The following is a 113,852-nucleotide window of genomic DNA, read 5'->3' on the forward strand; positions in this document are numbered from 1 at the left end:
ACCTGGAAGAGCTGGAACTGACCCGCGAGCGCGTGGGGCTGGTGCTGGAGGCCGAGGACCGGCGCCTGAACGAGCGCATGAACCGCACCATGTACCGGTTCGGCATCATTACCGGGGTGTTCCTGCCCATGAGCTTTCTCACCGGGTTGCTGGGCATCAACGTCGGCGGTATTCCGTTGTCCACCAACCCCTATGGCTTCATCGTGGCCTGCGGGCTGATGGTGGTGGTGGCGCTGGGGCAGTGGTGGCTATTCCGTCGATTGCGCTGGGTTTAGCTGCCGTTCAGGACACATATGGTTGCATAACCCTCAGTGCCTTATGTGACCCGTCCCGGGAAGCTCTCGTCTTTGAAGGATAATTCGTGAGGTGCCGAATGCACGATCCGTTTGAAGAATCATTGCGTGACATGCTCAAGGCGTCCTCCTCCGTGGAGCGGGACGACGATGCATGCCTGGGTCGGGTGCTCAAGACCGCCAACCGGCAGGTGGGCGCGGGGGATCTGTTCAGCTTGATGGGCCGCTGGTTGCAGGCCTTCATGATCGCCGTGGACAACGGATCTGGCCATGTGGCACCGGTCTCGCGACGCAAACCTCGTACTGCTGATAAGGCTGATTGACTATGCAACTTGATCTCTGGACTCAGAGCCTGGTGACGGCCATGACCGCACTCTGGACTAAGGTCGCGAATTTCATTCCCAACCTGTTCGGTGCGTTGGTGGTGCTGCTGCTGGGCTTCGTGGTCGCCAAGCTGCTCGACACCCTGCTGTCCAAATTGCTGGCCAAGCTGGGCCTGGACCGCCTGATGGCGGGTACCGGCCTGACCAAGCTGATGAGCCGCGGCGGCATTCAGGTACCGATCTCGACCCTGGTGGGCAAGATCGTCTACTGGTTCGTGTTGCTGATTTTTCTGGTGTCCGCTGCCGAATCCCTTGGCTTGCAGCGAGTTTCAGCTACGCTCGACATGCTGGCGCTCTATTTGCCCAAGGTTTTTGGTGCCGCGCTGGTGCTGCTCGTGGGTGTGCTGCTGGCGCAGGTGGTCAACGGCCTGGTGCGGGGCGCCGCCGAAGGGGTGGGCCTGGACTATTCGGCCGGCCTCGGGCGAGTGGCGCAGTGGATGGTCATTATCATCAGTATCTCGGTGGCCATCAGCCAGCTCGAGGTCAAGACCGACCTGCTGAACCATGTGATTGTCATTGTTCTGATTACCGTTGGTCTGGCCGTGGCATTGGCCATGGGCCTGGGAAGTCGGGAAATCGCCGGGCAGATCCTGGCAGGAATTTACGTGCGGGAATTGTATCAAGTGGGGCAACAAGTGCGGGTTGGAGAGGTTGAAGGCCAGATCGAAGAGATCGGCACGGTCAAGACGACGCTGCTGACCGACGATGGGGAACTGGTTTCCCTGTCCAATCGGATCCTTCTGGAACAGCGGGTAAGTAGCCGCTGAGCCGGCGATTTCTGCTACTGTATGCCGCCGCAAAATGGCCCGGGTGTCGGGCCATGGTGGATATCGACCTGACTGCCGGCCCGACCTGTTTTGAATAAAGTTCATTCGTTGCCCCTGCGTTACGACCCCCGCACGCTCACAGACGAGGAGCTGGTGGCGCGTTCGCATGTGGAACTTTTCCACGTCACGCGCGCCTATGAGGAGCTGATGCGGCGCTATCAGCGCACCCTCTTCAACGTCTGTGCACGTTATTTAGGGAACGATCGTGACGCTGACGATGTCTGTCAGGAGGTGATGCTGAAGGTCCTCTACGGCCTGAAAAACTTCGAGGGAAAATCGAAGTTCAAGACCTGGCTCTACAGCATCACGTACAACGAATGTATCACGCAGTACCGAAAGGAACGGCGCAAGCGCCGCCTCATGGATGCCCTGAGCCTTGATCCGCTCGAGGAGGCTTCCGAAGAGAAGGCGCCGAAACCGGAGGAGCGTGGTGGATTGGATCGTTGGCTGATACATGTCAACCCGATCGACCGAGAAATACTTGTGCTTCGATTCGTCGCAGAGCTTGAATTTCAAGAGATTGCGGACATCATGCACATGGGCTTGAGCGCGACGAAAATGCGATACAAACGCGCGCTCGACAAGCTACGTGAGAAATTTGCAGGCATTGCCGAAACTTAGTTCGGTGCAAATATCTCTAAACGTGGGGCGAGTTCTGCTAGACTTGCCGCCGAGTTGTCCCCGTGTAACGGGGTACTGCTTAACAATCACCAGATGGGGATTTAACGGATGAAACTGAAAAACACCTTAGGCATTGCCATTGGTTCTCTTGTTGCCGCAACTTCTTTCGGCGCTTTGGCACAAGGCCAAGGCGCGGTCGAAGGTGAAGCCTTCTACCAGAAGAACTACAACGACAGCGTCAAGCACGTGGAAGACGGCCGCACCGCCGGCGGTTCCCTGGGCTACTTCCTGACCGACGACGTTGAAGTCATCCTGGGCTACGGCAAGACCAACTACACTCGTTCGAACGATGGTACTGGCAGCCAGAAAATCCACGGTGACACTGGCTCCCTGACCGCCATGTACCACTTCGGTACTGTCGGCGATGCCATTCGTCCATACGTTTCCGGTGGCTTCGCGCACCAGAGCCTGAGCAACGTGCAAGCTGACGGCCACAGCGGTCGCGACAGCTCCACCTTCGCTACCATCGGCGCTGGCGCCAAGTGGTACATCACCGACAACCTGTACGCTCGTGCCGGTATCGATGCTGACTACAAGCTGGACAACGGCAAGTGGGACTACGCGCCTACCGTTGGCCTGGGTGTGAACTTCGGTGGTAACGGTGGCAAGGCTCCGGCTCCTGCTCCAGAACCAGCTCCGGCTCCAGTGGCTGAAGAACCGGCTCCAGCTCCAGTAGCTGAAACCGTTCGCGTTCAGCTGGACGTGAAGTTCGACTTCAACAAGTCGGTCGTCAAGCCAAACAGCTATGCTGACATCAAGAACCTGGCTGACTTCATGAAGCAGTACCCACAGACCACTACTCGTGTTGAAGGCCACACCGACAACGTCGGTCCAGACGCCTACAACCAGAAGCTGTCTGAGCGTCGCGCTGCTGCTGTGAAAAACGTTCTGGTCAACCAGTACGGCATCCAGGGCAACCGTGTTGACTCCATCGGTTACGGCGAAAGCCGTCCAGTGGCTGACAACAAAACTGAAGCTGGCCGCGCCGTTAACCGTCGCGTAGAAGCTGAAGTAGAAGCTCAATCCAAGTAATTGGGTAGCGCTTGAAAAAAACCCGGCCTCGGCCGGGTTTTTTTTCGCCCGAACGTCGAGGGGGGCGTGCCTTGCCGTTCGGCGCCGGTAGCTTGCGGCTACCCAAAGGGCCTATAATCACGCCCCCCACGTTCTTCCAACGAGTCATGCCCGCCCATGTATAACCTGGCCCGCCAGCTGTTGTTCAAACTCTCTCCGGAAACCTCTCACGACCTGTCCCTGGACCTGATCGGCGCAGGTGGCCGCCTGGGGCTCAACGGTTTGCTGACCAAGGCGCCGGCGCGCTTGCCGGTGCAGGTGATGGGGCTGTCGTTCGACAACCCGGTGGGCCTGGCCGCGGGCCTGGACAAGAACGGCGCGGCCATCGATGGTTTTGCCCAGCTGGGTTTCGGTTTCGTCGAGATCGGCACCGTCACTCCGCGCCCGCAGCCCGGCAACCCCAAGCCGCGGATCTTCCGCCTGCCCGAAGCCACGGCCATCATCAACCGCATGGGCTTCAACAACCTGGGCGTCGACAACCTGCTCAACCGCGTGCGTGCCTCCCAGTACAAGGGCGTGCTGGGCATCAACATCGGCAAGAATTTCGACACCCCGGTCGAACGCGCCGTGGACGACTACCTGATCTGCCTGGACAAGGTCTACGCCCACGCCAGCTACATCACCGTCAATGTCAGTTCGCCCAACACCCCGGGCCTGCGCAGCCTGCAGTTCGGCGAGTCGCTCAAGCAGTTGCTCGACGCCTTGGCCGAGCGCCGCGAAGCCCTGGTGGGCCTGCATGGCAAGCGTGTGCCGGTGGCGATCAAGATCGCCCCGGACATGAGTGACGAGGAAACCGTGCAAGTGGCTCAGGCGCTGCTGGGCGCAGGCATGGACGCGGTGATCGCCACCAACACCACCCTGAGTCGTGAAGGCGTGGAAGGGTTGGCCCATGGTGACGAGGCGGGCGGCCTGTCGGGCGCGCCGGTACGGGAGAAGAGCACCCACATCGTCAAGGTACTGGCTGGGGAGCTGGCGGGGCGCATGCCGATCATCGCCGCAGGCGGCATCACCGAAGGCAAGCACGCGGCCGAGAAGATCGCCGCCGGTGCCAGCCTGGTGCAGTTGTACTCGGGCTTCATCTACAAGGGCCCGGCGCTGATCCGCGAGGCGGTGGATGCCATCGCGGCACTGCCGCGCACGTAAGGCATTAAAAAGGGGCCCTCTAGAAGGGCCCCTGGGCTCTCGCCCGCCGCCCGTTGGGGCGCGCATGGTTAATCAGCAATGTGAATGTAAGAGAAAAATCGTCCTCGTCAGCCGACCGCGTGAAGTTCGTTGAGTCTGTGGATACCCGCAGTGCCGGTCATACCGTCCCAGTTGTCGCCGCGTCCTTCGCGCCAGCCATTGATCCAGGCTTGGCGAACCGACGGTAGAGTAAAAGGGCAAAGCTCGCGGGATTTGCCATGGATGCCGTATTGGTATCCGCGTAAAAATGCTCGTTCCAACGGATCACGCTTAAGTCTTCTCATAGGGTGTTGCCCTCGTCTGTTGACTGTTATGTCCCGTCGGCCTCGTGTGAGGCCGGGCAGAGTCTTTCTGCCGGTTTTGGTGCTCGCTGCCGGCGTGGCGAGCAGTGGTGCCGTACCATTGCGGTGCGGCCTGTATAGATTTCTAAACAATGCGTTGGCCGGTGTGAACGACCGTTTTGTCATAAGCACGTAATGATTATGGTGTGCGAACCATAAGTAAGCGGATGCGTCCGGGCCAACGACGCGCGAAAGCCCGCTATGATCAGGGCTACAGCGCGAATGACAGGAAAAAGCCATCGAAAATGATGGCGAAATGCTTTTCAGTATTAGGCGACGAAGGGTCATTTTCACCCTCGTCTTTTTGCAGAATTTTATTCTGCCGGGATGATCAAAGGCTTTTTGATGCCAATATCGGTCCCGGCGGTCGACACCCTGGCGGTGTCACACGGGCGCTTCTTCAGAAAGGCGCCTGGTTAAACTCGGGAAGGGTGATGCGTTGCCCTTTCACTTATGGCTCAAGACCCTGGATACCCCATGTCGGATCGTTACGAACTCTTCCTCACCTGCCCCAAGGGCCTCGAAGGCCTGCTGATCGAGGAAGCCACCGCGCTTGGCCTTGAAGAGGCCCGTGAGCATACCTCTGCCGTGCGCGGCATGGCCGACATGGAAACGGCTTACCGCCTGTGCCTGTGGTCGCGCCTGGGCAACCGCGTGCTGCTGGTGCTCAAGCGCTTTGCCATGAAGGACGCCGAAGACCTCTACCACGGCGTGCACGACGTGGAGTGGCAAGACCACCTTCTGCCCGACGGCACCCTGGCGGTGGAGTTCAGCGGCCACGGCTCGGGTATCGACAACACCCATTTCGGTGCCTTGAAAGTCAAGGACGCCATCGTCGACAAGCTGCGCACCCCCGAGGGTGAGCGCCCCAGCGTCGACAAGCTCAACCCCGACCTGCGCGTGCACCTGCGCCTGGACCGTGGCGAGGCGATCCTGTCCCTGGACCTGTCCGGCCACAGCCTGCACCAGCGCGGCTACCGCCTGCAGCAGGGTGCCGCGCCACTGAAGGAAAACCTTGCCGCCGCCGTACTGATCCGTGCCGGCTGGCCGCGCATCGCCGCTCAGGGCGGCGCGCTGGCCGACCCGATGTGCGGTGTGGGGACCTTCCTGGTGGAGGCGGCGATGATCGCTGCCGACATCGCCCCCAACCTCAAGCGTACCCGTTGGGGCTTCAGCGCCTGGCTGGGCCATGTGCCGGCCTTGTGGCGCAAGCTGCATGACGAAGCCCTGGCCCGTGCGGAAGCCGGCCTGGCCAAGCCGCCGCTGTGGATCCGAGGCTATGAAGCCGACCCACGCCTGATTCAGCCGGGCCGCAACAACGTCGAACGCGCTGGGCTCAGCGACTGGATCAAGATCTACCAGGGCGAGGTCGCCACCTTCGAGCCGCGCCCGGACCAGAACCAGAAAGGCCTGGTGATCTGCAACCCTCCCTACGGAGAGCGTCTGGGGGACGAAGCCAGCCTGCTCTACCTCTACCAGAACCTGGGCGAGCGTCTGCGCCAGGCCTGCCTGAACTGGGAAGCCGCGGTGTTCACCGGTGCCCCGGACCTGGGCAAGCGCATGGGTATTCGCAGCCACAAACAGTACGCCTTCTGGAACGGTGCGTTGCCGTGCAAACTGCTGCTGATCAAGGTGCTGCCTGACCAGTTTGTCACCGGCGAGCGTCGCACCCCCGAGCAGCGCCAGGTGGAGCGCGAGCAGGCCCAGGAGCAGGCCTCCGCGCCTGCCGCCGATCCGTACGCACGGGTCAACAAGAACGGCAACCCGATCAAGCCGGCGCCCGTGGTGGTCGAGCAGGCGCGCCTGAGCGAAGGCGGGCAGATGTTCGCCAACCGCTTGCAGAAGAACCTCAAGCAACTGGGCAGGTGGGCCCGTCGCGAGAAAGTCGATTGCTACCGCGTCTATGATGCCGACATGCCCGAATACGCCCTGGCCATCGACCTGTACCATGACTGGGTGCACGTGCAGGAATACGCGGCGCCCAAGTCCATTGACCCGGAAAAGGCCCAGGCCCGCCTGTTCGATGCCCTGGCCGCCATTCCCCAGGCGCTGAACATTGACAAGAGCCGCGTCATCATCAAACGTCGCGAGCGCCAGAGCGGTACCAAACAGTACGAGCGCCAGGCTGCCCAGGGGCAGTTCACCGAGGTGCAGGAAGGTGGCGTCAAGCTGCTGGTCAACCTGACCGACTACCTGGACACCGGTCTGTTTCTGGACCACCGCCCCATGCGCCTGCGCATTCAGCGGGAGGCTGCGGGCAAGCGTTTTCTCAACCTGTTCTGCTATACGGCCACGGCCAGTGTGCACGCGGCCAAGGGCGGTGCGCGCAGTACCACCAGTGTCGACCTGTCGAAAACCTACCTGGACTGGGCGCGCCGCAACCTGTCGCTCAACGGTTTCTCCGACAAGAACCGCCTGGAGCAGGGTGACGTGATGGCCTGGCTGCAAGCCAGCCGCGACGAGTACGACCTGATCTTCATCGACCCGCCGACCTTTTCCAACTCCAAGCGCATGGAAGGGGTATTCGATGTGCAGCGCGACCATGTCGAGTTGCTGGACCTTGCCGTCGCACGCCTGGCCAAGGACGGGGTGCTGTATTTCTCCAACAACTTCCGCAAGTTCCAGCTCGACGAGCACCTGGGCGAGCGTTACCAGGTAGAGGAAATCAGTGCCCAGACCCTGGACCCTGACTTTGCCCGCAACAGCAAGATCCACCGTGCCTGGAAAATTCAGGCCCGATGAGCGGTAGCCCACGGCAGGCGCGCCTGTCGTACAGTTTTGGCTAGATTGTAAAAAGGGCTCCCAGGAGCCCTTTTTGCTGCACGACCGATCAACATTTTCGCTTGATGGCTCACTAGGCAAACTACTGGCAAATAGCTATAACTGAGCCAAAGCCAATGTGACAACCGAAGCACGCCGGCGTTGTGAGTTCCGCTTATGTCGTTGCATGCCGTTCGCCCCAAAATACTTGGCTTTATCAGTGAAGATGCGTCGGCCTGGCTGATAGCCTCCTTGGCCCTTGCCGCCGGTGCGCTGGTCACTAGCCTGCTGGCGGTGGGCACCGCCGAGCTGTACCAGCGCCAGTTGCGCCAGCGCTTTGAATTGCTTGCCAACGAACGCTTCAGCCGCATCGAGGAGCGGTTCGAGGACCAGACACAGCGGCTGGACGGCCTTCGCCGGTTTTTCAGTTATTCGGACAACGTCAGCCGGCGTGAATACGAAGGCTACGCCGGGCCGTTGTTGATGCGTACCCAGGCCTATTCGTGGCTGCCACGGGTCACGGCCGCCGAACGCCCTGCGTTCGAACAGCGCGCCCGTGAACAGGGAATCGAGGATTTCTCCATTCGCGACCAGGCCGCTGATGGCAGCCTGGTGCCGGCGGGGCAGCGGGACGAGTATTACCCGGTGTTCTATACCCAGTCGCAGACGCGCCAGCGATTGCCCCTGGGCTTTGACGTCAACTCCCAGGCCTCGCGCCATGACACCCTGATGCGGGCCCTGCACACCGGTACATTGGCGGTGACCCCGCCGGTCAACCTGGTGGGGGTCAGCCCGCGGTACAGCCGTGGGGTGCTGATGGTTGCGCCGGTGCCTGGCAAACCCGGCGAACCGCCGCTGGGCTTTGTTTCGGCAGTGGTGAGCCTGGGGCAGTTGATGGGCGAAGGGCTGCCCGCGCAAAGCGATGACAACCTGCATGTGCGCATCCTCGACCTGTCGCTGGCCGGCAACCACGAGGTGCTGTACGAGTCCAGCAACACCGTGGTACCCCAGCCCCTGACGGCGACGCACCTGCTGCACCTGGCCGACCGCGATTACCAGTTGGATATCAGCCCCAGCACCCTGTTTGTCGAAGCCAACCATGCCTCGCCGGTGACCGTGGTCGTGACCTTGGGCGCCTTGCTCAGCCTGCTGCTCAGTGCCTTGCTGTACAGCCTGGTCAGCCAGCGCCAGCGCGCCCTGAAACTGGTGGAGCAGCGCACATCGCAGCTGCGCAGCAGCGAACAGGCCCTGCGCGTTACCCATAACCAGTTGCGCAGCGTGCTCAATGCCGCCACCCAGGTGGCGATCATCGCCACCGACCTGCATGGCCTGATCACCACGTTCAACGCCGGTGCCGAGCGCATGCTGGGATACGGTGCCGGCGACGCGGTGGGCCACCTGACCTTGCAGAACCTGCACCTGAGCGAAGAGCTGGTGGCCCGCGCCTGCACCCTCAGCGCCTATTACGAGCGGGACATTCCCCTGGCCCAGGCCATGTTGGTGGAAACCCCCGGCGAAGGCAGCCAGCAGGCGCGCGAATGGACCCTGGTACGGCGTGATGGCAGCACGGTGGCGGTGAACATGCTCGCCACCACCTTGCTGGACGAGCAAGGCCTGTGGGTGGGGCACCTGGCTATCTGCATCGATATCACTGAGCGCAAGCGGGTGCACGAGGCATTGGCCGCGCGCGACCAGCTGTTGCAGAAACTCAGTGCCGAAGTACCAGGCGGCATCTACCAGTTCCGCCTGGACCCGGATGGCCATTCCAGTTTCAGCTGGGCCAGCGAGGGCATCCGTGACATCTACGAAATGGAGCCCAGCACCTTGCGTGATGACGGGCGGCGAGTCATGGAGCGCATTCACCCGGACGATGGCCAGCGGGTGCTCGATTCCATCCGTTTTTCGGCCCAGCACCTTACGCCATGGCGCGAAGAGTACCGGGTGCAGTTGCCACGTCAGGGTCTGCGCTGGGTGCGCGGGGAAGCCACGCCTGAGCCGTTGGCCGGCGGCGGCACGCTATGGCACGGCTACCTGACCGACATCACTGACCTCAAGCGCGTGGAGGAAGAATTGCGGGCGCTGTCGGTCACCGACGTGCTCACCGGCATTCACAACCGCCGCTACTTTCAGGAACGCCTGAAAGCCGAGCTGGACCGTGCCGAACGCGACCACTTGCAACTGGCAGTGATCATGCTCGACATTGACCATTTCAAGCGGATCAACGACCAGTTCGGCCATGCTGTCGGCGACCGCGTGCTGCAAGGGATCTGCGAAAAGATCGGCCACCGCCTGCGGCGCACCGACGTCTTCTGCCGGCTGGGGGGTGAGGAATTCATGGTGTTGTGCCCGGGCAGCAGCAGCGACCAGGCTCACGCCCTGGCGCTGGAACTATGGCAAGGGCTGCGGCACACGCCTATCGACGGTGTCGGCATCGTCACCGCCAGCTTCGGCGTAGCCAGCTGGCGCCGGGGGGAAGGCGCCGATGCGCTGCTGTTGCGCGCCGATTCCGGCGTGTATGCGGCCAAGCAGGCGGGCAGGGACCGCGTGGAACCGGAACTGCCCTGAGTCGCGCCATGGGTCTGCCTGATACACCCCAGCGCCTGCTTCCCGAGCTGGCGCCCGGTCCCACAGAGGTTGGCCGCAGTGGTGGGGATTACCCTGTGGGACCGGGCGAAGCTCGGGAAGGGCGCCCCGCGGTCTGCCTGATACACCCCAGCGCCTGCTTCCCGAGCTGGCGCCCGGTCCCACAGAGGTTGGCCGCAGTGGTGGGGATTACCCTGTGGGACCGGGCGAAGCTCGGGAACGGCGCCCCGCGGTCTGCCTGACACACCGCAGCGCCTGCTTCCCGAGCTGGCGCCCGGTCCCACAGAGGTTGGCCGCAGTGGTGGGGATTACCCTGTGGGACCGGGCGAAGCTCGGGAACGGCGCCCCGCGGTCTGCCTGGTACACCGCAGCGCCTGCTTCCCGAGCTGGCGCCTGGTCCCACAGAGGATGGCCACGGTGATGGGGATTACCCTGTGGGACCGGGCGAAGCTCGGGAACGGCGCCCCGCGGTCTGCCTGACACACCGCAGCGCCTGCTCCCCGAGCTGGCGCCCGATCCCACAGAGGTTGGCCGCAGTGGTGGGGATTACCCTGTGGGACCGGGAGAAGCTCGGGAAGGGCGCCCCGCGGTCTGCCTGATACACCGCAGCGCCTGCTTCGGTCCCGCAGAGGATGGTCGCGGCGTGCCATCAAGGGTTCAACGAAACCCCTTGCTCCCCTGCCTTCGGCTGCCGGTACAGGTCCAGCAGCGCCTGGTCCAGCACCGACGACGCGCCCCATGGCTTGGAGTCATTCAAAATGGCGACCACCGCCCAGGTGTTGCCGTTGTCATCGCGGCTGAAACCGGCAATGGCGCGTACGTTGTTCAGGGTGCCGGTCTTGACGTGGCCTTCACCGGCCAGCGCCGTGGTCTTCAGGCGTTTGCGCATGGTGCCGTCGGTGCCGATGATCGGCAGCGAACTCATGAATTCAGCGGCGTATGGGCTTTTCCAAGCCACTTGCAGCATGGTCGCCAGCTCCCGGGCGCTGACACGCTCGTCACGGGACAACCCCGAACCATTTTCCAGTACCAGATGGCTAGCCGGGATGCCCTTGCGTGCCATCCAGGCACGGATCACCCGCTGGGCGGCCTTGGCGTCGTCAGTGTCGGCGTCGGTGCGGTAACGGGCGCCGATGCTCAGGAACAGCTGCTGCGCCATGGTGTTGTTACTGTATTTGTTGATGTCGCGAATGATCTCCGCCAGGTCCGGGGAGAACGCCCGGGCCAGCAGCTTGGCGTCCTTGGGCACCACGGCCTCGCGGTCGCGGCCGGCGATGGTGCCGCCCAGTTCGTTCCAGATCGCCCGTACCGCCCCCGCGGCATAGGTGGGGTGGTCAAGCACGGACAGGTAGGTCTGGGAACTGCAACCATCCGCCAGGCCGCCACTGACCACCACGCTGATGCTGCCGTCCGGCGCGGTCACCGGGTTGTAGCGCACGTCACCGCTGCACTGCTTGCCAGCCAGCGCCTTGATCTGGTTGTCGACATGAATGGTGGCAATCGGCGGTTCCACCGAGACCATTACCTTGCCACCATCGTTGCGCGCCACGAAGCGCAGGGCCTTGAGGTTGACCATCAGGGCGTCCGGGCGTACCAGGAACGGCGCGTTCTCGTCGCCGCCGTCGTCGTTGAACTCAGGCAGGTTGGGCTGGATGAAATAGCTGCGGTCCAGCACCAGGTCACCGGTGACCTGCTGCACACCGTTGGCGCGCAGGTCGCGCATCAGCAGCCAGAGCTTTTCCATGTTCAGTTTGGGGTCGCCACCGCCCTTGAGGTACAGGTTGCCGTGCAGCACGCCATTGCTCAGGGTGCCGTCGGTGTAGAACTCGGTCTTCCACTGGTAGTTGGGGCCCAACAGCTCCAGGGCGGCGAAAGTGGTGATGGTCTTCATGGTCGAGGCCGGGTTCACCGACACATCGGCGTTGAACACCGTCGGGGTGCCTGGACCTGTGAGCGGCACCATCACCAGGGACAGGGCGTTGTCGGCGATCTTGTTGGTCTTGAGGGCTTGTTGCACCTTGGCCGGCAGCGCGGTGATGATGGGCGCGGCATGAACGGGCAGGGCCAGGGGCAGCATCAGGCCGGCGAGCAGTAGAGGGCGAAACGATTTGATCATGAGCAATGAAACCCTGCGGGCGAGGGGTGAAAAAAATGAGGGCGCGAAAAGGTGAAAGCCCCCGGACATAAAGAGTCGGCATTATGCCCCAAGGGATTGGCGCTTTGGCCTGGCTGACGCGCATTTCATGATTTTTTCGACACTTGGGCGGGTTTATCGGCATCAGTCAGGCAGCCGCGTGCCGAAACTGGTAAAGTGCCGCGCGTTAATACTCAAGAGGATTGTTTCATGGCCACTAACCGTTCCCGCCGTCTGCGCAAAAAACTCTGCGTGGATGAATTCCAGGAGCTGGGTTTCGAACTGAACCTGGACTTCAAGGAAAACCTGGACGACCAGGCAATCGACGCATTCCTCGACGCGTTCCTGGCTGAAGCCATGGACGCCAATGGCCTGGACTTCGTCGGCACCGATGACGTCGGCCTGGTGTGCACCGTCGAGCGTGGCTCGGTCAACGAAGAGCAGCGCGCAGCCGTCGAAGCCTGGCTGAAGGGCCGCGACGAACTGACCAAGATCGAAGTCAGCCCGCTGCTGGACGCCTGGTACCCGGAAAAGCCGATCAACCCGGTCGCCTGATCCGAGTCATACGAAGAAGCCGCTGACCCCAGCGGCTTTTTTGTGCCTGGTATAACCGCCGCAGCGGACCTGGCCGCGTCCCAGGCGCCGCGCAGCACCAGGCACACGTTCATGCCGGCTGCGCAGCCACCCCTGCCTTGACCAGCACCTGCTCGATGTCCACCTCATCCAGCTGCTGCGCTGGCAAATACTGCTGGGCGTATTCCAGGTACACCCCACTGCGCAGAAACAGCTCGAACAGCTCGACATCAATGTGCGCATCGCGGCACATGAAGGCCATGATCCCCAGCGCTTCGCTGAGCGTCTTTCCTTTCTTGTACGGCCGGTCGGCGGCAGTCAGGGCTTCGAAGATGTCGGCGATGGCCATCATCCGTGCCGGCAGGCTCATCTGCTCGCGGTTGAGGCCGCGGGGGTAGCCGCTGCCGTCCATTTTTTCGTGGTGCCCGCCGGCCATTTCCGCGACGTTCTGCAGGTGGCTGGGGAAGGGCAGGCGGCTGAGCATCAGGATGGTCTGCACCATGTGGTGGTTGATGATGTAGCGCTCTTCGGTCGTCAGCGTGCCGCGGCCGATGCTCAAGTTGTATAGCTCGCCACGGTTGAATTTGTAGTCGGGCACTTTCATGTTGAAGCCCCAGGCGTTGTCCGCGGGCATGCGCTCGTAGTCAGGGCGTTCGAACAGGTGCTCGGGGCGGTCGGCCAACAGCGGTTCGCGCACCGGCAGGGCGGGGGCGGGGTTGCGCTCCTGGCGGCGGTTCTCTTCCCAGGACACCCCCAGGCGGTCGTCCAGCGTGCGCAGCCAGGTGCGCTCGGCGATGCGCGCCAGGCGCTGCTGGCTGTCGGGGTCCATGAATTCGCCGCCCAGGTTGCAGCGGGCGACAAAGGCGAAGTCGTCGTCCAGGGCCTGCAATTGGGCGTCGCGGGCGGCGGCCAGGGCCGCCGCGTCGCCGCCTTCGGCCAGGCGCTGCCAGTAGTCGATCCAAGCGTCGCGCTTGAGTACTTCAAACCGCGTGCGAATCTCGTGGATACGGTCGTAGAGGGTTTCCAGTTTGGTGGCCTTGTCCACCACGTATTCGGGGGTGGTGACCTTGCCGCAGTCATGCAGCCAGGCGGCGATGTGCAGGGCCTCCCACTCTTCCTCACTGGGCTGGTAGCTGGCGAACGGCGCGGCCTGGCTGTCGGCGGCCGCGCGCGCGAGCATCTTGGTCAGCACCGGCACGCGCTGGCAGTGCCCCCCGGTGTAGGGGCTCTTGGCGTCAATGGCGCCAGCGATGATCTGGATGAAGGCGTCCAGCAACGCTTGCTGGCGTACCTGAAGGCGCTGGCCTTCGATGCTGGCGGCGGCCACGCCGGACACGGCCAGGATGAAGGCGATGCGGTCGGGGCTGAACTTGACCAGGTCACTGCGGCTGCCGGTGTCACGGTGCAGCAATACCAGCACGCCGATGGTCTCGCCACGGCGGTTGTGCAGGCGCACGCCAATCAGGTCCAGGCGCGGGCTGTCGAGCTTGAGCATGATCTGCTTGAGTTCACGGGCCTGGTCGAAGCCGATAGAAGTCACCACGCTGTTCTGCTGCCCGTTCAGCGCGCTCAGCCAGGCGGGGGTGTCGCTTGCGTTCAGGGCGTGGCTGGTCAAGCCGTAGCGGGTCACATTGCGCAGTTTGTCGTTGATGATCAGGCCGCTGGGCTGCACCTGGCCGCTATCGCTGTCATACAGGTAGATGATGCCGGCCTGGGCATCACTCAGGCTCACGGTTTCCTGCAGCACGCGCTTGAGCAGCGGCTCGAAGCGGGTCTCGGCCGACAGGCTGGCGGTGATCTCGAAGAAGCTGGCCAGGGTCTGCTTCATGCGCTGCATGGACTCGGTCAGCTGGTCCACTTCCAGTACGGGCGAGCGCTGGCTGGCCGGGCGTTTGAAATTGAAGCTGCGAATGGCATCGGCTTCCTTGACCAGCGCGTACAGCGGCTTGACCAGCAGCCGCGAGGTCAGCCAGCCCACCGGCAGGCACAGCAGCAGGATGGTCAGTGTCACCAGCGCGCCTTGCCAGCGCAGCCGGTAGGCGTCGGCCAGCAGTTCGTCTTCGGGCACCAGCAGGGCCAGTTGCAGGCCGTCCGGGCCGCCCTGGTCGATGCTGCTGCGTGACACTACCCAATCGCGACCGTCGGCATGCAGGCGGTTGGCGTCGGTGTTGCCGCGGGCAAGCAGGGCGGCCAGCGCTGGCGCCAGGTCGGCGACCTTGGTTGGCTCCACGCTGCCATCGGGGTTGATCAGGCGCTGGCTATCGGGGTAGGCCACGGCGTTGTCGTTGTGGTCGAACAGGGCGATCTGGGTGTGCGGGGTGACTCGGTGCTTGGCCAGGGTGGCGCTGAGGTCTTCCAGGGTCAGGTCGGCGCCCAGTACCACATGGTCGCTGACCCGCAAGGCCAGGGTGGTGCCGACCGCATGGCTGGAAAAAAACACGTAGGGGTCGGTGGTCACCTGGGTGCGGTCGGTCAGGGCACGGCTGAACCAGGCGCGGGTGCGCGGGTCGTACTGGTCGTCGGGCAGATCCTGATGGCCGATGAGGTTCAGGGTGCGGTCAAACATCAGCGACTGGGCGTGGCGCGCGCCAGTGGCGTCGTGTTCGATGCTCCACACCTGATAGGCCGCGGCCGCGGGGGCCCCGAAGCGCTGCTTGAGCTCGTCGGTGCGCAAGGGCCGGACCATGAAGAAATCGCCGTTGCCGTAGCCGGTATACAGCGATGCCAGGTTCGGGTTGTCGGCCAGTGACTGGGCCATGGGCTCCAGCAAAGCCAGGCGCTGCTCCAGGGCGGCGCCCTGGGCGGCATCGTTGAGCGCCAGCAGGCTGAGCAGGTGGCGGATGGGCAGGTAAGTGTGGTCGATGTCCAGGCGCACGTCCTGGTCAATGCGCGAAAACAGGCTCTGGCTGCTGGACAGGATGATCTGCGAGGTCTGCCGGTAGTTGAACAGCCCCAGCACTGTGCCGGTCAGCAGCAACAGCAGGGTGAACATGGCGCTGATGTGCACATGCAGGGGAAAGCGGTGTTCTGTGAGCCTGGGCATCGCGAATCACTCCTTGAGGATGCGTTCACCGCTCGCCCGGCAAAGCCAGGGCGTGGCGGCGTGCAGAGCCTCTTCACCGCAGCCCTTGCGGGCTGATAATGGCTAACGCTTCAGCGCTTGACAAGCCTTTGCCTCACGGCGCGGGCAAGGTGTCCAGGTGCTGTCGCACCGCGTGTTCCAGTTGCGCCATGGCATGGACCACGGCGTTGGTCCACAGCTGTGGGTTGCCAGCCTCGCAGGCCTGTTCCAGAGCCTCGCAGGCCTGGATCAGCGCGGTGGCCGCGACAATTTTCGCTGCGCCCTTTATGCGGTGGGCCAGTTCGCTCAAGGCAGGGGGGCTGGTAGCCCCCAGCACGGCCTGGCGATCCTGCGCGCAGCTCTCCAGTACCTGTTGCAACAGGCGGCGCTCCAGGGCCGGCTGGCCACCGGTCAGGGTCGCCAACTGCCCCAGGTCCAGCAGCGCCGTCAACCGTGGCGGTACACGCGCCGCCAGGACCTGCGTGAGGTCGGCCAGGCTGATGGGTTTGAACAGGCAGTCATTCATGCCGGCAGCCAGGCAGCGCTCACGCTCCTGGGGCAGGGCGCTTGCGGTATAGCCGTACACCACGCACGGGGGGCGGCCAGCCAGCTGCTCCTGGTGGCGCAGCTGGCGGGTCATTTCGTAGCCGTCCATGCCGGGCATGTTGCAGTCCACGAACAGCACATCGAAGGCGCCGGCCTGCCAGGCCGCCAAGCCCGTGTGGCCGTTGTCGGCGGTAGCGGCCTGCAAACCGAGAAAGCCCAGTTGTTCGGTCATCAGCAGCCGGTTGGCCGGGTGGTCGTCGACCACCAGCACACGCAACCCGCCCAGGTCGATGGCAGCCCCAGGGGCCTGCACCGGTTGCGCCGGCAATGGTGGCAGTGCCTCCACCACCAGTGCGAGGTCGACCTGCGTGCCTTCACCTGGCTGGCTGTGCAGCGTCAGGTCGGCGCCCATCAAGCGGCTGAGGTTCTGGCTGATCACCAGCCCAAGGCCCGTGCCGCTGCGGGCGCGGCGGCTATCGGGGTCTACCTGGGCGAAGGGCTGGAACAGGCGCTGGCGGTCACTGGCGCTGATGCCGATACCGGTGTCGCTGACGCTCAGGCGCAGTTCATGTTTGCCGGCGGTATCACTGGCCGCCATTGCCAGCTCGAGTTGCACATGGCCGTGGTCGGTGAACTTGATGGCGTTGCTCACCAGGTTCGACAGCACCTGTTTGAAGCGCAGCGGGTCGAGCATGACATCCGGTTGCGGGGCCGCCGGTAGCCGGACCCGCAGCGCCAGGCCCTTGTCCCGCGCCAGGCCTTCGAAGATGCGCGCCACATCGTTGACCAGGCTGCCGGCCTGCACGCGCTCGGGCTTGAGGCTCAGGTGGCCGGCTTCGATGCGCGAGACGTCCAGGATATCGCCGATCAGGTTCAGCAGGTCGCGCGCCGAGGCATAGGCCACCTCGATGGCGTTACGGTCCAGTTGCTGGCGCTCGGCCCGGCGCAGGGCCAGTTCGAGCATGCCGATCAGGGCATTCATGGGGGTGCGTATTTCGTGGCTCATGGTCGCCAGAAAAGTGCTTTTCGCGCGGTTGGCCTGGTCTGCCTGTTCCTTGGCCTGGCGCAGGTCCTCAAGCAGTTGGCGACGTTCGCTGATGTCGATCCAGCCGCCGATCACGCCACATACCCGCCCCTCCGCGTCACGGTACGGCAGTATCCAGTGGTAGATGCTCAGGGCCCGGTCGCCGATGCGCAAGGGGCGGTCCATGATCATCGGCTCGCCCTGAGCCATCACTTGCAGGTAATCCAGGTGGTAGGCCTGGGCATGGTCGGCGTCTGGCAGCACGCCTTCTTTCACTGTCTTGCCCATCACGTCCTCGCGCCGGGCGTTGAACGTGGTCAGGTAGCTATCGTTGCAACTGAGCAGCAACCCCTGGCGGTCACGCACGTAAATGGGGTGCGGGGTGCCGTCTACCAGCGCGCGCATGAATTCCAGCTGGTCGCCCAGCGCCCGCTCGGCTTTCACGCGCTGGCGGATCTGGTGGCGCATGTAGCCGATCCACACCAGCAGTACCAGCAGCACCACGCTGGCCGTCGCCACGATCTGCAGGATCAGGCGGTGGTAGTTGCGCCAATAGCTGTGGGTATCCGGGGTGTAGCTACGCCAGCGGGCGGCGATGGCGGTCATCTCCTGGGGGCCGATGCTCAGCAGCGCCTTGTCGAGGATGGCGGCCAGTTCGGTGGCCTGGCTGCCCGTTGCCAGTGCGAACCGCGCAGGCTCGGTACCCACCGTGCTACGGATGACCAGGCGGTCCTGGAACAGTGGGGTCGCCAGCAGATGGCGGGCGACCACCAGGGCGCTGACCGCCCCCTCGGCCTGGCCCTGGGCCAGCCGGTCAAGGCTGGCGAAGGCATCGTCGGTTTCCTGCACATGGATATCGGGATAGTGCTGGCGCATCCACTTCACCAGGGGGTTGCCACGAGGGATGGCCAGCCTGCGCCCGGCGAACTGGCCAAGGTCTTGTAGCCCCTGATGGTCGCGGGCGGTGACCAGCACATAGGAATTGCTGAGGTAAGGGCGGCTGAATTGCAGGTCGTGGGCGCGCTCTTCACTGGGGATGATGGCGGCGATCACATCGGCTTGGCCTTGCTGCACCTGGGCCAGCATATCGGCGACGCTGCTGGCCCGGCCTATTTCGAACTGCAGGCCGGTGCGCAGGCGGATCAATTCCAGCAGGTCCGCGCTCAACCCGCGCAGGTTGCCGTAGCGGTCGAAAAAAGTCAGCGGCGCGAACGAGTCGTCCACCACCACCTTTACGCTGGGGTGGTCGGCCAGCCAACGTTCCTCTCGGCGAGTCAATTGCAGCTTGCGGTCGGTGAGCAGCAGGTCGCTGGCCCCGCTCCAGCGCTGGAAGATACTTTCGCGCTGCGCCGGGTTGATGGCCGCCAGGGCCTGGTTCACGTGTGCCAGCAGCGGGTCGCCACGGCGGGCGGCAAAGCCGAACCCCGAAGGTTCGTCGCGGCTGAAGTTGACCATGCGGACGTTGTTCAACAGCCCCTGGTCAATCTGGTAATGGGTGGAAATGGTGTCCCCCAGGAACACGTCAGCCTGCTCGAATGCCACGGCGTTCAGGGCATTCTGGTAAGAGGGGTAATACGTGACGGTGGCGTCAGGGTAGTGGGCCTTGATATAGGCCTCTGGCAGGTAGTGGTTGACCACGCTCAGGCGCCGCCCGGCCAGGCGGTCACCCAGCGGGGCGTCATCATCGGCGCGTGCCACGAGCACCGGCCGGTCCACGGCATAGGCGTTGCTCAGCGCCAGCTCCGGGAAGGCGGCTTCGTAGCCGTTGGCGCTGGGCAGCAGATCGATCTGGCCCTGGCGCAGCGCCTCGATGGCCGCATCGCGTGTGGGGTAGCGCTGCACCACCAGGGGCCGGCCCAGCGCCTGGCCGACCAGGGCCGCATAATCGGCGCTCAGGCCCTCGTATTCCTGGTCGTGGGTGATGTCCAGGGGCGGGTAATCGGGCGTCGAGATGCCCAGGCGCAGTGGCACCCCGTGGGTGTCAGGCGCGGGTGCCAGGCCCGAGGTGCCATCGTTGTGGCTGCGCACTGTCAGTGTATCGGCGCCCTGTGCCGCGGCCACGCCGGCTGTGCAACACAGCCCGGTAATCAGCAGCAGGCAACACAGGGCGCTGTTCATACCAGGGCATTACGTTTGGCAATGTCGATCAGGTCTACCAGTGAGACCACCTGCAGTTTCTGCATCAGGCGTTTTTTGTAAGTGCTGACGGTTTTGTTGCTGAGGAACATGCCTTTGGCTATTTCCTTGTTCGAGCGCCCTTGGGCAAACAGTTGCAACACCATCAGTTCCCGGTCATTGACGCCTTTGAATAATCTGATTTCGTTGCGCAGGGTGTCGTCCACGTCCAGCGGGTTGAGCGCCTCACTGGGAAAGTAGTTATAACCGGACATGACCGCGCGAATGGCGCTGCTCAGTTCCCCCAGGGCTTCCTGTTTGCAGACATAACCAGCCGCGCCCGACTGCATGCAGCGAAACGTGAACAAGGCGGGGGCCTGAGCAGTCAATACCAGAATCTTGGGGCCCAGGTTCATGGTCTGAAAACGCGCCAGCACCTCCAGCCCATCGAGGCGCGGAATGCTGATATCGAGGATGATCAGGTCCGGTGGGTTTTCCCGGATGATTTGCATCGCATCGACCCCGTTGTCACACTCGCCAATAACCGTATACCCCTCCTTTTCCAGCAGAAAGCGGACGGCCAGGCGAATGACCGGGTGATCGTCAATGATAAAGGCAGTACTCATGAAATAGTTTTCCCCTACAGGCGGCGAATAAAAGGCGCACATTAGCTCAGTTGCCGGGAGTGGCATATGAAGAACGGACGCCATCGGCGCTATATAGGAAATTTCCTACAAGTACTGCTGTTTAAGAATACACGGCCGTGCGGGTTTTTAAAGTGTCAAGGCGATATTTCGCTGGGGTTGTGACTAAATGAAAAACAACTTTTCGGTCTGCGGTTTTGTATAAATATGTTTGAAAGGCAACTAACGAATTTCCGGTCTTGTACATAAGTTTTCAACAGGTGGGAAGTGTAGTTTCCTACTTTGCCCACAATGTTCAGGTAACTTGCCCTACAGACAAGGGGGATTATTCCCTAGTCGCCCCTGGGGCGGCGAGGGGGACGGGTCTGAAAGTTTTGTAGGAAAATTCTGAGCGTCGGTGCGGGCGCCCAGATGGCGCCCGCCAGGCTATCAATGGGGGCTTGAGCGGCCGGTCATCTCACGGGCCATTTCGCTGGCGTAGCTGTCGGTCATGCCAGCGATGAAGTCGATCATGCGCAGGAACGAGGCGTGCAAGGAACCGTGCGGGTCCGGTGCGCTATTGCCGAGCAGGTCCAGAATGCGCCGGTTCTTGAACGACGGGCTCTTGCCGCCATGTTGCTCCAGGGCAGCGCCGCACAGGGCATTGAGCAGGATTTCCAGGGTGGTATAGGCACCGATCTCGTGCAGGGTCTTGCGCTTGTCCTGAAAGATTTTCTTGCGTGCCATGTCCTTGGCGTTCAGCACGCAGCGCTTGGCAGGGCCATGCATGTGTTCCACCAGATCACCCGTCAGCGTACCGGCCAGCAAGGCATCCTGTTGTTCGACGAAGGCGCGGGCAGCGGCGTTGGTCAGGTGTTCGATGGCCTTGCCGCGCAGGATCGCCAGTTTGCGTCGGCGCGAGTCCTGCGGGCCCAGCTGCCGATAGGTTTCCGGCAAGTCGTCACCCACCAGGCCCAGCAGCAGCGATTCCACCTCGGCGTATTCGAGCAGTTCCATTTCCAGGCCGTCTTCCAGGTCGATCAGCGCGTAGCAGATGTCATCGGCGGCCTCCATCAGGTACACCAGCGGGTGCCGGGCCCAACGTTGGTCTTCCAGTTGCGGCAGCCCCAGCTTGTGGGCGATCTGTTCGAGCAGTGGCAGTTCGCTCTGGTAGCAGCCGAACTTGTGTTTCTTGTAGCCCAGCGAGTCGGCGTGGCGGGCGGTCCAAGGGTATTTCAGGTAGGTCCCCAGGGTGGCGTAGGTCAGGCGCGTACCGCCGTCGAACTGGTGGTACTCCAGTTGGGTGAGCACGCGAAAGCCCTGGGCATTGCCTTCGAAATTGAGGAAGTCGTTGCGCTGCGCCTCGCTCATGCCGTCGAGCCACCCGCGCCCGGCCGCCTGTTGGAACCAGTGGCGGATGGCGTCTTCGCCGGAATGACCGAAGGGTGGGTTGCCGATGTCATGCGCCAGGCAAGCCGATTGCACCACCATGCCCAGGTCGCTGGGTTCGCACCAGGCGGGCAGGCGGTCGCGCAAGGTCTCCCCGACCCGCATGCCCAGGGAGCGGCCTACGCAGCTGACTTCCAGGGAGTGGGTCAGGCGGGTATGGATATGGTCATTGCTGGACACGGGGTGCACCTGCGTCTTGCGGCCCAGGCGGCGAAAGGCGCCCGAGAAGATGATACGGTCGTGGTCTTTGTGGAACGGGCTGCGGCCCAGTTCTTCGGGGCTGTGCAGGGTCTTGCCCAGGCGTTCGCGGTTGAGCAGGGTGGGCCAATCCAAGGCGGTGTCTCCTGAAGGCGGGGGGTGGTGTGAGCTTCGGTTGTTTGGGGGTGGGGGTGCAACTGGTTTGTGCGCAGAGCCGCCTTGCCTGGCCTTCGCTGGAATACACTTCATACAGACCCTAAAACCTCACCGCATCCACATCAATCAGCAACAACCGCTGGCCATTATCAAAAAACTGCCCCGCCGTCAGGCAGTACTGGTTGCTGGTCGCATCCCGGTAGGTATTGGACAATATCAACCGGCGCTCGTCCCAGCCTTCGGCGAGCAGGTGGTAGAAATACGGTCGCCATGACCAGTTATGCCCTACGTAGCTGGTATCGGCATGCCAGGCATGCTGGCGCCATTCCATGTTGGGGGTCAGCTGGGTGCCGTGGCGGTCGCACTGGTAGAAGCGCAGCAGCCAGGGGTAGGCGTCCAGTTGCGGCAGTTCGCTCAGCGGCGCGCCGGCCTGCGCCCAGGGGTGCAGGATGGCCATCAGCTTGATCAACTGCTGGCGCAATTGCATCAGACGCGCCCGCTCGCTCAGCTTTTCCTGCACATAACGCTCACGCAGGGCGGCGAAGCGCGGGACGAACGCATCGGTGGGAAAGAAATCCGGTTCGGCACGGGCGAACAGGTAGCCCTGCACGTACCGTGAGCCGCACTCCAGGGCGAAGTTGAGTTCGGCTTCGGTTTCCACGCCTTCGGCGATGATCCAGCAACCGGTCTTTTCCGCCATCTGCGCCAGCGCCTTGACCACCTCGCTGCTGGGGCCCCCGCGGGCGGCGGCCTGGAACAGGCGCATGTCGAGCTTGAGAATGTCAGGCTGCAAGGCCAGCACCCGGTCAAGCTGCGAGTAGCCGGCGCCGAAGTCATCGATGGCGATGCGCGCACCCGCTTCCCGGTAGCGCTGCACCACGTCGCTGAGCCTGCGGCTGTCACCGCCCAGCTCGGTGATTTCGAAGACGATGCGCTGTGGCGCCACGCCATGGCGCTGCAGTTGGGTGAGGCTGGGCAGCGGTTGGTTATCGCGCAGGCGACTGATCCAGCGCGGGGACATGTTCAGGCTCAGGAACCAGTCCGGCGGTGCTTCATGCAGGCGGCTCAGGGCATTGCCGCGGATCTGCCGGTCCAGGCGTCGCAAGGCGGCGGGCAGCGTGCGAGGGTCAGTGAACAGCGGCCCCACCGACTGCACCTGGCCGTCAGCCTGGCGCAGACGGCCCAGGGCCTCTACGCCGGCAATGCGGCCGGTGGCGGTGTCGATGAAGGGTTGAAACCAGGCGAGCGGTTGCCCGTCGAACACGGCGACTCCTCAGATTGCTGCAAGGCCAGACACAACCTGCCGCCGGCGTGGGCCGGGGCAGGGCAGGTGTCGTTGCAAGAATGCAGCCAAATAGTGGCAATTAGCCTTTGCGCTGTAGCGCAAACTTGATCACCGGCATCAGGCTGGAGCCCAGGCGTACCAGTCGGGTAAGGCCGCCAACCCCGTTGCTGCGGGCGCCTTTGCCCGTCAGGAAGCCCAGCAGCACTACGCCGGCAAGGCCCCACAACGGCGCGTGCTTGATGCCCAGGCCGTCTTGCACGGACTGGCCCATGCCACGCAGGCGGTTCAGCGGGTTGATCAATTGCCCGGATTCGTGGCGAATCTCCTGGCGGTGCATTTCCATGCGCAAGCGGATCAAGGCCTTGCGCATTTCGCGGCGTGACTGGTTGTGGGGCAGGTTGGGGGCAGTCATGGCAGCAGGCGCTCCCGGTCGTTGGCCAGCTCTTCGAGGGTGCCGTGGAAGGGCGACGACTCATCGAAAATAGCGGCCTTGAGGCGAAATGCACAGAACAATCCGGCCAGCAGGTAGAAGACGCACAGCCCGATCATGCCCTGCATGCGGTAGTTGTCCCACAGCAGAATGAGGATCAGCCCCGACAGCGCCACCAGTGCCAGCAAGGCAAACACCAGTGCCAGGCCTGCGAACAGCAGCAGGCTCAGCGTGCGGGATTTCTGTTCCTGCAGTTCGATGCCGAACAGTTCCACGTGACTGTGAAGCAGGCCCAGCAGGGCGGCGCCCAGGCGCCGCGACGACGGCCCGGCGGCCGTCGATTTCGAGTCCATGTCCAGGGCCATGGGCTTAGCGCCTTGTGGCCAGCAGGCCGATCAGGAAACCCACGCCGGCAGCGATACCGATCGACTGCCAGGGGTTTTCCTGCACATATTCTTCGGTCTTGGCCACGGCCGCCTCGCCCTTCAGGCGCAGCGATTGTTCGGTGGCCTTCAGGGTCTCGCGGGCGCGCAGCAAGCTGTCGTGGATCTGCTCGCGCAGCTCGTCAGCCTGGTCGCCGGCCAGGGTCTTGGTGTGGTCCAGCAGTTTCTCGGTGTCGCGCACCAACGTCTGAAAATCAGCCATCAGTACGTCTTGTGCAGTCTTTGCCGTGGTGCGGGCCATGGTGTTCTCCATTGTTGGCGTCTGGTGGTTCGAGTAGCGGGGCTTTCTGAAGGTTCCTTCATTGTTGCCTGGTACAGCTTTTGCTTTTCATTGGTGCATGACAGCAGGTATGTGCGCCGAAGCGGCGCGTCAGAGCCGGCGCACGTGTCAAACCTTAACCCAAACGAAATAACCCCGAGGAAAAATAACCGCGCAGTCGCATAATGAACCCGTTGCCTGATCCATATTGGTGCAATGACTCATCGGTCGACCTGCTTTGGTGCTGTTTTTCCTGATTTTTCAGGTCTGCCCCCTCGATGGATAATCTGCAAAGCGCCGTGCAAACGCTGATTCACGGCTCCAATACCCTGTTCCTGTTGATGGGCGCTGTCATGGTGCTCGCCATGCACGCCGGCTTCGCGTTCCTTGAAGTCGGTACCGTGCGGCAGAAAAATCAGGTCAATGCCCTGTCCAAGATCCTCAGCGATTTCGCTATCTCGACCCTGGCCTATTTCTTTATAGGCTACTGGATAGCCTATGGGGTGACCTTCCTGGCTCCGGCCAGCGAGCTGAGTGCCGACCACGGTTACGCACTGGTGAAGTTTTTCTTCCTGCTGACCTTTGCAGCGGCCATCCCGGCGATCATTTCCGGCGGCATCGCCGAGCGCGCCCGTTTCGTTCCGCAACTGTGCGCCACCACCCTGATCGTCGCGTTCATTTATCCATTCTTCGAAGGCATCGCCTGGAACGGCAACTTCGGTGTGCAGCCGTGGCTGCTGGCGCATTTTGGTGCCACCTTCCACGATTTCGCCGGCTCCGTGGTGGTGCATGCCATGGGTGGCTGGCTGGCGCTGGCCGCCGTCCTGCTGCTGGGGCCACGCCAGGGGCGCTACCGCGATGGGCGCCTGGTGGCGTTCGCGCCGTCGAACATTCCGTTCCTGGCGCTGGGCTCGTGGATTCTGATTGTCGGCTGGTTCGGCTTCAACGTCATGAGTGCCCAGAGCGTGGCAGGCCTGAGTGGCCTGGTGGCGATCAATTCGCTGATGGCCATGGTCGGCGGCACCATCGCCGCACTGGTGGTGGGCCGCAATGACCCAGGGTTCCTGCACAACGGCCCGCTGGCGGGCCTGGTGGCGGTGTGCGCCGGTTCTGACCTGATGCACCCCATCGGCGCCCTGGCGACGGGCGCCATTGCCGGCGCGCTCTTCGTTGGTTGCTTTATCGCCGCCCAGGGCAAGTGGAAGATCGACGATGTGCTGGGTGTATGGCCGCTGCATGGCATCTGCGGCGTATGGGGTGGGGTGGCCTGCGGGATCTTTGGCCAGCAGGCCCTGGGTGGCATGGGCGGGGTGAGCCTGACCGTGCAACTGATCGGTAGCCTGGCCGGTGTGCTGGTGGCGCTGGCCGGTGGTTTTACCGTTTACGGCCTGCTCAAGGCCGTGTGCGGCATTCGTCTGAGCCAAGAGCAGGAGTACTACGGTGCCGACCTGTCGCTGCACAAGATCGGCGCGGTCAACCACGATTGACCGACAGCCTGCTGGCGCCGCTAAACTGGCGCTGGCAGGCCCGCCCCAGACAGTGCGAAGGGTGTTCCCAGCGACGCGAATTCGTCATAGCATGGTGGCAACTCGCCGCAATTCAGCCTGCGCAGGACGCCGCCATCCGTTGGGGAAATATATGGAACGCCTGTATTCGCTTCAGGGCATGAGGGGCGCCGCCGTCGTCGGCGTCGTGCTGTTTCACATGGCATCGGTGGAGGCTAAATACGGCGGTGGCGACCTGTTGCTGCCGTCCCTGGTGGACTTCTTCCAGTTGGGCGTGGACTTGTTCTTCGTCATCAGCGGCTTCGTGATGGTGATCGTCACCCGTGGCCGCCACCAGGACTGGGTGCAAGGCCAGCGTTTCGTTTACCACCGCCTGGCGCGCATCTATCCCAACTACTGGCTCTATTTCGCCATTACCCTGGCGATCTACCTGGCCGCGCCGGGCATGGTCAATTCGGCCCACGGCGGCTCCAACCTCGGTATGTCATTTCTGTTATTGCCAAGCGACAAGGTGTTGCTGGTGATGGTGGCGTGGTCGCTGGTGTTCGAACTGTGGTTCTACCTGGTGTTCGCTGGCCTGCTGTTCGTGCGCGAGCGGTGGCTGCCCGTCTGTCTGGCGGCCTGGGCCCTGCTGCTGGTGGGGTTCAACCTGGCGGCGCAATGGCAGGATTACTCCCAGGTGGTGAAAATCATTCTGCACCCTTACGCCCTTGAATTCATCGCGGGTTGCGCCATCGCCCGTTACTTCTATTCCCCGCGCAGTGCCTCCCTGGCCAATCGTCACGTGTGGGCCCTGTTGCTTGCCTCGGTACTCGTCGGCATGCCGTTGATCGCCGCCCTGGGCCTTTACCGAACCGAAGGCCTGCCGCGCATGCTGCTGGTGGCCGCGGTATTCAGTGGCCTGACGCTTTCGCTGGCCTTGCTGGAGCGCCGTGGCTTGTTGTCGGTGCCGCGGTGGCTGGCGCATATCGGCGATATGTCGTACACCGTGTACCTTTCCCACCTGCTGGTGCTGGGCGTCATGGGGCAGGTGTGGCGCCTGGTGGGGGCTCACCCGGACAGCCTCTGGGATAACGCCGTGTTCGTGGTACTGATGCTGACGGCTACCCTGTGTTATGGCTGGGTGGCGTATCGGTTGATCGAAAAACCCCTGCTGGACCGTGCTACCGCCTGGGGCAACCGGCGGTTCCACACAGCTGTGTCACGCAAGGTATACGATGCTGCCTGAGGCCAGGATGCCGGCTTGTTCGGGTACCCACCCATCAGCGTTGGCGCTTCATTCTCTGGCCAACTGCTTTTAGAATGGTGGCACTTCACGTTTAGCCGGTGCTCTGCAATGACGCCTGAATGCCAACTGTTTGGAACCCTGAGCTGCCATTTATGCGAGTTGGCCGAGGCCGAAGTCATGCCCCTGGTAAATCACGGCCTGCAGGTGGAGTTGATCGATATCGCCGACAATGCCTCGCTCTACGACCGCTACAGCCTGATGATCCCGGTATTGCGCCGCGTTGACACCGGTGCCGAACTGGCCTGGCCGTTCGACACCGAACAGGTGGTCGCTTTCGTACGCTGACGCATCGGTAAAGATTCCTGCTGCCGCCCCGGCACGTCCTCCATCGACCATGGCGTCGCACTCCCGTACCGGGGAGGCCGGCTACTGGCCGATACGCCGTCAAGGAGCGACACGATGAACCTCAGCGAACACTTCACCCTGCAGGAACTGACCCAATCCCCCAGCGCCGCCAAGGCGGGCATCGACAACACCCCGGACGCGACCGTCGTCGCCAACCTCACCCGCCTGTGCCAAGCCCTCGAAGACGTGCGGACACTGGTGGGGGGGCCGGTGATGATCAGCAGTGGCTACCGTTGCCCGGCGCTCAACGAATTGATCGGCGGCTCGGCCACCAGCGCCCATGTCCGGGGGCTGGCGGCGGACTTCACCGTGCCGGGGCTGACACCGCGTCAGACAGTCGAACTGCTGGATGACAGTGGCCTGGTCTTCGACCAGTTGATCCTGGAGTTCGACCGCTGGGTGCACCTGGGGCTGAGCGAGGTTGCGTCACGCCGTCAGGTGCTGACACTGCGCAAGGGCAGCGGTTATCAGCCAGGTATCGTGTGAAGCGCGCGGCCGCCGCCGATCATTGCGCGATTGACGACGCGCGGGCCGCCGCTTAAGCTGTATAAAGATACAGTGTTGGCGCAAGCGCAATGTGCCGAAGTACCAGCGCATGTCTTGCGCACCGAAGTCAGAGGATTGCCCGCGTGGTCAACGTCGAACAACTGAAATACAGCGTCAACCGCATGAGCCCCGACGTGGTCAGCGAAGCGGTGCTGGAACTGCGCCTGGATGGCCTGGTCACCGAGGGCAAGACCCCGTTCAACAAGCTGCATTTCAATACCTGCTTCGCCGAAATCGAAGCCTTGTTCCAGCGCGCCGGCTACCACCGCCCGCTGGATGTGGTGGGTTACGAAGGCCTGCTTTACGCCCTGTACGACCCTACCCGCTGGGAGGCCGTTCAGGTGCTGCGCTGGCTCAAGGAATTCACCGACGCGGCGCCCCTGGCCCAGGCACAATGACAGCAGGCACAGGCTTGGCGGATAATGCCAGGCTGCATTGACCTCCGAGCCCACCATGTCCGACGCCCCGTTCAATCCCGCCCACCACCAGGCCAGCACCTTGAGCCTGCCAGCTGGCCACTGGGCGACGGTGCTGGATTGCCTGTGCGACCATTTCAAGGCCATCGACCGTGCGCAGTGGCTGGACCGCATCGCGCGCGGGCGGGTGCTGGACGCTCAGGGCCGGCCCATCGGTGTCGACCAGCCCTACAAGCAAGGCCTGCGCATTCATTATTTTCGCGAAGTGCCCAATGAGCGGCCCATCGCGGCACAGGAAAGCATCCTGCACGTCGATGAGCATCTGGTGGTCGCGGACAAACCGCACTTTCTACCGGTGACGCCCACCGGCGAATACGTGGAGCACACGTTGCTGCGACGCCTGATCAAGCGCCTGGGCAACCCGCACCTGGTGCCTTTGCACCGTATCGACCGGCACACCGCAGGCCTGGTGCTGTTCTCTGCCAACCCTGCCAGCCGCTCGGCTTACCAGTCGCTGTTTCCCACCCGCCAGATCGACAAGTGTTACGAGGCCATTGCCCCGGCGTTGCCTCATCTGGCCTTTCCCCTGGTGCATGCCAGCCGCATGGTGCATGGCGAGCCGTTCTTCCGCATGCAGGAAGTGCCAGGGGTGAGCAACAGCGAGACCCGTGTGGAAGTGGCTGAACGCAACGGGGATCTCTGGCGTTACCGGCTTTACCCCATCACGGGCAAGACCCACCAGTTGCGTGTGCACATGACGTCGCTGGGTGCCAGCCTGTGCAACGACCCGTTCTACCCCGAAGTCTGCGGCCAGGGCGAGGTGGACGACTATGGCAAGCCACTGAAACTCCTGGCCAAGCGCCTGGATTTCAACGACCCGTTGACCGGCGCATCCCGCAGTTTCGAAAGCCGTTTGTCTCTGGACTGGTAGTGCACCATAAAAGCTCACATTTTCCAGTGATATGGTTATGCAATAACGATATTTAAACTTCGGTTCTTATGCCTATAGAGTTTCGACATCAATGTCTCGTACTCAATAGCCAGAGCCGGAGCCCCGCATGTCCGCCTTATCGTTCGCCCCCCTGTCTTCCCAGACATTTGAAGTTCGCCCGCTGCAAGGCCTGGTGGGCGCCGAGATCGTCGGCCTGGACCTGAGCCGCCCGCTCAACGACGAAGACTTCGCCCGCGTGCACCGCGCACACCTGGACTACCACCTGGTGGTGTTTCGCGACCAGCACATTACCCCGCAGCAACAGATCGACTTCAGCCGCCGCTTCGGCGTGCTGCAGATTCATGTGCTCAAGCAGTTCCTGCTGGCCGGCCACCCGGAAATCCTGATCGTTTCCAACATCGTCGAGAACGGCCAGCCGGTCGGCCTGGGCGATGCCGGCAAGTACTGGCATTCGGACCTGTCCTACAAGGAACTGCCGAGCCTGGGGTCCATGCTCTATGCCCAGGAACTGCCCAGCGAAGGCGGTGACACCCTGTTCGCCGACATGCACCGCGCCTGGGACACCCTGCCGCAGCACCTGCAGGACGCCGTGGAAGGCAAATTCGCCGTGCATTCCTACACCGCTCGCTACAGCGAGGGCAAGAATGCCGCCAACTGGCGCCCCACCCTGACCGCGGAGCAGTTGGCCCAGGTGGTCACCGTCAGCCACCCGGTAGTGCGCACCCACCCGGAAAACGGCCGCAAGGCGCTGTTCGTCAGCGAAGGGTTCACCACCCATATCGTTGGCCTGCCGGAAGACGAGAGCCGCGACATCCTCAACCAATTGTACGAGCACAGCGTGCGCCCGGAGAACGTCTACCGGCACCAGTGGCAGCCCCATGACATGGTGTTCTGGGATAACCGTTCGCTGATCCACCTGGCCGCTGGCACTCCGGAGCACCTGCGTCGCAAGCTGCATCGCACCACCATCCAGGGCGATGCGCCGTTTTGAATCAGGAGTCACCATGAACGCTGTACTGCAAGGCCACACGGCCAGCGATGTGTTACCTGCGCAGGCAGGCCATCAGGCGACCCCTGAAGTCCTGCTGCAAGTGAGCAACGTCAGTCTCGAATACCGCACCCCCGAGCGTGTGGTGCGCGCTACCCACCAGGTCAGCTTCGAAGTGGACCGCAGTGACCGTTTCGTCCTGCTGGGCCCGTCGGGTTGCGGCAAGTCCACCCTGCTCAAAGCCGTGGCCGGTTTCATCAAGCCCAGTGAAGGCGAAATTCGCCTGGGCGGAGACATCGTCACCGAGCCGGGTCCCGACCGCATTGTGGTGTTCCAGGAGTTCGACCAGTTGCCGGCCTGGAAAACCGTGCTGGAAAACGTCATGTTCCCGCTGCTGGCCTCGCGCACTCTCAAGCGTCGCGAAGCCGAGGAGCGTGCGCGCCATTACCTGGAGAAGGTTGGCCTGAGCGCCTTCGCCAATGCCTACCCGCACACCCTGTCGGGCGGCATGAAAGCGCGGGTGGCCATTGCTCGCGCCCTGGCCATGCAGCCCAGGATATTGTTGATGGACGAGCCCTTCGCCGCCCTCGACGCCCTGACGCGGCGCAAGATGCAGGAAGAGTTGCTGGAACTGTGGCAGGAAGTGCGTTTCACCTTGCTGTTCGTCACCCACTCCATCGAGGAGGCGTTGGTGGTGGGCAACCGCATTCTGTTGCTGTCGCCGCACCCTGGCCGGGTACGCGCCGAAATCAACAGCCATGAATACGATTTGCAGAGCATCGGCGGCGTGGCCTTCCAGGCCAGTGCCCAGCGGATTCACCGGTTGCTGTTCGACGAGGCCCAGGGCCCGGTCGAGCAGGACCTGGGTTTCCACGACATCCGCATCGCCTACTGACCTCGGAGCCTTGCCATGAGCCTGCAAACGCCTGTGCGCGAAGAATATGAAATCGCGCTCGAACCCTTTACCCAGGCCGCCCTGGCCCGGGACATTTCCCTGGCCCAGCGCATCTGGCAACAGGGCTGGGTACGCAAGACCGTGATCCTGATCGCCCTGGCGGTGCTCTGGGAGATTGCCGCGCGTATCCAGAACAACGACCTGCTGCTGCCCAGCTTCCTGCAGACTGCCCACGCCTTTGTCGATGGCATCGTCACGGGCGAGCTGCTAGGCAAGGTGTGGATTTCCCTGACCGTGCTGGTCAAGGGCTACCTGATCGGTATTGTCCTGGCGTTCGGCCTGACCACGCTGGCGGTCTCCACCCAGTTGGGGCGTGATTTGCTCAGCACCCTGACCGCCATGTTCAACCCGCTGCCGGCCATCGCGCTGTTGCCGCTGTCGCTGCTGTGGTTCGGCCTGGGCGACAACAGCCTGATCTTTGTGCTGGTGCACTCGGTGTTGTGGGCGTTGGCGCTCAATACCTATTCAGGCTTCCTGGCCGTCTCGGAAACCCAGCGCATGGCCGGGCGCAACTATGGGCTGCGTGGCTTGCGGTTCGTCTGGCATATCCTCATCCCGGCGGCGCTGCCGTCGATTCTGGCGGGCTTGAAAATCGGCTGGGCGTTCGCCTGGCGCACGCTGATCGCCGCCGAGCTGGTGTTTGGGGCCTCGTCGGGCAAGGGCGGGCTGGGCTGGTACATCTTTCAGAACCGCAACGAACTGTATACCGACAAGGTATTCGCCGGGCTGGCGGCGGTGATCATCATCGGCCTGCTGGTGGAGAACCTGCTGTTCAACACCTTCGAGCGCCTGACCATCAAGAAATGGGGCATGCAGCGCTGAAGTTGCTGAGCCATGCGCTGCAAGCTGCACGTCAAAAGCGGTAAGTGGTGTCAGCGCGGTCTGTTTTTACTGGCGGCTTGCCGCTCAATTCAAGGAATTTTCATGCCAACGCTTTCCAGAATTACCCTTGCCCTGGGCCTCATGGGCGCGGTACTCGCCACCAGCGCCCACGCCGAAGGCAAGATCAGCATCGCCCAGCAGTTCGGCATCGGTTACCTGATTCTCGACGTGGTCCGGGACCAGAAACTGATCGAGAAGCACGGCAAGGAAGAGGGCATCGACATCACGGTGGACTGGAACAGCATTTCCGGTGCCACTGCGATGAATGAAGCGCTGCTGGCCGGCGCCCTGGACGTGGTCTCGGCGGGTGTACCGCCGATGTTGACCATCTGGGACCGCACCAAGGACCGCCAGAATGTCAAGGCCATCGCCTCGCTGGGCTCGATGCCCAACTACCTGCTGACCAACAACCCGAACATCAAGACCCTCAAGGACTTCACCGACAAGGACCGCATCGCCGTGCCGGCCGCGGGCGTGGGCTTCCAGTCGCGCACCTTGCAGATCGAGACCGCCAAGGTCTTCGGTGACGCCGACTTCAAGCGCTTTGACAACTACTCGGTGAGCATCCCGCACCCGGACGCCACCTCGGCGCTGATCGCCGGCAGCTCGGAGATCACCGCGCACTTCTCCAGTCCGCCGTTCCAGTACCAGGAACTGGAAAACCCGAAGGTGCACAAGGTGCTCAGTTCGTACGATGTGCTGGGCGGCCAGGCGACGTTCAACGTGCTGTACACCACGCAGAAATTCCACGACGAAAACCCCAAGACCTACAAGGCGTTCTACGACGCGCTGGCCGAAGCGTCGCAGTACATCAAGGCGAACAAGACCGAAGCGGCCAAGACCTACATCCGCGTCGAGCAGTCGAAGTTGCCGTTGGCGTTGGTTGAGAAGATCGTCAACGACCCGGAAATCGACTTCACCATCGTGCCCCAGCGCACCGGGGTGTATGCCGAGAAGCTGAATGAACTGGGCGTGCTGAAGAACAAGGCGGGTAGCTGGAAGGACTTCTTCTTCGAAGAAGCCCATGGTGGGGCAGGGAGCTGAGTTTCGCCCCTCCGGGTGACCCGCGGCGCTTTTGACGCGGCCAGGTCCGCTGCGGGCAGCGGCCCCAAGGCCGCGTCTACAACCTTGCCTCCAACCCGGCCCGCACCTGCGGCCATTCTTCTTCAATCACGCTGAAGCGCACCGAATTGCGCCTGCGCCCGTCCGGCATGATCCGCTCGTTGCGCACGATCCCTTCCTGCTGTGCTCCCAGGCGCAGAATGGCTGCCCGTGACCTGGCATTGATCTCGTCGGTAGTGAACTGCACCCGCACGCACCCCAGCTCGTCGAAGGCATGCCGCAGCATCAGGTACTTGGCCTCGGTGTTGACGAAACTGCGCTGCCAGCGCGCCGCAATCCAGGTACTGCCGATCTCCAGCTTGCGGTTCACACGGTCTACTTTCCAGAACCGCGTGGAGCCGATCACTTCGCCGGTTTCCCTGAGCACCGTGACGTACGGCAGTACCGCGCCGGCGTCACGGCCCTGGAGCGCTGTGTCGATATAACCCTGCACCGTGGCGGCCGAAGGCACCACGGTGAAGGGCAGGTTCCACAGCTCGCCGTCGCTGGCGGCCAGCACCAGCGCGGGGGCGTCATCGGGTTGCAGGGGGCGCAGCAGGATGCGCGGGCCTTCCAGGGGTTGCATGCTCGTATCTGCCAAAAGCTGAATGACCGGCGCAGTCTACCGGGTAATCAGGGCGTTTTGTCCTGGAGGATGGCAAAGCCCTGCTTGTTTTCGCTGACAATCCGCACCCGCGCGTCATGCCCGGCCGGGGCCTGGACCATGATCTCGCGGTACAGGCTGCCCTTGCCGCAGAGGGTATCGTCGGCCGTGTCGGTGGCAATGCCGACCACCCGCTCACCGGCGGGTACCTTGAAGGTCGCCACCTCGCCGATGCCGATGCGTGCCGCCACGGTGCGGTCGATCAGCACAGCCACGTAGCAGCCGCCACCCAGCATGCCGATATCGCGGTGTACCACCAGGGTACTGCCGTTATCCAACGCCGCCTGGTAACCCAGCAAGCGGTCCTGAGGCACGGGTTCGGGGTGGTCGGAACGGTAGGACGAACAGCCACTGACCAGCAAAACGCATAACGCAGTGCACATCAGGCGCATGGACGTTCCTCTATTTGGTGTCCCAGGGCATCGGCTGGCCAGCGCGTACCTTGGCGCTCAACGCCTTGAGGTACTCCAGCGGCTCACCCTCTGAATGGGCATGGGCCTGCTCGTCCACCCAGGTCATGACCTTTTGTCGGTCCAGGCTGGGGCGGGCATGCAACATCTCCTTGATTACCCGCTCGCAGTGCTGCGAATAGGCAATGACACTGGAAAACATCTGATGGGCCATGATCGCTCCTTGAAGAGATACGCGGGATGAAATCAAGGTAGCACTCAATGGTGACAGGTGATGGACAATTCTTCGTCGGGCACGCTGATGCTAGCAGCGGACCTCGGGGCGTGCGCGGTGCATGCGGTATGCCTGATGCAACGCAGTGCCTGTGACGCGGCCGGGTTCGCTGCTACAAGGCGAGGTTACTTCTTGTAGGTTTTCTGCAAGCGCGTGGCCATTTTCGCGTGGCGCTGCACGTCTTTCAGTTGCGCAGTGGCGAAGGCCTTCAGGTCCGGGTCGTCATTGCTGTTGGCCTCGGCAGAGTAAAGGTCACGCAGATGCTCGGTAACGTTGACCTGCCCAATGGCGAAACTGGCCTCCGGGCTCTTGCCGGCCACGGCCGGGGAGGGGATGACCCTGGTCGGTGGCACTGGCACGTCGATGTCGTGTTTTTTCGCCAGTTCCGTCAATTGCTCATTGAAGATCGTGTGGTCCTTGACCATCACGCCGACGTAGGTCTGCATGTCGGCTTGCTTGAACTTGTCGCCCGCTTGCTGGACCAGCAGAATCTCGGCAGCGCCGGCGTTCAGGGCATTGGTGACAAAGGTATTGGGTGCGGCGAAGGCGGTGCCGGTGCCGGCCAGCAGCAGGGCCAGGCCAATTTGCAGGGTTTTGCGATGGTTCATCAGTGCGTCTCGGGTATGCAGGGGGGGCAAATGGCCGTATGAGAGTCCGTTTGCGTGCGCAGGGCAAATGAAGCTTTGCTCACCTTGCCCAGCCTAGCCCAAAACCTCGCTGGCACGCCAGCGCCCCCACGGCCGGTGGCCGCGCCCACGCCGCCAGGGTGGACAAAGCCGCCAAGGCGGGGCAGGCTCTGGGGTGTTGATTGTCCAGCGTGGAGCAAAGCATTGAGTATTGAAGGCGTTATTTTCGACAGCGACGGCACCCTGGTCGACAGTGAACGCATGGCGGCTGGCCTGCTGCGTGAACTGCTGGCCGAGCGCGATGTCCATCTGCCCCATGACGAAGTGCTGCGGCGTTTTCGCGGCGTGCAGTTCGCCATTTTCGTGGGTGAATTGTGCGAAGAGCATGCCCACCTGGACGCTGAACCCTTCATGAGCGACTTCCGGGGCCGCAGCCTTGATCTGTTCGCCCAGGGCCTGGAAGCGATGCCCGGCGCGCTGGATTTTGTCCGCGAACTGAAGCTGCCCAAGTGCGTGGCCACCAATGGCCCGCGCGCCAAGGTCGAGACGTGCCTGAAGACGGCCGGGCTGTGGGAAGCCTTCGACGGCAATATCGTCAGTGCCTACGAGGTCAATGCCTGGAAACCTTCCCCGGAATTGATCCTGGCCGCCGCCCGGGTGCTCGACCTGGCGCCACAGCAATGCCTGCTGGTCGACGACAGTGTGCCTGGCGTGCAGGCAGGGCTGGCGGCCGGCACGTTGGTGGCTGGCTACGGCGATACCGACTTTTCTGCCTTCCAGGGCCACCCAGGCTTTCACCATGTGCCCGACTACGCGGCCCTCAAGGCTTTGCTGGCGACCCTCGGCTAATCCCGCCGGTGGCGGCGTTCGTAGTGGTCCAGCAATGGTTGGGTACTGATGCCATGCAACAGGATGCTCAGGGCCACCACTGACAGGGTCAGGCTGATCGCGGTGTGCTGAATGTCGGCGGGCAGCCCGTGGGCAATGGCGAAGCACAGGTAATACAGCGAGCCGATGCCACGAATGCCGAACCACCCCAGCAGGGCGCGCTGGTGCCCGTCCAGGTGTTTGCCGCGCACCAGCAGCCAGACGCTGGCCGGGCGGATCACGCAGAACAGCGCCAGCCCCAGGCCGATGGCGCGCCAGTCCCAGTACAGCGACAGCGCCGCGCCCAGCAAGGTGATCAGCAGCACTTCCATGGAGCGCTCCACCAGGTCACCGAAGGTGAGGATGTCATCCATCATCACCCCCGCGGCCAGTTGGCCACCCTCCAGTTCACTGGGCGAGGGCGGCGGGGCCTGTGGGGCACGTGGTTTGGCCAGGTGTTCGGCCGGCACCTCGGACTGGGAGGCGCGAGCCTCGGCCTGGCGCAGGCCGACCCCGGCGGCGAACACCGAGAGAAACCCGAACGCACCCACGCCATAGGCGACCACGTAGCTGATGGCGATCAACGCCAGGGCCAGAAAGTCGTTGGGCGACTCGATGCTGTCTTCGTTGCGTACCCGCTGGCTGATCATCACCTGCCCCAGCAGCCGCCCCAGCCCGTAGCCGATGGCCAGGCCCGCCGGCACGCCCCAGGCGAGGTTCTTCAGGGCCCACAGGCCAATATCGGGCAACCCCATGTCCACGTGGTCGATCATCATCAGGCTGAAGATCACGAACGGAAACGCCACCCCATCGTTGAGCCCTGCCTCGCCGGACAGCCCGTAGCGCACCCTGTCGAAGTCGTGGGCACTATTGACCTGAACCATGGCCGCCAGAACCGGGTCGGTGGGTGCCAGCATGGCCCCGAGCAAGGCTGAAAGGCCCCACGACAGGTGCAGGCCGAAGTGCGCCACCGCGGCCACCCCGGCGATCGACACCAGCATCACCGGACCGGCCAGCAGGTATGACGCGCGCCATGCCGTGCGCCGCAGGCCCAGGCGCAGTTTGATGCCGGTGCCGAACAGCGAGAACAGCACCGCCATCTCGGTGACCCGGCCCAGCCAGGTGGAGGCGCGCGCGAAGTCCATGTTCACCAGGCCAACGCCCAGTGGGCCCAGCCCCATGCCGAACGCCAGGCACACCGCCGAGGTCGTCACTGGAAGCCAGCGCAGGTATGAAGACGTCAAGGCCAGCAACAGCAGCAGGGCGCCCAGCACCGACATCCATAATATGAAACTCATTGAACTCCCGGGGCCTTGTGGCTGGTTAAGGTAACGTCATCATTAACTGTGACTTTGCCGCGACCGGTAAGTTGAATTGGCGCTACTATCGTGCGGACAATTCATTGCCCCGGAGAACGCCATGATCAAAGTCAGCGTGATGTACCCCTACCAGGAAGGCGCGCGGTTCGATTTCGATTACTACCGCGACAAGCACATGCCCCTGCTCAAGGAACTGCTTGGCGCCGCTTGCCTCAAGTATTCGGTGGAGAAGGGCCTCGCCGGTGGCACGCCAGGCACGCCGCCAACTTACCTGGGGCAGTGCCACGTCTATTGCGAGTCGGTGGAAACCTTCGGTGCCGCATTCGCAGAACATGCTGCCGTGCTCAACGGCGATATCCCCAACTACACCGACCTGGTGCCCGTGATCCAGATCAGCGAAGTGCTGGCCGAAGTCTGAGAAGTTGCCGCTGTGGGCCCGAGGTTCACCCGGGCCCGCAAGGCGGCTCAGGCGTTGTGATCATCCTTGAGGGTGGTCGTGGACTCCGTCACCTCGATGGTTTCGTTGGTGCCCATCGCCTTGTACTGTTTGCGGATGGTCTTCAGTTCCTTGGCATCCAGATCTTCCAGGTCCAGCGCCGCGTTCTGCGCTTCATGGGTGGCGCGCAGCAGTTCGTCGATCTTGATGTGCAGCATGTCGTTGTCGCGGTTCTGGGTGTTCTGGATCACGAAGACCATCAGGAACGTAATGATGGTGGTTGAGGTATTGATGATCAGTTGCCACGTATCGTTGTAATGGAAAAGCGGCCCCGTGGCCGCCCAGATCACGATCAGCACCACAGCGGCGACGAAGGTGCGCGAGCTGCCGGCAGCTTTGGACAAGGCATTGGAGAACAACGAGAATTTCATGGCAGTGGTTCCGTAAAGAGGGGTCACTGGGTAGACCCCGCTCGACGGTTGAAATTCTTTGTTACATGCACAGTTTCATCTAGTTGATCTGGATCATCACGGCAAACACGCCCAACCCCACCCAGAAGCCGGCGAACAACCACGGCGCTCGAATGGAGAACATCAGCGACTTGCGATAGCCCTTGTGCGTGGACTCCATTTCGCTGAACAGCGGCTCGTCGTCATAGGCCAGGCCCATGGCGGGCAAGTCGCGCAGCAGGCCGCTCTGCTTGAAATGCCAGTGGTCGATGATGTCGTAGGCCGCGCGAATGCCTGGCCAGGCATTCAGCGAGCACAGTACTCCCAACAGCGCCAGCACCGGTGGCACCACCAGGGTGAACACCTTGCCCCACTCGGGGTTCAGGTTGGCCATGGACGAGGCGTAGGCGATCACCAGGAACGACTGCGCCGACAGGTAGCTGTTGGTACGGTTGGAGAGAATGGCGGTTTCATACTGGATTTCACGCCGGTAGAAATCCAGGCGGTCCTTGGGGGTGCCGAACATCAGCGCGTTTTCGCTATCGCTGCTGTCCTCGGCACCCGGCACGCGTGAAGTGATGATCCTGCTCAAGCGCGCATCCTCGGTGTCAGTCATTCGGTTCAGCGGTGTTGATGTAGGCCGGCACTTTGGCCAAGGGCAACTGGCGAGCTTGCCCCGGTTGAATATCGGCGCGTGGCGCCAGGGGCTCCAGGCGTTGCGGTTGGCCGGTTTCCAGGGCTTTCTCGATGGCCGCCAGCACGCGCACGTCACGCCAGCCTTCATCGCCGTCCGGGCCGGGTTTCTCGCCCTTGAGAATGCAGTCGGAGAAGTACTGGGTTTCGCCGCCGAACTGGTCCACTACCGGAGCACTGTGTTGCTCGGTCTTGCCATCGACGATGAGCTGGTAACCGATCGCCACCCCTTCGCCGAAGCCGAAGCACGGTGAAGCGTCGATCTCGCCCTTGCTGCCGAACAGTTGGAAGCGCTGGCTGCCGGGCAGGCTGTAGCTGACCGTGAAATGCGCCAGGCGCTCGTCGCTGAAGCGCAGGGTCACACTGACCGTGTCGTAGGTGTTGATGTCGCGGCCCGGGGTGTTCACACCCATGGCCGAGACTTCCAGGGGCTCGCCCCCGAACAGGTTGCGCACCGCGTTGAGCGGGTAGGGGCCCATGTCCACGACGGGCCCGGCCCAATACCCATGCTGGGCGCGGTGGTTGGAGGTCTTGGTGAGCTGGCTGAACGAGGAGGTGAACAACCGAGGTTCACCGATGACGCCGGCGCGCAGCTTGCCAATCAACTCAACGGTGGCCGGCTCGCAATGCAAGCGGTAGGCGATCATCAGCAAGGCCTTGCCGCGCTCGGCAGCGGCGTTGATCGCCAGGCAGTCTTCCTCGCTGGTGGCCATGGGTTTTTCCAGCAGCACATGGATACCGGCTTCCAGCGCCGGTACCGCGAACTCCCGGTGGCGGAAATTGGGGGTGGCGATGTACACCGCGTCGATTTCGCCGCTGGCCAGCAAGGTAGCGTAGTCGTCGTAGTGGTAGCTCTTGAGGTGGTAGTGGGCGGCCAGGTCGCGACCCTTCACCGGGTCGCCGGTCACCAGCGCGGTCATCACCGAGTTGTCGGTCTGGCCGACACCGGGCATGAACGCGCCCTGGGAAATCCAGCCGCCAGCGACGACCGCGTAACGAACCTTGCCTTGAGCATCGGGCATGTCATGACTCCTGAAAGCGGGCGGGTGGAATACCGGCCCCTCAGGAATGGGCAAGCCTTGCGCGGACAAGTTCCCGCGGTGTGCCTCAGAAGCGGTTGAGCGGAATTTTCAGGTAGCGCACGCCATTGTCTTCGGCAGGCGGCAATTCACCCGCGCGAATGTTCACCTGCACCGCCGGCATCAATAGCACGGGCATGGCCAGGGTGGCGTCGCGCGCCGTGCGCATGGCCACGAACTGCGCCGCATCGATGCCGTCGCGCACGTGGATATTGCCTTGGCGCTGGGCGGCCACGGTGGTCTGTGATTGTTCGGCGCGGCCCTCGGGCGGGTAGTCGTGGCACAGGTGCAGGCGAGTGTCGCCGGGGAAGGCCAGCAGGGTGCGGATGGATCGGTACAGTTGTTCGGCATCGCCGCCGGGGAAGTCGCAGCGGGCCGTGCCTACGTCGGGCATGAACAGCGTGTCACCGACGAACAGGTCCCGGTCGCCCACCAGGAACGCCATGTCCGCCGGGGTGTGGCCTGGCACATGCAAGGCACGTACGGTGAGGTTGCCGATGCTGAAGGTCTCGTCAGGCCGCAACAGGTGATCGAACTGCGAGCCGTCCAGGCGGAAGTTCGGTTCCAGGTTGAATACCGTCTTGAATACCTTCTGTACCTGGCGGATACCATCACCGATGACGATCTTGCCGCCCAACCGACCGCGCAGGTAGGGCGCTGCGGAAAGGTGATCAGCATGGGCGTGGGTTTCCAGCAACCACTGCACGTTCAGCCCCTGGGCGCGCACGAAAGCGGCGATGGCGTCGGCGTGCTCACTGCCGGTACGGCCGGAGGTGGGGTCGAAGTCGAGCACCGAGTCGATGATCGCGCAGGCACTGCCGGGCGCCTCGTACACCACGTAGCTGAAGGTCGAGGAGCCGCTGTCGAAAAAGGGCTGGATCAGTGGGCTCATGAATTGCTCCACACTCTATTGTTCAATAATCTATATTTAAACATAATGTAATCACAGAAAGTGATCGAGAGCGACCCCTGCCCATGGAAACCTGCCTGACCACCGACGACGTCGTGCGCCTGCGCGCCAGCGCCTCCAAGGCTTGCGCGCTGCTCAAGGCACTGGCCAACGAAGACCGCCTGCTGATCCTCTGCCAGTTGACCCAGGGCGAGCGCAACGTCGGCGAGCTGGAGGCCGGCACCGGCGTGCGTCAGCCTACCCTCTCCCAGCAACTGGGGGTGTTGCGCGACGAGGGCCTGGTGGCCACCCGCCGCGAAGGCAAATACATCTTCTACGGGCTGGCCAGCCATGAGGTGATCCAGGTCATGAAGACCCTTTCGGGTCTGTACTGCGGCACCGTGCTCACCAGCCTCGGTGCGCAACCCCTTACCCAATGACAGTGTGGACGGCATGCAAGAGAACCTGCAGCAACAGGATGCGACCGCCAGCAACGCGGACATCCTGATCATCGGCGGCGGCGCCGCCGGCATCGGCCTGATCGCCAGTTTGCTCAAGCGCCAGCCTGGCCTTTCGATCACCCTGGTCGAACCTTCCGATACCCATTACTACCAACCCGCGTGGACCCTGGTAGGGGGCGGCGCCTATGCCGCCGGCAAAACCGCGCGGCCCACGGCCGATGTACTGCCCCGCGGGGTGAAATGGCTCAAGGCCGCGGTGCAGAGCATTGATGCCGATGGCCAGCGCGTGGTGCTGGAAGATGGCCGTCAGGTGGCTTACCGGCACCTGGTGGTGTGCCCCGGGTTGCGCCTGGCCTGGGAGCAGATCGAAGGCCTGGAAGAAACCCTGGGGCGCAACGGTGTGACCTCCAATTATCGCTTCGACCTGGCGCCCTACACCTGGGAACTGGTTCAGGGGCTGCGGGGCGGCAAGGCCATCTTCACCCAACCGGGCATGCCGATCAAATGTGCCGGCGCGCCGCAGAAGGCGTTGTACCTGTCGTGTGACCACTGGCGGCGCAGCGGGGTGCTGAACGCCATCGATGTGGAGTTCAACCTCGCCGGGCCGGCATTGTTCGGCGTGGCGGCGTATGTGCCAGCGTTGATGAAATACATCGACAAGTACCGCGCGCGGTTGGCGTTCGGCTCGAAACTGGTGAAGGTCGACGGCCCGGCGAAGACCGCGTGGTTCGACAGCCTGGATGCCGACGGCAACCTTGTGCGCCAGGCGAAGGCCTTCGACCTGCTGCATGTGGTGCCGCCGCAGGTGGCCCCCGCGTGCGTGCGCCACAGTGCCCTGGCCAATGAGGGCGGTTGGTGCGAAGTGGACCCCGCTACCTTGCAACATGTGCGTTACCCACAGGTCTTCGGCCTGGGCGACGTCTGCGCCACCAGCAACGCCAAGACCGCGGCGGCGGTGCGCAAGCAGATCGTGGTGGTAGCCGAGAACCTGCTGGCCCGGCGCGCCGGGCGTTCGATGCCGTTGCGCTACGACGGCTACGGTTCGTGCCCGCTGACGGTGGAGAAGGGCCGGGTGGTATTGGCCGAGTTCGGCTATGGCGGCAAGCTGTTGCCTACTTTTGCGCTGGACTCCACCGTGCCCCGGCGTTCGGCCTGGTGGTTGAAGGCGCATTTCCTGCCGTGGTTCTACTGGCATGGCATGCTCAAGGGCCGTGAATGGCTGACCCGCTGCACAACCACTGAATAGGGGCGGGTGATGCTGGCGCTTGTATTGGGCGGCCTGATCGGGATGGTGCTGGGGCTGACCGGGGCCGGTGGCGGTATCCTGGCTGTGCCGGCATTGGTGCTGGGCCTGGGCTGGCCCATGACCCAGGCCGCGCCGGTGGCGTTGCTGGCCGTGGGCGTGTCGGCGGCGGTAGGCGCCCTTGACGGCCTGCGCCAGCGCATCGTGCGTTGGCGCGCGGCGCTGTTGATGGCGCTGCTGGGCACCTTGTTCACGCCGCTGGGCCTGCTGGTGGCCCACCGCATGCCGGAACGCGGGCTGATGGGGTTGTTCTGCGCGGTGCTGCTGGTGGTGGCCTGGCGCATGTTCAGCCAATCCCGGGACCGGCCGTGCGCTGGCTCGGGTATCGACCACAGCTGGGAGCAGAAAAACTGCATGCTCGACCAGCACACCGGACGTCTGTCCTGGACCTTGCGCTGCAGCATCACCTTGTCGGTGGTGGGCTCGTGTTGCGGGTTTCTTACCGGTCTGCTGGGGGTGGGGGGTGGTTTCCTGCTGGTGCCGGCGTTCCGGCAACTGACCGACATTCGCGTGCATGGCATCATCGCCACGTCATTGATGGTCATTGCCCTCGTGTCGGGCATGGCGATCCTGGGTGCCTTGCACGCTGGCGTGCGCATCCCGCTGGAGGGTGGGTATTTCATCGTTGCCAGCGTTGCCGGCATGGTGATTGGCCGGGTGCTATCGCCCCGGCTGCCCGCGCGCGTATTGCAGGCAGGCTTCGCGGCGTTGTGCGTTGGTGTGGCGTTGTACCTGGGCGCGCGGGTTCTCTGACCGCGTCCCCTGTACCCCTGTGGTGGTTCCCTGTGGGACCGGGCGAAGCTCGGGAAGCAGCCACCGCGCTATGGCTCCCCACAGGGGCGCAGCGCGGTCTGTTTCGCAGGAGTGGGTCCTGACGCGGCGGGGATCCGGTATGCTGCGGACCGATTTGCAACAAAACGTTGCAGCAGTAATCGTCCAAGAACAAGGAGCACCCCGTGGACCCAACCGCCATCGCCTGGCTCGCCCATGATACCCGCCTCATTCTCTGTTGCCTGGTGGCCATCGCCACCATCATCGTGCTGATCAGCGTTACCCGTCTGCCGCCCTTTCTTTCCATTCTGGTCGGTACCTTCATCGCCGGCGTCGGCGCCGGGCTTGCTCCAGAGGAGGTGGCCAAGGCCTTCAGCAAAGGCGCCGGGGGTATCCTGGGCGAGGCGGGAATCATCATCGCGCTGGGCTCGATGCTCGGCGCGCTGATGGCCGAATCGGGCGCGGCCGATCGTATCGCCAGCACATTGCTGGGGCTGGGCAAGGGCCGCAGCCTGCCGTGGGTGATGGCGCTGGTGGCCCTGGTCATCGGCCTGCCGCTGTTCTTTGAAGTGGGGCTGGTGATGATGGTGCCGATCATCTTCGTCATGGCCCGCCAATCGGGCCAGCCCCTGCTGAAGATCGCCATCCCGGCACTGGCCGGCATGACCACCTTGCACGCGCTGATGCCCCCACACCCGGGGCCGCTGATCGCCGTCAGCGCGCTGCACGCCGACCTCGGCCTGACCATGCTGCTGGGCTTCACCATCGCGGTGCCGGCGGTCATTCTGGCCGGGCCGCTGTATGGCAATTGGTTGTCGCGGCGCATGGACGTTCAGGCGCCCGCCGAGCTGGGTGCGTTGTTCGACGCACGCCCCTGCGGGCAGCGGCAGCCGGGCTTCGGCATTTCCCTGCTGATCATTCTGCTGCCGGTGCTGCTGATGCTCGGCAGCACATTGGCGAAGGTGGTATTGGCGCCGGAAACCACCTTGGCCCTGACTCTGAAATTTCTGGGTGAACCCTTGATTGCCCTGGGTATCGCCGTGCTCGCTGCCGTGGTCTGCCTGGGCTGGGCCAACGGCCTGCCCCGCGAGCAGGTGGGCAATACCTTGCGCAAGGCCCTGGCCCCCATTGCCGTGTTGCTGCTGACCATCGGCGCGGGCGGTGGCCTGAAGCAGACGCTGCTGGACGCTGGCGTCAGCCAGACCATCAGCAAGGCAGCCGAAGGCGCGCACATGCCGTACCTGCTGCTGGCCTGGCTGATTGCCGTGGCATTGCGCCAGGCCACCGGATCGGCCACTGTCGCGACGACTACCACGGCGGGCATCCTGGCGCCGATGATGGCGGGGCTGGCGGCGACCCAGAGTTCACTGGTGGCCTTGGCCATCGGTGCCGGCTCGGTGTTTTTCTGCCATGTCAACGACGCGGGTTTCTGGATGGTGCGCGAATACTTCGGCCTGCAGCTCAAACAGACCATCTGGGTATGGTCGGTGTTGCAGACCATCGTCTCGGTGGTCGGGCTGGTGGGAACGATGCTGCTGTGGTGGTGGCTGACATAACGGCAGTCCGGCGGATCTGGCCGCGTTTTACCACGCGGCATATCTGGCGTTGCGCGGCGGGGGCGACGCGGCCAGGTCCGCTGCTACGACGTTGGTATTTGTTCGTCCCATATATGGGGATTTAAATTCACATATTGAATATTCGCCGCCAGCTGGTTTAAGGTCTCTGCAAGGGCACTCGTTGCCCCTCGATAACGACAATAATGAGAGAACCGTCATGACCCAGCCGACGCTGAACGACGGCTTGCACGCCAGTACCATGGCCAAGCTGAACCTCAAGCTGATCCCGTTCCTGATGCTGCTGTACATGGTGGCCTACATCGACAAGTCGAACATTTCGGTGGCGGCGCTGCAGATGAACGCCGACCTGGGGTTGTCGGCGGCCATGTATGGCTTGGGCGTTGGACTGTTCTTCCTCACTTATATCCTGCTGGAAGTACCCAGCAGCCTGATCATGACCAAGGTCGGGGCGCGCCGCTGGATTGCCCGCATCATGATCACCTGGGGTATCGTCGCCGCTGGCATGAGCCTGGTGCAGACGGCCAACCAGCTGTACGTGATGCGCTTGCTGCTGGGCGCCGCCGAGGCCGGTTTCACCCCGGGGATCATCTATTACCTGTCCCAGTGGTACCCGCGCAGCGACCGGGCCAAGGCCATGTCGTTCTTTTACATTGGTGCGGCGCTGGCGTCGGTGATCGGCTTGCCCTTGTCCGGCGCTTTCCTGCACCTGGATGGCCTGGGGGCGGTCAGCGGCTGGCGGTGGCTGTTCCTGCTCGAAGGCATTCCCGCCGCGGTGCTAGGCGTGGTTGTGTTGCGCTACCTGCCGGATTCACCCCAGAGCACCCACTGGCTCGACGAACCGCAGAAAGCCTGGCTATCGAGCACCATTGCCGCCGAGCAGGCGGGCACCTTGATTTCCCACAACGATGCGTGGCACGCGGCCTTTCGCAGCCCGCGGGTGTGGTTGCTCAGCCTGTTCTGGCTGTTGCAGGCCTTCGGTACCATTGGCATCACGTTGTTCCTGCCACTGATCGTGCAGTCGGTTTCCGGGCAGGGCTCGTTTGTGGTCAGCCTGATGTCGGCGCTGCCCTTCCTGCTGGCGTGCGTGTTCATGTACGTGAATGGTCGGCACTCGGACCAGCGTGGCGAACGTTCGCTGCACTTGGGTGGGCCTTTGCTGGTGTCGGGCATCGTGCTCGGCACCGCCGTACTGTGCGGCAACCAGGGCCTGGCCTATGCGTTGCTGGTGCTGGCCGTGGCGCTGAACTGGGCGGCGACGCCGGTGTTCTGGGCCACCACTACCGAAACGCTGTCCGGCCCGGCCGCAGCCGTGTCCATTGCCTTGATCAACTCCATCGCCAACCTCGCCGGGCTGGGCCTGCCGCCGGTGATGGGCTGGATCAAGGACGTCACCCATACCTACGATTACGCCTTGCTGCTGGTGGCCTGCGCCTTGCTGGTCGGCGGCATGCTGGGGGTGTACCTGGGCGCCGAGCGTGTCCGTGGCCCAATTCATGTGCAAGGAAAAGTTGATGAACGCAAACGTGCTTAAGATCGCTCGCCTGCCGGACATGCTCACCGAGCGCCTGTTCGCCGATTTCGCCGTGCTGGACAGTGACGAGCAAGGCAGCGGGCTGGGGGAGGGCGCGGCGCATATTCGCGCGCTGGTGGCCAACGGTGAGTCCAAGGTCACTCGCGAGCTGCTGGCGCGCCTGCCCGCACTGAAGATCATCGTGGTGTTCGGTGTGGGCTACGACGGCGTGGATGTGGCCGCCGCCCGCGAACGCGGGATTGCCGTGACCCACACCCCGGACGTGCTGACCGACGATGTCGCCGACTTCGCCATGGCGCTGCTGCTGGGCATTGCCCGCGGCACCGCCCCGGCGGACCGCTTCGTGCGCCAGGGCCGCTGGGCCGACGGCCCCATCGCGTTCACCCGCAAGGTCAGTGGCGCCCGCCTGGGTATCATCGGCCTGGGGCGCATAGGCCGCGCTATCGCCCGCCGCGCCGAGGGCTTTGGCATGAGCATCGCGTACAGCGGTCGCACTCGCCAGGCGGTGGAGTACGCGTGGTATGCAGACGTTCGGCAACTGGCAGCCCAAGTCGACTTCCTGGTGGTGGCAGTGGGCGGCGGGGCGCAGACCCTGCACCTGGTCGATGCCCAGGTGCTGGCTGCTTTGGGCCCCCAGGGTTACCTGATCAACGTCGGGCGCGGCAGTGTGGTGGACGAGGCCGCGCTGGCCCAGGCCCTGGTCACCCGGCAACTGGCGGGGGCGGCGCTGGACGTGTTCGAGGACGAGCCCCGGCCACACCCCGGTTTGCTGGGGCTGGACAATGTCCTGCTGACGCCGCACATGGCCAGCGCCACCTGGGCCACGCGGCGTGCCATGGCCGACCTGACCCTGGCCAACCTGTCGGCGTTTTTCGATGGCCAGCCACTGCCCACGCCGATTCCCGGCTGAGGCCTACAGTTGAAGTGTCTTGATGAACTTCAACAGGGCACCAAAGCGGGCGGTGTACATGCGCGAGTGAGGCCAGATGGCATAAATGGGGTAGCGTGTGGTGGCCGCGTTCAGATGCAGCGGTACCAGGCGCCCGTCTGCCAAGGGTTCGCGAATCACCAGGTCGGGCAGGCAGGCGAGGGCAAGGCCCTTGATGGCAAAATCGATGCGCGCCGCCATGTCATTGCAGATCAGCGTGACGGGCAGTTCCGCCCCGTGCGCCAGCGTCAGCGGCCAGGGCTCTATCTTGCCGCTCTTGGGTTGGCGGTAGTGCAGCAACTTGTGCCCGGACAACGCCGCCACGCTCGTTGGCGTGCCATGCTCCATCAGGTACTGGGGCGACGCGACGATCAGCCGAGTGAAGTCACCGAGCCAGTGGCTGCGCAGGTTGCTGTCGCTGATCTCACCGACGCGGATCGCCATGTCGAAATCCCCCTCGACCAGGTCGACCAGACGGTCGGTGTACTGAACCTCCAGTTCGATCTCCGGGTACTGGCGGCTGAAGCTGGCCATCATGTCGACCAGCCGATCGCTGATGGGCGCCACCGTTATCTTCAAGCGGCCACGCGGCTGTTGCGCCGACTGCGCGACTTCACTGGTCAGGTATTCCAATTCTTCGATGATGCGGCGGCTGCGTTCCAGCAGCCGCTCGCCATCAGCCGTCAGCGACAGGCTGCGGGTGGTGCGCTTGAACAGGGGGACGCCCAGGTTGTCCTCAAGGCGCGCGATGCGCTTGCCCACCGCTGAGGCCGAGACCCCCAGGGCACGCCCGGCGGCGACGAAGCTGTGTACCTCCGCGACTTGTACGAATACCGAGATGGCCGCGACAGATTCCAGTATGAACGCTCCTATTGCGGACATGGATGACCGTACAGACTGGAACCATAGCTGACTTTCTCCGTAATGACGAACCGACTAGGCTTGATACGAGCCGCATGTCAATTGACACAGGAGTTGTCGCCAATGAAAGCGTTTGTAACTGGTGTGACAGGGTACATCGGGGGTTCGCTGGCCGTTGCCCTGCTCAAGCAAGGGTATGAAGTACGCGGCCTGGTACGCTCCAATACTCACATCAGGGAATTGGGTAACCTGGGCGTGATTCCGGTGCTGGGAAGCCTTTATGACACCGACATCGTGGCGCGCCAGGCGCAGGACGCCGATGTGGTCGTCAACGCTGCGGATGCCGACAACGCCTATGTGGTGAGTACTTTATTGGGAGCCCTGAAGGGCACCCCGACCCGGTTATTGCATGTCAGCGGTGCCAGTGTGATCGGTGATCGGGCGGGCGGCGCCTTCAGCGATCAATGCTGGACCGAGGCCAACCAGCCACAGCCACGCCTGGAGAAAGTCGGCCGCGTGGCCATCGACCATGCGCTGCAGGATGCTGCCCGCGACAAGGTGCATACGCTGGTGGTGTGCCCGACGCTGGTTTACGGTGAGGGCCTGGGCGTGCGCAAGCAGTCCATCCAGATTCCCTTGCTGCAGGCCCTGGCGCGCAAGCACGGGGTGGCAGTGTATGCCGGCAGTGGCGAGAACCGTACCGGCCATGTGCATATTCAAGACCTGGTCAGCCTGTGCCTGCTGATGATCGACGAGGCCCCCGCCGGTACGTTCCTGTTTGCCGAAAACGGCGAGGTAGCCATGAAGGACCTGGCTCAGGTTTTGGGGAATCAACTGGGTTTCGCCGCACCCGCGCAGTCGAAATCCATGGCGTACCTGCTCAAGGAGTGCTGCTTCGATGACCCCCAGGAAGCCGAATACGGCCTGGGCTCCAACATCCGCGTCTGCGCCGACCGTGCCCGCGAGCTAGGCTGGCGCCCCAGCCACCATGACCTGCTGGGGTGGCTGGCCCGGTGACGGTGGCCAGCCGCCCGTCTTGGGAGTTCAACCCTTACGGTGCAACCGGGAGCCTCGTTGCCCCCCGGCTGCCCGGGACCTATCGAGAAAAAGTAGTGCGAGGAGTGCGTGTGCTGATCAGCGAATTGGCTCGCCAGAGCGGAATCAGCCCCCGGATGCTGCGCTACTACGAGGACCAGGGGTTGCTGCGGCCTGTTCGCAAGGCATCGGGCTATCGTGATTACCGCCGCGCCGACCAGCTGCGGCTCGCCCAGATCAGCGCATTGCAGGCCACCGGAATGACGCTTGAGGTCATTCGCCAGATCCTTCCGCCGCTGCTGGGCGAGGCGCCGCCGGCCCACCCCTGTTCCCCTTTGGTGAAGGCGCTGCATGAACAGCGCCGCCAGGTGCTCGATGCGATACAGGAGCAACGGCGGGCGCTGGGCATCATTGACCAGTATCTGAGTGACCTGGGCCAGGTTGATGTGGTGCCGGTGGCCAACCAGAACCTTGAGAGCGAGGCTCCCCTGGCGTGCCGAGGGTGATGCTCAGATGCAAGGCTCCTTTGGTGCGGCCGGTCACTATCAACCCCCGCAGGTCCTTGACCCAGAGAGGTTCCCCCAGCGCAGGTGGCGCGAGCGTGGTGGCCACTGCCACCACCTGACAATGGGCTGCGTGGGCGGCCTTGAGCCCGGCAGGGGCGTCTTCCACGGCCAGGCAATGCTGCGGTTCCACGCACAACTGCCGGGCCGCCGCCTCATAGCCGTCGGGGGCAGGCTTGCCTTCACTGACATCTTCGGCTGCGATCAGCAGGTGTGGGACGGGCAGCCCCGCGGCCCGCAGGCGGCGCTCGGCCAATGCTCGGCTGGCCGACGTCACCACGGCCCACCGTGCGCCCTTCAGCGCCTGCAGCAGGGCCAGGGCGCCGGGGACGGCGACGATACCCTCGGTGTCCAGTAGTTCTTCGGCGATGATGCGCGCGGTCTCGGCAGCCACGTCAACCCCCGCAGGGGCGAACTGGCGCACGGTTTCCTCGCTGCGGCGGCCGTGGGCGCTGTGCAATATCAGCGCGGGGTCCAGGTGGTGACGTCGGGCGAAGCGCAGCCAGGTGCGCTCGACCACGGCGGTGGAATCCACCAGTGTGCCGTCCATGTCCAGCAGCAGTGCCGCTACGGTCAGGGTCACAGGCATGTCAGTCGATCTCCGGGTAGTTGAACAGTGCGCGCAGTTGACGCAGGTCGGCCGGCAGGTCAGCGATGCCCTGGCGGTAGTCGTTTTCCAGGTAAAAACAGCAGTTGGCGGCTGGCCGGCGCAGGCTGGCAAGCAGTTGCCGCCGCTGCGCGGTGTCGGGCCACCCGCCCTTGATGTGTACCTGGGGGCACCAGTGGCCTGTCAGGGCCCTGAGCAGCGCGGGCAGGACATGGCCGGCCTGAGCGAGGTTGCCGGGGTCCAGCAGCAGGGTAAAGTTGCGTCTGCCTACCTGGCGAATCAGGTGCAGGGTAGTGGCGGCATCCAGGTCGCTTTCATAGGCCACCTCCAGCCCCCGGGCGTGGGCCAGGTCACAGGCAAAAGCCAATTGCCGGCTGCTGGCGCGCAGGTGCTCGGCCGTGTGGATACGGCTCAGGCGAAAACCAGGCACCAGAATCAGCGGTGCACCCAGGGCATGGGCCAGGTGCACGGCCTCCGCCAGGGTCTGCCTGACCCGCACGGCGTGGGCCAGGCCATGCAACCCCAGGTCGTTGAGGCGGTTGCAGGCGACGGCATCGATGCCGACCTGGTGGTCGCGGCAGGCCCGCAGCAGTGCAGGCAGCTCTGGCGCCAACAGCGGCGTGCGGCCTGGGCCGCCCACATCCACCTGCAGGCGGCCCACGCCCAAGCTCGCGGCCAAGGTCACGGCGCTGGCACCGCTGACCGGCAGGCGCCAGTCCACCAGCCCCAGAGGCACGGGCCCGCTCATGTCGACGGGCGGCTTTGTGAGCCGGGTAGCTGATGGCTGACGTCGTGAACCTGCCCCTTGGCATCCACCACCAACGCCCGGCCATGAGCGCCGCCCCCCAGGGTGCGGTACAACTGAACGGCTACGTTCTGGAAACAGGTGCTGCTCATGTAGCTGCTGTAGTCGAAGCAGGCATCGCGACGCCGGCGTATGCCGGGGGTGTCGACCATGCCGGCCGGCAGCAATTGCACCACGCGCAGCTGGGATTCGGGGTATTCCTGCGCTACTGAATGCAGCAGGCTGGAGGCGGCGGCCTTGGTCGCGGCATAGCCGGCGCGCAGTGGGCCGGCGTTGTAGACCACTTCCGAAGACAGCCCCACGAACAGTCCGGGGGCACGCGCCAGCAAAGCCGGCAGCGTCGCGGCCAGGGTCTGCCAGAGGCCGTTGAGGTTGGTGGCCAGTTGATCGCGCCATTGGCTTTCAGGTACGTCGAGCAAGGGTGCCCGTCCTGAACCATAGGCAACGGCGCTGTAGAACACGGCCGTCAGCCGTGGGCCGAAGCGGGTGACGGCATTTGCCAGCTCGCGCCGACTGTCATCGCTGCGCGTCAGGTCCAGCGGCCACCAGTGTGCGCCTTCCAGGCCCGGCTGGGCCAAAGGGTCGGAACGGCTGAAAATAACGACCTGGGCTCCTTCGGCGAGCAGGGCCTTGGCAATGGCGCGGCCGATGCCGGCCGAGCCTCCCACCACGAAGACACAGGGCGCATCGTTGTTCACGGGCTGCATGGCGAAGGCTCCAGAAGGGTAGCCCGCAGCACCGCCGGGCAGGGGTTGATGGTCATGGCGACTTTGATGAAACGGCGCCCATCCAGGTGTCGGCCGTGGCCGTTGGCGATCTGCTGCATCAGGCGGGCGGCGGCTTCCAGGGGTACATGGTGCGTGACCAGGGGCATGAAAAGCCCGGGTTGGCGCGCCAGCCAGGCGCAACTGTCCATCAGATGGCGGGTGGCTACCCCGCGGTGGCCAAACAGCACCCGCGTTCGGCGCCAGCGATCCCGCGTGTGCACGAAGGCGCCTTCCAGGGGCTGGCCGCCGCAGTTGAGCGCGCGCACGCCAGCCAGGTCCTCGACCTCAGGCAGCGCTGGCAGGTGGCTGGCGGCCGGCACGCCGCCCAGCAGGTCGATGACGGCGTCGCTGGCCAGGTAGTCCAGTGCGTGTTCCAGGCAGCGCAGTGTGGCGTTGCGGGGCGTGGCCAGCAACGCCGCGGTGGCGCCGCAGTCGCGCAAGCGCGCGTCCAGCCCCGGGTCGTCACGCAGCACGCAACAGGTTTCGGCCAGAGCATGCTGCTGGCTCCACCGCAGGCCGCTAAGGCTGTTGTGGATCAACAGCACAGGGCTGTCAGCGCCCAGCAGGGTCCGGGCGCAGCGCGCGACAAGGTGGCCGATGGTGCCATCGCCGTACACCAGCAGGGGGCCGGGGCGTTTATGCCGCGCCATCAGTTGCAAACCGTGGATCACGCTGGCCAGTGGTTCTATCAAGGCTGCCAGCGGCGCAGGCAGGTCAACCGGCAGCGGTACCACCAGGCCTGCCTCGACCATCGCCGCAGGTACCCGCAGGCGTTGCTGGAACAGGCCGTCCTGCAAGTGGCCGAGCAGCAGGCTGGGGTCGTGGGGGTGGGTAGGGTTGAGGATCACGTGCTGGCCCGGCTGCCAGTGGGCGGCCGCCCCCTGGCCACAGGCGATGATCCGGGCCACGCCTTCGTGGCCCAGTACCACGGCCGGGTCATGGCGCTCACCGCGCAGCACCTGCAGGTCGGTGCCACACAGGCCTGCCAGCAAGGGGGCCACCAGCAGGTCGCCGTCATGCAGCATCGGCAGGGGGCGTTCACGCAAGGACACGTGCGCGGCCTGGTGAACAATGGCCAGGGGGTGGGTGATCATGATGTCCACTCCCGCGCCGCTGTCTTCATCTGCAACCCGGCCCCGTACAGGCCATCGGCGGTGCCGGGCGGGGCGATGACAATACGGTTCATGATGTAGCCGGGGTCGAACTTGCTCGTCAGGTACAGGCCGGCTTCGTCAAAGTGCGTGGCCAGGGCATCCAGGTAGTGCTGGCCCAGGTGGGTGCTGACGCCACCGGTCAGAACGATCCGATCAAGCTCCGGGTCCAGCGCCAAGGCGCACCGCAGGGTGTCAGCCATGGCGCGGGTGCCCAGGCGCAGCAGCGTCAGGGCATAGGGGTCGTGGGCATCCAGGGCGTCGGCCAGGGCCGCTTCATGCTCAACCCCCGCGGCGCGCAGGCGGCCGAGCAATGACCCGGCCCACAGCGGGTGGCCGTGTTGGCGCAATGCCCGATGCAGGTTGCGCAAGCCACGGCCGGAACTGAAGGCCGCCAGATGGTTGCGCCCGCCACAGTCGCAGCACAGGTCCAGGGTACGGCGTGGCGCCCACTGTGCGGGCGCCACCGGCAGGTGGCCAATTTCGCCCTGCAGGCCGAAGCTGTCCACGGGTACCTCGCCGGTGCGCAAGTCCAGGGTGCGACAGGCAATGCCCGTACTGACCGTGATCAGCATCACCTTGCGCAGGGGCGGCGATTGCGGCGCCAGTTGGCTGGCGTAGTGCAGCAGGGCGCAGGTCACGTCATTGGCCACGTGCCAGCGCACGCCAGGGGTACGCCGTGCCAACTCGCCCGGCAGGTCAAGCCCGCCGCAATCGCTGCCCCATAACGGCCCGGAGCCGTATACCTGGCCGCTGCGGGCGTCCATGGCCGCCCCCAGGGACACACCGCAGCGGCGCGCACCTTGCGCCAGCGCAGTGCCGACCAGGTAGGCGAGCAACCCTTCCTTGAGTGAGGCCGCGCTGGCCTGGCGGTCACTGTGAAAACTCAGCGCCGGATGGTGTTGCACCTGGGCCAGTGGCAGGCCAGGGCTGAAGTGCGCGGAGCGGAACCAGGTGCCGCCGATATCGAACACCATCGCCGGCGAAAGGGGATCGGCGAGGGCGTCCGGCCAGAATCGAAACGCTTGCATGGCGACTCCTCAGGCGCGTTGGCGCTCGTTTGACGAACGTTGCAGGGCAACCCAGTCCAGTGCTCCGGTCAGCTCCTGCGGCCGCAGGTCATTGACGAACACGCAGTGGCCCAGTGGGCCGGGCAATGGCACACGCTGTTGGCCATCACGGTGCTGCACCGCCTGCGCCAGGGCCCGCTGAAGCAGGGTTGCGTTGAATACCGGGTTCTGGGTGGGCAGCCCGCAGCGTTCGATGAGCTGCAAGGCCCTGGCCCCTTCGGCTTGGCTCAGGTAGCCGCGGCGGGTCGCCAGGCCCAGGCTCAAGGCCATGTCCACGGCCACGGCCTCGCCATGCAGCAGCATCGGCTTGGCATGCAGTTCAAGAGCGGGGCTGAAGGTGTGGCCGAAATCCACGCTGCGGGCCAGTTCCTGTTCCCACAAGTTGGGGGTCAGTTGCGCGAGCATGCCGCTGATGGCGCGTTCCATGATTTGCGCCAGTGGCCCACCGGGGGTGGCCCAGGCGCGGGGGGGCAGATGGCCGACCGCACTCTCCAGGGCATGAAACAGCCCTGCATCGTCGATCAGCGCCATCTTGATGATCTCTGCCAGGCCATTATTGATGTGGCGCTGGCTGAGGCTGGCGAGAAAGCCGGGATCGATCAGCACTCCAGCCGGCGCAAAATAGCTGCCCAGGCGGTTCTTGTGGCCGCCCTGATTAACCCCCGTCTTGATGCCGATGCCGGCATCGATCTGGCCCATGAGGGTGGTGGGGACACGCAGGTACGGCACGCCGCGACGGTACAGGCTGCAGGCAAAGCCCACGAGGTCCGTGAGCACGCCGCCGCCAATGGCTACCACCATTTCATGACGGCGCAGCAGCCCCAGGCGGTCCATGGCGTGCACGATCAGCAACGCCTGTTCCAGGTTTTTGTGGCTTTCATCGATCTCCAGTACCTGCCAGGTGGCCTGAATGCGCCAATGGTCGAAGTAGCGGCGCAAGGCTTCGCCGTACAACGTATCGACGTTGCGATCCACCACCACCAGCCGGCGCTGCGGTGTGTGGCGGGTGCACCCGCACTGCTGGGCCAGCAGCGGGTTTTCGGGCTCCAGCAAGCCGTTGGCGATGCGTACACTGAACTGTACGGGTTGGCTGGCAGTGACCTGCCAGGCTGCCGTCGGGTGCGCGGGCAGAGCGGTATCGGCGCTCGACAGGGGGGCGGCAATCGGGTTCATGGTGCACTCCTGTTGAAAAAAGGATGTCAGGCGATAGGCGCATGGTCGACCTTGACCCAGCAGCGCTCCTTGGCAGAGGCCAGGATGGCCTCGGTGATTTCACAGCAGCGCAGGCCGTCGACGAAGTTGGGGGCGGGCGATTCGCCGTCGCGCAGGGCCCGGCTGAAGTCGCGAAAGCCCAGCGCGAACGCGTCGCCGTAGCCCATGCCCTGGGCGGTCACACCCACGTCCTGCTCACCGCCCAAGGCCGGGAACCAGAACAGTTCGGCGCCCGGATGAGCGCGGCCCAGGGGAATGGTGCGGTAGCCTGAAAGGTGCGGGGCGTCGGCACTGTCAAATACCTGTAGTTCGTTGCTGCGTTCCCAACTGAAGCGAATGGCGCCGTGCTCGCCCACGACCACGAAATACACATCGTTCTTGTACCCTGGCAGCGCCCAGCTGGCCTTCAGCGTGCCGCTGGCGCCGTTGTCGAAGCGCACCATGGCGCAGGCCAGGTCATCGACTTCCACGGCCCCCTGGCGCTGGCGATCGTGGGGCAGCGGCCGCTGGTCGATGAAGCGCTGGGTGGTGGCGACGACGCTGTCTACCTCGCCCACCAGGAAACGCGCCAGGTCAATGATGTGCGCGCCCACGTCACCCAGCGCGCCGGCACCGGCCGGCCCCTGGCGGAAGCGCCAGTGCAGGGGGATGGTGGGGTCGTTGTTGTGGTCCTGGAAGAAATGCCCTTCGAAATGGCGCACGGCGCCAATCGCGCCCTGGCTGATCAGTGCCTTGGCCTGGGCGATGGCAGGCCAGCTGCGGTAGGTGAAATTGACCCGATGCACCCGGCCACTGTCGTGGGCCGCCTGCGCCAGTTCGCGGGCGTGGCGAGCACTGGTGGCCAGGGGTTTTTCACACAGCACGTGTTTGCCCTGGCGGAAGGCATCCAGGCAGATTTCGTGATGCAGGTCGTTGGGGGTAGCGACGCTGACCACATCGATGTCGGCGGCACGGGTCACCTGCCGCCAGTCATTGCCGAAGGCTTTCCAACCCCAGCGCCCGGCTTCCCGTTCGGCGGCGGCCAGGTCGGTGTCGACAATGCGCACCAGTTCGAAACGGTCACGAGGGTCGTCGCTCAGGCCCGCCAGGTTGTTCATGGACAGGCTGTGCAACTTCGCCATGTAGCCAGCACCGATCATGCCGGTGCGCCAAGGGGTTTGTTCGTGCATGGGCTGCGCTCCTGTAAGTGAGGTTGCAGCCACATGGCACCCTTGACAGCGCTGTGAAGGTCAATCGCTTTGTGCAAATATTTTCGTCAGCGCGTCACAGGCCGCGTGCAGGCACGCCCAAGCGGGGTGGCGCAGTGATGGGGAGCAACGCGATGAAGGGGGACGGCATAGCGGCCGTGGGGCCGCGCCAGGCCTGACGCGGCAGGCCAGGAATGGTGCGGCGCTTTGTGGGTACGGGCAGGCCGAATCAGGCCGCCGCTTCTTGCTTGAGGGTTGCGATATCGATGACGAAGCGGTACTTCACATCGCCCTTGAGCATACGTTCATACGCCTCGTTGATATCCTGGATAGCGATCAGTTCGATGTCCGAGACAATCCCGTGCCGGGCACAGAAATCCAGCATCTCCTGGGTTTCCTGAATGCCACCGATCAACGACCCGGCCAGGCTGCGACGCTTGAAGATCAGGTTGAACACCGTGGGCGAGGGGTGCGGTGAATCCGGTGCGCCTACCAGGGTCATGGTGCCGTCACGCTTGAGCAGCGCCAGGAACGGGTCGAGGTTGTGGGGCGCCGCCACGGTGTTGAGGATGAAGTCGAGCTGATTGGCCTGGGTGGCCATCTGTTTTTCATCCTTCGACACGATGACTTCGTCGGCGCCCAGGCGCAGGCCATCTTCACGCTTGTTCGGCGAGGTGGTGAACAGCACCACGTGCGCGCCCATGGCATGGGCGATTTTCACCGCCATGTGGCCCAGGCCACCGAGGCCGACCACGCCTACTTTCTTGCCCGGCCCCACCTTCCAATGGGCCAGTGGCGAGTAGGTGGTAATGCCGGCGCACAGCAAGGGTGCCACCGCGGCCAGGTTGTCGGTAGGGGCGATGCGCAGCACGAACTGCTCTTTGACCACGATGCTGTCGGAGTACCCTCCAAAGGTGTTTTCACCGCCAAACACCGGGCCGTTGTAGGTGCCGGTAAAGCCATTCTCGCAGTACTGCTCTTCACCCTCGGCACAGGATGCGCACTGCTGGCAGCTGTCGACCATGCAACCCACGCCCGCCAGGTCGCCCACCTTGAAGTTTTTCACGTTGGCGCCCACTGCCGTGACCTTGCCAACGATCTCGTGGCCCGGCACCGAGGGGTACAAGGTGTTGTGCCATTCGTTGCGCACGGTGTGCAGGTCGGAGTGGCACACCCCGCAAAAGAGAATATCGATCTGCACATCATCGGCGCCCGGGGCGCGGCGCTCGAAGCGGTAGGGCTTGAGGGCGTCTTTGGCAGTTTGCGCGGCATAGCTGTACGTCTGGGTCATGACGATCACCTCGGTGGGGATGGCCGGAACAGGCCGTTGAAAAGGCTTGGAACAGCATAGTCGCCGTAAAGTGCCGTGAACCGTTTCACCGACCAACGATGTCATGGCCCATGCGCGTGTTCGCCACGCCTTGAAATGATGAAACCTTGGCCCAAGGTAATGATCAGATTGAGTTGCTGGAAAGCGACCTGTTAGGCTGGGAGATCAGCGTGTCGTCGGCACAGTCGGCCGCTGCATGAATCTTCCGCTCCAAGACCTTAGGAGAACTATTGCAATGGCAACCCCAACGAAGAAGCCCGCAGCTGTGAAGAAACCTGCAGCGGCCAAGAAGCCAGCCGCCAAACCCGCCGCCGCAGCCAAGCCGGCAGCCGCCAAGGCCCCCGCTGCCGCCAAGGCGGCACTGGACAAACCGGCCGCTTTGAAAACGCGTGCCCGTGCGCTGGCCACCCCTACGGACCTGGGCAGCGATGCCACCCGTGACCTCAGCGGTGCGCTGAACAAACTGCTCGCGGACGTGTTCGCGCTGTACCTCAAGACCAAGAACTTCCACTGGCACGTCAGCGGCCCGCACTTTCGCGACTACCACCTGCTGCTGGATGACCACGCTACCGAAATCTTCGCCATGGTCGATGCCATCGCCGAACGTACCCGCAAGATCGGCGGCAACTCGCTGCGCTCCATCGGCCACATCGCGCGCCTGAAGTCCATCCTGGACAACGACGCCGAGTTCGTTCAGCCGCTGGACATGCTCTCCGAGCTGCAAGGCGACAACAAAGGCCTGGGCGCTTACATGCGCGAAGTCCATGAACTGTGCGACAAGTACAATGACATCGCCACCGCCAGCCTGATCGAGAACTGGATCGATGAAACCGAACAGCGTACCTGGTTCCTGTTCGAAACCAGCCGCCAGGGCGACGTGACCACCGGTCACTGATCCCTTCGCCACCCGCCCCAGCTCTGTCGAAGGGGTTGGCTGCAGGACCGGGCGTCGCCCGGCCCTGCGGCAGCTCCTGCAAGAGTGCCGCGCACAGCGCTAGACTCAACCGGTAATCACTGCTCAAGAGGCTTGAGTCAAGCGATGCAATTTCTTTCCGAACACTTCGGCTGCGAGGGCTGGCGCGGCGAAATGTCCGCGCGCATCCGCGCCTTCGACTGGTCACTGACCGAGCTTGGCCCCTTGCAGCAATGGCCCGTCAGCCTGCGCATGGCGGTGCAGTTCCTGCTGGCGTCCCCGGTACCGCTGGTGATGCTCTGGGGTCGCCCTGGCTACATGATCTACAACGACGCCTACTCGGTGTTCGCGGGTGGCCGGCACCCCTACCTGCTGGGCTCCCCCGTGGAACTGGGCTGGCCTGAGGTCGCCGAATTCAACCGCCATGTGGTCGACACCTGCCTGGCCGGTGGCACGCTCTCCTACCGCAACAAAGAGCTGGTACTGCTGCGCGACGGCGTGCCCGAAGACGTCTGGATGGACCTCTACTACAGCCCCGTGCCGGGTGATGACGGCCGGGCTGCGGGGGTCATGGCCGTGGTCGTCGAAACCACGGCGCACATGCTCTCGGAGAAGGCCCGCGAGCAGGCGGAAGCGGCCTTCCGCGCGACCAACGAACGCTTGCAGATGGCCCTCAACACGGGTGCGGTGCTGGGCTCCTTCGTCTGGGATGTGCGGCAGGATGTGCTCTCGGGCGATGAGCGTTTCGCCCGCACCTTTGCCTATCCGGCTTCGCTGGGCCTGGATTGCCTGCCCTCTACCGTTGCCATGGAGCGGGTGCACAAGGAGGATCGACCGCGTATCCGCGCCCTGATCGACAAGGCCGTGCGTGATGGCGGGCCGTACACCGCCGAGTACCGTATCCGGCATGGCGAGGGGAGCGAGTACCGCTGGGTACTCGCCAGCGGCCGTTGCGATTATGACGACGAAGGGCGGCCCACGCGGTTTCCCGGGGTGTTGATCGATATCCACGAACGCAAGGTCGCCGAGACCGCGCTGGTACAGTTGACCCTGGACCTGGAGCGGCGCGTCGAGCAGGAAGTGCGCGCCCGTTCCGAAGCCGAAGACCGCCTGCGCCAGTCACAGAAGCTGGAGGCCATCGGTGGCCTCACGGGCGGTGTAGCCCATGACTTCAACAACGTCCTGCAAGTGATCGCCGGTAATCTGCATTTGCTGGCGCGCCAGCAGCGCGACAACCCCCAGGTGCAACAACGGGTAGCGGCGGCCATCACGGCGGTGGAGCGGGGCGCCAAGCTGTCCTCGCAACTGCTGGCGTTCGCCCGGCGACAGCAGCTGTCGCCGGCGGTGTACAACCTGCGGCGGCTGTCCGATGGCCTCGGTGAGCTGCTGGCCCGCGCGTTGGGCGAAACCGTGAGGGTGAGCATGCAGGTGCCCGATCAGCCCTGGTGCATCCATGTGGATCGCAACCAGCTGGAAAACGCTGTGCTCAACCTGGTCATCAATGCTCGCGATGCCATGAATGGTGAAGGGATGATAGCCATCACCGCCGAGAACCTGGTGCTGGGCCGTGAATTCTGCGCAGGCAAGGAGATCCAGCCGGGCGATTACGTGCGCCTTTGCGTGCGCGACCATGGTGCCGGCATGTCCGCCGCCACGGTCGCCAAAGCGTTCGAGCCGTTCTTCACCACCAAGCCCGATGGCCATGGTACCGGGCTGGGCCTGAGCATGGTGTTCGGCTTCGTCAAGCAAAGCGCCGGGCACGTGGAAATTCTCAGTACCGAGGGCCAGGGCACCACGGTGCAGATGTATTTTCCACGCAGTGAAGCCGCCGAAGTGGAGGAGGACAGCGCGCCGTCGCCACAACCGGTGCAGGGCAAGGAAACCATTCTGGTGGTGGAAGACGATGACCAGGTGCGCATCACCGCCGCCGAATTGCTGGAGCAGTCCGGCTACCGGGTGATCACGGCCGAGAACGGCGACGTGGCCATGCGGTTCCTGCTCGACGGTCTGCAAGTGGACCTGATATTCACTGACGTGGTCATGCCCGGGCAGGTCAAGAGCGCGGACTTGGCGGCCTGGGCCCAGGCCCGCACACCACCACTGCCGGTACTGTTTGCCTCGGGCCATACCCGCGACCTCATCTCGCGCAACAATCAGTTGGCGCCCCACCAGCATCTGTTGCGCAAACCCTACGGCCCCGACGCCCTCACCGCCATGGTACGCCAGGTACTGCAGGCCTGTGGCTGATCAGCGCTCGCGCTCCAGCAGCCGGCGTTTGCGCTCCACGCCCCAGCGGTAACCCGACAGGCCGCCGTCGCTGCGTACCACTCGGTGGCAAGGAATGGCCACGGCCAGGCGGTTGGCGCCACAGGCCTGGGCCACGGCGCGGGTCGCGGTAGGGGCGCCGATCAGCCGGGCGACCTCCGCGTAGCTGGCGGTGCTGCCCACTTCGATACCGCGCAGCGCCTGCCATACCCGTTCCTGAAACGCCGTGCCGCGCACATCCAGCGGCAGGTCCAGGCCGATAGCCGGCGCCTCGACGAAGCCCACCACCTGCGCCACCCATTGTTCGAACTCGGGGTCCGCGCCAATCAGTTCGGCGTTGGCGAAACTGTCTTGAAGGTCGCGCAACAACTGCTCGGGGTCGTCACCCAGCAGAATGGCGCAGACGCCGCGCTCACTGCGCGCCACCAGGATGTCACCCAACGAGCACTGGCCCAGGGCAAAGCGAATGGAGGCCTGCGCGCCACCGTTGCGAAACTGTAGCGGCTTCATGCCCAGGCGCTGGTTGCTCGACGCATAGAAACGGCTGTTGGCATTGAAGCCGGCCTCGTACAGCGCGTCGGTCACCGAACCACCGGGCTTGAGCTGGTCGCGTACCCGTTGCGCGCGTCGGGCATCGGCATACGCCTTGGGGGTGAGGCCGGTGATGCGTTTGAACAGCCGGTGAAAATGATACGGGCTCAGGCCTACCTCGGCTGCCAACTCGGCCAGCGACGGCGGGCTGGGAGCCGCGTCGATCACCTGGCAGGCATGAGTCACCAGTGCTGCCTGGCTGGCCTGGGCGCGCCCGGCCAGGGCATGGCGGCTGGGGCGGTAACCAGCGGCTTCTGCCAGTTCGGGGGTGTCGAAAAACTCGACATTCTCCCGCCGTGGCTGGCGTGCCGGGCTGCCCGGGGGGCAGTATAGGCCGGTCGTGCGCACGGCGTAGACGAACTGGCCATCGGCGCTGGCATCGCGGCTCAGCACCGCCTGCCAGCGGGGGTCGTTTTCGGGCACGGTGTTCATGGGGATCGCCTTGCAATTGAACAGAGCCCCAGCTTAGCCCGCTGCACGGTGGCAAACACTCCGAGTCTTGCGCGGCAATTCGCGCTTCAGAAGTTCGCCGGGGTGTTGGCGCTGATCACTTCCGCTTCGTCCTGGCCAATGTTGCGGAAACGGTGCGGCAGGGTGGTGGGAATGTAATAGCCGTCGCCGGCATTGAGGATGCTGGTCTGGCCGTCGATGGTCAGTTCGATGGTGCCGCGGGTGACCACGCCACATTCCTCGCCTTCATTGTGCACGATGAACTCGTCACCCGAGTGGGCGCCGGGCGCATACAGCTCGCGCAGCATGCGCATGTCGCGGCCGGGCAGCGTCGCGCCCACCAGCAGCAAGCGCAGGCCTTCACGGCCCAGGTCCGGCTGTTCGTCGGAGCGGAACACATAGCGTTCCTGCTTGGGCGGCTCATCGAAGGTGAAAAAGTCGGCCAGGCTCATGGGAATGCTTTGCAGCAGTTTCTTCAGCGAGCTCACCGACGGGCTGACGCGGTTCTGCTCGATGTTGGAAATGGTCGAGTTGGTCACGCCGCTGCGGCGCGCCAGTTCCCGTTGGGACAGTTGAAACCGTTCGCGCACCAACTTCAGTCGTGTTCCGGTATCCATAGGTGCCTTATTGTTCAGAGGGCTTCATGTCGAAAATGACCTGACCTTTATAACCATCGCGGCGGGCAGGTCAAGCCGTTTTGGCGATGGCGGGGTCAGTCGTCGCGCGTCAGCACTTCCAGCAGTTCGATCTCGAACAGCAGGTTGCTATGGGGTTTGATGTGCGCACCCATGCTGCGTTCACCGTAGGCCAGGTGCGCGGGCACGAACAACTTGCGCTTGCCCCCCACCTGCATGCCCATCAGGCCGATGTCCCAGCCCTTGATGACTCGCCCCGTGCCGATCACGCACTGGAACGGCTTGCCCCGCGACCAGGATGAGTCGAACTCGGTGCCGTCTTCCAGGGTGCCGCGGTACTGGGTGGTGATCAGCGCGCCCTTGACCACGGCCTTGCCGGTGCCGGGGTGCAGGTCTTCGATCAGAAGCTCGGTGGTCATGCAGGGGGCCTTGGGTTGTACGGGGTGTGCAGTTTACGCAATTGCGCCGCACGGCGCACATTCCGTGCGGCGCGGCGCAATGGGCCTCGCTACGGCAGAGGGGGCACCTTGACGGAAAATATCAAGGGCTCCCCGGGGTTATTGCCGGCCGCCAGGTAGTCGTACCGCGACGCTGCGATACCGGCCGGGGCGTATATGTGCGGGTCGCGTGGGTACAATGAAACGCGGTAGCCCTCGCTATCACGCAGCCAGAAGTGGAGCTTGCCGGACGAGTTACTGAAGAGCAGTACCTCGATCTTCCAGGGCTCGGTGACTTGCGCCTTGTGGTACAAACCCAGGAAGCCACCGACGCTCAACCCCAGCTTGGCACCCGCATAGTCACCCATTGTCGGGCCGCCGACGATGTCATACAGAATCCGATCTTGCGTTTTCTCCCGATAATTGAACACCAGGGATAATGAGGGCTGAGTGCCGCCGTGGACCAGCCAGCCACTGCGGCCGGGTATTTCTGCGCGGGTCAGCGCGATCGATCCCTCGAGCCCCACGTTGGCGATAGTGATTTCGCTGGTGAAGGACCTTTCTGTCAAAGTAATCATGAACAACTCCTTTTGCCGCATGGCAATAATGGGTAAATCCAGTGGCCGTCCCTGCTGGCCGGTGCCGCGACGCCATTGAACCCTCGTGCTGGGTTTGAGTGGGTGTGCAGGGGTATGGCCATAACCGGGTGTGGGGGTAGGGCAGCGCACACGGCCGGGCTGAGACGCCCATAACGCCCGTTCCTGATGCTTTCTTGAAAAGTCAATGCGGCAATTGTTCGCTTTTTTGTAACGATCATTTGCGCAAACGCGGATGTTTAATGGACTAACCAGTTGGTTAAAATTAGTTACTGCTCATAGGAATGGCAACTTCATGAAAAACCTTTCTTTTTTCTTCGGTGCTAGCGTATTGGCACTGACGTGCACTAGCGCCTTCGCCGCCACTCACTCGCAACTGGACAATGCCCAGGCCCTGCAGGTAATCAGCAGCGTCAAGGCCAGCCTGGCCGCGCAGAAGAGCTTCGGTTGCGTGGCGGTGGTCGACGTGTCTGGCACGTTGCTGGCGTTCGAACGCCTGGACGGTGCGCCGCTGGGCTGCGTTGATGCGTCCATTGGCAAGGCCCGCACCTCGGCGCTGTACCGTGCGCCGTCGGTCAAGTTCATGGACCGCCTGCAGAAAGGCGAGACCACGGTGCTGGAAATTCCCCACGCCGTGGCGTTGGGCGGTGGCTACCCGCTGACCCTGAACGGTGAAGTGGTCGGCGCCGTCGGCGTCAGCACGCCGGTGCAGGCCCTGGACAACCAGGCCAGCGAAACCGCGGCGCAAGCCCTGAAGTAACCGCTACCGCTTTCCTGTTTCAACCGGTACCACGACAGGCCCTGGCCAGTCGTGGCGCCCCCCTGTGCACAACACTAAAAGCCCTGGAGCCTTGACTACCGGGGATGAGATCACAACGGACGATCAACCATGATGAACCTCAGCCGACGCCAATTGGTCTTCGGTGCCTCCAGCCTCGTGGCTGCCGGGGCGCTGGGCAAGACCTTGCTGGTGTCCAATGCCTTCGCCAGCGCCCCGCTGACCGGTACCCTGACCTTGCCCGCCGACTTCCTCGCGCTGTCCATGCGCCTGACCGGCATCGACAAGCCCGACTTGCAACTGGGCCAGCGCCTGTATGACTGGCTGACCCACGCCGACCCGCAACTGCCAGCCCACCTGACGGCGCTGAACGTGCTGCTGGAGGCCAACCAGGCCGCCGAGCCGGCCGCCTTCCAGGCGCAATTGGCGGCCCAGCCGGGTGAAGTCGTGGCGCTGTACCAGGCCCTGCTGGGCGGTTGGTACCTGGGTGTGGTGGGCAACAAGATGAGCCCCACCTGCATCGGCTTCGAGACCATCGTCAGCTACCAACTGCTGAGCACCTCCTTCACCCCGCCGAGCTACTGCGCCGGCGAACCGAATTTCTGGATTCAACCTCCCCAGTCCGAGAGCGTGGCCCATGTCTGATTCCCTCAGTGCAGATGTAGTCGTCATTGGTGCCGGCATCGCCGGTTCCCTGTCGGCGCTGAAAATGGCCAAGGCCGGTGCTTCGGTACTGATGCTGGAGTCGGGCCCGGAAATCAAGCGTGATGAGGCCGTAGAGCTGTTTCGCAACAGCCCGCTGAAGGGCGATTTCACCGAACCCTACCCGCCAAAACCCTGGGCGCCACAGCCCAAGTTCCAACCGGTGGACAATGGTTACCTGATCCAGAAAGGCCCGGACCCGTACCTGGCGTCCTACCTGCGCGGCGTCGGTGGCACCACTTGGCACTGGGCGGGGCAGGCGTTCCGTATTCTGCCCAACGACATGAAACTGCAGTCGCTGTATGGCGTGGGCGTGGACTGGCCGCTGAGCTACGAGGAACTGGAACCTTTCTACTGCGACGCCGAATTCCAGATGGGCGTTTCCGGTGACAGCGACCTGGGTTCGCCGCGTTCCCAGCCGTACCCGTTGCCGGGCATCCCGCTGCCGTACGGGTTCGAGCGCATGAAGCAGCGCCTCAAGGGCCTGGGCTACGAAGTGGGCATCGGCCCGCAGGCGCGCAACAGCGTGCCGTTCGACGGCCGCCCGGCATGCTGCGGTAACAACAACTGCATGCCCGTGTGCCCGATCGACGCCCAGTACCACGGTGGCATCGCCGCGCGCAAAGCCCTGGACGCCGGCGTGCGCATCGTTGCCAACGCCGTGGTCTACCGCATCGAGGCCGACGACAAGGGCCGCATCGCGGCCGTGCACTACCTGGACGCCAACAAGACCAGCCACAAGGTTACCGGCAAGCAGTTCGTGCTCACCGCCAACGCCATCGAAAGCAGCAAGCTGCTGCTGATGTCCACCAGCGACCGCCTGCCCAACGGCGTCGCCAACAGTAATGACATGGTGGGCCGCCACCTGATGGACCACCCGGGTTCGTCCGTGGAGTTCCTGGCCGACGAGCCGATCTACTTCGGCCGTGGCCCAATGCGCCCCAGCAGCATCAACAACATCCGTGACGGTGCTTTCCGTGCCGACCGTTCGGGCCTGCGTATCGACCTGGCCAACACCAACCCGACGCGCATGCTGACCGAGCGCCTGATCAAACAGGGCTATTACGGCAAGGCGCTGAACGAAAAACTCAAGTACCAGGCCGACCACTACGTGCTGCTCAAGGGCATGATGGAAATCCTGCCCGACCGCGACAACCGCGTCATGCTCAGCAAGACCGAGAAAGACGCCTGGGGCCTGCCGCGCATCGAAGTGCACTACAAGTTCCCGGAGTACGTGCACAAAGGCTACGACCACTCCATCGACGTGTACAAAGAGATCGCCGCCGCGATGGGCGGTACCGAAGTGGTGTTCAGCAAGCGCGGCGTGTACGACAACAACCAGCATATTACCGGCACCCTGAGCATGGGCGCGGACCCGGCCACATCCGTGGTGGACCGTGACCTGCGCAGCCACGAACACGAAAACCTGTTCATGGCCGGCACCGGCGTGATGCCGACCGCCGCCATCGTCAACTCGACCCTGACCGGCACCGCGCTGGCACTGCGCATGGCCGACACCGTGCTCAAGGCATTGGCATGAACCGGGAGCTCTCCATGAAAAAATTTCTGATGGCGGTACTCCCGCTGGTGGCCAGCCTGGGTGCCCAGGCAGCCGAACAGCCAGCCGACTCGGCCCTGATCAGCCGCGGTGAATACCTGGCCCACGCGGCCGACTGCACGGCCTGCCATACCACTGCCAAGGGCAAGGCCTTCGGTGGCGGCTACCCCGTAGGCACGCCGTTCGGGGTGATCTACGGCACCAACATCTCCTCCGACAAGCAGCACGGCATCGGCGCCTGGACCGACGACCAGTTCGTCGCCGCGGTACGTGACGGCGTGGGCAAGGACGGCGAACAGCTGTACCCCGCCATGCCTTACGACTCGTTCACCAAGATGTCGCGTGACGACGTGCTGGCCATCAAGGCCTACCTGATGTCGTTGCCACCGGTGGCCGAGGCATCGCCGAAAACCGACCTGCCATTTCCGTTCAATCAGCGCTGGGGCATGACGTTCTGGAAGTTCTTCAACTTCAAGGCCGGCGAGCTCAAGCCCGACCCGAGCCAGACGGCCGAGTGGAACCAGGGCCGTTACCTGGTCGAAGCCCTGGCCCACTGCGGCACGTGCCACACGCCGCGTAACCTGACCATGGGCATGGACACCAGGAAGCCATTCGCCGGTGGCGACCTGGGCAGCTTCGTGGCCTACAACATCACCCCGGACAAGGTCGCCGGCATCGGCAACTGGACCCAGGCCGAGCTGGTCACCTACCTCAAGACCGGCCACGTCGACGGCCGTGCCAGTGCCTCCGGCCCCATGGCCGAGGCCATCGAGCACAGCCTGCAGTACCTGCCCGAGACTGACCTGACGGCTATCGCCACCTACCTGCAATCGGTTCCGGCCCTGGCCGACGACAAACAGCCGGGTTCGCGTTCCAGCTTCGGCAAGCCCAGCGACGGTTACGTCGGCCTGCGCGGCCAGAGCCCGCAAGTGCTGGCCCAGGACCCGGGCCGTGCCCTGTTCATGGGCAACTGCGCCACCTGCCATGGCGCCAAGGGCCAGGGTGCCGGTAGCGGTTTCGGTGCTTACCCTGCGTTGTTCAACCACACCACCACCGGTGCGGCAGATGCCAAGAACGTCGTCTCGGTGATCCTGGGGTCGGTGAACCGCAGGATGGAGAAGGGTGACATCCTGATGCCGTCCTTCGCCGAAGACCTGACGGACGAGCAGGTGGCGCAGGTCACCAACTATGTATTCACCCAGTTCGGCAACCCGGCGGCGGCCACGGTCGATGCCAAGCAGGTGGCCAAGTTGCGTGACGACCTGGGGCAGCGTCGGCCGCCTGTGGTGTTGGAAGGCGATAAGCTTTGAGGTGATTTGAAAGGTGAAAAAGGCTGACCCTGTGGGGTCGGCCTTTTTTATTCATGGGTGGGTGAGTCATGGCGCCCGGAAGCCTGGACAGCCTGGCGCTGCACGAACCACTCATACCCACTCACACACAAGATTCCTACCATCACCAACCCCGCACCCATCAAAAAGTTGGCCTCCAGTGGCTCGTCCAGCAGCCACACACCGAAGCCGATGCCATACAACGGTGTGAGAAACGCCAGCACTCCCAGCCGCGACGCCAGGTAGGTGCGCAGCAGCCAGAACCACGCCAGCAGGCTGGCAAACGACATCACCAGCACCTGATAGGTCAGGTTGGCCAGCACCGTGGGCGTGAGGTTCACGCTGGCCTGGTGCATGGCCAGGGCCGCGGCCACCAGCAACACGCAAGCGCCCAGCAACTGGTAGAGCAGGGTCTGGGTCGCGGGGGCCGAGGACAGGCGGCTGGTACGCACTACCACCGTGGTCGCGCCCCATGCGGCGCCGGCGGCCAGCCCCAGGGCGTCGCCCAGCAGGCTGCTGGCACCACCGCTGCCATGACCACTGAAGGCCACCACGATGCCCAGGAACGCCAGGGCGATGCCACCCCATTGCGGCGCCTTCAGGCGCTCGGCCGGCAGTTTCCAGTGCAGGCCGAGGGCGGCGAAGATGGGCGAGGTGTAGAGGAAAATCACCATGTGCGACGCCGTGGTATGGCGCAGGCCTTCGCCCACCAGCAGGTACTCCAGGCCAAACAGCCCGCCGATGGCCAGCCCCGGTAACCAGTGGCTGTCGCCGGCCCTGGGTTGTTCGCTGCGCCAGAACATCAGCGCGGCCACCAACAGGGCGGCCACGCCAGAGCGCACGCCAATCTGCAGAATAGGGGAAATGTCGGTGGCGATCGACTTGATGGCCACTTGTTGCAAGCCCCAGATGGCGCACAAGACCAGCATCATGCCGCTGGCCCGGCCGTCCAGCGCGCTGCGCGGTTGCATAAAACACTGCCTGTAGTCGGAATAAGTGCGGTGATTATGCCGGTGACGGGTTTTATAGATATAGTTTGAATCTGACAGTCGATCCCATTGTTCCGCCACTCATGAAAACAGACCTCACCCACCACCAGCCGCTGCCCTATTTTGGCTATGAACTGCCGGCGCCGATCTTCTTCCGTTCTGCCAGCGTGCCAGCGCGTGCAACCTACCCGCGGCACCGGCATGCCTGGGGGGAATTCGTCTATTCGTTCAGCGGGGTCATGGAAATCGAGATCGACAATCATCATTACCTGTCGCCCTCGCAGTACGGCATCTGGCTGCCGCCCCAGGCCGAGCACCTGAGTTTCAACCGCCAGGCGGCCTGCCACTGTTCGGTGTACCTGGCCCCGGAATTGTGCGCGCGCATGCCCTTGCGCCATTGCGCCCTGACCCTCAGCCCGTTGACCCGCGCCTTGTTGGAACAACTGCGGGTCGATCCACCCAGCCTGCCGCAGACCGAGGAGCAGCAGCGCCTGTTGCAGGTGCTGGTCGATTGCCTGGCCCGCGCGCCCGTTGCCGGCAGCTACTTGCCAGGCTCCAGCGACCCCTTGCTGGGCGCCGTGTTGCAAGCCCTGGAAGCTAACCCTGGCGACAGTCGCTCGTTGCCTGAATTGGCGAAGGCAGTGAACACAACGGAACGCACCTTGGTGCGTCGCTGCCAGCGGGACCTGGGGATGACCTTTGCAGAATGGCGCCAGCGCCTGAAAGTGGTGGAGGCCCTGGCGAAACTGGAGCAGGGTCACACCGTGGAGGCCATTGGCCTGGACCTGGGCTACAGCAGCGCCTCGGCCTTCATCAGCATGTTCCGGCGCATGACCGGCACTACCCCCGACGAATACCGCAAGGGCAACGGCCCGACGCTGTCAAGCAACGGCCTGCCGCGTTCCCAACCGTAGTGGCTGGCGCGGTGTACCTGATGCAACGCAGCACCTTGGGCACGTGTGCCGTTGTGGGACCGGGCGCAAGCTCGGGAAACGGAGAACGCGATCGATCCGGCAGTCCTCTTCCCGAGCTTCGCCCGGTCCACAGGATTGCCAGTGCCCTGTAGCAGCCTCAGGCACTCAGTCAGCAGTCGCCACCAGCGCCTTCAGCGAAGCATCGAAATGCTCCAGTGCCACCGGCTGCCGGGCATCGGCACTGCGCACTTCACCGATATAGGTCAGGTTGGCATCGAAGAACTGAGCCTGCAGGAAAGCACCGTGCTGGTTGGCGCTTTTGAGTACCACGATCACGTCAGGCCGGGCGGCCATGACCTTGTCCAGGCTGGAATAGAACTGCACGGCACTGAATTGCTGTTGCAGCGAGCCGCGCACCGCTTCCAGCGCGGCGCGGGTAGTGCCGTCGCGCTGCAGCAGGGCAGCCTGGGTATGCTCGTTGAGAATCACGCCCACGGTCTGGGAATGGCGCAACGTCACGGAAGATAGCTGGGTCGCGGGGCGAAACATGCCTTCATCGTCGCGGTGAAGCGGGGCGGCCATGACCGAGCCGGTGGCCAGGGCAAGGGCAAGCAGGGCGGCGATAGGACCTTTCATGGTGCGGACTCCAGAGCTTCGTGTTCGTGAAGCCATGGTGAACCTGTCCTGGCGGTCAGGGAACATGTGATTATCGATGGTCGCTATTGATATCGATGATGGCACCCGCCGCAGCGCTTTCCCGCTCCCGCGGGACCGAGCTACGCCCGGCGCCGCAGGGACAGTGCTCGCAGGCTGGCTAGCGCGGTGCGCTGCGCAGCGACGACGGCCCGCCACTCACTTCAATACGTTTCTTGCTGTCCACCAGCTTGCCGTTCTCGATGCTGTACAGCCCCAGTTGGTGCTCGACATTGAACTGCACGATCACATGCTTGCTGTCGGCGCTGAACACCACGCCCTGGGAAGAGTTGCCGTCGGCCACGTCGTTGACCTTCACGGCCTGGCCATTGCGAATGGCGAACAGCGTCACGCGGCCAGTGGCACGCACACCCGGGTTGTCGGGCAGCAGGTTGGAGCCGTCGATGGACTGCGCGACGATCCACTTGCCATCGGGTGAAATGGCCACGCCTTCAGGCACCGAAGGTACCGTGAGGTGCTGCACGGCGCGGAAGGGCGTCTTCGACACATCGATCAGCGTCACACTGTCGGCGTCCCCCAGCAGGCGGCCCTTGTAGTTGGCCAGGCCCGCCAGGCCAACGTTGCTGACCACGGCCCAGTGGCCGTCGCTGGACACGTCGATGGTGTAGGGTGCCACGCCAGTGCTCAGGCGGTCACCGCTGTCGGCCCATTTGCCGTCCACCAGGTTCAGCACCGCCACGCCCGACTCATCGCGCAGCGATACCAGCAGATGCTGGCCGTCGTGGGTGAAGGCGGCACCGGCCAGGCGTTTGCTACCGATGCTGATGCTGTCGAGCAGGGTGACCTTGTTGCCTTCCACCCGCAGCGGTCGCACGCCGCCGTCCACGCAGGTGACCACCGCCCATTGGCCGCTGCGGTCAAACGCCACGGCCTGGGGGTGGCTGCCCAACTCGATCTTGCTGACGGTGGCAGGCTTGGCGCTGAGGTCCACCACCTGCAGGAAAGTGTCCATCTGCAACTGCTTGGCGGCATGGTCGTAGCGGGTTGGCGCGGCCACCAGCGCCAGCTTGCCGTCGGCGCTGATGGCGGCCGCCTGGGGTGGACCCTGGATGCCGTTTTCCACTTCCACGGTCTGGTTGACCTTGGGCGGGAACACGCTGGCGTCCAGCACCGTGAGGGTGTCGGGCTTGGCGTTGTCAGGGTAGGTATCGCGGCCCTGTACCCGCTGGTACTTGGCGTCGTTGGAAGAGACGACCCAGTCGGCGGCGGTCACCGACTGAGCGGCGAGCAGCATCAGGGCCAGGGCTGAAACCGGTTTCAGTACAGCGCGTAAAGAAAACGTCGAAGGCACAGTGACATCCTTGAAAAGGGCAGGGTGGGAAGCTTGGCACTATAGCCCAGGTGCGGCAAAGCGGCACATGACAAAAGGCTCAGCCGAGCTTCCCCGCCCATCAATCGATACGCGGGTGCTGTTGCACCAGGTGCTCGCGCTTGGCCTGCAACTCGGCGATTTGCGCGTCGATGTCTTCAATCTTGTGCTCGATGTTGTCGTGGTGCTCCTGCAACAACTCGCGCGCCTCTTCCAGGTCCGATGCCGCCGGTGCCGCGCCGCGCAGGGGCTTGTTGGCGGTTTCCTTCATCGACAGGCCGGTGGCCAGGCCGATCACCGCCATCACCATCAGGTAATAGGCTGGCATGTACAGGTTATTGGTGGTTTCCACCAGCCAGGCCGCCAGGGTCGGGGTCAGGCCGGCGACCAGCACCGAAATGTTGAATGCACTGGCAAGGGCGCTGTAGCGAATGTGCGTGGGGAACATCGCTGGCAGGGTCGAAGCCATCACCCCGATGAAGAAGTTGAGCAACACCGCCAGAATCAGCAGGCCGGCGAAGATCAGCCCGGTCTTGCCGCTGATGATCAGCATGAACGAAGGAATGGCCAGGAAGAACAGGCCGATGCTGCCGCAGATGATGAAGGGGCGGCGGCCTACCTTGTCGCTGATGAAACCGAACAGTGGCTGCACGAACAACATGCCCACCATGATCGCGATGATGATCAGCACACCGCGGTTTTCGCTGTAGTGCAGGTTGTGCGACAGGTAGCTGGGCATATAGGTGAGTAGCATGTAGTACGTGACGTTGGTCGCCACGACGACGCCGACGCAGGTCACCAGGCTGCGCCAGTGCTTGGTCGCCACTTCCTTGAACGACACCTTGGGCCCGGCGGCCAGGCCTTCGCGGTCGCCTTGTTCGAGCTTCTCCACGTGCTGTTGGAAGGCTGGCGTTTCTTCCAGCGCATTGCGCAGGTACAGCCCCAGAATACCCAGGGGCAAGGCCAGGAAGAACGGCAGGCGCCAGCCCCACTCCTGGAACTTCTCTTCACCGATGACGCTGGAGATCAGCACCACCACGCCGGCGCCCAGGACGAAACCGGCGATGGAGCCGAAGTCCAGCCAACTGCCCAGAAACCCGCGCTTGCGGTCCGGGGCGTACTCGGCGACGAAGATCGAGGCGCCCGTGTATTCGCCGCCCACCGAGAAGCCCTGGGCCATCTTGGCCAGCAGCAGCAGGATCGGCGCCCAGATGCCGATGCTGGCATAAGAGGGGATCAAGCCGATGGCGAAGGTACTCAACGACATGATGACAATGGTGGCCGCCAGCACCTTCTGCCGGCCCAGGCGGTCGCCCAGTGCACCGAAAAACAGGCCGCCCAGGGGGCGAATCAGGAAAGGTACCGAGAACGTCGCCAACGCGGCAATCATCTGCACACTGGGGTCGGCGCCGGGGAAGAATACCTTGCCCAGTACATAGGCGACGAAGCCGTACACGCCGAAGTCGAACCACTCCATGGCGTTGCCAAGGGCGGCGGCGGTGATGGCCTTGCGCATCTTGGCGTCGTCGACGATTGTGATGTCATTCAGACCGATGGGTTTGACCCGTTTTTTACGTAGTTTCATTCACGTTACTCTGTGACCAAGCTGAGGGTGCCCGCCAGCAGGGCGGGGCTCTATGGCATCAGATACGCCGGTACGCTAAATAATTCAGTTCAAACGAAATTTTATGGCCCTTGGCCATGCCTTCGCCCTGCGACCGCCGCCCGGCGGGATCTGCGCCAACCCTGTGTTAGGTCGATGTAACAGCCCCGCGTCAAGCGCCCAGCGTCAACGCCGAGTCAAACTTCAGCGTGCCTCGCGTAGTTTTCTATTTCCCAAAATATCAACAGTGCCATAGGTTTGAGGGACAACAGTTGGTCCTGGGCAAGGTGTGCTGTTTTTTTGTCGGTCACTTGCGGCGGAACCTGAGGGGGGCGAGTTATTGGCGCCAGACTATCGATAATTAAGCGAGCCCGCACGATGACGATGATGACTACAAGCGACATCTACGACCAATTGAAACCTGTCTTTGCAGACGTCTTTGATGAAGATGACCTGGTCCTGACCCCGGCTACCACCGCTGACAACATCGACGGCTGGGACAGCCTCGCCCATATACGCCTGATGGTGTCGGTCCAGAAGGCGTTCGACATAAAACTGTCCGCGAACGAAATAGGCACGCTTAAAAATGTGGGCGACCTGGTAACGATCATTACACATAAAAAGTATCCGGACAGGGACGCGACCCATGCCTAATCAAATCAGCACACTGCCCTGGCTGGTTCAGCCCCCGGCGGACTTTTCGGCTAAATGTCGCGCCTTCACTGTTGATACTTCCGACCTCGGTCGTTCCCTGCAGGCAGTGGCCAACTGCGCCATGGATGGCAACCAGTTGCAGAAACTGGCCAATGCCATCAAGAAGTTGCAGGCATCGGGGGCGTCCCTGCAACCCTTGACCGCGCTGCGCCTGGGCCTGCTAGGCAATGGCACTCAGGATTTCGTCGCCCCGGCGCTGGTCGCCAGCGCCGCGCGCCATGGCCTGGCGCTGGAGGTAGTGAAAGGTGAATACGACCAGGTGCTGCAGGAAGCCATCGAAGCGCATTCGGCCGTTAACACCTTTCGCCCCCATGCCGTGCTGATCGCCGTGGATTATCGGGCGCTGCCCTGGCAACCGACCCCGGGGGATGCCGGCACTGCCGCGGCCAACGTGGAAATGGCGTTCAACTACGTGCAAAGCGTGCGCGACGCCGTGCACCGCAACAGCGGCGCCCTGTGCATCGTGCAAACCCTGGCCCCACCGCCCGAGAGCCTGTTCGGCAGTTACGACCGCCGCGTGCCGGGCACCCTGTTGTGGTTGGTGGAGGAACTGAACCGGCGGCTGGTCGCCGCCCTGGCCAGCAGTGAAGACCTGCTGTTCGATGTCGCCCACGTGGCGGCACTGGCAGGGCTGGACGCCTGGCATTCCCCGGCCGAATGGAACATGGCCAAACTGCCGTTCGCCAGCGAGTTCCTGCCGCTGTACGCCGAGCACATGGTGCGCATCCTCGCAGCGCTGCGTGGCCGCAGCCGGCGCTGCCTGATCCTGGACCTGGATAACACGGTGTGGGGCGGTGTCATCGGTGACGACGGCCTGGAAGGCATCCGTATCGCCCAAGGGGATGCGGTAGGCGAAGCGCACCTGGCGGTGCAGCGCATGGCGCTGGCATTGCGCGAGCGCGGCATCGTGCTGGCGGTGTCGTCGAAAAACACCGATGAGGTAGCCCGCAAGCCCTTCCAGGAACACCCCGAGATGCTCCTGCGCGAAGACCACTTCGCCGTGTTCCAGGCCAACTGGCAGGACAAGGCCACCAACATCAAGGCCATCGCCGAAGAGTTGGCCCTGGGCCTGGATGCCATGGTGTTTCTGGACGACAACCCGGTGGAGCGCGGCCTGATCCGCCAGATCCTGCCCCAGGTGGCTGTGCCCGAACTGGACGACGACCCGGCGTCCTATGCTCGCACCCTGGCTGCCGCCGGTTACTTCGAGACAGTGGTGTTCTCCGACGAAGACCGCCAGCGCGCGGCGCTGTACCAGGAAAACGCCCGGCGCATCACCTTGCAGCAGCAGGCCGGGGACGTCGGGGCCTACCTGGCGTCCCTGGACATGGAGATCGTGTTCAAGCCCTTCGACGCCACTGGCCGTTCGCGCATCGTGCAACTGATCAACAAGTCCAACCAGTACAACCTCACCACCCGCCGCTACACGGAGGCCGACGTGCTGGCGGTGGAAAGCGACCCCGCGCAGTTCAGCCTGCAGGTGCGCCTCATCGACCGCTTCGGCGACAACGGCATGATCAGCGTAGTCATCTGCAAGCCTTCGGCGCCCGATACCTGGACCCTCGACACCTGGCTCATGAGCTGCCGGGTGCTGGGCCGCCAGGTGGAAGACAGCGTGCTCTGCGAGATTCTGGCCCAGGCGCGCCAGCGCGGCATCACCCGCCTGGTGGGCGAATACATTCCTACCGAGCGCAACACCATGGTGCACAGGCATTACCAGAAACTGGGGTTCGAGCAGACCGGGGAGGGGCCCGATGGCACCACTTTCTGGGCCCTCGACACCCAGGTCGAGAAATCGGCGCCGCTGATGCGCGTCAGGCACGAATGACCCAACCCTTTCACACAGGCAGCGCACGCCGATGGACAACACGACTGACAACGGTGCCCACACCGTGCTTCCTAGACGCGATTTGCTGATCATCCCGTTGCTCATCGTGGTGACGCTCGCGTGCCTGCTGGGGGCGAGTGAAATGCTGGCGCGGTATTTCTACCCCGCCCAGCCACTGGACGCCTGCCAGGTGCCGGATGCGACCATGGGCACGCGCTTCAAGGCCGGGTGCACGTCCACCACCAAGGCCCCCGAGGGGCCTTGGGTAACGAACCACTACAACGAATGCGGGTTTCGCTCGGCCGCTTCCTGTGCGTTGAAACCACCAGGCAGCCTGCGGGTTGTGGCGTTCGGGTCATCGTTGACCCAAGGCTACCTGGTACCCGATGAGCAGTCGTACCCGGAACGCGTCGGCACGGCGCTGGGGGCTATCTGCCACCGCCCGGTGGATGTACAGAACGTCGCCAGCATCGGCTACAACTGGAGCCGCGCCCAGCTCAATTTCGACCAGGCGATCAAGTTGTCACCGGACCTGCTGATCACCAGCATCGTGCCGTTCGACCTGGAGCGCGACCCGGACAGTTTCACTCCCGCCGAAGCGCCCGTGGCAGCGGCACCGCCACCGCCCTTGCTGAACCAGCTGTACGTGGCCATCAAGGAACAGGCCCGCTCCGCCTACGTGGCGCAGTACTTCTACTTCAAGAATGCCCAGGCCTTTACCGACCTGTACCTGCATTATGGCGAGAAGGCCAACTTCCTGCGCACGCCGTTTTCGCCGTTCTGGCAGACGCGCCTGGACACCTACGAAAAGCTGCTGGCCGACATGGCCCGCCAGGCCCAGGCCGCCCATGTGCCGCTGGTGCTGGTGTACGTGCCGCAACGGGCCCAGGTGGCCCTCATCAGTGGCACGCCGGCGCCTGAGGGCGTCGACCCCTGGGCCTTCAGCAGGGCCATTGGCGATATCGCCCGGCGCCACGGCATCATTTACGTCAACACCAGCGATGATTTCAGCCGCCTGAAAAATGCCGCCGACCTGTATTACCCGGTCGACGGCCACCCTTCAGGCGCTGGCCATGCCGTGATCGCCGATGCCGTGGTGTCGCGCCTTTCCACCCTGACCGACACGCCGTTGGGTAGCTGCACCGCCCTGGTCGCCCATGCCGCCCTGTCCCAGAGAACCGCGCCATGAACGTACCGTCATTTGAGTTCCTGGCCTTCGCGGCCATCGCCGCGCTGGTGTTCAACCTGTTTCGCCACGCAGGTTGGCGCCAGGCGGTGCTGTTGGTCACCAACCTGATCTTTTTCGCCAGCCTGGTTCACGGCGTGGTGGCGTGCCTGCCGTTTCTGCTGTTCCTGGCCGTGGGCTATGGCCTGATGCGCCTGGCTCAACACACGGCCGAAGGTAACGGCCGGGTGTTGTTCGGAGCCTCGGTGGTGGTGCTGATCCTGTTGTTCGCCTGGTTGAAGAAATACGGGTTCTTTCCGGCCCAGGTGTTCCTGGATTTTCCCTATGCCACCATTGGCCTGTCGTACGTGTTCTTCCGGGTGCTGCACCTGGTCATCGACGCCCGTGGCGGTGGTCTGCCGGCCATCACGCCGCTGGCCTACATCAACTACACGCTGAACTTCACCGCGCTGATCTCCGGCCCCATCCAGCGTTACCCGGACTACAAGGAACAGGCCGACAGCCTGTCGCGGCCGCGCCTGGTGGGCGCGGGGCGGGCGCTGGAGCGCATCGCCGTGGGCTTTTTCAAGGTGTTCCTGTTGTCCCATGTGTTCCACGACCTGCAACTGCAAGCCCTGGGTGCCTTGCCCGAGGCGGTGGGTACGTGGGCGCTGGTGGCCCAGGGCGTGATCGTCGCGGCCAGCTACCCGCTGTTCCTTTACTGCAATTTCTCCGGTTACACCGACGTGGTGATCGGTGTTGGCTACTTCTTCGGTCTGCGCCTGCCAGAGAACTTCAACAACCCCTTCATCGCCGAGAACTTCATCAACTTCTGGGGCCGCTGGCACATGTCGTTGTCCAACTGGCTGAAGACATACGTGTACAACACCTTGCTGATGAAACTGATGGAGCGCTTTCCTGCCCGCGCCATCGAGCCGTTCCTGGGCGTGCTGGCGTTTTTCGTGACCTTCTTTCTGGTGGGTATCTGGCACGGGCAGACCTCGGAATTCGTCATGTTCGGCCTGTTGCAGGGCGGCGGCGTGGCGGTGAACAAGCTGTACCAGATCCAGATGGCCCAGCGCCTGGGCAAGAAACCCTACAAGGCCTTGTGCGCCAACCCGCTGTACCTGATCGCCTCGCGAGGGCTGACCTTTACCTGGTTCGCGTTCACCTTGTTCTGGTTCTGGTCCACCTGGGGGCAGATCGAGGCCTACTACAGTGCGCTGGGCGGGGTGGGGGCGGTGCTGGTGTGGGGTGTCATCTGGGTGGGTGCCGCCCTGGTCATCGAATGCGTTCGATTGGCGTGGGCATTGCTGCTGCGGATCAAGGCCGGCGATGCGCCGCTGGCCCTGTCGCGCTACACCCGTACCGTGGGCATCACCGTGATCGCCACCCTGACCACCGTGTTCATCCTGCTGGCCAATTCACCGGCACCGGACATCGTCTACAAAACCTTCTAGGGCCACCGTAAAAACCCCCAGCCAGCGCCAGGCCCGCTCAAGGGGCTCAGCGCAGCAGCGGGCCGATGACCTCGGCGGCGAGCCTGGCCTGGCGGGCCTGGCCTTCGGCCGTCAGGTGGACGCGGTCGGCGGCGAACAGCGGCGGCGGGTAGGTGCCGCTCTGCTGGTTGAAAGCCGGCACGCTGGCCCAGTCGATCACTGCGTCGCAGCCCGCCAGGGGCTGGCGCAGCGCGGCGTTGACCTGGGCGATGGCGTGGTTGGTGACCGCCGGTGCGTTGCGCAGCACATTGGCGACGCACACCGCCTTGGCACCGGCCATGTGCGCCAGCACGGCACCCCGCTGGTAGGTGGCGATGATCTCGTTGGCGCTCTGGCCGTACAACTGGTCGTTGTAGCCGCCCTGAAGAATCACGATCTTGTGCGCCGCGGCCGACGCCAGCAGGTTGGGTTGCGCGTATTGCTTCCATTGCTCGATGGCGGTCGCCAGGCGGCCACCGTAACGGGCGCCGTTGACCAGTTGCACGTCGTTGCGGCCCAGCAGCGTGATCATCTGGTGCGGCCACCCTTGCTGAAAGGGCGCGCCGCTGCCATCGGAATGGCTGTCACCCAACACCACGATGACCCCCTGGGTAGGCGGCGTCAGCCCGAAGCTGCCTTGCAGTGACGCACCCAGTGCCGCGCGGGTAGCGGCGTCCAGTGGCCAAGGCACGATGATCGCCGCAGTCAGGTTCACCAGCCCCGAACGCCCCTCGCCACTGAGCCCCAGGCTGCCGCCGCTCAAGGGGCTGTCATTACCGCCGACAGCGGTGCTGGTCGTGCCGAGCATGTCGATGACCTTGCCATGGGCGTCCGCCGTGCAGACGATCACGGCGGGCGTTTCCGTGGGCACCACCGCCGCGTAGGCATTGTCGCCGGCGCCGTCGCAGGCGGTGGGTTGCGCGCTGTAATGGCCGAACTCCAGGCCCGCGTTCTTGCCGGCGATACCCCCCACCGCGACAAAGGCGGCGGGCGCGAAGACCGAGGTCGCCGCGCCGATGACCGCCAGGGTGAAATGGTTGGCTTGCAGCGCCACGCCGGCCGGCAGGGTGAGGAAGGTGTTGGCCGGGTCCCAGTCGCCCGCACCACCGTGCGCGTCGAACAGCACCGCACGGCTGTTGCCGTGCAATCGGTCGGCAGTGAGGGTAGGGCGCTGTTGCGCATCGGGCTGCACGGCATCGTTACCGCCGCCGCCCTGGTCATGCCACAGGGCCACGCGGGGCGTCACACCCGCGTCGAAGGTGGCGTAGCCGCGCAATGTTTGCGCTGGCACGGTGAAACGGTCCAGGGCCGCCGTATCGAGCCCGCCGTCTGCCAGCAAGCCGATGGGCAACGCGGCGTCGGTATCCGAACGCTGCACTGTCAAGGCCGGCCCGGAATAACAGCGGGTCAGTTGCCGCGTGCCATAGCCTGTGGGGGCCAACCACGTCAGGGAAAACGTCGCGCCACTGCCCTCGGCCGATTGGGCGGCCACTGGCTCATTCGGCCCGCAGGCATGCATCAGCGGTTGCGTCACCACCACCTCATCCACCCTGGCATCGGCACCGACTTTCGCCACGGTCAGCGTTACGCCACCTGGGAGGGTGAGGATGTCGTCCACCCGGTAACCCGTGCCACCGGCCACCGGGCTGGCAGCCGTGACGTACAACCCGATGACATCCAGCGGCAGCGGCGTAGCCCCCAGCGTACCCAGGGCGCCCAGCAGCGTTATCACCTGTGGAGCCTTGAATGGACACGCCATGGCCACCTCCCGGTCGGCTGCTTCTGCTGATTTGCAGCATCTCGCAACACATGTGTTGCGAATGATAGGTCCGCGGCCGGGCCTCTATGGCCAGGGTGAACCCGGTAGCGCGCTGAACAGGGTGTCCGGACGCCTACTGACTATAGCCGGGGCCAGGTGAATGCCCAGGTCGGCGGCCCCCCTCTGTGGGACCGGGCAGAGCCCGGTCCCGCATCTGTTTCGGGCCAGTTATGCCCGGGAAATCGCCTGGTCCGCCTTGTTTTTTCACTACAGAACTTTGTAGGGACCACCCACTTCCCCGGCACTGCGTGAAGAACCCTCAAAAAGCCCCGTGGGTGAAGCGGCGCGCGGCTAGAGCTGTTGTTCGATGGCGGCGCGGTCGACCACGGACCACACCTCCACGATCCTGCCGTCGTCAAACCGGTAGAAGACATTTTCGCTGAAAGTGACGTGCTTGCCGTTTACCGCCAGCCCCAGGAACGAGCCTGCCGGCGTGCAGCGAAAGATCAGGCGGCTGGCGATCCAGGGCGGGTCGCAGGCCAGTTGTTCGATGTGAAACCGCAGGTCCGGTATGTCCCGGTAATTGCCCTCCAGCATGGCCTGGTAGCCCGCCAGGCCGAGAAGCTTGCCGTTGTGCCGGACCTGCGGGGCCACGAAGCGACCCAGGTTGGGCCAGTCCTGCTGGTTCAGGCAGGCGATGTAGTGCCGGTAGGCGCTGGCGAGGTCGGTGGGGTGCATGGCCGGGCTCCGATGAATCACAGCACCAGCGTAGCACCTGCCCGACCCCGCAGTGGACCGCTAGAAGTCCAGGCTGATGCCGGTATACAGCGCCCGGCCATCGCCCGGCGAATGCAGCGGTGCCAGGGCGCCGTCCGCGTCGTACCACACGTACTCGTAGTAACGGTTGGCGAGGTTCTTGAGCTGCAGGTCCAGGCTCACGTGCTCACTGACTTTCCAGGTGGCGCCCAGGTTGAACAGCACGTAGGCGCCATACTTGCCCTCCACGTTGTTTTTCTCCAGGTAATAGTCGCTCTGCCCATTCATCCACCCCGTGAGCTGTACCGTCGGTGTCAGCTGGTAGCTGGCCCCGGCGTTGTACACGTGGTGGGGGATGTGGTCGATCTCGTTGCCTTCGCTGTCGGGGTAGGTGGCGCCGGCCTTGAGGATTTTCGAGTACTGCCAGGAGTAGGCCAGCCAGGCCTCCGTGCGCTCGCCGGGGTGCAGGTTGACTTGCAGGTCGTAGCCCCAGCGCCGGGTCTGGCCGACGTTGTCGGAGGCGCCGGTGGGGTCGTTGAGCCGGCGGCTGACTTCACCCGAGGCCTTCTGTTGCCAGTAGGCCACGCGGCCGTCGATCCAGCTGGCCGGGGTGAACTTGACCCCGGTTTCCCAGCCGTCGTTGATCGACGGCGCCAGGTCATCGGTTTGCGGCGGGATCTTGTAGCTGGACGATCCCGTGCCTACTTGAAAGGTACGGCCCCAGTTGGCATACAGGCTGGCCACCGACCAGGGCGAGTAGACCACGCTCAATTTGGGCTGTTTGATCAGCCCGTAGTCGTTCATGTCGTAGTGCACGCCGGTCATCTGGTTGGTGAAGTCACCGCTGAGCTTGTCCACCCGGTAGGCCGGAATGACTTTGAGAGTGTCGGTGGGTTCGATCACCGCCTGCACATAGCCACCCACGGTGTTGAAGTCGAAGTGCTGATCACGGGTCTGGGCCGTGCGCACCCGCTCCACGGTGCTGTAGCGCTCGCTGATATTCTGCTGGCGCTGGGTGTCCAGGCCACCTTCCAGTGCCAGCGCATGCAGCCAGTCCACCTGGGGGCGCCAGGTCAGGGTGCTCATGGCGCCGTACTGGGTTTCATAGGCGTCGCGTTCCTGTTGGGTACTGGCGCTCCAGTAGCGGGTCCAGCGGCGGTCGTCGAAGGTGTTGAGGTAGGTCTTGGCGGCCAGCGACAGGCCGTCGGCAAGGTCGGTGTCGAAGTGTACGCTGGCGCTGTTCATGCGCCGGGTGCCCTGGTCGCTGTCGTTGTAGGGGTTGGTCATGGTCGGGTGGCGGTGGGCGTTGGCACCGGTCAGGTAGCCGGGCTCATCGGCCTGGCCCTCGTAATGGCGCAGGATCAGGCCAATGCGGTACGCCTCGTCATCGGGTGTGTAGAACCATTTGCCCGCCACCGACACGCGGTCCTGGTCGGCATGGTCGCGGTAGCCGTCGGACTTCTGGTAGGCGAGGAAATAGTTCTGGGTCCAGTTGGCGCTCTCGATACCCTTGGCCAGTTGGGTCTCGCGGGTGCCGTAGCTGCCGTAGCGCACCCGCGCCTTGGTGTAGTCGCCACCGATGCGGGTGTTGATATTGACGTTGCCGGCGATGTTGTTCAGCCCATAGCGTGGGTCGCTGGTGCCGCGCACCACTTCGATGTTGTCGATGTCCAGCGGGAACACCATGTCCATGAACGGCATGTTGCCGTCGTTGCTGTTGCTGGGGATACCATCGATCAGCAGCTTCACGGCATTCACTTCACCCTCGCCATTGAAGCCGCGAAAGGAAATCTTGCCGGAGGTGGTGCCCTGGTTGAACTCGGTGAGCTCCACGCCGGGCAGGCGGCTGAACAGCTCCCAGCTATAGGTAACGGGCATTTTCTCGACCACGTCGCCGCCCAGAATGTCCACTGAACTGAGCACGCTGGTGGTGGACAGGGGGCCCCCCGGCGCGCTGTTGACGGTCACGGTGCCCAACGTCAGCGTCGAGTCCTGGGCGGTGCCGGCGAAGGCATGGGCGGCCGGCAGGGCGGCGAGGGCGCCGCAGGCCAGCATCGACGCATGAAACGGACGGGCAGGGGAACGCCGCGCCTTTTTACGGTTGCGCTGTAAAGCCATGGTTCACGATTCCTGGTGAGCCAATTGATGAGTCGCACACGTGCGCGCAGGCCCGCACCGGGCTGGCGTCACATGGCTAATGAAGGTCGGTACCGCTCAGGACAGCGGGGAGGCGCGGGGGTTGAGGCTGGTCCAGCGAAAACGCGGCGCCAGGCTGGGCACCGTGGGGTGGGTGAGGGGGGCTTGGGCCAGGTAATGGGGCGGCGGCGCGCGCCAGTGGCTGGGCGGCGGCCCGGCCATGCCCGAGGCACCGCAGCAACAGCAATCGCCGTGTTGCATCTTGTGCGGGTGCGGGTCCAGCACATCGATGAGCCGGCGAACGTCATCGTGCATCGCCATGCCGTGCATGGCACAGTCATCGCCCATCGCTGCCGTGGGCATCCCCTCCATCAACTGCATCTGCCGGGCATGCAGGGGCATGGCCAGCAGGTTGACCAGCACGGCCATGCAGGCCAGCCAGTGGCTGAGGTGTCGACGTGAGAGCATGCGGGCGTCCGTCATCGGGGGGCGCATTTTAGCCGCAGGTGGGGTTGGGAAGGCAATGGCTTCAGTTGCAGTGAGGGCCCAGGGTGCAACCCGCGATATAATCGCACCTTGATATCGCCCCACCCGGGAAGCAGGCGCCGGCCACAAAAGCCGCATGGACTTCAATCGCCATTCGTTGACGGCGGCCTGGCCCACCTACTGGTGCCCAGCTTGAACGTCCACCCGCCCCCGCGCTTGAAAATCCGTACAGGGTCGGCAACCCCTTCCCCCTGAACGGATGTACCACCCAATGCCGGAATACAATTACCGCTTGATCCGCAAGCTGGCCACCACGTCGCTGCGCCTCAACACCGTGCTGCTCTGCGCGGTATTCCTGAACCTGCTGATGCTGGCGGCCTGCACCTGGGCGCTAAGCCGAGTGGTGTCTGAAGAGCGCAACAAGGTGTCCCTGCACTTCAACCGTCTGATGGGCGATATCCGCCAGCATGAGGCCTTCCTGACCCAGATTGCCCAGCATGGTGACCAGGCACCGCGGCGTCAGCCTGCCCGAGGGCTGCAGACCCAGCACAGGGTGCTGCTTGAAACGAACGATGCACGGCTGTACGAAGGCCGGCAGTTCACTTTTTCGATGCCTTTCACCTTGGGCCAACTGCATCCCCGGAATGAGGTAAACCCAGGCAATTTCACCCTCGGCATGCTGCTGGCGACGTTCTACAGCAGCTTCTGGAGCACCTCCGCCTACCCGGCCCCCCAGGTCTTCGTCATCGGCGTGCAGGGCAACACCAGCCTGGCCGTACCGGCCATCGACCATTTCGCCGGCCGGCCGCCCCTGAACCAGGGCAGTTACCTGCCTACTGTCGCCGCCATCCACGCGGCGCTGCAGGCGCAGCCCGCGGTGGGGGCCAACCCGGGGGTGCGCTGGAGCCGGTCGGATACGCCACGTGAATTACTGGGGGCAATCGATTTCAAACTGCCGGACGCGCTGTGGTGGGCGCCGGACCTCAAGCAGCAAGTGGTGGCCGTGACGCTGCTGGACCTGGAGCGACTTGATAACCCCGAGCAGGTGTGGGAGCGCCCGTTATACGACCAGTTGCAGCTGCAATCGCCCCGGGGTAACTCGCTTATCGACACGGTGGGGCGCGCCGTTGACTATGAGGAAGGCTTGAATTTCGCTACCCAGGGCATCGTGTTCAAGGTGGGCGGTGCCGCGGCGGGAGGCTGGGTAGCGTTGTACCAATTGGGTTATCAGCATTTCTTCGGCTACGCCAAATGGCAACTGCTAGGCGGCATCCTGTTGCTGTTGGGCAGCCTGCTCGGCAGTTGGGCGGCCACGCGCTGGTATTCGCGCAAGGTCATCTGGCCCGCGCGCCAGGCCAACCAGATGGTAGCCGAGGCCAAGCGCAGCGCCGACGCCGCCAGCGCGGCGAAATCGCGCTTTCTGGCAACCATGAGCCATGAAATCCGCACGCCACTTTACGGTGCGCTGGGGACTCTGGAACTGTTGGGGCGCAGCGGGCTCACGGAGCCGCAGAGGCATCACCTGGAGGTCATCGAGCGCTCCTGTTCAACCTTGCTGCACTTGGTCAGCGATGCACTGGACGTGTCCAAGATCGAAGCGGGTGAGATGACCCTGGCGTACGCGGCGTTCGATCCGCATGCGCTGGCAGAAGACGTGGTCGCCGCCTATGCAGGCATGGCCAACCGCCGGGGGCTGCAGCTGCAGGCCCGCATTGACGAAAATGTGCCGGGCCTGGTGGAAGGCGATGCGCTGCGCAGCCGCCAGATCCTCAACAACCTGATCAGCAACGGGTTGAAATTCACCGATGTGGGCAGCGTCATCGTCCACCTGAAAGCGGAGGTCAGCGCTGATAGCGCCATGCTGCATTGGCAGGTAACCGATACCGGCATCGGCATTGCGCCCGAGCAACAGCAACGTCTGTTCGAACCCTTTTATCAGGCCCACGCCAACGAACACACCATCAGCGGCACAGGCCTGGGGTTGTCCATCTGCGCCAGCCTGGCGCAGTTGATGGGCGGGCGCCTGAAGGTGGAAAGCCAGCCAGGTGTGGGCAGCACCTTCACGTTCAGTGTTACCCAGGCCGTGGTGCAGGCGCGGCGGCTGCTTGCCCGCCCCGAGGCCGTGCAGGCGGCAGGCAGCCCTTTGGGCGGGCTGGGCCTGCGGGTGTTGATCGCCGAGGACAACCCGGTGAACCAGGCGCTGCTCAAGGAACAGTTGCAAGCGCTGGGTTGCCAGGTGACCCTGGCCGAGGATGGGCGGCAGGCGCTGGACCACTGGGCACCTGGGGCGTTCGACGTGATACTGACAGACGTCAATATGCCGCTGATGACGGGCTATCAATTGGCCGCAGAGCTGCGGCGCCGTGGTGCGACGCTGCCGATGGTGGGCATCACGGCCAGTGCCGGGCTTGAAGGCGCGGCGCCGTTTGCCGCGGCGGGGCTGGATGCATGGTTGATCAAGCCGGTGCGTTTGCGCGAGTTGCAGCAGGTGTTGCTGCGGTTGTGCCCCGGCGCCGACCGTTCGCCGCCGTCCTCGACGCCGTATGTATCGGGCGCCGATCACCTGGACCTGTCACCAAGCATGCGCGCCCTGTTCGAGAAAACCCTGCGTGCCGACATCCAGGCACTGCGTGACGCCGAGCGGCGTCAGGACCGGGTAGCGCTGGGGCAACAGTTGCACCGCCTGTGCGGCGCGCTGGCGGTGGTCAAGGCGTACCCCCTGAGCCAGGCTTGCGAAGCGCTGGAAAGGCAACTGGCCGAACTGCCTGCCCAGCACCACCTGCCCACGGCTTTCGCGGCGCTGGTGGAGCGTATTGAACGGCTGCTGGTCCAAGCCCCCGGCGATGGCACGCCTGGGGCAAACGGTGAGCCCGCGCCTTCGATCACTGGTAACGGATTTGAATGTCATGAATAGAATGAGTGTCGTGGTAGCCGATGACCACCCGATCGTGGTGATGGGGGTGCAGGAGATCATCGAGCGAGAGGGTCGATTCAAGGTCGTCGGTACCGCCCACGGCCCCAGCGAACTGGTCAGGCTCTACCACGCGCATGCGCCCCAGGTGGTCATTACCGATTACACCATGCCCGGCGACGACACCTATGGCGACGGCCTCAAGCTGATCGACTACCTGCGTCGCCAGTTTCCGGACACGCGCATCCTCATCCTGACCATGCAATCCAACCCGCTGATACTGTCCCGCCTCTATGACCTGGGGGTGTCCGGGGTGATCTCGAAAAGTGGCGACCTCAATGAAATCGTCGTGGCCCTGCGCGCCTTGTCGCGCGGGCGCATTTACCGTGGACCGGGCCTGGCGCCGGCACTGCCGGGTGATGACGTGCAGGCGCGGGTCGCCCGGTTATCGGTCAAGGAATATGAAGTGCTGCGCCATTTCGTCTCGGGCATGAGTGGCCGGGAGATCGCCTTGTTGCTCAACCGAAGCACCAAGACCGTCAGCGCCCAGAAGATTTCGGCCATGCGCAAGCTGGCCGTGGAAAATGACCAGGCGCTGCTGACGTTCTGCGCCAATGCCAGCCTGTTCCCCTGAGACCCTGCCGTGGGCAGGGCTCGCTGCGGCCGACAGGGCCACCGCAGGTGGCGCACTTTCAGATTTATCCTAAAGACTCCCTTCACCCACACCCGCAGAATTGACCGGATAACGCAGCCAGCGTCATCGGCACAACAGAGCCGAAACAGTTCGCGCGGTTGCCATTCCAGATGAATCGACGTTGAACCGGTGGGATGGCACTCGCTTGCTCAGGACCCATGCCATGCCTCAATACCCGTTTAAACATGAGTACCGCCGCAGCGACACACCCCTCACGCTTCACCCCGGCATGTCCTTGCTCAAGTCCAGCGAAGGCCTCGGGTGGAAGACGGTCTATGCCGAAGTCACGGATGAAATGCCACACCAGGCCACCTACAGGCGAACCCGGGACATGTGGTTCGTGGTGCCGTTGCGGCCGCTGAAAATTGAACTGCACAACAACTTCCGACGCCAGCACGGGTTGCTGCGCCCTGACAGTATGGTAGTGACCGGGCCCAAGGAAATATTGCAGGTGGACCTGGCCAATGCCACCCGGGTGCTGCATGTCTTCATCCGTGCCGAAGTGTTCGAGGAGGTGGCCAACAGCCCGGTGTATGCGGCGGAGCGCGTGCGGCTGCCGCTGATCTCGATGTTCGGCCTGCAGGACCGCGGCCTGAGCCTGATGCTGCGAAGCATCAAGCAGGCCATGGACCACTCCGGCAGCGTGGCAGCGATGAAAACCGAGCACCTGGCCCGGGCGATCGCGTTCCATACCCTGGAGTTGCGCGATGCCTGGCGAGGCCAGGTGGGCAGTGCCCGGCGCATGCAAGCGTTCGACCCGGTGATCGCGCATTTGCGTGCCAACCTGAGCGCGCCGCTGCGGGTGGAGGAACTGGCAGCGATCGCCGGCCTGGGGCGCTCGGCGTTCATCCGTCAGTTCCGAGCCACCCTGGGGCAGACACCTCACCAGTACGTGATACTGGAGCGGGTCACCAAGGCCTGTGAATTACTAAGAAACGAGACATCAACGTTAAGCGACATTGCCCACGCGTGTGGCTTTTCGGACCACGCGCATATGTGCGCAAGTTTCAAAAGCCTGATGGGCATCACGCCCTCCAGTTATCGAGACGAGCGTGGCTGAAAAACACTATTGTCGAAGTTGAAAGAATAAAGCGCTGTTTCTACAAGTCGCGGCATTTTTTCAAAGACCGCCATTGACCGAATACCGATAATCGTTCCGCCGTCATGAATGCAGCCTGACGCCGATGGCATTAAGGGATGCACTTCGCGCGGAATAAAGATGGCGTGTGCCTGAAACTTTCTGGATGGATAATACGTGATGAAAAAGCAGTTTAAGATGTCGTTGGGAAGTGCGGTATTGAGCGTGGTAAGCCTCGCGTTGATGTCCCAGGCCGCATTGGCGGCGGACACCGGAACCATTACCTTCAATGGCAAGGTCACTGATGAAACCTGCGAAGTCACCACCGGTACCAATGGTGATTTCACCGTCGACCTGGCGACAGCGAAAGTCGCCGAACTGGCCCAGGCAGGTGACACCGCGGTACCGCTGAACTTCCGCATTGCCGTGGATAACTGCTCGCCATCGGTGAAGAACGTACGCGCGCAATTTCTCTACGACGCGAGCCTGGTGGACCTCAGTTCCGGCCTGTTGAAGAACCAGCTGAGCGGTGCCACCGCCGCCACGCAAGTGGGCCTGCAACTGTTCAACACGGATGACAGCAGTGTGATCAAGCCCGGTGATGCAGGCGCGTCGAAGAGCTTTGCGCTGATCAACAACGCCGCCGAGATGACCTATGGCGTGCAGTACTACGCCACCGGTGAATCGACAGCGGGCCTGGTCAAGAGCCAGGTCAAATATCAACTGAGCTATAACTGAGAACCTGCCCTCTGCGCGGTGGCCGCGCAGAGGGCACCCCACCATTATGCGGATATATTTTCTATTGCTTGGCTGTCTGGTCGCTTGCCTGTCCAGCGCCGCCGCCGACGCGAACGTCGTATTGGGTGGCACCCGGCTTATCTATCCCGAGGGGGACCGGGAGGTCACGCTGTCACTGGCGAACAAGGGTGCTACACCGGCCCTGGTGCAGTCGTGGATGGATGATGGCCACGGTGACTCGACACCTGAAAACAGCGCGGCGCCGTTTCTCATCATGCCGCCTGTCACCCGAATAGAGGCTCAGGCATCGCAGACACTGCGCATCCTGTTCAATGGTGCGTCGCTGCCCCAGGACCACGAATCGCTGTTCTGGCTGAACGTACTGGAGATTCCGCCGACGTCAGCAGACGCCAGGGGCAAGAACAACTTGTTGTTGGCCATTCAAAGCCGAATAAAAGTATTTTATCGGCCCCGGGCACTCGCCGGTTCATTGCATGAAGCGGCACAGCAGTTAAAGTGGAAGATGGTGAAGAACGGCGACCGGTGGCAATTGGTCTGCACTAACTCATCACCGTTTCACGTTTCGTTTGCAACCCTTGTGGTTGCCCACTCGGGCAGCGTCTTGAGCGACGACTCGGGGGCACACATGGTTGCACCGGGTGGCCGGGAAACATTCGAACTCAAGCGTGCAAGCGCGACTGCTTCGGCCCCCAAAGAGGGCGAGGTGCGGTTCGACTACATCAATGACTATGGTGCATTGAAGACACTGACCGCAACAGTCGAATAATACGCTTCGGCAACAGTGCCGTTATTCGTTGTAAAACCCCGCCACGTTGTTGTGATGAATATGAACTGTTTAGCTCGCTCTTTCTGCGTGGGCGGAAGGTTTCCGCGCGCCACAACTTCAGGCCCGGCCCTGCGTTTCTGGGCCGTGCTGTGTGTCATATGCCATTGGGCTGCCAAGCCTGCCGTGGCGGCTGAACCGACACTGCCACCGGCGGCTGCGCAAACGGTCCATCCGGATGCACAGTTCGACAGCTCATTCCTGGTGGGCAGCGCCAAGCACCTGGATATGTCCCGCTATCAGCAAGGCAACCCCGTATTACCGGGGCACTATGACCTGGATATCTACCTGAACGGCAAGCAATCCTCGCGGGCCCGCATCGAGTTCGTCGATGTGGGCCATGGCAACATCGCCGAGGCCTGTTTCACGGTGGCCGAGATGCGCCGTATCGGCATCGATACCCCGCCGCAGTCAGAGCATCAGGCTTGCCGTACCCTGGCCGCCGCCATCCCCAACGCGATCGCCTATGCCGACCTGTCGGAGCAGAAGCTGTACCTGCAGGTTCCCCAGGCGAACCTGCGCCGCATACCCCGTGGGTATGTCGAGCCCGAATATTGGAACCCAGGCGTGACAGCGGCGAAGCTGGACTACAACCTGAACTATTTCGGCACCCAGAATGACGATTTCGGCAGCACCGACTCGGCCTACCTGGGGTTGCGGGGCGGCTTCAACCTGGGCCTGTGGCAGTTCAGGCACAACGCCAATGTCACCTGGGCCAATGGCTCCAAGGCGCAGTGGAACAGGCTGTCCACCTACGTGCAGCGCCCGGTGGCGGGGCTCAAGAGCCTGGTCACCCTGGGCGAGATCAACACCAAGGGCGTGGGCTTCGACAGCGTGGCCGTGCGCGGTGCCAGCCTGGCGTCGGACGAGCGCATGTACCCGGACTCGCAGATCGGCTTCGCACCGACCATTCGCAGCTTCGCGCGCACCAACGCCAAGGTCGAGGTTTGGCAGAACGACATCAAGATTTACCAGACCACCGTGACCCCCGGCAACTTCGTCATCGACGACCTGTACCCCACCGGTTACGGCGGTGACCTCAATGTGGTGGTTACCGAGGCGGACGGTGGTGAGCGGCGCTTTGCGGTGCCCTATTCGTCAGTGACCAACCTGCTGCGCCCCGGGCGCAGCCAATATGACCTGGTGGCGGGCAAGCTGTACAACCAGGCCACGGCCTCGGATGCCCACCTGGTGCAAGGTACGTTGCACTACGGCTTCAATAACTACCTGACCGGCTATGGTGGTATCCAGGCCAGCGAGGGGTTTCGCGCGGGGTTGCTCGGCGCCGGCCTGAACACGCCGGTGGGCGCGTTTTCGCTGGACCTGACCCAGGAACAGACCGACCTTGGCAACGGCCACGGCTCGGCGTCCGGGCGCAGTGTGAAGCTGGCGTACAGCAAAATGCTGACTGATACCAAGACCAATGTCACCCTGGCGGCGTACCGCTATTCCTCATCCCGGTACATGACGCTGTCGCAGGCGGTCGACGCCCGCGAGCGGGTCAAGGACCCTGCGTTCCAGGAAGACTGGTTATGGAACGGCAACGAACGGGACCGCTTCGACGTCAGCATCGACCAGCCGGTGGGCAGTTATGGCTCGGTGTTCCTGACCGGCTCCAGCAGCAAGCGCTGGAGTGGCACGGACAAGTCCAGCCGGCAATTCCAGGTGGGCTTCAACGGCAACCTGGGCGATGTCAGCTACAGCCTGTCGGCCAGCCGCAACGATGATCAGTTCATGGGCGCTCAGACTCAGTACTTCCTCAGCCTCACCTTGCCGCTGGGCAGCAGTGCCAGGTCGCCGACCCTGAGCACCCAATACACCACGACACCGGGGCAGGGCAGCACGCTGCGCAACTACCTCAGCGGTACCGCCGACGACGAAGGGCGGCTTAGCTATGGCGTGACCCAGGCCAGCGATACCAACACATCAGGGTCGGGCAGCGCCAACGCCCAATACCGTGGGACCCGCAGCACCGTTCGGGGCTCGTACGAGCAGGGCGGTGACTACAAGTCCTATTCGCTAGGCAGCGACGGCAGCATGGTGCTGCACAGCGGCGGCGTGACCCTGTCGCCCAACACCGGCGAGACCATCGCCGTGGTGTCGGCGCCAGGCGCCGAGGGCGCGACCATCGGCGGTCTATCCGGCCTGCAGCTCGACAAGCACGGTTACGGAGTGATGCCGTACCTGTCGCCTTACCGCATGAACACCATCAATCTGGACCCCAAGGGCAGCTCCATGGACGTTACCTTTCAAAACACCTCCCAGCAGGTCGCCCCGTTCGCCGGCGCTATCGTGCGGGTGGACTTCAAGACGCGTGTCGGGCAATCGGCCGTGATCCATATCACCAACGGCGGGCATATCGCGTTGCCGTTCGGCGCCGATGTGCGCGACGCCGGTGGCAACGTGGTGGGCGTGGTGGGGCAGGGCAACAATGCCTTTGTCCAGGGCATCGCCGATACCGGCACGTTGTCGGTCAACCTGCAGGGTGGCTCCAGTTGCCAGATCACCTATAGCCTGGTCGAGCATGGGGCGGGCCACCCCCTGATGAGTACTCAGGCGCCGTGCATCCATGCTGCGGGCTCAGGCCTGAGCAGCCGATGAGCATGTTCGAACGATATGTGCGGCCGTGCCGGGTCGGCCGTCTCCTGGGGGCGATCGGCATGCTTGCCAGCCTGATGCTGTCTTCCTCCGCCTGGGCGGTGTGCGGCATGATGCCCAACTACCAGGAGGGCGCGGTGGTCGATATTGGCATGGGCAAGATTTCGGTGCCGTCCGGCACGGCGGTGGGTGAGGTGTTCTACAGCCAGGAGTTTCCGATTGCCGGCACGTTCTTCGCCATTGTGTCCTGCAAGCCGGGGGACACCACCGAATGGCGAGTGATGCAGGGCACATCCACGGCGATCAAGAATGTCTATACCACCAACATCGCCGGCGTGGGCATGCGAACCAGCTGGCTTCAGGCACGGTCGACGACGCCCTTTTACGCAGGCGACAAGACCACCTGGAACCTGGGCATGCCGGGCACCAGCGGTTCGGTGGCGCAAAACACCCTCGTGTTCAATGTGACGGGCTCCGTGGTGGTGGAATTGATCAAGCTCAGCGATACCGTGGGGTCGGGCGCGCTGGCCGCCGGCACTTACACCAACAACATCGCCTACGCGACGTACCCCTTCAACAGCGGCATCTTCCTGACCACGCGGATCACGGGGGGTGGCAGCGAAATCGTGCCTGAAACCGGCACCTGCGACATCGGCGATCTGTCGGTGAACCTGCCCGATGTGCCGGCCAGCCGGTTCAATGGCGTGGGCAGCACCCACGGCGACACTGACTTTCCAGTGACGTTTACCTGCAAGGGCAGCAACGGTGCCGTCACGCTGACGATCGATGCCGACCGATGGGTCGCCGATGGCAGCCTGGGCCTGCTGAAACCACAGAGCAGCAGTGAAGGGGCGTCGTGCGTAGCCTTGCAGATACTGGATGCCACCAGCAACCTGCCCGTGGTGCTGGGCGACACCGCGGTGGTGGGGTCGGTGCTCAACAGCACCGCGGCGTTCAACTTGCCTTACCGGGTGCGCTATTACCAGAGCGGGGCAGGCAGCCACTGCGTAACGGCAGGCCTGATCAAAGGCACGGCCACCGTGAAAGTCAGTTACCAGTAGGCGGCCGCGGGCCATGGACAGCGTCAGGGTCAGGGCGCCATGTTCTCCCGGGTGATGATCTGCAACGGCACGAACACCCGCTGCCGGCAGGCATCGAAGTCAGGGGCCTGTTGCAGGCCTACCAGCACGTCGATCAATGCCTGGGCGACGGGTTGCGGTTGGGAGTCGATCACCAGGCTCAGCACGCCGTCGGCCATGGCCTGGCGCGACAGCGGGGTCGACTCCGGCACGATGCTGCACAGCCGCGGGTGCACCGGGCGCTGGCGCAGCGCGCTGATCACGCCGTCACCGCCGCCGCCCACCACGCACAGGCCACACAGGTCAGGGTGGCGGGCCAGCAGGTCGAGGGTGGCTTCTTCGGTCAGTTGGTCATTGTCCAGGTTGATCAGCGGGTCCAGCAGGGTCAGCCGTGGCGCGTGTTCCGCCAAGTACTCGTACAAGGCGGCGACGCGCTCCTGGTGGCACAGGAAGCGATAGCCGCCCAACAGCACCCCTACGCTGCCATGGCGTTCGCCCCGCAGGCTGGCCAGCAGCCAGCCCATGGTACGGCCCACCTGGCGGTTGTCCAGGCCCACATACGGCGTGCGGCCCCGTTCATCCACGTCCGACAGCAAGGCCACCACCGGCACCCCGGCGGCGCGCATCTGTTCGATGCAGGCGTTGATTCCCGGGTCGCTGAAGCTCACCACCGCCAGGGCGTCGCACTGCACGGCCAGGCGCTCTATCTGGCCGATGATGGCGGCGGGGCTGCGGTCTGTCACATGGTCGAAGTGGCAACTAAGGTTGGCTGCGCCGTAGCGTCGGGCGGCTTCCTCGATGGCGTGCTGCAACTGCCCGTAGAACGCCTGGGCGGTGCCCAGCAACAGCACGCCGAAACGGTAGGCGGGTTTTCGTTCGTTGATACGCTGGCCAATCAGCCGTGCGGCGAAGTAGCCCACCGCTTCGGCAGCGTGGAACACCCGCTCTGCGGTTTCGGCGTTGACGGGCGCACGGGCGTTGAGGACCCGGTCGACGGTGGCCACGCTCAGGCCAGCCTGGGCAGCGACAGTGGCGATGGTGGGGCGTTTGTTTTTGTTCATGGGGGCCCTTGGTTCATGCCTTGATAGAAAACCATCAAGCGTTCATCCCTTGCGATGATAGCTTGAGAGTGAATGTCTTCAAGGCATTGAGGGGAACCGTGCGCAGACCTAAGGTTGGCCCAGGCGAGCCGGTTGCGGAAGGCCGGCACGCCCACCCCTTACGCCTGCGGAGAATAACAAGATGTCCGACTACAGTGCAGCGTTGGAACGCCGTGCCCGGCCCGCGCGCCGCGATTACCGCCTGACCGGCGACCAGGCCGCCCGCGCGGTGGAACTCGGGTTGGCCTCGGCCACCTGGTACCAGTCGCCGGTACCCCGCAAACAGATGAAAGAATTGATGCAGCGCCGTGACGGCCCGGCCCTGCGAGACACCGGCCTGTGGCTGCTTGCACTGCTGGCCACCGGCGGCGCGGGCTGCTGGTTGTGGGGCAGCTGGGCCTGCGTGCCGTTCTTTTTCGCCTACGGTGTGCTGTATGGCAGCGCCGCCAACGCCCGCTGGCATGAATGCGGCCACGGCACCGCGTTCAAGACCCGCTGGCTGAACGACGCGGTGTACCACCTGGCCAGCTTCATGATCATGTTCGAGCCCCATGTGTGGCGCTGGAGCCACGCCCGTCATCACACCGACACAATCATCGTCGGCCGTGACCCCGAGATCGTCGAACCGCGCCCGCCGAGCCTGGTAAAGATGTGCCTCAGCCTGTTCAGCCTGCCCCATGTGGTCAAGACCAGCGCCGCGCTGTTTCGTCATGCCGGTGGCCGCCTGGACGAGCAGGAGCAGACCTTCATCCCGCACTCCCAAAGCGCCCGGGTGTTCTGGACCGCACGGGCCTGGCTGCTGATCTACGCCGTTACCCTGGGTACCGCACTGGTGCTGCACAGCTGGCTGCCCCTGATGATCATCGGCCTGCCGACCCTGTACGGCGGCTGGCTGAACTACGTGTGGGGTGTGTCCCAGCACGTGGGCCTGGCCGAGGACGTGCTGGACCATCGCTACAACTGCCGCACCATCTACATGGGCTCGGTGCAGCGGTTCCTGTACATGAACATGAACTACCACCTGGAGCACCACATGTTTCCGATGGTGCCGTACCACGCCTTGCCCAAGCTGCATGAAGCCATTCGCCACGATTGCCCGCCGCCTTACGCCAGCCTGTGGGAGGCATACCGGGAAATCCTGCCAACGGTGTGGCGCCAGCGCAAAGACCCCACCTGCCACGTGCAGCGCCCTGTGCCCCAGCCCGGCGAATCGGCGGTGGCTTGAACCTGCCCCTAGTGTTTCCATGACAAGAGAGACCGCCATGAATGATCAATGGGTCGATGTGTGCGCCGTGGACGAGATCGACGAAGAAGACGTGATCCGTTTCGACCACCAGCAGCACACATACGCGGTGTACCGCGCCGCCGACGACGAATTCTTTGCCACCGACGGGCGCTGCACCCATGAAGCCATTCACCTGGCCGACGGCCTGGTGATGGGCGATGTCATCGAATGCCCCAAGCACAACGGCCGCTTCAATTACCGCACCGGCAAGGCACTGGGGGCGCCGGTGTGCGTCAACCTCAAGACCTACCCCGTGCGGGTCGAGGGCGGCCGGGTGCTGCTGGGGGTGAGCCCATGAGCACTGCCGACCCGCTGGTTATCGTCGGCGCCGGCCACGCCGGTGGCCGCGCCGCCCTTACGTTGCGCGAGCAAGGGTATGACGGCCGCCTGCTGCTGATCGGTGACGAGCCCCACGCCCCTTATGAGCGACCAGCGTTGTCCAAGGGCCTGTTGCAGGGCAGCGCTGAATTGGCCGGCTTCAGCCTGTGCGGTGCGCAACAGCTGCGGGCGCTGGGCATCGAACACCTCACGGGGCAGCCGGTGCAGGCACTGGATACCACCGCGCGGCGCCTGGCCCTGGCCGACGGCACGCACGTGGGCTATCGCGGCCTGTTGCTGGCCACCGGCGGTCGCGCCCGGCGCCTGCCCGGCGTGGCGCCCGGCTGGCGAAACGTGTTGTACCTGCGTACCCACGATGAAGCGCTGGCCCTGCGCGACAGCCTTCGCCCCGGGGCGCGCCTGGTGGTGGTGGGTGGTGGGTTCATCGGCCTGGAGGTGGCCGCCAGTGCCCGCGCCCTGGGCTGCGAGGTGACCTTGCTGGAAGCCGGCCCGCGCCTGGCCGGGCGCGTGCTGCCGGCGGACATCGGCGACGCGCTGTTGGACCTGCACCGCGAACACGGTGTGGACGTGCGCCTGAATGCACGTATCGAAGCATTCGAGGGCGGTAGCCAGGTCGAGGTTGTTTCCCTAGTGGACGGTAGCCGCATCCCGTGCGATGGCGTGCTGGTGGGCATCGGCATGCAACCCAATATCGACCTGGCCCAGGCGGCGGGCTTGGCGGTGGGGCAGGGCATCCGCGTCGACGCCTTCCTGCGCACCAGTGACCGGCAGGTGTATGCCGCCGGCGATGTCTGCGAGTTCAGGTTGCACCTGCAGGGAGCTTTCCAGCGTCAGGAAACCTGGCGTAACGCCGAGGCCCAGGGGCGCCACGCTGCGCTCAACCTGCTGGGCGCCGAACTGCCCTTTGAGCAGGTGCCAGGGTTCTGGTCCGATCAGTACGATACCAGCCTGCAGAGGGTGGGCGATGCAGGTGACGGCTCACCGAGCGTGCGGCGCGAGTTGGCCAGCGGGGGCTTGCTGCTGTTCTTCCTCGACGCCGGCCGGCGCCTGCAAGGTGCTTGCGCCTGGGGGCCCGGCAACAGCGTGGCCAAGGACATCAAGCTGTGCGAACGGTTGATCAGCGCCGCCCTGCCATTGCCTGTCGAGGCCCTGGCCGATGCCCGTGTGTCACTCAAAACCCTGTTGAGGAACTGACCGTGAGCCGTTTTCTGGTGTTTCAATCCCTGTGGGCCATGCTCGACCACCAGGGCCAGCCCACCCAGCCGCTAGAGGCGCAACTGCAGCAGATCGCCGCAGCGGGCTTCGACGGTATCACCGACCATTTCTGGCAACCCGCCCATGCCCGACGCTTGAGCAACGCTGCGCAGAGCCTGGGGCTGGCCATCGAGGGCCAGGTGTTTCCACGCACAGTGGACGACCTGGCCGCCGCGCTGGACGTCGCCAGCCAGCACGGCTGCCACCACCTGACGATTCAAGCGGACGTGCGGCCGTTTACCCTGGCAGGCGCAGTGCCCTTGCTCGAAGGCTGGCAACGGCTGGCCGAACAGGTGGACTTTCCGGTGCTGGTGGAAACCCATCGCTACCGAGTCACCAACGACTTGCCCTTCACCCTGCAGCTGCTGGCCGAACTGCCGGACCTCAAGCTGCTCGCCGACCTGTCCCATTACGTGGTGGGCCGGGAGTTGCCCGAAGCGCCCAGCAGCGAAGACGACGAGCCGATTCACCAGATACTGCGGCGCAGTTGGGGCTTTCACGGGCGGGTCGCCAGCAGCGAGCAGGTGCAGGTATCCCTGGCGTTTGCCCAGCACCAGGCCTGGGTGCAGCGTTTTCTGGGGTGGTGGCGCCACGGCATGGAAGATTGGCTGGCCCGTGACGGCAGTGCCACCGGTAGCCTGTCATTCACCTGCGAGTTGGGGCCGCCGCCATACGCTATCACGGGCGCCGATGGCCGCGAGCTGGGTGACCGCTGGGCCGAGGCGCTATGGCTCAAGGACAAGGCTCGCGAGCTATGGCAGGCGGTGGCGTCGCGCGAAAATTGAGATACCCTGAAACGGACAACCCACCGGTGAAACCGTTTTGAGAGATATCCCGCTGGCCTTGTGTGCCTTGAACCTCGCCTTGGCGGCCCACAGTCCCGAGGCCAACGCCGCCGACGTCGCGCCCCTGAGCCTGAAGACGTCGGGTGCCGTGGCGGGGATCACCGTGCGCATCGTCGACAAAGACAGCTACTCGGTGCGCCTGGACTACTTCTACCCGCCCAATGACCTGACGGCGCGCCAACGGCTGTGGGAGGGGGCTGGTGGCTTGCGCCCGGATGCCACGGGGCACACCCAGGAGCCGGGGGCACCGTTCAACGTTTTTCTGCGTATCTATGACATCGACGATGCGGTGGTTATCCAGGACCGGCGCATCAACCACCCCACGCTGTCATCCTGGGGCAGCGGCGTGCTGCATGCCGAACTGAGCGAAGTGCGCCTGGACCCGGGGCGTTACCAGATCATGGTGGAGCGCCGCGGCAGTGCTGCCGGGATCTCCGACTACCGTGCCGGGGTCAGCGTGGTCAGGGCCTATTGATCGACAGCGCGCCCTTCGCTACAACGGCTGCTGAAACCCTTGGCGAGGTACCGCTTGCTGGCAGGATGGCAGGCGTGCAGGCGGCCGAGTGCGCTAGAATCCCGGGCCTGCCAATCTGCCCGAGAAGCGCTTCCCCATGCATATCCCCGCACAACGGCCCTTGTGGCAAACCTATCTGGCGTTCCTGGCACCCATGGTGCTGTCCAATTTCCTGCAATCGATGTCCGGCACCCTCAACAGTATCTTCATCGGCCAGATGCTCGGCACCCAGGCCTTGGCGGCGGTGTCGGGGATGTTTCCCATCGTGTTCTTCTTCATCGCGCTGGTTATCGGCCTGGGGGCGGGCGCCGGGGTGTTGATCGGGCAGGCCTGGGGCGCGCGCGAGCCGCACATGGTCAAACAGATCGCGGCGTCCACCCTGCTGCTGGGTGCGCTGATCGGCCTGGTGGCGGCAGTGTTCGGCAGTGTCTTCGCGCGCCAGGCCCTGCAGGGCCTGGGCACCCCCGCCGATGTGCTGGATGATGCGGTGGCCTACGCTCGGGTGATGATGTGCATCATGCCCATCCTGTTGGTGTTCGTACTGTTCACCCAGCTGCTGCGCGGCGTCAGCGATACCCTCACGCCCCTGTTGGCGTTGGTGGTGTCCACCGCCGTGGGCCTGCTGCTGACCCCGGCGTTGATCCGTGGCTGGCTGGGCCTGCCGCAACTGGGCACGCAAAGCGCCGCGGTCGCCGCGCTGGCCGGTAACGTCGTGGCCATCGCGCTGCTGGCCTGGCGCTTGAACCGGGCCAGGCATGTGCTGGCCCCTGACCGTGAATTCTTCAGGGCCCTGCGCCTGGACCGCGACATCCTCGCCAAGGTCCTGCGCATCGGCTTGCCCACCGGTTTGCAGATGGTGGTCATCTCGCTGTCCGAACTGGTGATCCTGTCCCTGGTCAACGGCCACGGCTCCCAGGCCACCGCCGCTTACGGTGCGGTGACCCAGATCGTCAACTACGTGCAATTCCCCGCGCTGTCCATCGCCATCACTGCCTCCATCCTGGGCGCCCAGGCCATCGGTGCCGGGCGCCTGGAACGCATCGGCCCGATCCTGCGCACCGGCATGGCCATCAACCTCTGGCTCACCGGCGGCCTGATCGTGCTCGGCTACTTGCTGTCCCACTGGCTGCTGGCGCTATTCATCACCGACCCCGCCACCCGCGCCGAGGCCGAACACCTGTTGCACATCATGCTCTGGAGCATGCTGGTGTTCGGCTTCCAGGCCTTGGTGGGCGGCATCATGCGCGCCAGTGGCACGGTGCTGGTGCCGGTGCTGATCTCGATTTTCTGCATCGTCGGCGTGGAACTGCCGGCAGCCTGGTTGCTCAATGCCCGGTTCGGCCTGGAAGGGGTGTGGATGGCGTTTCCGGTGACCTACCTGAGCATGCTGGTGCTGCAGTCGGCCTACTACCGAGGCGTATGGCGCCACCGGCGGATCGAGCGGCTGGTCTGAGGGCGCGGATGCACTTGCCCTGCAGAAACTGTTGTGCTGGAGGGTGTTGAAGTTGTCCCCGGAAATCGTGGGTATCTCTGTGGATAACTTCGTCAAAGCCAATGGGGCCAGTACCTTGGCCGGAGTGGCGAAGAAATGATCAATTGCGTGCGCAGGGTGCCAGGAGGCATGTGGGGGGCATTTGGTCAACTGTTTGAAACATATTTTATGCGGGGGTTTCTGGCCTCCATCTTACAGGGACCGGGGCCGCTGAAGGCTCACGCGCCTGCTTTGCAGCAGCGGCCGTTAGGCCGCCGTGGCGGTGCAGGCGGGGTGCCTGGTGCGGAGCGGCGCTTGGGACGCGGCCGGGTCCGCTGCTACACGTCGCGGCCACCTGGTAGTCAAAACACCGTTGCGAACAGCCAGTAAAGCGACCCGGACAGCAGGATCGCCGCGGGCAGGGTCAGCACCCAGGCCATCACCAGGTTGCGGATGGTGCGCATCTGCAGCCCCGAGCCATTGGCGACCATCGCGCCGGCCACCCCCGAACTCAGCACGTGGGTCGTGGACACCGGCAAGCCGTACATGTCCGCCGCGCCGATGGTCAGCATCGCCACCACCTCGGCGCTCGCTCCCTGGGCGTAGGTCAGGTGGTTCTTGCCGATCTTCTCGCCGACGGTCACCACGATACGCTTCCAGCCCACCATGGTGCCCAGCCCCAGGGCGATGGCTACCGCTACCTTGACCCACAGCGGGATGAAGCGGGTGGAGCTGTCGATCTGCTGCTTGAACTGGCTGACCTTGGCCTGGGTGTCGGCGTCGTACTGGCCGAGCTTGTCCTTCTCCATCAGGCGGATGGCTTCGCCGGTCAGGTACATGTCATTGCGCACGTTGCCCACCGCCGCCGCGGGGATGGCGGTCAGGCTGCCGTAGGCGCTGACTTCCTGGCCGATCAGCCCGGCGATGGCCGCCAGGGCCGGTACCAGCTGCGGGCTGGGTTTCTTGTCGCGGATGTAGTCAGTGAGGATAAGCCGCGGGTCACCGGCCACCGGCGTGGGGTCGGTCTTGGCCAGGGCCTGCTGGGTGACTTGCGCCACGGCGGCGAATTGCACGGACTGGTCGGCTGGCATGGCGCGGTTCAGGGCGTAGGCCATGGGCAGGGTGCCTACCAGGATCAGCATGATCAGGCCCATGCCTTTCTGCCCGTCATTGGAGCCGTGGGCGAACGACACGCCCGTGCAGGTCAGGATCAGCAGGCCGCGAATCCACCACGGCGGCGGGGCATCGCTGACCGGCGCCTTGTACAATGCGCGGTTCTTTACCAGCAGGCGCAGCGCTACCAACAACAATGCCGCGCAGACGAAACCGATCAGCGGCGACAGCAGCAGCGAGTAGCCGATCTTCAGCGCCTGGCTCCAGTCCACGCCACTGGTGCCGTCACGCCCGTGCATCAGGGCATTGGCCACCCCCACGCCGATGATCGAGCCGATCAGGGTATGGGACGAAGACGCCGGCAGGCCCAGCCACCAGGTGCCCAGGTTCCAGACGATGGCCGCGATCAGCAGGGCGAAGATCATCGCGAAACCAGCCGACGAGCCCACCTGCAGGATCAGTTCCACCGGCAGCAGGGCAATGATCCCGAATGCCACCGCGCCGCTGGAAAGCAGTACGCCGAGGAAGTTGAAGCAGCCGGACCACATCACCGCGAACTGCGGTGGCAGCGAATGGGTGTAGATCACCGTGGCCACGGCGTTGGCCGTGTCATGGAAGCCGTTGACGAACTCGAAGCCCAGGGCAATCAGCAGGGCGATGCCCAGCAACAGGAAGGGCGTCCAGGTGGTGACCACCGTGCCCATGTCGTCAACGTCACTCACCAGGCTCCAGGTGCTGTAGACCAGCCCCACGACCAGGATGACGAAGAACAGGATCAAGGTGCCGCGCCCTGGTTTGCGGTCAAACGTCGGGCGCGCATGGGTGGTGCTATTGGGTGAAGAAGCCAGGGTTGGCGTAGCCATGTCAGGCAACTCGATTGAGGGAGGGGAGCTCCTATAATCGTTGCAAAATATGACAGACTGGCGTCAGGCCCGCGTCAGTAGTCGCTGCGCTTGCGAAAGGCCCAACGCCCGGCCAGCAAGGTGAAGGTGGCCACCAGGGCCACCAGTATCCAGAACCCCTCCGGGTCACTGGCCAGGGGGATACCGCCGACGTTCATGCCGAAAAAACCGGCGATGATATTGATGGGCAGGGCCAGCACCGTGACCACGGTGAGGGTGAACAGCGTGCGGTTGCTCTGTTCGTTGAGGTTGGCCGCGATCTCTTCCTGCAGCAGCTTGATGCGTTCACCCAGCGCAGTGAGGTCGCTGAGCACCAGGGCGAACTCTTCGGTGGCCTGGCGCAGCTCCTGCAAGTCGTCTTCCTGCAACCAGACCGGCGGGCGGTTCAACAGTCGCAGCAATGACCCCGGTTCCAGGGCCAGCAGCCGCTGCAGGCGCACCAGCACCCTACGCATGGCGCCCAATTCCGCGCGGTTGTTGCTCAGGCGCAATGACAGCAACTGGTCCTCGATACCGTCGACACTCAGGCTGGTTTTACGCACGATCTGAGTCAGCACTTCGGCCTGGTCGCGGAACAGGTGAACCAGCAGTTCCATGGGCGAACGGAACCGTTCGCCGCGCTTGACCGACGAGCGCAGTTTGTCCACCGAGTGCAGCGGTTGACGGCGGGCGCTGACCAGCAGGCGCTCCGTGGCGCACAGCCACAGGGTGGAAATGTCCGATGAGACCATGCCGAAGTTGAATACCACGTCGTTGACCACTGCCAGCAGCGAGTCTTCGACGTGCTCGATGCGCGTGGAGCGTGAGCCCTCGTGCAGGGCTTCGAAATAGTCGTCGGGCAATGGCAGATGGGCATGCATCCAGCGTTCGCAGCCGGCGTGGGCCAGGTTCAAATGCAGCCAGACGAACTCGTCGTTGTGCTCGACGCTGCCCAGGGTCTGCAACACCGCGGCCGAATCCAGTTCGCACACCGGGCCGCCGGGGCGGAACCGGTAGCCGTAGAGCAGGCCGAAAAGGTCCGAGTCCTGGTGGCTTTTGATGATGCTCGAAGTCATGACGGCTCACGGCGCGAAGGCAGATGCCGCCGATCATGAAGTCGAAATATTGCGGTTATGTGACAGTTTGTGTGCAGCGTTGAATGTTCATCCGCGCTTCAGAAAAACACCGTGCCTTTCATGAACAGCACGGCCTGGCCGCTGATGATCACCCGGTCACCGGCCAACTCGCAGGTCAACTGCCCCTTGCGCGCGCCGCCTTGCTCGGTTTTCAACAGCGATTTGCCTAGCCGTTCGGCCCACAATGGCGCCAGCGAAGTGTGTGCGGAGCCGGTCACGGGGTCTTCGTTGACGCCCACGTTGGGGCCGAACCAGCGGGTGACGAAGTCGAACCGCTGGCTGGCTGCCGTCACTGCGACACCGCGCAGGGGCAGGCCTTTGAGGCGGGCGAAGTCGGGCTTCAGCTGGGCGATCAACGCTTCGTCTTCCACCACCACCAGCCAGTCATCGGTGGCGAATACTTCGGCCTGGGTGATCCCCAAAGCCTCCAGCAGCCCTGCCACCGGCTCGCGGCCTACCGGCTGCTTGGCCGGGAAGTCCATGGCCAGGCCGTGGGCGGTACGGCTCACCCGCAGCTCGCCGCTGCGGGTGGCGAAGCGCATCAACTCGGGGGCGTCCGGCAGCTCATTGGCGATCACCCAGGCGGCGGCCAACGTGGCGTGGCCGCACAGGTCGACCTCGACCGTGGGGGTGAACCAGCGCAGTTCGAAGGCATCGCCCTTGCGCACGAAGTAGGCGGTTTCCGAGAGGTTGTTTTCCTCGGCGATAGCCTGCAACTGCGCATCGGGCAGCCATTCGGCAAGGGGGCAGACCGCGGCGGGGTTGCCACCGAAAGGGCGGTCGGCGAAGGCGTCGACCTGGTAGATATTCAACTGCACGTGGGGGAACTCCATCTCAGGGGAAATGAACACTAATGCGGTGCCAGGGTGGGCGTCAAACCTGCGTCAACGGTGCTGGCAGCCCATAGCGCTGCAGTGAACAGAAAAAGCGGACCAGCTCGTCTCACAGACCAAACTGGCCCGAAAAAGATATGCCTGTGAAATCCCTGCGACCTGACATCACCCTTAGCGGGCAAATATCTGGTTACAAATAACTTTACATGATAATCATTTCCAAATAGCATTTTGACGTATTCCCTTCATTCGGATCGTCACTGTGAAATCCCTCCTGTCCTTCTCTGCCCTGGTGGCCGCTGCCTGGGCGATCTCGCCGCTTGCCCACGCCGATACCCTGACCCTGCCCAACACCGCCGTGCAAGCCAGCAGCGAAAGTGACGCCGCCCCCACCGGCTATCAGCAACCGGCTGACAGCACCACCACGCGGCTGGGCCTGACGCCCAGGGAAACACCCCAGGGCGTGACCACGCTGTCGCGCCAGGAGCTGGATGATTTCAACCTCAACAGCGTCAAGGATGCGCTGCGCAGTGCCCCATCAGTGACCGTTGAACAGTACGAAACCGACCGCACCAACTTCACGTCGCGCGGGTTCGACATCAATAACTTCGAGTACGATGGCATCGGCGCGCCCTTCAGCGCCGGGCTGCTCAACGGTGACCTGGACATGGCCGAGTACGAGCAGGTCGACATTCTGCACGGTGCCAATGGGCTCATGAGCGGCACCGGCAACCCTTCGGCCACGGTCAACTTCATTCGCAAGCGCCCCACCTACACGCCTCAGGCTCAGGTCAAGGTGTCCGCTGGTTCCTGGGGCACCCGTCGGGTAGACGTGGACGTGTCCGGGCCGTTGACCGACAGCGGCAATGTGCGTGGGCGTTTCATCTATGCCAACCAGACCGGCAATTCGTACCTGGACCGCTATTCCCACGAACAGAACGTGCTCAGTGGCATGCTCGCGTTCGACCTGTCCGACGCCGACACCCTGACCGTGGGGTTCTCCGACAACAAGAGCAACTCCAACGGCAGCAGTTGGGGCGGTCTGCCCCTGACCGACGCGGACGGCAACCTCATCCATTACAGCCGTGGCGCCAACATCGGCCAGAAGTGGAGCTACTGGGATGTGCACACCCAGCGCGCCTTCGCGGAGCTTGCCCATGACTTTGGCAACGGCTGGAAAGGCAAGCTGAACGTGACTGCCGTCGACCAGCGCCAGCAGGAGAACATGTACTACCTGATGGCCGGCGATGACACCACCCCCTGGATGGCAGACCCCAGCCACGGCAGTGGCGACGAAAAACAACTGCTGGGCGAAGCGCAAGTCAGCGGGCCGTTCAGCCTGGGCGGCCGGGAGCATGAGTTGACCCTGGGCGTGGACTATGGCCGCTCGCGGCACAAGGAGCGCGGCTACTACGCCAGTTTCGATGAAACCGTCGACGCGGACCTGGGCCAGACCCTGAGTGGCGGCGTGGCCAAGCCTGACCTGCCATACACCGATGACGACACCAAGATGTCGCGCTTCACCGACCGGCAGAAGAGTGTGTACGCCGGTGCCCGCTTCAACCTTACCGACAAGCTGCACTGGATCGCCGGTGCCCGCATGATGAGCGTCGACAGCGACGGCACCGACTATGGCGCCGACCGTGATGTACGCGTGCACGGCAAGGTCACGCCTTACACCGGCCTGGTGTACGACCTCAATGACCAGTACTCGCTGTACGCCAGCTACACCAAGATCTTCAACCCACAGTACGTGGTGACCGCCGAAAACAAGGTGATCGACCCACTGGAAGGCAAGAGCTACGAGGTGGGGGTCAAGGGCAGCCTGCTGGACAAGCAGATGAACGTCTCGGCGGCCTTGTTCAAGACTGACCAGCGCAACGTTGCCGTCGACACCGGCGTGGCACGGGCGGGCGGCACCCAGGACATCTACGAGGGCGCGGACTACAAGAGCCGCGGCGTCGAGCTGGAGGCCAGCGGCGAACTGGCCCCGGGCCTGGACGTGCAGGGCGGCTACACCTACGTGCACATCGAGGACGACGATGGTCACAAGGCGCGCCAGTACGTGCCGACCCATACCGTGCGTACCAGCCTGACCTACCGCCTGGCCAGCCTGCCGCAGATGAAAGTGGGCACACGCCTGTCGTGGCAGAGCGCGATCCAGGTGGACGACGACAGCCGCCTGCGCCAGAACGCCTATGGCCTGGTGGACGTGATGGCGAGCTACGATATCGACAATCACTGGAGCACGTCGCTGAACCTGGACAACGTCACCAACCGCAAATACCTGATGAGCCTGTACAGCGGCGGCAGCGGCTTCTATGGCGCGTCGCGCAACGTCACCGCGTCGCTGAGCTACAACTTCTGATCCGCGGTAGCTGTGCATTCCCCCATCGACACAAAAAAGCCCGCGCAATGCGGGCTTCTTTTATTTGGTCGGGGAGACAGGATTCGAGCCCTTTCTCGCAGGCAGGGACGGGGGACATCGAACCTACCATTTAGCGATAAATTGGGTGCGGATGATGGCTTGCCCGGGGGGGCAGCCAGCCGAGCAGGCGTGACCGCAGTGTATCGTTTTTCAGGTCGGCATGACCACGAGGGTCGTACCCCGAAGGCCGTTCGGCACGCCCACGCTTGATGATTAAAGTGAGCTCGGTCTGGGTGGCTGTTATCTCCGATGCTTCGCGCTGCAGGTTCAACGCAATCGCTGTGCTCTTTACCGGTTTGCCGGGCTACCATCCTATGTCAACGCCCTAGGCAAGCGACTAGAAGGCCATGACAGTGACGATGGCGTGCAGTATGAAGTCCCGGCCGTAACACGGGTTTCCTTGGTCATCCTCGATACGCCATATCGAGGCGACTGTGCAGGTCTCCTTCGGCGCCGCAAACTCTATGCTTAATTGGACTGGGTGCCCTGGAAGGGTGTCGGGTAGGGGGATTTCCCTGTAGAGACTTGCGAGGTGGGCATCCATGACGACCTCAAGTGAGCCGTCCGCCACCGATCGCCGGGCAATCACGTAGTCGCCATCGACCCGCACAAGGCGGCGTCCACGCCAAGGCCGGGAGCCTGCGTTCTGTAGCTCCCACGTTTTCCTGAAGACTTCCCCTGGTAACACGACCGTATGATCCGCGACCGTAACGTCAGCGGTGAATAGCGCGATGTCGTCTTTGTCGCTTGTGCCAACGCCTCTGTTGGTTGGAGCCAAGGACGATGAGGAGGCCCGCGCCCCTACCAGGTCTGCGAAGTAACGAAACATCAAGATAGGGGACACTTGAAGAGCTTTTGCAAGCTTGGTCAAGGTGCGGACAGAGGGATCCTGCGAAGCACCGCTGGCAAGACCGTACAGGTACGTTCTGGATATACCCGCATCTTTAGCAACAGTGCTCATGGACTTCCCTAGCTGACGGCTTCGACGTGCGATTAGGGAGTTGAGTGGTTCTAGCGATTTGATGGTCACTGGTAGCTCCGGTTTCCTTTCCAGAGGCACCATGATCACCTTGTCCACTAAAAAGGACAAGGTGCGTGTCACGAAGCCCATTTTGCAAATCAAGCTTAATGAAGGGTGGTGAAGATGGCAGTGAGCCCAAGCTGTCGACCGATGAAAGGCTTGGGTGACTACTCACGTTTCGCATGAAGCGATCGTGATTATCTGCCACGAGGAAAGGGAAAAGATGATGAGCGATATTAAAATCTGCAGCGAGTCCGTCATCCGTACGGGATTCGGGATTCTAAGCCTCGATCAAGGGCTCGTTCAGAGCTACAACGAGATTATCCATCAGTATTCTTCCATCGGCACAGCTATGAAGCAGGCATTTAGCTTTGCAGAGGAAACGGATGGTTTTTTTCCGTTCGGGGCTGAGTATTCCCAGCATGAGGATCACCCAGACCTGTGCGAGCGTTTTTGCTATTGGCCTGCACATGCAGCCCGTCGAGCGCATCATGAAGTGGTAAACACCCCGTTTTACACTGCGGCTCAAGAATACGAAGTCAAAATCTCTGCACTGAGCACCCTGCTCATGGACAGCATTTGTGACGAGTTTGGTGCTCCGCCATTAGATGCGCTCCGCTCATCGTCGTACCTTCAGCTATGTGTCTACGGCGCTCAAACTTCTTCGCCTGACCGACAGTTTGCGCAAGATCCTCATGAGGATGGCCATCTTCTTTCCTTCATCAAGCCCAATGAAGACGGCCTGGTATTAGTACGAGGTAGCAGCTTGGAGCCAGTCAGGTTGTTGAAGAACGAGGTTGCCGTGCTTGCGGGTTCGCTCCTTACGGATCTGTCTGACAGCGCAATTCCAGCCGCCTACCATGCGGTGCTGGCTTCCGAGCGGCCGGCCGGTCGCAGCTCTCTCATTTACTTTGTTAACCCCGATCCAGAGCAGGTGCTTACTGGCTTTCGTCGAAAGCAGCCTATTCACCTTGGTCACGTCACGAACGCGCGTCATGTGAGCTTTGGTAATCGTCCGCTACAGCAAGCCTGATCGAGTCACGAGCATCCCATGACCCTATTGTTGAACACTGTTTTCCTGGAAGGCCTTTTCTTGGGCATGGGACTGTTCGCAGCACCTGGGCCAAAAGACACCCTGGTCATTCGGCAGGGTGTCAGCGCTGGGCCGATATGGGGGGTAGTCGGGATCTGCATCCTGGCAGATATCGTGCTGATTGCATTGGGGGTGAGTGGTCTGGGCGCCCTGTTGGGCAGTCGGCCTGGGCTTGTCGCCATGCTCAGGAATGGTGGCGCGTTATACTTAGTGTTTTTTGGCGGGCAGCGATTGCTTGCTTGTATTCGGGATCAGTCGTCACCCGATGTATCGGGAAATGCGGCGACCCACGGCTTGTTACGTAATGCATTCATGTTGGGATTCGCCAATCCGTACGCATGGTTGGATACCGTGGTCCTTATTGGCTCCATCGGGGCGGCCAAACCAGGCGATCAGCAGTCATATTTCTCAATGGGGGCGATGGCTGCGTCGCTCGTCTGGTTTGTGCTCCTAGCGCTTGGTTGTCAGCGATTAGCTTTTTTATTCAAGTCGCGGATGGTGTGGCGCGTGCTGGATGCCTGTGTTGCTATCCTGATGTTTTATCTGGCCTTGACGCTCGCTAAATAAACTTGCATTCAGGGCCTGATGGAGGATGAGCCTTTCTTGCGAGAGGCTCATGCTTCATTAGGAAGCGACTACGTTAACGCTAGATGTTTCCACTGTTGAGGGGGCTAGGATTGTTCCTCTAACTTAGAATTACTATTCTGGCTCTCAATGTCCACACTGTCTGACGCGCTGTCATCAGTGTTTTTTGATTCACCTTGCGATTCACTGGCCTGCTTTGGTGCTACGGGCTTAGCATACCAATCAAAAATACCTGCTGACGCAAGAGTGATTCTTAATGCTAGCCCGGCTGCTGGCAGCCTTCTTGCGCCTGTATGGCTTGCCTGTGGCGTTGATAGAGGCGATGTGGACAGAGCATGGGCCGTTTGCTGACGCAAACGGCCCATGAGCCAAAGATTTGCCGTTTAGCTATACGAACCGCAGAAACGACAAACCCCTGCTCGAAAGCAGGGGTTTGTCATCAACCTGAAAACCCGCGCAATGCGGGCTTCTTTATATTTGGTCGGGGAGACAGGATTCGAACCTGCGGCCTTCTCGTCCCGAACGAGACGCGCTACCTGGCTGCGCTACACCCCGGTGCCGAAAATTCTAAGCAAAATCCGCGGCTATCGGCAAGCCCCGCGAACCCACGGGGCTGGCCACTGGATCAGAGCTCTTTGACGGTACGAACCTGATCCTTGTTGATGCGGGTTTCCTTGCCATCAAGCTGCTTGATTTCATAAAAACCTGAATCTTCGTCGTATTTAGGCGTGTCCACCGCCTGGATCTCGCGCCCGTCGTTGAGGGTGATGACCGTGGGCGTGGAGCAACCCGCCAGGGTGGCCAGGCCCATGGCCAGAAGCAGAGCGGGAAGGGTCCGGTTAGTCATTTTTTGATTCTCCAAAGGGGGACGGTTGATCCATGTACAGGAGGTGAGACGTTTGTACCCGATACGAGTTCCATTTTTTTGACGGCGCTCACTGCCCCAGCAACTGCGGGGTGTTGAGGTTGGCCAGGCGCGGGTCGTCGGGCGGGCACTGCAGCGCTTGCGCGCCCAGCGCCAGCATGACCCGGCGGGGGCTGCGCTCGCCCGCCTGCCAGGCCTTTTCGAAGACCGCGGCATGGGCCACCGGAATGACGCACAGCAAGGGTTCCCAGTGCTCTCCCTGGCGCACCATCAGGGGCTGGTCCGGGTGGCGGCCAGCGGCCTGAAGCATGGCGGTCAATAGCGCAGGGTCAATGCCTGGCACGTCGCAGGGCAGCACCAGCAAGTGGCTGTGGCGCGCCACGGCCAGGCCGGCGCGAATGCCCGCCAGGGGGCCGGGAAAGTCGGCGCTGTCGTCGCTGACCAGGCGGTCGGCGTAGGCCGCGTAGGCGTCCTGGTTGCGGTTGCAGGAAATGATCAGGTCATCGCCCAGGCTGCGTACCTGACGTTGCAGGCGCGCGATCAGCGGCTCGCCGCGCCAGGGCAGCAGTCCCTTGTCGCGGCCCCCCATGCGCTGGCCACGGCCGCCGGCCAGCAGCAGGACGGAACAGGCGGGCAGGGCGACATCGGGCATGGCAGGTCTCGGTCTTCAGATCAGGGCTGCTGTGATATAACACTGCCTATTCATACACACAACCGGACGAGCCCTGATGAAAGCCAAGGCTGATGTACCTTTTGTGCCGCTCAATATCGCGGTACTGACTGTCAGTGATACCCGTACCCTGGAAACCGACACTTCCGGGCAGATGTTCGTCGACCGGCTGACCGCCGCTGGCCACCTGCTGGCCGAGCGCGTATTGCTCAAGGACGACCTGTACAAGATCCGGGCGAAAGTCGCCCACTGGATCGCCGAAGACGTGGTGCAGGTGGTCTTGATCACCGGCGGCACCGGCTTTACCGGCCGCGACAGCACCCCCGAGGCCGTGGCCTGTCTGCTGGACAAGCAGGTGGATGGCTTCGGCGAACTGTTCCGGCAGATCAGCGTGCCGGACATCGGCACTTCCACCGTGCAGTCCCGCGCCTTGGCCGGGCTGGCCAACGGCACCCTGGTGTGCTGCTTGCCGGGTTCCACCAATGCCGTGCGCACCGGCTGGGACGGTATCCTCGCCGAGCAGTTGGACGTGCGCCACCGGCCGTGCAATTTCGTCCCGCACCTGAAGCAGGCAGAGCCCTGCCAGTCCCGTGGCTGAGCTGGGTGCGGCCCAGCCGCTGATGCCACTGGAACAGGCCCTGGAGCGCCTGCTGGCCATGGCCGACCAGGCGCCGCTCAGTGGCACCGAGCAGGTGGCGCTGGCCGACGCCGACGGCCGCGTGCTGGCCTGCGCGCTGGTCTCCACCCTTGACCTGCCGCCCTGGTCCAACAGCGCCATGGACGGTTACGCCTTGCGCCTGGCCGACTGGGCGGGTGAGCCGCTGGTAGTCAGCCAGCGCATCCAGGCCGGCCAGGCCCCCGGGCCATTGGCGGCGGGCACCTGCGCGCGGATCTTCACCGGCGCGCCGGTACCGACCGGTGCCGACTGCGTGGAAATGCAGGAAAACGCCGAGGTACTGGACGATGGTCGCGTGCGTTTCATAGAGGCCTTGAGCCTGAACCAGAACATCCGCCCTCAAGGCCAGGAAACCCGCATCGGCGAGCAAGTGCTGCCGGCTGGTACCCGCCTGGGGCCGATCGAACTGGGCCTGGCCGCTTCGCTGGGGCATGCCACGCTGGAGGTGGTGCGCAAGCCGCGCGTGGCCGTGTTGTCCACCGGTGATGAGCTGGTGGACCCCGGCCAGCCGCTGGGCCCGGGGCAGATCTACAACAGCAACCGGCGCCTGCTGGTCAGCTGGTTGCAGCGCCTTGGCTGTGACGTGATCGATGCCGGCATCCTGCCCGATGATCTGGCCAGGACCCGTGCGCGCCTGGCGGAGCTGGGGCAGGCCGACCTGATTCTGTCCACCGGTGGCGTGTCGGTGGGCGAGGCGGATTTCCTGGGGGTCGCCTTGCGTGAAGAAGGCGAGCTGGCCCTGTGGAAGCTGGCCATCAAGCCGGGCAAACCGCTCACCTTCGGGCACTTCCGGGGGACTGCGGTGATTGGCCTGCCTGGCAACCCGGCCTCGACCCTGGTGACGTTCGCACTGCTCGCCCGGCCTTATCTGCTGCGCCGCCTGGGCGTGGCGGACGTCGCGCCGCTGGCTGTCGACGTGCCCGTGGGATTCACCTGGGGCAAACCCGGCAACCGTCGCGAGTACCTGCGCGGGCGCCTGGAGAACGGCAGGGCGGTGATCTACCCGAACCAGAGCTCGGGCGTGCTGCGCAGTGCCGCCTGGGCCGAAGGCCTGGTGGAAGTGCTGGAAGGCCGGACCCTGGTGGAGGGCGACCGGGTGCGCTTCATTCCCCTCAGCGAAGTGCTTGGCTGAATAATTTGTTACTGATAAAGCGGTTGTGTGCGCTAGTCTTCCAGCTGTTGTGATGCAACCTGGGAACCGCTGCCGTTCGGCCTCGCCGAGCCGGCAGCGGTCGAGATCAAAGGACTTGGCAACGTGGGGATCGAGCCATGACGACTTTGAAAGTGGCATGCGTGATCCCAACCTATAACGGTCGCGCGGATCTGCAGCGCCTGCTGGACTCGCTGGGCAACCAGACGATGGACTTTGACACCCTGATCGTGGACTCCACGTCCAGCGATGGCAGTGACGAGCTGGGGCGCGAGTGCGCCGACCAT

General features: G+C 63.7%; 106 protein-coding genes and 1 tRNA gene (2 of these 107 running past the window's edge). 59 read left to right on the top strand and 48 right to left on the bottom strand.

Translation table 11 applies throughout. The features are described 5' to 3' along the window. The 6 genes from QBK88_RS03920 to QBK88_RS03945 form a co-directional block, all read left to right on the top strand. Positions 1-275 carry the 3' end of a zinc transporter ZntB gene (locus tag QBK88_RS03920; RefSeq protein ID WP_277960986.1) on the top strand. Its footprint begins 721 nt before the window's first position, so 275 of the gene's 996 nt are visible here — the last part of the coding sequence; its start codon lies beyond the left edge, outside the window; it ends in the stop codon at positions 273-275. A gap of 98 nt (positions 276-373) precedes the next feature. Then, positions 374-616 (top strand): CrfX protein, encoded by a 243-nt coding sequence (locus tag QBK88_RS03925; RefSeq protein ID WP_268144139.1) that lies wholly within the window; start codon positions 374-376, stop codon positions 614-616. 2 nt (positions 617-618) lie between these two features. Next, positions 619-1,443: a mechanosensitive ion channel family protein gene (locus QBK88_RS03930; RefSeq protein ID WP_158153977.1), complete on the top strand. Its 825-nt coding sequence runs from the start codon at positions 619-621 to the stop codon at positions 1,441-1,443. A gap of 90 nt (positions 1,444-1,533) precedes the next feature. Then, positions 1,534-2,124 (top strand): RNA polymerase sigma factor SigX, encoded by a 591-nt coding sequence (gene sigX / locus QBK88_RS03935; protein ID WP_008368464.1) that lies wholly within the window; start codon positions 1,534-1,536, stop codon positions 2,122-2,124. Between the two features lie 108 nt (positions 2,125-2,232). After that, entirely contained in the window at positions 2,233-3,216 is a 984-nt protein-coding gene (locus tag QBK88_RS03940) for an OmpA family protein (RefSeq protein ID WP_158153976.1), read from the top strand. Positions 3,217-3,372: 156 nt separating this feature from the next. Further along, the gene (locus QBK88_RS03945; protein ID WP_277960987.1) at positions 3,373-4,398 is read left to right on the top strand and encodes a quinone-dependent dihydroorotate dehydrogenase; all 1,026 of its coding nucleotides are present in this window, start codon (positions 3,373-3,375) and stop codon (positions 4,396-4,398) included. Between the two features lie 107 nt (positions 4,399-4,505). Here the strand turns inward: QBK88_RS03945 and rmf are convergent, their stop codons facing one another. Beyond that, positions 4,506-4,721: a ribosome modulation factor gene (rmf, locus tag QBK88_RS03950; protein ID WP_008368461.1), complete on the bottom strand. Its 216-nt coding sequence runs from the start codon at positions 4,719-4,721 to the stop codon at positions 4,506-4,508. Positions 4,722-5,255: 534 nt separating this feature from the next. Here rmf and rlmKL point away from each other — a divergent pair. Further along, on the top strand, positions 5,256-7,520 hold the full coding sequence (rlmKL, locus tag QBK88_RS03955) for a bifunctional 23S rRNA (guanine(2069)-N(7))-methyltransferase RlmK/23S rRNA (guanine(2445)-N(2))-methyltransferase RlmL (protein WP_277960988.1): 2,265 nt from the start codon (positions 5,256-5,258) through the stop codon (positions 7,518-7,520). Between the two features lie 195 nt (positions 7,521-7,715). After that, the gene (locus QBK88_RS03960) at positions 7,716-10,103 is read left to right on the top strand and encodes a diguanylate cyclase (RefSeq protein WP_277960989.1); all 2,388 of its coding nucleotides are present in this window, start codon (positions 7,716-7,718) and stop codon (positions 10,101-10,103) included. A 667-nt stretch (positions 10,104-10,770) separates the two neighbouring features. On the opposite strand, the gene dacB is transcribed toward QBK88_RS03960, so the two are convergent. Then, positions 10,771-12,237, bottom strand: a complete 1,467-nt coding sequence (dacB, locus tag QBK88_RS03965) for a D-alanyl-D-alanine carboxypeptidase/D-alanyl-D-alanine endopeptidase (RefSeq protein WP_277960990.1) — start codon at positions 12,235-12,237, stop codon at positions 10,771-10,773. Positions 12,238-12,465: 228 nt separating this feature from the next. Here dacB and QBK88_RS03970 point away from each other — a divergent pair, with 228 nt between their 5' ends. Then, positions 12,466-12,810 (top strand): YggL family protein, encoded by a 345-nt coding sequence (locus tag QBK88_RS03970; protein WP_277960991.1) that lies wholly within the window; start codon positions 12,466-12,468, stop codon positions 12,808-12,810. Between the two features lie 109 nt (positions 12,811-12,919). Here the strand turns inward: QBK88_RS03970 and QBK88_RS03975 are convergent, their stop codons facing one another. The 8 genes from QBK88_RS03975 to QBK88_RS04010 form a co-directional block, all read right to left on the bottom strand. Next, a complete protein-coding gene (locus QBK88_RS03975) occupies positions 12,920-15,871 on the bottom strand; it encodes an HD domain-containing phosphohydrolase (protein ID WP_277960992.1) in 2,952 nt (983 codons plus the stop codon). 133 nt (positions 15,872-16,004) lie between these two features. Further along, on the bottom strand, positions 16,005-19,577 hold the full coding sequence (locus QBK88_RS03980; protein WP_277960993.1) for a transporter substrate-binding domain-containing protein: 3,573 nt from the start codon (positions 19,575-19,577) through the stop codon (positions 16,005-16,007). Further along, the gene (locus QBK88_RS03985) at positions 19,574-20,200 is read right to left on the bottom strand and encodes a response regulator transcription factor (RefSeq protein WP_268144125.1); all 627 of its coding nucleotides are present in this window, start codon (positions 20,198-20,200) and stop codon (positions 19,574-19,576) included. The genes QBK88_RS03980 and QBK88_RS03985 overlap by 4 nt, the downstream gene beginning before the upstream one ends. A 447-nt stretch (positions 20,201-20,647) precedes the next feature. Then, positions 20,648-21,979, bottom strand: coding sequence for a deoxyguanosinetriphosphate triphosphohydrolase (locus QBK88_RS03990; protein WP_277960994.1), 1,332 nt, complete (start codon positions 21,977-21,979; stop codon positions 20,648-20,650). 121 nt (positions 21,980-22,100) lie between these two features. After that, positions 22,101-23,264, bottom strand: a complete 1,164-nt coding sequence (locus QBK88_RS03995; RefSeq protein ID WP_277960995.1) for an EAL domain-containing protein — start codon at positions 23,262-23,264, stop codon at positions 22,101-22,103. A gap of 100 nt (positions 23,265-23,364) precedes the next feature. Further along, on the bottom strand, positions 23,365-23,697 hold the full coding sequence (locus QBK88_RS04000; RefSeq protein WP_277960996.1) for a hypothetical protein: 333 nt from the start codon (positions 23,695-23,697) through the stop codon (positions 23,365-23,367). Beyond that, positions 23,694-24,080, bottom strand: a complete 387-nt coding sequence (locus QBK88_RS04005; RefSeq protein WP_158158449.1) for a phage holin family protein — start codon at positions 24,078-24,080, stop codon at positions 23,694-23,696. Before QBK88_RS04005 ends, QBK88_RS04000 begins: the two co-directional genes overlap by 4 nt. Before the next feature lie 4 nt (positions 24,081-24,084). Next, positions 24,085-24,399 carry a DUF883 family protein gene (locus QBK88_RS04010; protein WP_008368448.1) on the bottom strand — a complete coding sequence of 105 codons (315 nt, stop codon included), beginning with the start codon at positions 24,397-24,399 and terminating at the stop codon, positions 24,085-24,087. A gap of 296 nt (positions 24,400-24,695) precedes the next feature. On the opposite strand from QBK88_RS04010, the gene QBK88_RS04015 reads away from it, so the two are divergent. The 10 genes from QBK88_RS04015 to QBK88_RS04060 all read left to right on the top strand — a co-directional run bounded on the left by QBK88_RS04015 (position 24,696) and on the right by QBK88_RS04060 (position 33,338). Further along, on the top strand, positions 24,696-25,904 hold the full coding sequence (locus QBK88_RS04015; protein WP_268144119.1) for an ammonium transporter: 1,209 nt from the start codon (positions 24,696-24,698) through the stop codon (positions 25,902-25,904). A gap of 151 nt (positions 25,905-26,055) precedes the next feature. Continuing rightward, complete coding sequence (locus QBK88_RS04020) at positions 26,056-27,150, top strand: acyltransferase family protein (RefSeq protein WP_277960997.1); 1,095 nt, start codon at positions 26,056-26,058, stop codon at positions 27,148-27,150. 108 nt (positions 27,151-27,258) lie between these two features. Next, a complete protein-coding gene (locus QBK88_RS04025) occupies positions 27,259-27,495 on the top strand; it encodes a glutaredoxin family protein (RefSeq protein WP_277960998.1) in 237 nt (78 codons plus the stop codon). A gap of 114 nt (positions 27,496-27,609) precedes the next feature. Continuing rightward, positions 27,610-28,041: a D-Ala-D-Ala carboxypeptidase family metallohydrolase gene (locus QBK88_RS04030; RefSeq protein WP_277960999.1), complete on the top strand. Its 432-nt coding sequence runs from the start codon at positions 27,610-27,612 to the stop codon at positions 28,039-28,041. 143 nt (positions 28,042-28,184) lie between these two features. Then, positions 28,185-28,499 carry a transcriptional regulator gene (locus tag QBK88_RS04035; protein ID WP_277961000.1) on the top strand — a complete coding sequence of 105 codons (315 nt, stop codon included), beginning with the start codon at positions 28,185-28,187 and terminating at the stop codon, positions 28,497-28,499. Positions 28,500-28,554: 55 nt separating this feature from the next. After that, positions 28,555-29,448, top strand: coding sequence for a pseudouridine synthase (locus QBK88_RS04040; RefSeq protein ID WP_277961001.1), 894 nt, complete (start codon positions 28,555-28,557; stop codon positions 29,446-29,448). Between the two features lie 127 nt (positions 29,449-29,575). Next, on the top strand, positions 29,576-30,460 hold the full coding sequence (locus QBK88_RS04045; protein ID WP_277961002.1) for a TauD/TfdA dioxygenase family protein: 885 nt from the start codon (positions 29,576-29,578) through the stop codon (positions 30,458-30,460). 13 nt (positions 30,461-30,473) lie between these two features. After that, on the top strand, positions 30,474-31,352 hold the full coding sequence (locus QBK88_RS04050) for an ABC transporter ATP-binding protein (protein ID WP_268144108.1): 879 nt from the start codon (positions 30,474-30,476) through the stop codon (positions 31,350-31,352). Positions 31,353-31,367: 15 nt separating this feature from the next. Next, on the top strand, positions 31,368-32,234 hold the full coding sequence (locus QBK88_RS04055; protein WP_268144106.1) for an ABC transporter permease: 867 nt from the start codon (positions 31,368-31,370) through the stop codon (positions 32,232-32,234). Positions 32,235-32,336: 102 nt separating this feature from the next. Continuing rightward, on the top strand, positions 32,337-33,338 hold the full coding sequence (locus QBK88_RS04060) for an ABC transporter substrate-binding protein (protein WP_277961003.1): 1,002 nt from the start codon (positions 32,337-32,339) through the stop codon (positions 33,336-33,338). Between the two features lie 76 nt (positions 33,339-33,414). Here the strand turns inward: QBK88_RS04060 and QBK88_RS04065 are convergent, their stop codons facing one another. The 4 genes from QBK88_RS04065 to QBK88_RS04080 form a co-directional block, all read right to left on the bottom strand. Then, on the bottom strand, positions 33,415-33,981 hold the full coding sequence (locus tag QBK88_RS04065) for a GNAT family N-acetyltransferase (RefSeq protein ID WP_277961004.1): 567 nt from the start codon (positions 33,979-33,981) through the stop codon (positions 33,415-33,417). 47 nt (positions 33,982-34,028) lie between these two features. After that, positions 34,029-34,451 carry a 3-isopropylmalate dehydratase gene (locus QBK88_RS04070; RefSeq protein WP_277961005.1) on the bottom strand — a complete coding sequence of 141 codons (423 nt, stop codon included), beginning with the start codon at positions 34,449-34,451 and terminating at the stop codon, positions 34,029-34,031. Positions 34,452-34,461: 10 nt separating this feature from the next. Beyond that, a complete protein-coding gene (locus QBK88_RS04075) occupies positions 34,462-34,683 on the bottom strand; it encodes a hypothetical protein (RefSeq protein WP_158158463.1) in 222 nt (73 codons plus the stop codon). Positions 34,684-34,868: 185 nt separating this feature from the next. Next, positions 34,869-35,351, bottom strand: a complete 483-nt coding sequence (locus QBK88_RS04080; RefSeq protein ID WP_277961006.1) for a DUF4142 domain-containing protein — start codon at positions 35,349-35,351, stop codon at positions 34,869-34,871. A gap of 222 nt (positions 35,352-35,573) precedes the next feature. Between QBK88_RS04080 and QBK88_RS04085 the strand changes: the two genes are divergently transcribed. Beyond that, positions 35,574-36,218: an HAD-IA family hydrolase gene (locus tag QBK88_RS04085; protein ID WP_277961007.1), complete on the top strand. Its 645-nt coding sequence runs from the start codon at positions 35,574-35,576 to the stop codon at positions 36,216-36,218. On the opposite strand, the gene QBK88_RS04090 is transcribed toward QBK88_RS04085, so the two are convergent. Beyond that, positions 36,215-37,534, bottom strand: a complete 1,320-nt coding sequence (locus QBK88_RS04090) for a cation:proton antiporter domain-containing protein (protein WP_277961008.1) — start codon at positions 37,532-37,534, stop codon at positions 36,215-36,217. The genes QBK88_RS04085 and QBK88_RS04090 overlap by 4 nt on opposite strands. Positions 37,535-37,655: 121 nt before the next feature. Between QBK88_RS04090 and QBK88_RS04095 the strand changes: the two genes are divergently transcribed. Next, positions 37,656-37,973 (top strand): EthD family reductase, encoded by a 318-nt coding sequence (locus QBK88_RS04095; protein WP_277961009.1) that lies wholly within the window; start codon positions 37,656-37,658, stop codon positions 37,971-37,973. A gap of 47 nt (positions 37,974-38,020) precedes the next feature. On the opposite strand, the gene QBK88_RS04100 is transcribed toward QBK88_RS04095, so the two are convergent. From QBK88_RS04100 to QBK88_RS04115, 4 genes are all read right to left on the bottom strand, one after another. Continuing rightward, a complete protein-coding gene (locus QBK88_RS04100; protein WP_277961010.1) occupies positions 38,021-38,422 on the bottom strand; it encodes a low affinity iron permease family protein in 402 nt (133 codons plus the stop codon). Positions 38,423-38,501: 79 nt separating this feature from the next. Beyond that, positions 38,502-39,032 (bottom strand): hypothetical protein, encoded by a 531-nt coding sequence (locus tag QBK88_RS04105; RefSeq protein WP_277961011.1) that lies wholly within the window; start codon positions 39,030-39,032, stop codon positions 38,502-38,504. Positions 39,033-39,048: 16 nt separating this feature from the next. Next, entirely contained in the window at positions 39,049-40,155 is a 1,107-nt protein-coding gene (locus tag QBK88_RS04110) for a Gfo/Idh/MocA family protein (protein ID WP_277961012.1), read from the bottom strand. An 85-nt stretch (positions 40,156-40,240) separates the two neighbouring features. Next, complete coding sequence (locus QBK88_RS04115) at positions 40,241-41,104, bottom strand: MBL fold metallo-hydrolase (RefSeq protein WP_277961013.1); 864 nt, start codon at positions 41,102-41,104, stop codon at positions 40,241-40,243. Between the two features lie 83 nt (positions 41,105-41,187). On the opposite strand from QBK88_RS04115, the gene QBK88_RS04120 reads away from it, so the two are divergent. From QBK88_RS04120 to QBK88_RS04145, 6 genes are all read left to right on the top strand, one after another. Next, a complete protein-coding gene (locus QBK88_RS04120; RefSeq protein ID WP_158158189.1) occupies positions 41,188-41,541 on the top strand; it encodes an ArsR/SmtB family transcription factor in 354 nt (117 codons plus the stop codon). 13 nt (positions 41,542-41,554) lie between these two features. Further along, entirely contained in the window at positions 41,555-42,808 is a 1,254-nt protein-coding gene (locus QBK88_RS04125; protein ID WP_277961014.1) for an NAD(P)/FAD-dependent oxidoreductase, read from the top strand. Between the two features lie 6 nt (positions 42,809-42,814). Then, the gene (locus tag QBK88_RS04130; protein WP_277961015.1) at positions 42,815-43,618 is read left to right on the top strand and encodes a sulfite exporter TauE/SafE family protein; all 804 of its coding nucleotides are present in this window, start codon (positions 42,815-42,817) and stop codon (positions 43,616-43,618) included. Positions 43,619-43,821: 203 nt separating this feature from the next. Beyond that, positions 43,822-45,192: a GntT/GntP/DsdX family permease gene (locus QBK88_RS04135; protein WP_277961016.1), complete on the top strand. Its 1,371-nt coding sequence runs from the start codon at positions 43,822-43,824 to the stop codon at positions 45,190-45,192. Between the two features lie 217 nt (positions 45,193-45,409). Then, positions 45,410-46,744 carry an MFS transporter gene (locus QBK88_RS04140; RefSeq protein WP_277961017.1) on the top strand — a complete coding sequence of 445 codons (1,335 nt, stop codon included), beginning with the start codon at positions 45,410-45,412 and terminating at the stop codon, positions 46,742-46,744. Continuing rightward, positions 46,725-47,654, top strand: coding sequence for a 2-hydroxyacid dehydrogenase (locus tag QBK88_RS04145; protein WP_277961018.1), 930 nt, complete (start codon positions 46,725-46,727; stop codon positions 47,652-47,654). Before QBK88_RS04140 ends, QBK88_RS04145 begins: the two co-directional genes overlap by 20 nt. 3 nt (positions 47,655-47,657) lie before the next feature. Here QBK88_RS04145 and QBK88_RS04150 read toward each other — a convergent pair whose 3' ends face one another. After that, positions 47,658-48,554: a LysR family transcriptional regulator gene (locus tag QBK88_RS04150; protein WP_277961019.1), complete on the bottom strand. Its 897-nt coding sequence runs from the start codon at positions 48,552-48,554 to the stop codon at positions 47,658-47,660. Between the two features lie 102 nt (positions 48,555-48,656). On the opposite strand from QBK88_RS04150, the gene QBK88_RS04155 reads away from it, so the two are divergent. Further along, positions 48,657-49,550, top strand: a complete 894-nt coding sequence (locus tag QBK88_RS04155) for an NAD-dependent epimerase/dehydratase family protein (RefSeq protein WP_277961020.1) — start codon at positions 48,657-48,659, stop codon at positions 49,548-49,550. Positions 49,551-49,660: 110 nt separating this feature from the next. Then, the gene (locus tag QBK88_RS04160) at positions 49,661-50,074 is read left to right on the top strand and encodes a MerR family transcriptional regulator (protein WP_277961021.1); all 414 of its coding nucleotides are present in this window, start codon (positions 49,661-49,663) and stop codon (positions 50,072-50,074) included. Here the strand turns inward: QBK88_RS04160 and QBK88_RS04165 are convergent. From QBK88_RS04165 to QBK88_RS04200, 8 genes are all read right to left on the bottom strand, one after another. Beyond that, entirely contained in the window at positions 49,977-50,720 is a 744-nt protein-coding gene (locus QBK88_RS04165) for an HAD-IA family hydrolase (RefSeq protein WP_277961022.1), read from the bottom strand. The genes QBK88_RS04160 and QBK88_RS04165 overlap by 98 nt on opposite strands. A gap of 1 nt (position 50,721) precedes the next feature. Beyond that, the gene (locus QBK88_RS04170; RefSeq protein ID WP_277961023.1) at positions 50,722-51,486 is read right to left on the bottom strand and encodes a TIM barrel protein; all 765 of its coding nucleotides are present in this window, start codon (positions 51,484-51,486) and stop codon (positions 50,722-50,724) included. Next, positions 51,483-52,250, bottom strand: a complete 768-nt coding sequence (locus QBK88_RS04175; protein WP_277961024.1) for an SDR family NAD(P)-dependent oxidoreductase — start codon at positions 52,248-52,250, stop codon at positions 51,483-51,485. The genes QBK88_RS04170 and QBK88_RS04175 overlap by 4 nt, the downstream gene beginning before the upstream one ends. Continuing rightward, positions 52,238-53,404 carry an alcohol dehydrogenase catalytic domain-containing protein gene (locus QBK88_RS04180; RefSeq protein ID WP_277961025.1) on the bottom strand — a complete coding sequence of 389 codons (1,167 nt, stop codon included), beginning with the start codon at positions 53,402-53,404 and terminating at the stop codon, positions 52,238-52,240. Before QBK88_RS04180 ends, QBK88_RS04175 begins: the two co-directional genes overlap by 13 nt. Next, positions 53,401-54,492 (bottom strand): ROK family protein, encoded by a 1,092-nt coding sequence (locus QBK88_RS04185; protein WP_277961026.1) that lies wholly within the window; start codon positions 54,490-54,492, stop codon positions 53,401-53,403. Before QBK88_RS04185 ends, QBK88_RS04180 begins: the two co-directional genes overlap by 4 nt. Positions 54,493-54,501: 9 nt before the next feature. Next, on the bottom strand, positions 54,502-55,704 hold the full coding sequence (locus QBK88_RS04190; RefSeq protein WP_277961027.1) for a sedoheptulose 7-phosphate cyclase: 1,203 nt from the start codon (positions 55,702-55,704) through the stop codon (positions 54,502-54,504). Between the two features lie 26 nt (positions 55,705-55,730). Further along, positions 55,731-56,912, bottom strand: coding sequence for a Gfo/Idh/MocA family protein (locus QBK88_RS04195; protein ID WP_277961028.1), 1,182 nt, complete (start codon positions 56,910-56,912; stop codon positions 55,731-55,733). Positions 56,913-57,159: 247 nt separating this feature from the next. Further along, entirely contained in the window at positions 57,160-58,221 is a 1,062-nt protein-coding gene (locus QBK88_RS04200; protein ID WP_277961029.1) for an NAD(P)-dependent alcohol dehydrogenase, read from the bottom strand. Between the two features lie 274 nt (positions 58,222-58,495). On the opposite strand from QBK88_RS04200, the gene QBK88_RS04205 reads away from it, so the two are divergent. Both QBK88_RS04205 and QBK88_RS04210 read left to right on the top strand, forming a co-directional pair. After that, on the top strand, positions 58,496-59,155 hold the full coding sequence (locus QBK88_RS04205; protein WP_268144066.1) for a Dps family protein: 660 nt from the start codon (positions 58,496-58,498) through the stop codon (positions 59,153-59,155). 144 nt (positions 59,156-59,299) lie between these two features. Further along, the gene (locus QBK88_RS04210; protein ID WP_277961030.1) at positions 59,300-61,420 is read left to right on the top strand and encodes an ATP-binding protein; all 2,121 of its coding nucleotides are present in this window, start codon (positions 59,300-59,302) and stop codon (positions 61,418-61,420) included. Here QBK88_RS04210 and ada read toward each other — a convergent pair whose 3' ends face one another. The 4 genes from ada to QBK88_RS04230 form a co-directional block, all read right to left on the bottom strand. Beyond that, a complete protein-coding gene (gene ada, locus QBK88_RS04215; RefSeq protein WP_277961031.1) occupies positions 61,421-62,461 on the bottom strand; it encodes a bifunctional DNA-binding transcriptional regulator/O6-methylguanine-DNA methyltransferase Ada in 1,041 nt (346 codons plus the stop codon). Positions 62,462-62,547: 86 nt separating this feature from the next. After that, positions 62,548-63,096 (bottom strand): cupin domain-containing protein, encoded by a 549-nt coding sequence (locus tag QBK88_RS04220; RefSeq protein ID WP_277961032.1) that lies wholly within the window; start codon positions 63,094-63,096, stop codon positions 62,548-62,550. A 95-nt stretch (positions 63,097-63,191) separates the two neighbouring features. After that, positions 63,192-63,533: an FKBP-type peptidyl-prolyl cis-trans isomerase gene (locus QBK88_RS04225; protein WP_277961033.1), complete on the bottom strand. Its 342-nt coding sequence runs from the start codon at positions 63,531-63,533 to the stop codon at positions 63,192-63,194. Positions 63,534-63,622: 89 nt separating this feature from the next. Continuing rightward, complete coding sequence (locus tag QBK88_RS04230) at positions 63,623-64,129, bottom strand: hypothetical protein (protein WP_277961034.1); 507 nt, start codon at positions 64,127-64,129, stop codon at positions 63,623-63,625. Positions 64,130-64,442: 313 nt separating this feature from the next. On the opposite strand from QBK88_RS04230, the gene QBK88_RS04235 reads away from it, so the two are divergent. From QBK88_RS04235 to QBK88_RS04250, 4 genes are all read left to right on the top strand, one after another. After that, positions 64,443-64,907, top strand: coding sequence for a heme-binding protein (locus QBK88_RS04235; RefSeq protein WP_277961035.1), 465 nt, complete (start codon positions 64,443-64,445; stop codon positions 64,905-64,907). A gap of 129 nt (positions 64,908-65,036) precedes the next feature. Continuing rightward, positions 65,037-65,570, top strand: coding sequence for a sugar dehydrogenase complex small subunit (locus tag QBK88_RS04240; RefSeq protein ID WP_277961036.1), 534 nt, complete (start codon positions 65,037-65,039; stop codon positions 65,568-65,570). Continuing rightward, the gene (locus QBK88_RS04245; RefSeq protein WP_277961037.1) at positions 65,563-67,167 is read left to right on the top strand and encodes a GMC family oxidoreductase; all 1,605 of its coding nucleotides are present in this window, start codon (positions 65,563-65,565) and stop codon (positions 67,165-67,167) included. The genes QBK88_RS04240 and QBK88_RS04245 overlap by 8 nt, the downstream gene beginning before the upstream one ends. Before the next feature lie 14 nt (positions 67,168-67,181). Continuing rightward, the gene (locus tag QBK88_RS04250; RefSeq protein WP_277961038.1) at positions 67,182-68,495 is read left to right on the top strand and encodes a cytochrome c; all 1,314 of its coding nucleotides are present in this window, start codon (positions 67,182-67,184) and stop codon (positions 68,493-68,495) included. A 47-nt stretch (positions 68,496-68,542) separates the two neighbouring features. Here QBK88_RS04250 and QBK88_RS04255 read toward each other — a convergent pair whose 3' ends face one another. Beyond that, positions 68,543-69,484 carry a DMT family transporter gene (locus QBK88_RS04255; RefSeq protein ID WP_277961039.1) on the bottom strand — a complete coding sequence of 314 codons (942 nt, stop codon included), beginning with the start codon at positions 69,482-69,484 and terminating at the stop codon, positions 68,543-68,545. Between the two features lie 101 nt (positions 69,485-69,585). Between QBK88_RS04255 and QBK88_RS04260 the strand changes: the two genes are divergently transcribed. Beyond that, positions 69,586-70,416 (top strand): AraC family transcriptional regulator, encoded by an 831-nt coding sequence (locus QBK88_RS04260; protein ID WP_277961040.1) that lies wholly within the window; start codon positions 69,586-69,588, stop codon positions 70,414-70,416. Positions 70,417-70,581: 165 nt separating this feature from the next. On the opposite strand, the gene QBK88_RS04265 is transcribed toward QBK88_RS04260, so the two are convergent. From QBK88_RS04265 to proP, 3 genes are all read right to left on the bottom strand, one after another. Further along, positions 70,582-71,052, bottom strand: a complete 471-nt coding sequence (locus QBK88_RS04265; protein ID WP_277961041.1) for a hypothetical protein — start codon at positions 71,050-71,052, stop codon at positions 70,582-70,584. A gap of 178 nt (positions 71,053-71,230) precedes the next feature. Further along, complete coding sequence (locus QBK88_RS04270) at positions 71,231-72,421, bottom strand: YncE family protein (RefSeq protein ID WP_277961042.1); 1,191 nt, start codon at positions 72,419-72,421, stop codon at positions 71,231-71,233. 100 nt (positions 72,422-72,521) lie between these two features. Then, positions 72,522-74,024, bottom strand: a complete 1,503-nt coding sequence (gene proP / locus QBK88_RS04275; protein ID WP_277961043.1) for a glycine betaine/L-proline transporter ProP — start codon at positions 74,022-74,024, stop codon at positions 72,522-72,524. 396 nt (positions 74,025-74,420) lie between these two features. Between proP and QBK88_RS04280 the strand changes: the two genes are divergently transcribed. The 4 genes from QBK88_RS04280 to QBK88_RS04295 are packed head-to-tail and all read left to right on the top strand — an operon-like array spanning position 74,421 to position 79,209. After that, entirely contained in the window at positions 74,421-74,696 is a 276-nt protein-coding gene (locus tag QBK88_RS04280) for an acyl carrier protein (protein WP_277961044.1), read from the top strand. Beyond that, positions 74,689-76,584, top strand: a complete 1,896-nt coding sequence (locus QBK88_RS04285) for an HAD-IIIC family phosphatase (protein WP_277961045.1) — start codon at positions 74,689-74,691, stop codon at positions 76,582-76,584. Before QBK88_RS04280 ends, QBK88_RS04285 begins: the two co-directional genes overlap by 8 nt. Positions 76,585-76,615: 31 nt before the next feature. Further along, positions 76,616-77,773 (top strand): SGNH/GDSL hydrolase family protein, encoded by a 1,158-nt coding sequence (locus tag QBK88_RS04290; RefSeq protein WP_277961046.1) that lies wholly within the window; start codon positions 76,616-76,618, stop codon positions 77,771-77,773. Further along, positions 77,770-79,209 carry an MBOAT family O-acyltransferase gene (locus QBK88_RS04295; protein WP_277961047.1) on the top strand — a complete coding sequence of 480 codons (1,440 nt, stop codon included), beginning with the start codon at positions 77,770-77,772 and terminating at the stop codon, positions 79,207-79,209. The genes QBK88_RS04290 and QBK88_RS04295 overlap by 4 nt, the downstream gene beginning before the upstream one ends. A 46-nt stretch (positions 79,210-79,255) precedes the next feature. On the opposite strand, the gene QBK88_RS04300 is transcribed toward QBK88_RS04295, so the two are convergent. From QBK88_RS04300 to QBK88_RS04315, 4 genes are all read right to left on the bottom strand, one after another. After that, positions 79,256-80,986: a GDSL-type esterase/lipase family protein gene (locus QBK88_RS04300; RefSeq protein ID WP_277961048.1), complete on the bottom strand. Its 1,731-nt coding sequence runs from the start codon at positions 80,984-80,986 to the stop codon at positions 79,256-79,258. A 351-nt stretch (positions 80,987-81,337) separates the two neighbouring features. Then, on the bottom strand, positions 81,338-81,724 hold the full coding sequence (locus QBK88_RS04305; protein ID WP_277961049.1) for an ester cyclase: 387 nt from the start codon (positions 81,722-81,724) through the stop codon (positions 81,338-81,340). A gap of 60 nt (positions 81,725-81,784) precedes the next feature. Beyond that, positions 81,785-83,797: a TonB-dependent receptor gene (locus QBK88_RS04310; protein ID WP_277961131.1), complete on the bottom strand. Its 2,013-nt coding sequence runs from the start codon at positions 83,795-83,797 to the stop codon at positions 81,785-81,787. A 159-nt stretch (positions 83,798-83,956) separates the two neighbouring features. After that, entirely contained in the window at positions 83,957-84,346 is a 390-nt protein-coding gene (locus QBK88_RS04315) for a DUF2946 domain-containing protein (RefSeq protein ID WP_277961050.1), read from the bottom strand. A 289-nt stretch (positions 84,347-84,635) separates the two neighbouring features. On the opposite strand from QBK88_RS04315, the gene QBK88_RS04320 reads away from it, so the two are divergent. The 7 genes from QBK88_RS04320 (at position 84,636) to QBK88_RS04350 (ending at position 94,288) form a co-directional block, all read left to right on the top strand. Then, positions 84,636-87,278, top strand: a complete 2,643-nt coding sequence (locus QBK88_RS04320) for an ATP-binding protein (RefSeq protein WP_277961051.1) — start codon at positions 84,636-84,638, stop codon at positions 87,276-87,278. Further along, on the top strand, positions 87,271-87,909 hold the full coding sequence (locus QBK88_RS04325; protein WP_277961052.1) for a response regulator: 639 nt from the start codon (positions 87,271-87,273) through the stop codon (positions 87,907-87,909). The genes QBK88_RS04320 and QBK88_RS04325 overlap by 8 nt, the downstream gene beginning before the upstream one ends. 223 nt (positions 87,910-88,132) lie before the next feature. Beyond that, positions 88,133-89,029 carry an AraC family transcriptional regulator gene (locus QBK88_RS04330; RefSeq protein ID WP_268144022.1) on the top strand — a complete coding sequence of 299 codons (897 nt, stop codon included), beginning with the start codon at positions 88,133-88,135 and terminating at the stop codon, positions 89,027-89,029. 198 nt (positions 89,030-89,227) lie between these two features. Beyond that, a complete protein-coding gene (locus QBK88_RS04335) occupies positions 89,228-89,785 on the top strand; it encodes a fimbrial protein (RefSeq protein ID WP_277961053.1) in 558 nt (185 codons plus the stop codon). A 46-nt stretch (positions 89,786-89,831) separates the two neighbouring features. Then, the gene (locus tag QBK88_RS04340; RefSeq protein WP_277961054.1) at positions 89,832-90,572 is read left to right on the top strand and encodes a fimbrial biogenesis chaperone; all 741 of its coding nucleotides are present in this window, start codon (positions 89,832-89,834) and stop codon (positions 90,570-90,572) included. Between the two features lie 60 nt (positions 90,573-90,632). Beyond that, positions 90,633-93,230 carry a fimbria/pilus outer membrane usher protein gene (locus QBK88_RS04345; protein ID WP_277961055.1) on the top strand — a complete coding sequence of 866 codons (2,598 nt, stop codon included), beginning with the start codon at positions 90,633-90,635 and terminating at the stop codon, positions 93,228-93,230. Beyond that, the gene (locus QBK88_RS04350) at positions 93,227-94,288 is read left to right on the top strand and encodes a fimbrial protein (protein ID WP_277961056.1); all 1,062 of its coding nucleotides are present in this window, start codon (positions 93,227-93,229) and stop codon (positions 94,286-94,288) included. The genes QBK88_RS04345 and QBK88_RS04350 overlap by 4 nt, the downstream gene beginning before the upstream one ends. A 29-nt stretch (positions 94,289-94,317) precedes the next feature. Here the strand turns inward: QBK88_RS04350 and QBK88_RS04355 are convergent, their stop codons facing one another. Then, a complete protein-coding gene (locus QBK88_RS04355; RefSeq protein ID WP_277961057.1) occupies positions 94,318-95,367 on the bottom strand; it encodes a LacI family DNA-binding transcriptional regulator in 1,050 nt (349 codons plus the stop codon). 181 nt (positions 95,368-95,548) lie between these two features. Here QBK88_RS04355 and QBK88_RS04360 point away from each other — a divergent pair, with 181 nt between their 5' ends. From QBK88_RS04360 to QBK88_RS04385, 6 genes are all read left to right on the top strand, one after another. Continuing rightward, the gene (locus QBK88_RS04360; RefSeq protein ID WP_277961058.1) at positions 95,549-96,631 is read left to right on the top strand and encodes a fatty acid desaturase family protein; all 1,083 of its coding nucleotides are present in this window, start codon (positions 95,549-95,551) and stop codon (positions 96,629-96,631) included. A gap of 37 nt (positions 96,632-96,668) precedes the next feature. Next, positions 96,669-96,989 (top strand): MocE family 2Fe-2S type ferredoxin, encoded by a 321-nt coding sequence (locus QBK88_RS04365; RefSeq protein WP_268144009.1) that lies wholly within the window; start codon positions 96,669-96,671, stop codon positions 96,987-96,989. Continuing rightward, entirely contained in the window at positions 96,986-98,224 is a 1,239-nt protein-coding gene (locus QBK88_RS04370) for an FAD-dependent oxidoreductase (RefSeq protein WP_277961059.1), read from the top strand. The genes QBK88_RS04365 and QBK88_RS04370 overlap by 4 nt, the downstream gene beginning before the upstream one ends. Before the next feature lie 2 nt (positions 98,225-98,226). Further along, positions 98,227-99,069, top strand: coding sequence for a sugar phosphate isomerase/epimerase (locus QBK88_RS04375; protein WP_277961060.1), 843 nt, complete (start codon positions 98,227-98,229; stop codon positions 99,067-99,069). A 37-nt stretch (positions 99,070-99,106) separates the two neighbouring features. After that, positions 99,107-99,604 carry a DUF5625 family protein gene (locus QBK88_RS04380; protein ID WP_277961061.1) on the top strand — a complete coding sequence of 166 codons (498 nt, stop codon included), beginning with the start codon at positions 99,107-99,109 and terminating at the stop codon, positions 99,602-99,604. Between the two features lie 136 nt (positions 99,605-99,740). Beyond that, the gene (locus QBK88_RS04385) at positions 99,741-101,096 is read left to right on the top strand and encodes an MATE family efflux transporter (RefSeq protein ID WP_277961062.1); all 1,356 of its coding nucleotides are present in this window, start codon (positions 99,741-99,743) and stop codon (positions 101,094-101,096) included. A gap of 380 nt (positions 101,097-101,476) precedes the next feature. Here the strand turns inward: QBK88_RS04385 and QBK88_RS04390 are convergent, their stop codons facing one another. From QBK88_RS04390 to QBK88_RS04400, 3 genes are all read right to left on the bottom strand, one after another. Continuing rightward, positions 101,477-103,090 carry an inorganic phosphate transporter gene (locus tag QBK88_RS04390; RefSeq protein WP_268144000.1) on the bottom strand — a complete coding sequence of 538 codons (1,614 nt, stop codon included), beginning with the start codon at positions 103,088-103,090 and terminating at the stop codon, positions 101,477-101,479. 74 nt (positions 103,091-103,164) lie between these two features. Then, on the bottom strand, positions 103,165-104,184 hold the full coding sequence (locus QBK88_RS04395; RefSeq protein WP_277961063.1) for a transporter: 1,020 nt from the start codon (positions 104,182-104,184) through the stop codon (positions 103,165-103,167). A 98-nt stretch (positions 104,185-104,282) separates the two neighbouring features. Then, positions 104,283-105,062: a PhzF family phenazine biosynthesis protein gene (locus QBK88_RS04400; RefSeq protein WP_277961132.1), complete on the bottom strand. Its 780-nt coding sequence runs from the start codon at positions 105,060-105,062 to the stop codon at positions 104,283-104,285. A 277-nt stretch (positions 105,063-105,339) separates the two neighbouring features. Here QBK88_RS04400 and QBK88_RS04405 point away from each other — a divergent pair, with 277 nt between their 5' ends. Further along, a complete protein-coding gene (locus QBK88_RS04405) occupies positions 105,340-107,445 on the top strand; it encodes a TonB-dependent siderophore receptor (protein ID WP_277961064.1) in 2,106 nt (701 codons plus the stop codon). A 397-nt stretch (positions 107,446-107,842) separates the two neighbouring features. On the opposite strand, the gene QBK88_RS04410 is transcribed toward QBK88_RS04405, so the two are convergent. Next, entirely contained in the window at positions 107,843-108,568 is a 726-nt protein-coding gene (locus tag QBK88_RS04410) for an NBR1-Ig-like domain-containing protein (RefSeq protein ID WP_277961133.1), read from the bottom strand. Positions 108,569-108,689: 121 nt separating this feature from the next. Here QBK88_RS04410 and QBK88_RS04415 point away from each other — a divergent pair, with 121 nt between their 5' ends. Together QBK88_RS04415 and QBK88_RS04420 are read left to right on the top strand one after the other, a co-directional pair. Next, on the top strand, positions 108,690-109,559 hold the full coding sequence (locus tag QBK88_RS04415; RefSeq protein WP_277961065.1) for a 2OG-Fe(II) oxygenase: 870 nt from the start codon (positions 108,690-108,692) through the stop codon (positions 109,557-109,559). An 18-nt stretch (positions 109,560-109,577) separates the two neighbouring features. After that, on the top strand, positions 109,578-110,186 hold the full coding sequence (locus tag QBK88_RS04420; protein WP_277961066.1) for a LysE family transporter: 609 nt from the start codon (positions 109,578-109,580) through the stop codon (positions 110,184-110,186). Positions 110,187-110,682: 496 nt separating this feature from the next. On the opposite strand, the gene QBK88_RS04425 is transcribed toward QBK88_RS04420, so the two are convergent. From QBK88_RS04425 to mobA, 3 genes are all read right to left on the bottom strand, one after another. Further along, positions 110,683-110,759, bottom strand: a tRNA-Pro gene (locus tag QBK88_RS04425). Between the two features lie 70 nt (positions 110,760-110,829). Continuing rightward, positions 110,830-111,051, bottom strand: coding sequence for a YgdI/YgdR family lipoprotein (locus tag QBK88_RS04430; protein WP_268143990.1), 222 nt, complete (start codon positions 111,049-111,051; stop codon positions 110,830-110,832). 88 nt (positions 111,052-111,139) lie between these two features. Next, positions 111,140-111,721, bottom strand: coding sequence for a molybdenum cofactor guanylyltransferase MobA (mobA, locus tag QBK88_RS04435; RefSeq protein ID WP_277961067.1), 582 nt, complete (start codon positions 111,719-111,721; stop codon positions 111,140-111,142). 76 nt (positions 111,722-111,797) lie between these two features. On the opposite strand from mobA, the gene moaB reads away from it, so the two are divergent. From moaB to QBK88_RS04450, 3 genes are all read left to right on the top strand, one after another. Next, positions 111,798-112,337: a molybdenum cofactor biosynthesis protein B gene (gene moaB, locus QBK88_RS04440; RefSeq protein ID WP_027978453.1), complete on the top strand. Its 540-nt coding sequence runs from the start codon at positions 111,798-111,800 to the stop codon at positions 112,335-112,337. A 22-nt stretch (positions 112,338-112,359) separates the two neighbouring features. Then, positions 112,360-113,547: a molybdopterin molybdotransferase MoeA gene (locus QBK88_RS04445; RefSeq protein WP_277961134.1), complete on the top strand. Its 1,188-nt coding sequence runs from the start codon at positions 112,360-112,362 to the stop codon at positions 113,545-113,547. 137 nt (positions 113,548-113,684) lie between these two features. Then, positions 113,685-113,852 carry the start of a glycosyltransferase gene (locus QBK88_RS04450; protein WP_277961068.1) on the top strand. Its footprint extends 759 nt past the window's final position, so 168 of the gene's 927 nt are visible here — the first part of the coding sequence; its start codon is at positions 113,685-113,687; the stop codon falls past the right edge of the window.

It is taken from the genome of Pseudomonas sp. RIT-To-2 (genome assembly GCF_029623465.1).
GTDB classification, from domain to species: domain Bacteria; phylum Pseudomonadota; class Gammaproteobacteria; order Pseudomonadales; family Pseudomonadaceae; genus Aquipseudomonas; species Aquipseudomonas silvicola.

Coding starts and splice junctions, on each gene's coding strand:
- QBK88_RS04075 (WP_158158463.1), bottom strand. CDS start 34,683: ATGGCCCATCAGATGTTTTCCAGTGTCATTGCCTATTCGCAGCACTGC.
- QBK88_RS04110 (WP_277961012.1), bottom strand. CDS start 40,155: ATGCCCGATGCTCAAGGCAAGGTTCGTTACGCGGTCGTCGCTGGCGGC.
- QBK88_RS04060 (WP_277961003.1), top strand. CDS start 32,337: ATGCCAACGCTTTCCAGAATTACCCTTGCCCTGGGCCTCATGGGCGCG.
- QBK88_RS04170 (WP_277961023.1), bottom strand. CDS start 51,486: ATGAGCGGGCCCGTGCCTCTGGGGCTGGTGGACTGGCGCCTGCCGGTC.
- QBK88_RS04025 (WP_277960998.1), top strand. CDS start 27,259: ATGACGCCTGAATGCCAACTGTTTGGAACCCTGAGCTGCCATTTATGC.
- QBK88_RS03960 (WP_277960989.1), top strand. CDS start 7,716: ATGTCGTTGCATGCCGTTCGCCCCAAAATACTTGGCTTTATCAGTGAA.
- QBK88_RS04180 (WP_277961025.1), bottom strand. CDS start 53,404: ATGATCACCCACCCCCTGGCCATTGTTCACCAGGCCGCGCACGTGTCC.
- dacB (WP_277960990.1), bottom strand. CDS start 12,237: ATGATCAAATCGTTTCGCCCTCTACTGCTCGCCGGCCTGATGCTGCCC.
- QBK88_RS03925 (WP_268144139.1), top strand. CDS start 374: ATGCACGATCCGTTTGAAGAATCATTGCGTGACATGCTCAAGGCGTCC.
- QBK88_RS04070 (WP_277961005.1), bottom strand. CDS start 34,451: ATGCGCCTGATGTGCACTGCGTTATGCGTTTTGCTGGTCAGTGGCTGT.
- QBK88_RS04205 (WP_268144066.1), top strand. CDS start 58,496: ATGGCAACCCCAACGAAGAAGCCCGCAGCTGTGAAGAAACCTGCAGCG.
- mobA (WP_277961067.1), bottom strand. CDS start 111,721: ATGCCCGATGTCGCCCTGCCCGCCTGTTCCGTCCTGCTGCTGGCCGGC.
- proP (WP_277961043.1), bottom strand. CDS start 74,024: ATGAAACTACGTAAAAAACGGGTCAAACCCATCGGTCTGAATGACATC.
- QBK88_RS04285 (WP_277961045.1), top strand. CDS start 74,689: ATGCCTAATCAAATCAGCACACTGCCCTGGCTGGTTCAGCCCCCGGCG.
- moaB (WP_027978453.1), top strand. CDS start 111,798: ATGAAAGCCAAGGCTGATGTACCTTTTGTGCCGCTCAATATCGCGGTA.
- QBK88_RS04230 (WP_277961034.1), bottom strand. CDS start 64,129: ATGATTACTTTGACAGAAAGGTCCTTCACCAGCGAAATCACTATCGCC.
- QBK88_RS04190 (WP_277961027.1), bottom strand. CDS start 55,704: ATGAACCCGATTGCCGCCCCCCTGTCGAGCGCCGATACCGCTCTGCCC.
- QBK88_RS04140 (WP_277961017.1), top strand. CDS start 45,410: ATGACCCAGCCGACGCTGAACGACGGCTTGCACGCCAGTACCATGGCC.
- QBK88_RS04330 (WP_268144022.1), top strand. CDS start 88,133: ATGCCTCAATACCCGTTTAAACATGAGTACCGCCGCAGCGACACACCC.
- QBK88_RS04445 (WP_277961134.1), top strand. CDS start 112,360: ATGCCACTGGAACAGGCCCTGGAGCGCCTGCTGGCCATGGCCGACCAG.
- QBK88_RS04360 (WP_277961058.1), top strand. CDS start 95,549: ATGTCCGACTACAGTGCAGCGTTGGAACGCCGTGCCCGGCCCGCGCGC.
- QBK88_RS04050 (WP_268144108.1), top strand. CDS start 30,474: ATGAACGCTGTACTGCAAGGCCACACGGCCAGCGATGTGTTACCTGCG.
- QBK88_RS04020 (WP_277960997.1), top strand. CDS start 26,056: ATGGAACGCCTGTATTCGCTTCAGGGCATGAGGGGCGCCGCCGTCGTC.
- QBK88_RS04430 (WP_268143990.1), bottom strand. CDS start 111,051: ATGACTAACCGGACCCTTCCCGCTCTGCTTCTGGCCATGGGCCTGGCC.
- QBK88_RS04095 (WP_277961009.1), top strand. CDS start 37,656: ATGATCAAAGTCAGCGTGATGTACCCCTACCAGGAAGGCGCGCGGTTC.
- QBK88_RS04385 (WP_277961062.1), top strand. CDS start 99,741: ATGCATATCCCCGCACAACGGCCCTTGTGGCAAACCTATCTGGCGTTC.
- QBK88_RS04185 (WP_277961026.1), bottom strand. CDS start 54,492: ATGCAAGCGTTTCGATTCTGGCCGGACGCCCTCGCCGATCCCCTTTCG.
- QBK88_RS04390 (WP_268144000.1), bottom strand. CDS start 103,090: ATGGCTACGCCAACCCTGGCTTCTTCACCCAATAGCACCACCCATGCG.
- rlmKL (WP_277960988.1), top strand. CDS start 5,256: ATGTCGGATCGTTACGAACTCTTCCTCACCTGCCCCAAGGGCCTCGAA.
- QBK88_RS04015 (WP_268144119.1), top strand. CDS start 24,696: ATGGATAATCTGCAAAGCGCCGTGCAAACGCTGATTCACGGCTCCAAT.
- QBK88_RS04225 (WP_277961033.1), bottom strand. CDS start 63,533: ATGACCACCGAGCTTCTGATCGAAGACCTGCACCCCGGCACCGGCAAG.
- QBK88_RS04240 (WP_277961036.1), top strand. CDS start 65,037: ATGATGAACCTCAGCCGACGCCAATTGGTCTTCGGTGCCTCCAGCCTC.
- QBK88_RS04265 (WP_277961041.1), bottom strand. CDS start 71,052: ATGAAAGGTCCTATCGCCGCCCTGCTTGCCCTTGCCCTGGCCACCGGC.
- QBK88_RS03975 (WP_277960992.1), bottom strand. CDS start 15,871: ATGCCCAGGCTCACAGAACACCGCTTTCCCCTGCATGTGCACATCAGC.
- QBK88_RS04325 (WP_277961052.1), top strand. CDS start 87,271: ATGAATAGAATGAGTGTCGTGGTAGCCGATGACCACCCGATCGTGGTG.
- QBK88_RS04155 (WP_277961020.1), top strand. CDS start 48,657: ATGAAAGCGTTTGTAACTGGTGTGACAGGGTACATCGGGGGTTCGCTG.
- QBK88_RS04335 (WP_277961053.1), top strand. CDS start 89,228: ATGAAAAAGCAGTTTAAGATGTCGTTGGGAAGTGCGGTATTGAGCGTG.
- QBK88_RS03985 (WP_268144125.1), bottom strand. CDS start 20,200: ATGAGTACTGCCTTTATCATTGACGATCACCCGGTCATTCGCCTGGCC.
- QBK88_RS04125 (WP_277961014.1), top strand. CDS start 41,555: ATGCAAGAGAACCTGCAGCAACAGGATGCGACCGCCAGCAACGCGGAC.
- QBK88_RS04290 (WP_277961046.1), top strand. CDS start 76,616: ATGGACAACACGACTGACAACGGTGCCCACACCGTGCTTCCTAGACGC.
- QBK88_RS04365 (WP_268144009.1), top strand. CDS start 96,669: ATGAATGATCAATGGGTCGATGTGTGCGCCGTGGACGAGATCGACGAA.
- QBK88_RS04280 (WP_277961044.1), top strand. CDS start 74,421: ATGACGATGATGACTACAAGCGACATCTACGACCAATTGAAACCTGTC.
- QBK88_RS04410 (WP_277961133.1), bottom strand. CDS start 108,568: ATGGTGCCTCTGGAAAGGAAACCGGAGCTACCAGTGACCATCAAATCG.
- QBK88_RS04150 (WP_277961019.1), bottom strand. CDS start 48,554: ATGTCCGCAATAGGAGCGTTCATACTGGAATCTGTCGCGGCCATCTCG.
- QBK88_RS04055 (WP_268144106.1), top strand. CDS start 31,368: ATGAGCCTGCAAACGCCTGTGCGCGAAGAATATGAAATCGCGCTCGAA.
- QBK88_RS04195 (WP_277961028.1), bottom strand. CDS start 56,912: ATGCACGAACAAACCCCTTGGCGCACCGGCATGATCGGTGCTGGCTAC.
- QBK88_RS04355 (WP_277961057.1), bottom strand. CDS start 95,367: ATGAACAAAAACAAACGCCCCACCATCGCCACTGTCGCTGCCCAGGCT.
- QBK88_RS04320 (WP_277961051.1), top strand. CDS start 84,636: ATGCCGGAATACAATTACCGCTTGATCCGCAAGCTGGCCACCACGTCG.
- QBK88_RS04235 (WP_277961035.1), top strand. CDS start 64,443: ATGAAAAACCTTTCTTTTTTCTTCGGTGCTAGCGTATTGGCACTGACG.
- QBK88_RS04340 (WP_277961054.1), top strand. CDS start 89,832: ATGCGGATATATTTTCTATTGCTTGGCTGTCTGGTCGCTTGCCTGTCC.
- QBK88_RS04305 (WP_277961049.1), bottom strand. CDS start 81,724: ATGCACCCCACCGACCTCGCCAGCGCCTACCGGCACTACATCGCCTGC.
- QBK88_RS04210 (WP_277961030.1), top strand. CDS start 59,300: ATGCAATTTCTTTCCGAACACTTCGGCTGCGAGGGCTGGCGCGGCGAA.
- QBK88_RS04260 (WP_277961040.1), top strand. CDS start 69,586: ATGAAAACAGACCTCACCCACCACCAGCCGCTGCCCTATTTTGGCTAT.
- QBK88_RS04030 (WP_277960999.1), top strand. CDS start 27,610: ATGAACCTCAGCGAACACTTCACCCTGCAGGAACTGACCCAATCCCCC.
- QBK88_RS04370 (WP_277961059.1), top strand. CDS start 96,986: ATGAGCACTGCCGACCCGCTGGTTATCGTCGGCGCCGGCCACGCCGGT.
- QBK88_RS04040 (WP_277961001.1), top strand. CDS start 28,555: ATGTCCGACGCCCCGTTCAATCCCGCCCACCACCAGGCCAGCACCTTG.
- QBK88_RS04420 (WP_277961066.1), top strand. CDS start 109,578: ATGACCCTATTGTTGAACACTGTTTTCCTGGAAGGCCTTTTCTTGGGC.
- QBK88_RS03940 (WP_158153976.1), top strand. CDS start 2,233: ATGAAACTGAAAAACACCTTAGGCATTGCCATTGGTTCTCTTGTTGCC.
- QBK88_RS04200 (WP_277961029.1), bottom strand. CDS start 58,221: ATGACCCAGACGTACAGCTATGCCGCGCAAACTGCCAAAGACGCCCTC.
- QBK88_RS04165 (WP_277961022.1), bottom strand. CDS start 50,720: ATGCCTGTGACCCTGACCGTAGCGGCACTGCTGCTGGACATGGACGGC.
- QBK88_RS04100 (WP_277961010.1), bottom strand. CDS start 38,422: ATGAAATTCTCGTTGTTCTCCAATGCCTTGTCCAAAGCTGCCGGCAGC.
- QBK88_RS04045 (WP_277961002.1), top strand. CDS start 29,576: ATGTCCGCCTTATCGTTCGCCCCCCTGTCTTCCCAGACATTTGAAGTT.
- QBK88_RS03970 (WP_277960991.1), top strand. CDS start 12,466: ATGGCCACTAACCGTTCCCGCCGTCTGCGCAAAAAACTCTGCGTGGAT.
- QBK88_RS04115 (WP_277961013.1), bottom strand. CDS start 41,104: ATGAGCCCACTGATCCAGCCCTTTTTCGACAGCGGCTCCTCGACCTTC.
- QBK88_RS04145 (WP_277961018.1), top strand. CDS start 46,725: ATGAACGCAAACGTGCTTAAGATCGCTCGCCTGCCGGACATGCTCACC.
- rmf (WP_008368461.1), bottom strand. CDS start 4,721: ATGAGAAGACTTAAGCGTGATCCGTTGGAACGAGCATTTTTACGCGGA.
- QBK88_RS04295 (WP_277961047.1), top strand. CDS start 77,770: ATGAACGTACCGTCATTTGAGTTCCTGGCCTTCGCGGCCATCGCCGCG.
- QBK88_RS04080 (WP_277961006.1), bottom strand. CDS start 35,351: ATGAACCATCGCAAAACCCTGCAAATTGGCCTGGCCCTGCTGCTGGCC.
- QBK88_RS04255 (WP_277961039.1), bottom strand. CDS start 69,484: ATGCAACCGCGCAGCGCGCTGGACGGCCGGGCCAGCGGCATGATGCTG.
- QBK88_RS04245 (WP_277961037.1), top strand. CDS start 65,563: ATGTCTGATTCCCTCAGTGCAGATGTAGTCGTCATTGGTGCCGGCATC.
- QBK88_RS04250 (WP_277961038.1), top strand. CDS start 67,182: ATGAAAAAATTTCTGATGGCGGTACTCCCGCTGGTGGCCAGCCTGGGT.
- QBK88_RS04395 (WP_277961063.1), bottom strand. CDS start 104,184: ATGACTTCGAGCATCATCAAAAGCCACCAGGACTCGGACCTTTTCGGC.
- QBK88_RS03945 (WP_277960987.1), top strand. CDS start 3,373: ATGTATAACCTGGCCCGCCAGCTGTTGTTCAAACTCTCTCCGGAAACC.
- QBK88_RS04090 (WP_277961008.1), bottom strand. CDS start 37,534: ATGAGTTTCATATTATGGATGTCGGTGCTGGGCGCCCTGCTGCTGTTG.
- QBK88_RS04350 (WP_277961056.1), top strand. CDS start 93,227: ATGAGCATGTTCGAACGATATGTGCGGCCGTGCCGGGTCGGCCGTCTC.
- QBK88_RS04000 (WP_277960996.1), bottom strand. CDS start 23,697: ATGACTGCCCCCAACCTGCCCCACAACCAGTCACGCCGCGAAATGCGC.
- QBK88_RS04120 (WP_158158189.1), top strand. CDS start 41,188: ATGGAAACCTGCCTGACCACCGACGACGTCGTGCGCCTGCGCGCCAGC.
- QBK88_RS04065 (WP_277961004.1), bottom strand. CDS start 33,981: ATGCAACCCCTGGAAGGCCCGCGCATCCTGCTGCGCCCCCTGCAACCC.
- QBK88_RS04300 (WP_277961048.1), bottom strand. CDS start 80,986: ATGGCGTGTCCATTCAAGGCTCCACAGGTGATAACGCTGCTGGGCGCC.
- QBK88_RS04310 (WP_277961131.1), bottom strand. CDS start 83,797: ATGCTGGCCTGCGGCGCCCTCGCCGCCCTGCCGGCCGCCCATGCCTTC.
- QBK88_RS03980 (WP_277960993.1), bottom strand. CDS start 19,577: ATGAACAGCGCCCTGTGTTGCCTGCTGCTGATTACCGGGCTGTGTTGC.
- QBK88_RS04005 (WP_158158449.1), bottom strand. CDS start 24,080: ATGGCCCTGGACATGGACTCGAAATCGACGGCCGCCGGGCCGTCGTCG.
- ada (WP_277961031.1), bottom strand. CDS start 62,461: ATGAACACCGTGCCCGAAAACGACCCCCGCTGGCAGGCGGTGCTGAGC.
- QBK88_RS04345 (WP_277961055.1), top strand. CDS start 90,633: ATGAACTGTTTAGCTCGCTCTTTCTGCGTGGGCGGAAGGTTTCCGCGC.
- QBK88_RS04220 (WP_277961032.1), bottom strand. CDS start 63,096: ATGGATACCGGAACACGACTGAAGTTGGTGCGCGAACGGTTTCAACTG.
- QBK88_RS03930 (WP_158153977.1), top strand. CDS start 619: ATGCAACTTGATCTCTGGACTCAGAGCCTGGTGACGGCCATGACCGCA.
- QBK88_RS04315 (WP_277961050.1), bottom strand. CDS start 84,346: ATGCTCTCACGTCGACACCTCAGCCACTGGCTGGCCTGCATGGCCGTG.
- QBK88_RS04010 (WP_008368448.1), bottom strand. CDS start 24,399: ATGGCCCGCACCACGGCAAAGACTGCACAAGACGTACTGATGGCTGAT.
- QBK88_RS04175 (WP_277961024.1), bottom strand. CDS start 52,250: ATGCAGCCCGTGAACAACGATGCGCCCTGTGTCTTCGTGGTGGGAGGC.